The 114,816-nt window shown below is 67.3% G+C and carries 96 protein-coding genes (1 of these 96 only partly in view); 35 read left to right on the forward strand and 61 right to left on the reverse strand.

What is annotated here, in order from left to right:
- Positions 1-841, reverse strand: the 5' portion of a protein-coding gene (locus tag ACN20X_RS23280) for an acetamidase/formamidase family protein (RefSeq protein WP_473209949.1). Its footprint begins 635 nt before the window's first position; 841 of the gene's 1,476 nt are visible here — the first part of the coding sequence; its start codon is at positions 839-841; the stop codon falls past the left edge of the window.
- Between the two features lie 160 nt (positions 842-1,001).
- Here ACN20X_RS23280 and ACN20X_RS23285 point away from each other — a divergent pair, with 160 nt between their 5' ends.
- Positions 1,002-3,434, forward strand: a complete 2,433-nt coding sequence (locus ACN20X_RS23285; protein WP_473209950.1) for an acetamidase/formamidase family protein — start codon at positions 1,002-1,004, stop codon at positions 3,432-3,434.
- A 13-nt stretch (positions 3,435-3,447) separates the two neighbouring features.
- Here the strand turns inward: ACN20X_RS23285 and ACN20X_RS23290 are convergent, their stop codons facing one another.
- Positions 3,448-4,269 (reverse strand): alpha/beta fold hydrolase, encoded by an 822-nt coding sequence (locus ACN20X_RS23290; RefSeq protein WP_016451331.1) that lies wholly within the window; start codon positions 4,267-4,269, stop codon positions 3,448-3,450.
- A 216-nt stretch (positions 4,270-4,485) separates the two neighbouring features.
- Here ACN20X_RS23290 and ACN20X_RS23295 point away from each other — a divergent pair, with 216 nt between their 5' ends.
- On the forward strand, positions 4,486-4,839 hold the full coding sequence (locus tag ACN20X_RS23295) for an Mpo1-like protein (protein ID WP_016447505.1): 354 nt from the start codon (positions 4,486-4,488) through the stop codon (positions 4,837-4,839).
- On the opposite strand, the gene ACN20X_RS23300 is transcribed toward ACN20X_RS23295, so the two are convergent.
- Positions 4,836-6,188 carry a YihY family inner membrane protein gene (locus tag ACN20X_RS23300; RefSeq protein WP_034367315.1) on the reverse strand — a complete coding sequence of 451 codons (1,353 nt, stop codon included), beginning with the start codon at positions 6,186-6,188 and terminating at the stop codon, positions 4,836-4,838. The two genes, ACN20X_RS23295 and ACN20X_RS23300, sit on opposite strands and share 4 nt — an antisense overlap.
- Positions 6,189-6,289: 101 nt before the next feature.
- Between ACN20X_RS23300 and ACN20X_RS23305 the strand changes: the two genes are divergently transcribed.
- A complete protein-coding gene (locus tag ACN20X_RS23305) occupies positions 6,290-6,688 on the forward strand; it encodes a DUF2069 domain-containing protein (RefSeq protein ID WP_016451330.1) in 399 nt (132 codons plus the stop codon).
- A 44-nt stretch (positions 6,689-6,732) separates the two neighbouring features.
- Complete coding sequence (locus ACN20X_RS23310) at positions 6,733-8,163, forward strand: FAD-binding oxidoreductase (protein WP_017406726.1); 1,431 nt, start codon at positions 6,733-6,735, stop codon at positions 8,161-8,163.
- Between the two features lie 78 nt (positions 8,164-8,241).
- Here the strand turns inward: ACN20X_RS23310 and ACN20X_RS23315 are convergent, their stop codons facing one another.
- Entirely contained in the window at positions 8,242-8,823 is a 582-nt protein-coding gene (locus ACN20X_RS23315; RefSeq protein ID WP_016447509.1) for a hypothetical protein, read from the reverse strand.
- Between the two features lie 176 nt (positions 8,824-8,999).
- On the opposite strand from ACN20X_RS23315, the gene ACN20X_RS23320 reads away from it, so the two are divergent.
- The 3 genes from ACN20X_RS23320 (at position 9,000) to ACN20X_RS23330 (ending at position 11,524) form a co-directional block, all read left to right on the forward strand.
- Positions 9,000-9,824 (forward strand): thymidylate synthase, encoded by an 825-nt coding sequence (locus ACN20X_RS23320; RefSeq protein WP_473209951.1) that lies wholly within the window; start codon positions 9,000-9,002, stop codon positions 9,822-9,824.
- A gap of 21 nt (positions 9,825-9,845) precedes the next feature.
- Positions 9,846-10,346: a dihydrofolate reductase gene (locus ACN20X_RS23325; RefSeq protein ID WP_017406729.1), complete on the forward strand. Its 501-nt coding sequence runs from the start codon at positions 9,846-9,848 to the stop codon at positions 10,344-10,346.
- 95 nt (positions 10,347-10,441) lie between these two features.
- Entirely contained in the window at positions 10,442-11,524 is a 1,083-nt protein-coding gene (locus ACN20X_RS23330) for a metallophosphoesterase (RefSeq protein WP_016447512.1), read from the forward strand.
- 196 nt (positions 11,525-11,720) lie between these two features.
- On the opposite strand, the gene ACN20X_RS23335 is transcribed toward ACN20X_RS23330, so the two are convergent.
- From ACN20X_RS23335 to hxpB, 4 genes are all read right to left on the reverse strand, one after another.
- Positions 11,721-14,330 (reverse strand): TonB-dependent siderophore receptor, encoded by a 2,610-nt coding sequence (locus tag ACN20X_RS23335; RefSeq protein WP_473209952.1) that lies wholly within the window; start codon positions 14,328-14,330, stop codon positions 11,721-11,723.
- A gap of 273 nt (positions 14,331-14,603) precedes the next feature.
- Positions 14,604-15,638, reverse strand: a complete 1,035-nt coding sequence (locus ACN20X_RS23340; RefSeq protein ID WP_473209953.1) for a FecR family protein — start codon at positions 15,636-15,638, stop codon at positions 14,604-14,606.
- Positions 15,635-16,255, reverse strand: coding sequence for an RNA polymerase sigma factor (locus ACN20X_RS23345; RefSeq protein ID WP_034367296.1), 621 nt, complete (start codon positions 16,253-16,255; stop codon positions 15,635-15,637). The genes ACN20X_RS23340 and ACN20X_RS23345 overlap by 4 nt, the downstream gene beginning before the upstream one ends.
- A 162-nt stretch (positions 16,256-16,417) precedes the next feature.
- On the reverse strand, positions 16,418-17,113 hold the full coding sequence (hxpB, locus tag ACN20X_RS23350; RefSeq protein WP_473209954.1) for a hexitol phosphatase HxpB: 696 nt from the start codon (positions 17,111-17,113) through the stop codon (positions 16,418-16,420).
- Positions 17,114-17,229: 116 nt separating this feature from the next.
- Here hxpB and ACN20X_RS23355 point away from each other — a divergent pair, with 116 nt between their 5' ends.
- Positions 17,230-17,739 carry a DUF1993 domain-containing protein gene (locus ACN20X_RS23355; protein WP_473209955.1) on the forward strand — a complete coding sequence of 170 codons (510 nt, stop codon included), beginning with the start codon at positions 17,230-17,232 and terminating at the stop codon, positions 17,737-17,739.
- A 28-nt stretch (positions 17,740-17,767) separates the two neighbouring features.
- Here the strand turns inward: ACN20X_RS23355 and ACN20X_RS23360 are convergent, their stop codons facing one another.
- From ACN20X_RS23360 to ACN20X_RS23370, 3 genes are all read right to left on the reverse strand, one after another.
- The gene (locus ACN20X_RS23360) at positions 17,768-19,057 is read right to left on the reverse strand and encodes an MFS transporter (RefSeq protein ID WP_212646531.1); all 1,290 of its coding nucleotides are present in this window, start codon (positions 19,055-19,057) and stop codon (positions 17,768-17,770) included.
- Positions 19,058-19,181: 124 nt separating this feature from the next.
- A complete protein-coding gene (locus ACN20X_RS23365) occupies positions 19,182-22,814 on the reverse strand; it encodes a hydantoinase B/oxoprolinase family protein (RefSeq protein ID WP_473209956.1) in 3,633 nt (1,210 codons plus the stop codon).
- Between the two features lie 233 nt (positions 22,815-23,047).
- A complete protein-coding gene (locus ACN20X_RS23370) occupies positions 23,048-23,830 on the reverse strand; it encodes a putative hydro-lyase (protein ID WP_473209957.1) in 783 nt (260 codons plus the stop codon).
- Between the two features lie 126 nt (positions 23,831-23,956).
- On the opposite strand from ACN20X_RS23370, the gene ACN20X_RS23375 reads away from it, so the two are divergent.
- The gene (locus ACN20X_RS23375; protein WP_016447520.1) at positions 23,957-24,886 is read left to right on the forward strand and encodes a LysR family transcriptional regulator; all 930 of its coding nucleotides are present in this window, start codon (positions 23,957-23,959) and stop codon (positions 24,884-24,886) included.
- On the opposite strand, the gene ACN20X_RS23380 is transcribed toward ACN20X_RS23375, so the two are convergent.
- Positions 24,883-25,839, reverse strand: a complete 957-nt coding sequence (locus ACN20X_RS23380) for a LysR family transcriptional regulator (protein WP_047473884.1) — start codon at positions 25,837-25,839, stop codon at positions 24,883-24,885. The genes ACN20X_RS23375 and ACN20X_RS23380 overlap by 4 nt on opposite strands.
- Positions 25,840-25,953: 114 nt before the next feature.
- On the opposite strand from ACN20X_RS23380, the gene ACN20X_RS23385 reads away from it, so the two are divergent.
- Genes ACN20X_RS23385 through ACN20X_RS23400 form a run of 4 tightly spaced genes read left to right on the forward strand, consistent with a single transcriptional unit; the run spans position 25,954 to position 30,103 of the window.
- Entirely contained in the window at positions 25,954-26,925 is a 972-nt protein-coding gene (locus tag ACN20X_RS23385; RefSeq protein ID WP_473209958.1) for a Bug family tripartite tricarboxylate transporter substrate binding protein, read from the forward strand.
- A 7-nt stretch (positions 26,926-26,932) separates the two neighbouring features.
- A complete protein-coding gene (locus tag ACN20X_RS23390) occupies positions 26,933-27,961 on the forward strand; it encodes a 4-hydroxythreonine-4-phosphate dehydrogenase PdxA (RefSeq protein ID WP_473209959.1) in 1,029 nt (342 codons plus the stop codon).
- Between the two features lie 28 nt (positions 27,962-27,989).
- Positions 27,990-29,162 (forward strand): L-rhamnonate dehydratase, encoded by a 1,173-nt coding sequence (locus tag ACN20X_RS23395; RefSeq protein WP_473209960.1) that lies wholly within the window; start codon positions 27,990-27,992, stop codon positions 29,160-29,162.
- A gap of 11 nt (positions 29,163-29,173) precedes the next feature.
- The gene (locus ACN20X_RS23400) at positions 29,174-30,103 is read left to right on the forward strand and encodes a dihydrodipicolinate synthase family protein (protein ID WP_473209961.1); all 930 of its coding nucleotides are present in this window, start codon (positions 29,174-29,176) and stop codon (positions 30,101-30,103) included.
- A gap of 22 nt (positions 30,104-30,125) precedes the next feature.
- Here the strand turns inward: ACN20X_RS23400 and ACN20X_RS23405 are convergent, their stop codons facing one another.
- Together ACN20X_RS23405 and ACN20X_RS23410 are read right to left on the reverse strand one after the other, a co-directional pair.
- A complete protein-coding gene (locus ACN20X_RS23405; RefSeq protein WP_473209962.1) occupies positions 30,126-31,424 on the reverse strand; it encodes a hypothetical protein in 1,299 nt (432 codons plus the stop codon).
- A complete protein-coding gene (locus tag ACN20X_RS23410) occupies positions 31,421-32,422 on the reverse strand; it encodes a Bug family tripartite tricarboxylate transporter substrate binding protein (RefSeq protein WP_016451306.1) in 1,002 nt (333 codons plus the stop codon). The genes ACN20X_RS23405 and ACN20X_RS23410 overlap by 4 nt, the downstream gene beginning before the upstream one ends.
- 151 nt (positions 32,423-32,573) lie before the next feature.
- Between ACN20X_RS23410 and ACN20X_RS23415 the strand changes: the two genes are divergently transcribed.
- Complete coding sequence (locus ACN20X_RS23415) at positions 32,574-33,485, forward strand: LysR family transcriptional regulator (RefSeq protein ID WP_473209963.1); 912 nt, start codon at positions 32,574-32,576, stop codon at positions 33,483-33,485.
- A gap of 51 nt (positions 33,486-33,536) precedes the next feature.
- On the forward strand, positions 33,537-34,256 hold the full coding sequence (locus tag ACN20X_RS23420; RefSeq protein WP_016451304.1) for a Crp/Fnr family transcriptional regulator: 720 nt from the start codon (positions 33,537-33,539) through the stop codon (positions 34,254-34,256).
- A gap of 24 nt (positions 34,257-34,280) precedes the next feature.
- Here ACN20X_RS23420 and ACN20X_RS23425 read toward each other — a convergent pair whose 3' ends face one another.
- The 3 genes from ACN20X_RS23425 to ACN20X_RS23435 all read right to left on the reverse strand — a co-directional run bounded on the left by ACN20X_RS23425 (position 34,281) and on the right by ACN20X_RS23435 (position 39,949).
- Positions 34,281-35,552, reverse strand: coding sequence for an amidohydrolase family protein (locus tag ACN20X_RS23425; RefSeq protein WP_016447537.1), 1,272 nt, complete (start codon positions 35,550-35,552; stop codon positions 34,281-34,283).
- A 100-nt stretch (positions 35,553-35,652) separates the two neighbouring features.
- Entirely contained in the window at positions 35,653-36,738 is a 1,086-nt protein-coding gene (locus ACN20X_RS23430) for a fimbrial protein (RefSeq protein WP_160851833.1), read from the reverse strand.
- Between the two features lie 256 nt (positions 36,739-36,994).
- Positions 36,995-39,949, reverse strand: coding sequence for a site-2 protease family protein (locus ACN20X_RS23435; RefSeq protein WP_473209964.1), 2,955 nt, complete (start codon positions 39,947-39,949; stop codon positions 36,995-36,997).
- Positions 39,950-39,973: 24 nt separating this feature from the next.
- Between ACN20X_RS23435 and xth the strand changes: the two genes are divergently transcribed.
- Complete coding sequence (xth, locus tag ACN20X_RS23440; protein ID WP_016451300.1) at positions 39,974-40,750, forward strand: exodeoxyribonuclease III; 777 nt, start codon at positions 39,974-39,976, stop codon at positions 40,748-40,750.
- 15 nt (positions 40,751-40,765) lie between these two features.
- Here the strand turns inward: xth and ACN20X_RS23445 are convergent, their stop codons facing one another.
- From ACN20X_RS23445 to surE, 32 genes are all read right to left on the reverse strand, one after another.
- Positions 40,766-41,578, reverse strand: a complete 813-nt coding sequence (locus ACN20X_RS23445; protein WP_473209965.1) for a hypothetical protein — start codon at positions 41,576-41,578, stop codon at positions 40,766-40,768.
- A gap of 143 nt (positions 41,579-41,721) precedes the next feature.
- Positions 41,722-43,290 (reverse strand): nitrogen regulation protein NR(I), encoded by a 1,569-nt coding sequence (gene ntrC / locus ACN20X_RS23450; RefSeq protein ID WP_016447542.1) that lies wholly within the window; start codon positions 43,288-43,290, stop codon positions 41,722-41,724.
- A gap of 45 nt (positions 43,291-43,335) precedes the next feature.
- Complete coding sequence (gene glnL / locus ACN20X_RS23455) at positions 43,336-44,412, reverse strand: nitrogen regulation protein NR(II) (protein ID WP_016447543.1); 1,077 nt, start codon at positions 44,410-44,412, stop codon at positions 43,336-43,338.
- A gap of 30 nt (positions 44,413-44,442) precedes the next feature.
- Complete coding sequence (locus ACN20X_RS23460; RefSeq protein ID WP_017404153.1) at positions 44,443-44,946, reverse strand: hypothetical protein; 504 nt, start codon at positions 44,944-44,946, stop codon at positions 44,443-44,445.
- A 180-nt stretch (positions 44,947-45,126) separates the two neighbouring features.
- Positions 45,127-46,542, reverse strand: coding sequence for a type I glutamate--ammonia ligase (gene glnA, locus ACN20X_RS23465; protein WP_016447544.1), 1,416 nt, complete (start codon positions 46,540-46,542; stop codon positions 45,127-45,129).
- A gap of 225 nt (positions 46,543-46,767) precedes the next feature.
- Positions 46,768-47,586, reverse strand: coding sequence for a competence/damage-inducible protein A (locus ACN20X_RS23470; RefSeq protein WP_016447545.1), 819 nt, complete (start codon positions 47,584-47,586; stop codon positions 46,768-46,770).
- Positions 47,583-48,482: an EI24 domain-containing protein gene (locus tag ACN20X_RS23475; protein WP_016447546.1), complete on the reverse strand. Its 900-nt coding sequence runs from the start codon at positions 48,480-48,482 to the stop codon at positions 47,583-47,585. The genes ACN20X_RS23470 and ACN20X_RS23475 overlap by 4 nt, the downstream gene beginning before the upstream one ends.
- A 15-nt stretch (positions 48,483-48,497) precedes the next feature.
- Positions 48,498-49,478, reverse strand: coding sequence for a sterol desaturase family protein (locus ACN20X_RS23480; protein WP_016447547.1), 981 nt, complete (start codon positions 49,476-49,478; stop codon positions 48,498-48,500).
- 39 nt (positions 49,479-49,517) lie between these two features.
- A complete protein-coding gene (locus ACN20X_RS23485) occupies positions 49,518-50,336 on the reverse strand; it encodes a polysaccharide deacetylase family protein (protein ID WP_046984225.1) in 819 nt (272 codons plus the stop codon).
- A complete protein-coding gene (locus ACN20X_RS23490) occupies positions 50,336-51,328 on the reverse strand; it encodes a YncE family protein (protein ID WP_441588111.1) in 993 nt (330 codons plus the stop codon). The genes ACN20X_RS23485 and ACN20X_RS23490 overlap by 1 nt, the downstream gene beginning before the upstream one ends.
- Positions 51,329-51,769: 441 nt before the next feature.
- The gene (locus ACN20X_RS23495; protein WP_012206807.1) at positions 51,770-52,294 is read right to left on the reverse strand and encodes a phosphoribosyltransferase; all 525 of its coding nucleotides are present in this window, start codon (positions 52,292-52,294) and stop codon (positions 51,770-51,772) included.
- Positions 52,295-52,337: 43 nt separating this feature from the next.
- A complete protein-coding gene (locus ACN20X_RS23500) occupies positions 52,338-53,714 on the reverse strand; it encodes an adenylosuccinate synthase (protein WP_043790770.1) in 1,377 nt (458 codons plus the stop codon).
- Between the two features lie 39 nt (positions 53,715-53,753).
- Positions 53,754-54,902 carry an ATP phosphoribosyltransferase regulatory subunit gene (locus ACN20X_RS23505; protein WP_016447551.1) on the reverse strand — a complete coding sequence of 383 codons (1,149 nt, stop codon included), beginning with the start codon at positions 54,900-54,902 and terminating at the stop codon, positions 53,754-53,756.
- A gap of 201 nt (positions 54,903-55,103) precedes the next feature.
- Positions 55,104-55,994, reverse strand: a complete 891-nt coding sequence (hflC, locus tag ACN20X_RS23510; protein ID WP_016447552.1) for a protease modulator HflC — start codon at positions 55,992-55,994, stop codon at positions 55,104-55,106.
- A 12-nt stretch (positions 55,995-56,006) separates the two neighbouring features.
- Positions 56,007-57,401 carry an FtsH protease activity modulator HflK gene (gene hflK / locus ACN20X_RS23515; protein ID WP_016447553.1) on the reverse strand — a complete coding sequence of 465 codons (1,395 nt, stop codon included), beginning with the start codon at positions 57,399-57,401 and terminating at the stop codon, positions 56,007-56,009.
- Between the two features lie 71 nt (positions 57,402-57,472).
- On the reverse strand, positions 57,473-58,687 hold the full coding sequence (hflX, locus tag ACN20X_RS23520) for a GTPase HflX (protein ID WP_016447554.1): 1,215 nt from the start codon (positions 58,685-58,687) through the stop codon (positions 57,473-57,475).
- 67 nt (positions 58,688-58,754) lie between these two features.
- The gene (gene hfq / locus ACN20X_RS23525) at positions 58,755-59,006 is read right to left on the reverse strand and encodes an RNA chaperone Hfq (protein ID WP_012206813.1); all 252 of its coding nucleotides are present in this window, start codon (positions 59,004-59,006) and stop codon (positions 58,755-58,757) included.
- A 102-nt stretch (positions 59,007-59,108) separates the two neighbouring features.
- On the reverse strand, positions 59,109-60,455 hold the full coding sequence (der, locus tag ACN20X_RS23530) for a ribosome biogenesis GTPase Der (RefSeq protein WP_016447555.1): 1,347 nt from the start codon (positions 60,453-60,455) through the stop codon (positions 59,109-59,111).
- Positions 60,456-60,470: 15 nt separating this feature from the next.
- The gene (bamB, locus tag ACN20X_RS23535; RefSeq protein ID WP_016447556.1) at positions 60,471-61,628 is read right to left on the reverse strand and encodes an outer membrane protein assembly factor BamB; all 1,158 of its coding nucleotides are present in this window, start codon (positions 61,626-61,628) and stop codon (positions 60,471-60,473) included.
- Between the two features lie 20 nt (positions 61,629-61,648).
- Entirely contained in the window at positions 61,649-62,332 is a 684-nt protein-coding gene (locus tag ACN20X_RS23540) for a YfgM family protein (RefSeq protein WP_016447557.1), read from the reverse strand.
- A 70-nt stretch (positions 62,333-62,402) separates the two neighbouring features.
- On the reverse strand, positions 62,403-63,662 hold the full coding sequence (hisS, locus tag ACN20X_RS23545; RefSeq protein ID WP_212646543.1) for a histidine--tRNA ligase: 1,260 nt from the start codon (positions 63,660-63,662) through the stop codon (positions 62,403-62,405).
- A 184-nt stretch (positions 63,663-63,846) separates the two neighbouring features.
- Positions 63,847-65,130, reverse strand: coding sequence for a flavodoxin-dependent (E)-4-hydroxy-3-methylbut-2-enyl-diphosphate synthase (ispG, locus tag ACN20X_RS23550; protein WP_473209966.1), 1,284 nt, complete (start codon positions 65,128-65,130; stop codon positions 63,847-63,849).
- A 2-nt stretch (positions 65,131-65,132) separates the two neighbouring features.
- Positions 65,133-66,104 carry a RodZ domain-containing protein gene (locus ACN20X_RS23555; RefSeq protein WP_047472010.1) on the reverse strand — a complete coding sequence of 324 codons (972 nt, stop codon included), beginning with the start codon at positions 66,102-66,104 and terminating at the stop codon, positions 65,133-65,135.
- Positions 66,097-66,957, reverse strand: a complete 861-nt coding sequence (gene pilW, locus ACN20X_RS23560) for a type IV pilus biogenesis/stability protein PilW (protein ID WP_174538864.1) — start codon at positions 66,955-66,957, stop codon at positions 66,097-66,099. The genes ACN20X_RS23555 and pilW overlap by 8 nt, the downstream gene beginning before the upstream one ends.
- Before the next feature lie 28 nt (positions 66,958-66,985).
- The gene (gene rlmN / locus ACN20X_RS23565) at positions 66,986-68,110 is read right to left on the reverse strand and encodes a dual-specificity RNA methyltransferase RlmN (RefSeq protein ID WP_017404144.1); all 1,125 of its coding nucleotides are present in this window, start codon (positions 68,108-68,110) and stop codon (positions 66,986-66,988) included.
- Positions 68,111-68,202: 92 nt separating this feature from the next.
- Positions 68,203-68,628 carry a nucleoside-diphosphate kinase gene (ndk, locus tag ACN20X_RS23570; RefSeq protein WP_016447563.1) on the reverse strand — a complete coding sequence of 142 codons (426 nt, stop codon included), beginning with the start codon at positions 68,626-68,628 and terminating at the stop codon, positions 68,203-68,205.
- Between the two features lie 124 nt (positions 68,629-68,752).
- On the reverse strand, positions 68,753-70,150 hold the full coding sequence (locus ACN20X_RS23575) for a pseudouridine synthase (RefSeq protein WP_473209967.1): 1,398 nt from the start codon (positions 70,148-70,150) through the stop codon (positions 68,753-68,755).
- Positions 70,147-71,064, reverse strand: coding sequence for an SMC-Scp complex subunit ScpB (scpB, locus tag ACN20X_RS23580; RefSeq protein ID WP_046984219.1), 918 nt, complete (start codon positions 71,062-71,064; stop codon positions 70,147-70,149). Before scpB ends, ACN20X_RS23575 begins: the two co-directional genes overlap by 4 nt.
- A gap of 110 nt (positions 71,065-71,174) precedes the next feature.
- Positions 71,175-72,257, reverse strand: a complete 1,083-nt coding sequence (locus tag ACN20X_RS23585; RefSeq protein ID WP_126310677.1) for an RluA family pseudouridine synthase — start codon at positions 72,255-72,257, stop codon at positions 71,175-71,177.
- Complete coding sequence (locus tag ACN20X_RS23590) at positions 72,257-73,168, reverse strand: peptidoglycan DD-metalloendopeptidase family protein (RefSeq protein ID WP_016447567.1); 912 nt, start codon at positions 73,166-73,168, stop codon at positions 72,257-72,259. Before ACN20X_RS23590 ends, ACN20X_RS23585 begins: the two co-directional genes overlap by 1 nt.
- 13 nt (positions 73,169-73,181) lie before the next feature.
- On the reverse strand, positions 73,182-73,970 hold the full coding sequence (locus ACN20X_RS23595; protein ID WP_016451286.1) for a protein-L-isoaspartate(D-aspartate) O-methyltransferase: 789 nt from the start codon (positions 73,968-73,970) through the stop codon (positions 73,182-73,184).
- Positions 73,967-74,770 (reverse strand): 5'/3'-nucleotidase SurE, encoded by an 804-nt coding sequence (surE, locus tag ACN20X_RS23600; RefSeq protein WP_016447569.1) that lies wholly within the window; start codon positions 74,768-74,770, stop codon positions 73,967-73,969. The genes ACN20X_RS23595 and surE overlap by 4 nt, the downstream gene beginning before the upstream one ends.
- A 117-nt stretch (positions 74,771-74,887) precedes the next feature.
- Between surE and ACN20X_RS23605 the strand changes: the two genes are divergently transcribed.
- From ACN20X_RS23605 to ACN20X_RS23625, 5 genes are all read left to right on the forward strand, one after another.
- A complete protein-coding gene (locus tag ACN20X_RS23605; protein WP_016447570.1) occupies positions 74,888-75,868 on the forward strand; it encodes an NADPH:quinone oxidoreductase family protein in 981 nt (326 codons plus the stop codon).
- Between the two features lie 58 nt (positions 75,869-75,926).
- On the forward strand, positions 75,927-77,525 hold the full coding sequence (locus ACN20X_RS23610; RefSeq protein WP_043790780.1) for a GGDEF domain-containing protein: 1,599 nt from the start codon (positions 75,927-75,929) through the stop codon (positions 77,523-77,525).
- A 60-nt stretch (positions 77,526-77,585) separates the two neighbouring features.
- Positions 77,586-79,220 carry an alkaline phosphatase D family protein gene (locus tag ACN20X_RS23615; protein ID WP_046984216.1) on the forward strand — a complete coding sequence of 545 codons (1,635 nt, stop codon included), beginning with the start codon at positions 77,586-77,588 and terminating at the stop codon, positions 79,218-79,220.
- 137 nt (positions 79,221-79,357) lie between these two features.
- Positions 79,358-80,587, forward strand: coding sequence for a sodium/glutamate symporter (gltS, locus tag ACN20X_RS23620; RefSeq protein ID WP_016447573.1), 1,230 nt, complete (start codon positions 79,358-79,360; stop codon positions 80,585-80,587).
- Between the two features lie 23 nt (positions 80,588-80,610).
- On the forward strand, positions 80,611-82,224 hold the full coding sequence (locus tag ACN20X_RS23625) for a phospholipase D-like domain-containing protein (protein WP_473209968.1): 1,614 nt from the start codon (positions 80,611-80,613) through the stop codon (positions 82,222-82,224).
- A 16-nt stretch (positions 82,225-82,240) separates the two neighbouring features.
- Here ACN20X_RS23625 and ACN20X_RS23630 read toward each other — a convergent pair whose 3' ends face one another.
- On the reverse strand, positions 82,241-83,563 hold the full coding sequence (locus ACN20X_RS23630; RefSeq protein ID WP_043790781.1) for an NAD(P)/FAD-dependent oxidoreductase: 1,323 nt from the start codon (positions 83,561-83,563) through the stop codon (positions 82,241-82,243).
- 397 nt (positions 83,564-83,960) lie between these two features.
- Here ACN20X_RS23630 and ACN20X_RS23635 point away from each other — a divergent pair, with 397 nt between their 5' ends.
- Genes ACN20X_RS23635 through ACN20X_RS23645 form a run of 3 tightly spaced genes read left to right on the forward strand, consistent with a single transcriptional unit; the run spans position 83,961 to position 85,377 of the window.
- The gene (locus ACN20X_RS23635; protein WP_016447576.1) at positions 83,961-84,236 is read left to right on the forward strand and encodes a ParD-like family protein; all 276 of its coding nucleotides are present in this window, start codon (positions 83,961-83,963) and stop codon (positions 84,234-84,236) included.
- Entirely contained in the window at positions 84,233-85,039 is an 807-nt protein-coding gene (gene map, locus ACN20X_RS23640) for a type I methionyl aminopeptidase (protein ID WP_473209969.1), read from the forward strand. Before ACN20X_RS23635 ends, map begins: the two co-directional genes overlap by 4 nt.
- 2 nt (positions 85,040-85,041) lie before the next feature.
- Positions 85,042-85,377 carry an SMR family transporter gene (locus tag ACN20X_RS23645; RefSeq protein ID WP_012206837.1) on the forward strand — a complete coding sequence of 112 codons (336 nt, stop codon included), beginning with the start codon at positions 85,042-85,044 and terminating at the stop codon, positions 85,375-85,377.
- 27 nt (positions 85,378-85,404) lie between these two features.
- On the opposite strand, the gene ACN20X_RS23650 is transcribed toward ACN20X_RS23645, so the two are convergent.
- The 3 genes from ACN20X_RS23650 to ACN20X_RS23660 all read right to left on the reverse strand — a co-directional run bounded on the left by ACN20X_RS23650 (position 85,405) and on the right by ACN20X_RS23660 (position 90,336).
- Positions 85,405-87,051: an acyl-CoA synthetase gene (locus tag ACN20X_RS23650; protein WP_047326759.1), complete on the reverse strand. Its 1,647-nt coding sequence runs from the start codon at positions 87,049-87,051 to the stop codon at positions 85,405-85,407.
- A 471-nt stretch (positions 87,052-87,522) separates the two neighbouring features.
- Entirely contained in the window at positions 87,523-88,995 is a 1,473-nt protein-coding gene (locus tag ACN20X_RS23655; protein ID WP_473209970.1) for a hypothetical protein, read from the reverse strand.
- A 3-nt stretch (positions 88,996-88,998) separates the two neighbouring features.
- A complete protein-coding gene (locus ACN20X_RS23660; RefSeq protein WP_034364162.1) occupies positions 88,999-90,336 on the reverse strand; it encodes an SPFH domain-containing protein in 1,338 nt (445 codons plus the stop codon).
- A 266-nt stretch (positions 90,337-90,602) separates the two neighbouring features.
- Between ACN20X_RS23660 and ACN20X_RS23665 the strand changes: the two genes are divergently transcribed.
- The 5 genes from ACN20X_RS23665 to ACN20X_RS23685 all read left to right on the forward strand — a co-directional run bounded on the left by ACN20X_RS23665 (position 90,603) and on the right by ACN20X_RS23685 (position 98,945).
- Entirely contained in the window at positions 90,603-91,328 is a 726-nt protein-coding gene (locus tag ACN20X_RS23665) for a response regulator transcription factor (RefSeq protein WP_016447581.1), read from the forward strand.
- Entirely contained in the window at positions 91,325-93,541 is a 2,217-nt protein-coding gene (locus tag ACN20X_RS23670) for a sensor histidine kinase (RefSeq protein WP_016447582.1), read from the forward strand. Before ACN20X_RS23665 ends, ACN20X_RS23670 begins: the two co-directional genes overlap by 4 nt.
- A gap of 41 nt (positions 93,542-93,582) precedes the next feature.
- Positions 93,583-95,619 (forward strand): DNA primase, encoded by a 2,037-nt coding sequence (dnaG, locus tag ACN20X_RS23675; RefSeq protein WP_473209971.1) that lies wholly within the window; start codon positions 93,583-93,585, stop codon positions 95,617-95,619.
- Positions 95,620-95,879: 260 nt separating this feature from the next.
- Positions 95,880-98,315 carry an RNA polymerase sigma factor RpoD gene (rpoD, locus tag ACN20X_RS23680; protein WP_016447584.1) on the forward strand — a complete coding sequence of 812 codons (2,436 nt, stop codon included), beginning with the start codon at positions 95,880-95,882 and terminating at the stop codon, positions 98,313-98,315.
- 150 nt (positions 98,316-98,465) lie between these two features.
- Positions 98,466-98,945 carry a CYTH domain-containing protein gene (locus ACN20X_RS23685; protein WP_074920971.1) on the forward strand — a complete coding sequence of 160 codons (480 nt, stop codon included), beginning with the start codon at positions 98,466-98,468 and terminating at the stop codon, positions 98,943-98,945.
- Between the two features lie 112 nt (positions 98,946-99,057).
- On the opposite strand, the gene ACN20X_RS23690 is transcribed toward ACN20X_RS23685, so the two are convergent.
- Both ACN20X_RS23690 and pdxR read right to left on the reverse strand, forming a co-directional pair.
- Positions 99,058-99,564 carry a GNAT family N-acetyltransferase gene (locus ACN20X_RS23690; RefSeq protein WP_016447586.1) on the reverse strand — a complete coding sequence of 169 codons (507 nt, stop codon included), beginning with the start codon at positions 99,562-99,564 and terminating at the stop codon, positions 99,058-99,060.
- Between the two features lie 78 nt (positions 99,565-99,642).
- Positions 99,643-101,151 (reverse strand): MocR-like pyridoxine biosynthesis transcription factor PdxR, encoded by a 1,509-nt coding sequence (gene pdxR / locus ACN20X_RS23695; RefSeq protein ID WP_473209972.1) that lies wholly within the window; start codon positions 101,149-101,151, stop codon positions 99,643-99,645.
- A gap of 156 nt (positions 101,152-101,307) precedes the next feature.
- On the opposite strand from pdxR, the gene gabT reads away from it, so the two are divergent.
- From gabT to ACN20X_RS23710, 3 genes are all read left to right on the forward strand, one after another.
- Entirely contained in the window at positions 101,308-102,636 is a 1,329-nt protein-coding gene (gene gabT / locus ACN20X_RS23700; RefSeq protein ID WP_473209973.1) for a 4-aminobutyrate--2-oxoglutarate transaminase, read from the forward strand.
- A 31-nt stretch (positions 102,637-102,667) separates the two neighbouring features.
- On the forward strand, positions 102,668-104,125 hold the full coding sequence (locus tag ACN20X_RS23705; RefSeq protein ID WP_017404126.1) for an NAD-dependent succinate-semialdehyde dehydrogenase: 1,458 nt from the start codon (positions 102,668-102,670) through the stop codon (positions 104,123-104,125).
- Between the two features lie 105 nt (positions 104,126-104,230).
- Positions 104,231-105,208, forward strand: a complete 978-nt coding sequence (locus ACN20X_RS23710; protein WP_473209974.1) for a ketopantoate reductase family protein — start codon at positions 104,231-104,233, stop codon at positions 105,206-105,208.
- Here ACN20X_RS23710 and ACN20X_RS23715 read toward each other — a convergent pair.
- The 6 genes from ACN20X_RS23715 to ACN20X_RS23740 all read right to left on the reverse strand — a co-directional run bounded on the left by ACN20X_RS23715 (position 105,196) and on the right by ACN20X_RS23740 (position 112,346).
- Positions 105,196-107,376: a TonB-dependent receptor domain-containing protein gene (locus ACN20X_RS23715; protein ID WP_473209975.1), complete on the reverse strand. Its 2,181-nt coding sequence runs from the start codon at positions 107,374-107,376 to the stop codon at positions 105,196-105,198. The two genes, ACN20X_RS23710 and ACN20X_RS23715, sit on opposite strands and share 13 nt — an antisense overlap.
- Positions 107,377-107,605: 229 nt before the next feature.
- The gene (locus tag ACN20X_RS23720; RefSeq protein WP_016451272.1) at positions 107,606-108,991 is read right to left on the reverse strand and encodes a sulfite reductase subunit alpha; all 1,386 of its coding nucleotides are present in this window, start codon (positions 108,989-108,991) and stop codon (positions 107,606-107,608) included.
- A 45-nt stretch (positions 108,992-109,036) separates the two neighbouring features.
- The gene (locus ACN20X_RS23725; protein ID WP_473209976.1) at positions 109,037-110,113 is read right to left on the reverse strand and encodes an FAD:protein FMN transferase; all 1,077 of its coding nucleotides are present in this window, start codon (positions 110,111-110,113) and stop codon (positions 109,037-109,039) included.
- A 41-nt stretch (positions 110,114-110,154) separates the two neighbouring features.
- Positions 110,155-110,973, reverse strand: coding sequence for a DUF4198 domain-containing protein (locus tag ACN20X_RS23730; protein WP_016451270.1), 819 nt, complete (start codon positions 110,971-110,973; stop codon positions 110,155-110,157).
- 186 nt (positions 110,974-111,159) lie between these two features.
- Entirely contained in the window at positions 111,160-111,687 is a 528-nt protein-coding gene (locus ACN20X_RS23735; protein ID WP_016447595.1) for a DUF2271 domain-containing protein, read from the reverse strand.
- Between the two features lie 20 nt (positions 111,688-111,707).
- On the reverse strand, positions 111,708-112,346 hold the full coding sequence (locus tag ACN20X_RS23740) for a PepSY-associated TM helix domain-containing protein (protein WP_473209977.1): 639 nt from the start codon (positions 112,344-112,346) through the stop codon (positions 111,708-111,710).
- Positions 112,347-112,718: 372 nt separating this feature from the next.
- Between ACN20X_RS23740 and ACN20X_RS23745 the strand changes: the two genes are divergently transcribed.
- From ACN20X_RS23745 to ACN20X_RS23755, 3 genes are all read left to right on the forward strand, one after another.
- On the forward strand, positions 112,719-113,795 hold the full coding sequence (locus ACN20X_RS23745) for a tripartite tricarboxylate transporter substrate-binding protein (protein WP_209671950.1): 1,077 nt from the start codon (positions 112,719-112,721) through the stop codon (positions 113,793-113,795).
- 220 nt (positions 113,796-114,015) lie between these two features.
- Positions 114,016-114,321, forward strand: coding sequence for a winged helix-turn-helix transcriptional regulator (locus ACN20X_RS23750; protein WP_012206858.1), 306 nt, complete (start codon positions 114,016-114,018; stop codon positions 114,319-114,321).
- A gap of 79 nt (positions 114,322-114,400) precedes the next feature.
- A complete protein-coding gene (locus tag ACN20X_RS23755) occupies positions 114,401-114,754 on the forward strand; it encodes an FKBP-type peptidyl-prolyl cis-trans isomerase (RefSeq protein WP_012206859.1) in 354 nt (117 codons plus the stop codon).
- Positions 114,755-114,816: the final 62 nt, after the last annotated feature.

Raw genomic sequence — 114,816 nt, forward strand, 5'->3', positions numbered from 1 at the left:
TGATCGTGCGGTGGTCCACGGGCACGCCCGGATAGTCGATGGTCGGGTGGACCACGCCGAAGGGGTCGGTCTGCGGCGTCCAGCGGTAGTTGTAGACGGCGCGGGCCCAGTTGCGCTCGCCGGTCGCATCCACCTCGTAGATGGTGACCACCTCGCGCTTTCGGGGCTCGGTGAGCGTGTCGCCATAGTGAAAGCCCCAGTTCGCCGCCGCATTGCTGCCGAAGGTCCGGCCCTTGAACTGCGGGTTGCCCGAGGGGCGCGGCACCACATCAATGATGCGTACTTCCAGCACATCGCCGGGCTGGGCGCCCTTGATGCGTACCGGTCCCGTGCAGATGTGCACGCCCTGGCCGCCACCTGCGCCGTTCTTGGCATCCATGGGACCGGCGCCCCGGCGATCGACGTTCTTGCGCTGGCTGTCCCAGTGGAACACGCTCTCGGCGCCAGGGTCGCCCAGGACCATGCGTTCGGCATCGTCATTGGCATGGTGGGTCAGCGTCTCCATGGTCACGTAGTCACCCGATTCGACTTCGACCACCGGCTTGGCCGATCTGCTGAAGTAGCCCCAGAGCACGGTGCTGGCAGAGGCGGGAATGTAGTAGTGGCTGGCCATGCCCTGGCCGGCCCGGGCGCCGGGCGCGCCCTGGGCAAAGGCCCGGGACGGTGCCATCGCACCGCTGATGGCGCCGGCCGAGACCGCGCCGCCACCGACCACCATGGCGTCGCGCAGGAAGGAACGGCGTGCAACCTGGAATTCCTCGCGGATCAGCGTCTCATCGGCTGGCGAAGCACCGTGCTGGCAGCCCGGGCCGCAGATATGTTCTTGGTGGGGGATGGTCATCGAAAATACTCCTGCTGTTGTGGATCGGTGCCGGCAGCGCCAGTGTCCAGGCGAGCATGTCCAGGCCGGTTGTTCCTGCGCGCACAAAAACTTGTCGCGGCTGCCATCCGGCGCGCCGGGCTTGGACAGGCAGTACGCGGCAGTTCATAGTTCGCCCCTGATGCAAGATGATCCAAGACGCTTTTCCACCCACGCATTTCCCGATGCCTTGCGGCAGGCTGCGCTCAATGAGGCGCTGTCCAGGGCAGACATCCATGGCGAAGCGCCCACGCCACCAGCCACCCACCTGGCGCTGCGCAGCTCGCCACTGGGATCGGTGTTCATCACGCTGGCCACCTCGCCGCTGACGCTGCGGGCCGTGGCCAAGCGGCTGCGCGGCCCGGGCCTGCTGCTGTGCGCCTTGCTGCAAGGCAGCGCCGATGCGGTGGTCGAGGACGCCGCGTTCCCGCTCAAGGCCGGCTCGGCCTTGCTGCTGGAGTCAGACCGGGACTGGCAGCTGCAGTTGCCCGGCGACGGCCGCCTGCTGCTTGCGCGGCTGGAGTCCTCGAGCTTTCTGTTGCGCCTGCTGCGCTCGTGCCCGCCCGAGGCCAGGCACATCGGCGGGACAGGCGGCGTGGGGGCCATGTGCATGGCAATGGCGGCCTCACTGGCAGAGCAGATCGACACACTGGCACAGGACGATCTGCTGTCGGTGGAGGCCACGCTCACCGACATGCTGGTCACCTGCCTGACACCGCGCGCCGGCAATCCCGACCAGGAGCAGGCCGAGGCGACCGAGCCGCCAAGCGCCGTGCAGCTTGGCCATCTGCGCCGCATCTGCCGCGCCATCGAAACCCGGCTGGGCGATGCCGAACTGTCCATCGATGCCATCGCCGACGCCGAGGGGCTGTCCACGCGCTATCTGCAAAAGCTGTTCAAGGGAGCGGCCACCAGCTTCAGCACCTACCTGCGCGAACGCCGGCTGGAGCGCTGCCGCATGGATCTGAGCAACCGCTCGCTGCAGCATTTCTCCATCGCCGAGCTGTGCTTTCGCTGGGGCTTTGGCGATGCCGCCAACTTCAGCCGTGCCTTCACGGCCCGCTATGGGCTGTCCCCCAAGGCCTATCGCGCCAGTCCGGCGCGGGTGCAGGATGCGCCGCCCGGCCAGCGCGGACGCCCCTCGCCCGCCGAGAGCGCTGCGCAGGGTGCAGAACCGGCCGCAGCGCGCCTGGCACACAGCCCGTTCCAGGCCCTGCTGCGCGACCATGCACGCTACGCCCAGGCGCTGGCCCTTGTGCCCAAGCGCTCGGCGCACGCAGACAATGGCGGTGCGTCGCCCCAGCATTACTATCTTCCGGTCTCCGACAAGACCGTGCACTGGGGCTACCTGAGCCGTTCACTCAAGCCCGTGCTTTCGGTGCGCTCGGGTGACGTGGTGACCATGGAGACGCTGACCCAGCATGCCTCGGACGACTGGGAACGCATGATCGAAGGCGATCCGGGCGCCGAAAGCGTGTTCCACTGGACCGCAGCCCAGAAGGCCGTGGACCGGCGCGGCGCGGGCCCGATGGATGCCTCGATCTACGGCCGCGGCGCAGGCGAGGGCTTCGGCGTGCACATCTGCACCGGCCCCGTCTATGTGCATGAGGCCGAACCTGGCGACCTGCTGGAGATACGCATCCTCGACGTGCAGCCACGCCCCAGCTGCAGCCCCGCCCACCACGGCCGTGTCTTCGGCAGCAACGCCGCCGCCTGGTGGGGCTTTCACTACCGCGACCAGATCACGGAGCCCCGCCAGCGCGAAGTGGTCACCATCTACGAAATCGACCACGCACTGCCCGAGGAGCCCACGGCCCGCGCCGTCTACAACTACCGCTGGACGCCGCAGACCGACCCCTTCGGCGTGGTCCATCCGACCATCGACTACCCGGGCGTGCCCGTGGACCCCGCCAGCATCACCCGGCGCTTTGGTGTGCTGGACAAGGCACGCGTGCCGCTGCGTCCGCATTTCGGCATGCTGGCCGTGGCACCGCGAGAGGCCGGCCTGATCGACTCCATACCGCCGAGCTACTTCGGCGGCAACCTGGACAATTGGCGCGCGGGCAAGGGAGCCACCCTCTTCCTGCCCGTATCGGTGCCAGGCGCACTGTTTTCGGTGGGAGACCCGCATGCATCCCAAGGCGACTCGGAACTGTGCGGCACGGCCATCGAATGCTCGCTGACCGGCAGCTTCGAGCTGCGGGTGCACAAGCGCGCCACGCTGGACAACCGCTTCCTTGCAGAGCTGGACCACCCTTTCCTGGAGACCGGCTCCGAGTGGGTGATACAGGGCTTCAGCTTCACCGACCACCTGGCCGAACTGGGCAGCCAGGCGCAGTCCCAGGTCTATCGCAAGTCATCGCTGGAAGGCGCCATGCGTGACGCCTTCCACAAGGCAAGGCGCTATCTGATGCTGGCCCACGGGCTGGACGAGGACGAGGCCGTATCGCTGATCTCCGTGGCCGTGGACTTCGCCGTGACGCAGGTGGTGGACGGCAACTGGGGCGTGCACGCCGTGATCAAGAAGAAGCTGTTTCCGCCGGAGCTCTCGGCGTCCGCCCAGGCCGGCCCATGAAGCCCACCCGGGATCAGACCCGTGCCAGGAAGCGGGCGATGCGCTGGGCGATACGCTCGGGCTGCTCGCGGTGGGGGACGTGGCCGCCACCGGCCACGATCTCCACCTCCACAGGGCCGCGCGCCCGGTCGCGGATGCGCTCGGGGTGGACCAGGGAGCCGAACTCGTCATGCTCGCCGTGGATGGCCAGCACCGGGCAGCGCACGCGCTCCAGCGCCTCGTCCAGCCGGTAGTCGGCAAATGGCTGCGACAGCCAGGTATCGACCCAGGCAGACAGCACCCAGGCGGCCTTGTCGCCGTGGTATTTCTCCAGGCGCGCCAGCTGGCCGGGCCGGGCGAAATCCTGTTGGGCCGCACGAATGCCCTGCAAGGTGCGATCTTCCACGAAGGCCTGGGCGGACTCCGTGACCACCGCCTTGCACTGCGCGCCGTATCGGGCCGCCACCATGGCGGCCATGCCGCCGCCCACGCTGTGGCCCAGCACGATGAAATCCCCAAGGCCCAGCCCCTGGTGCACTGCCGGAAACACGGTCTCTGCCTCCCGGGCCACAAAGCCCGGCCCCAGCGTGCCCGGATAGGGGTCGGACTGGCCAAAGCCCAGCCGGTCGTAGGCCAGCACATCGCGGCGCGTGGCCTCGGCCAGTTGCTGCGGGAAATCACGCCACAGCGCCACCGAGCCCAGCGAGTCGTGCAGCAGCACGATGGGCGCGCGGGCCAGGGACTCTTCGCCGGCCGCCGGCGCCTGCCAGCGCCTGACGTAGATGCTGCCCTGGGGCGTGGAAATGCGGGTTTCGCTCAGGGATGCGGGGATGTCGGTCATGCAGGAGGAAGGCATCGAAAAACTCCATGCCGGTCAGCGCCGGCCCGGCAGACATCATGCGCCCGCATGCCGCCAGAGGGCGACACCGTGGCGACGCGCAGGGCGGAATGCGGCAGCTTTTGTCTCTCTCGGGGCAGCTTTTGCGAACCTGGGCGCGCGGGTTCCTCCGATGGTGAGCGGCAAGGCAGCAGCGTATAAGTTGACCCTACCCCATGCTTGCGAAGGCCTGCCATGTCACACGCTTCCGCTCCCCTGCCCGGCGCCGCACAGGCTGCCGTGGACCCGCGCCAGTTCAAGAGCTTTGCCGAGTTCTATCCGTTCTACCTGCAGGAGCACAGCAACCGCACCTGCCGGCGCCTGCACTTCGTCGGCTCCACGCTGGCGCTGCTGTGCCTGTTCGCGCTGTTTCTGACCGGCAATTTCTGGTTCCTGCTGGGCGGCCTGCTGTTTGGCTACGGCTTTGCCTGGATAGGGCATTTCGGCTTCGAGAAGAACCGGCCCGCCAGCTTCAAGCGCCCGCTCTACAGCTTTCGCGGCGACTGGGTGATGTGGCGCGACATCCTGACGGGCCGCATTCCGCTCTAGACCGGAGCCTGCGGCCTTTGCTCCAGCAGATCGGCCAGCGTCATGCCTGCCAGCCCCGTGCGATCCCACAGTGGCTGCACGGCCGGCGACGGCGCCAGCAGCAGACGCTGCACCAGCGGCTGCAGCGGCGTGCGATGGGGCTCCACCAGCAGCATGTAGCGGGGCTCGGGGCCTTCGCTGGCCGCCACAGTGCCGGGGGCCTGCACCGTGCCCACCCAGTCCAGCACCGACAGCGCCTGCAGCACCGGATCGATCTGCTGCCAGTCCACACGCAGGCGCCGCGCCAGATCGCTGGCGTACAAGCCCTTGGCGGGCGACTCGCGCTCCTGTGCGAGGTACTGCAGGATCTCCACGGCCATCTCGAACTGCCAGCCCTGCTGGCCCGGCATGCGCTGCACGCCCGCCATCACGATGGGCAGGTAGGCCGTGACCACGGCGCCCAGCAGCACGATGACCCAGGCCATGTAGATCCAGATCAGCAGGATAGGCAGCGTGGCGAAGGTGCCGTAGATGACCGAATAGGTAGGCACCGAGGCCAGGTACAGGCCCAGCGCCTTCTTCGCCAGCTCCATGCAGGTGGCCACGAACAGGCCGCCCACCCAGGCATGGCGCCAGCGCACCGCCGTGTTGGGCACGTAGTGGTACAGGCCCGCCATGCCAGCGGCCAGCGCCAGGTACTCGATGGAATCGAAGATGAAGCGCAAGCCTTCGGGCAGCGCATTGACCAGCCCGCGCGAGGCCGACATCACATAGGAAGACAGCACCAGGCTCAGGCCCAGCACCAGGGGGCCCAGCGTGATCGCCGCCCAGTAGATCAGCACGCGCTGGCCCAGCGGCCGCAACTGGCGCACGCGCCAGATGTTGTTGAGCGTGCGGTCAATGGTGAGGATCAGCGCGACCGCCGTGATCACCAGAATGGAAAAACCGGCCATGCCCAGCTGGCTGGCCTTGGAGGCGAACTGCGTCAGATAGCCCAGCACCTGGCGCGCGATGGTCTCGGGGATCAGGCTGTCGATCAGCCAGCGCTCCAGCACGATCTGCACGCGGGAGAAGATGGGAAAGGCCGTGAACAGCGCCAGCGCCACCGTGAAGAACGGCACCAGGGCCAGCACCGTGGTGAAGGTCAGGCTGCTGGCGGTCACGCCCAGCCGGTCCTCGCGAAAGCGTTCGCGCAGCGTGTGTGCGGTATTGCGCCATGGAAAGCAGCGCCAGCGTTCGCGCCACGATCTCGGCACCGCAGGCTCGGGCGGCTCGGCCAGGGACAGGCCGCGCTCCCGGGCAGGAACGGGAAGCGCCAGGGAGCCATCCTCCAGGCCATCGACGGGCTCCTTTTCGGGGCCGCCGCTCATCGCCCCATCTCCGCCGCAAGGCGCATGTCTGCAGCGGGCGCGGCCATCCAAGCAATCACATGTTCAAAGGTCAAGACCATGGCCGATATGATGCCACCCCGATGACTGATTCCATTTCTCGCCCCGGCGCCGATGTCGCCGCCACCCGCTGGCTGGCGGTCTCCAGCCTCATGGGCCTGATCGTGCTGAGCCTGGCCTGGGAACTGTGGCTGGCGCCCATGCGGCCCGGGGGCTCCTGGCTGGTGCTCAAGGCCCTGCCGCTGGCGATTCCGCTGATCGGCCTGCTCAAGCACCGCATGTACACCTACCGCTGGGTCAGCCTGCTGGTGTGGATCTATTTCACCGAGGGCGTGGTGCGCGCCTGGAGCGATCCCGCGCCCGGCCGCTGGCTGGCGCTGCTCGAAGTTTTCCTGTGCCTGATGCTGTTCACCGCCTGCGCCCTGCATGTGCGCTGGCGCCAGCGCAGCGCGCGCCGCGCGGCCCAGGCGGCCGGCGGCTGAGCCCCCCGTTTTCATGCCTTCACGTCTTTGAAAGAAGTTGCAACATGACTGCACTGCTTGAACGCCTGCGCCAGATCGTCGGCGAAGCCCATGTCCTCACCGAGGGCGACCTTGTGGCCTACGAACAGGATTGGCGCCGCCGCGTGCGCGGCAAGTCCCTGGCCGTGGTACGCCCGGCCAGCACGGCCGAGGTGGCCGCCGTGGTGCGCGAATGCGCGGCCGCAGGCACCAGCATCATCCCGCAGGGCGGAAACACCGGCCTGTCGGTGGGCTCCACGCCGGACGACAGCGGCACGCAGGTCGTGCTCAGCCTCACGCGCATGAATGCCGTGCGCAACATCGACCGCGACAACCTGAGCTTCACCGTCGAGGCCGGCTGCATCCTGCAAAGCCTGCAGGAGCTTGCCGAGAAAGAGGGCCTGCTGTTCCCGCTGTCGCTGGCCGCCGAAGGCAGCTGCACCATTGGCGGCAACCTGGGCACGAACGCGGGCGGCACCCAGGTGGTGCGCTACGGCAACACGCGCGAGCTGTGCCTGGGCCTGGAAGTGGTCACCCCGCAGGGCGAGATCTGGGACGGCCTCAAGGGCCTGCGCAAGGACAACACCGGCTACGACCTGCGCGACCTGTTCATCGGCAGCGAAGGCACGCTGGGCATCATCACCGCCGCCACCATGAAGCTGTTCCCCCAGCCTGCGGCCCAGCTCACGGCCTTCGCCGCCGTGCCCTCCATGGAAGCGGCCGTGCGCCTGCTGGGCATGGCGCACCAGTACCTGGGCGCGGGCCTGACGGGCTTCGAGGTCATGGGCCAGTTCGCGCTGTCGCTGGTGATCAAGCACATGCCCCAGCTGCGCGTGCCCTTTGCCGGGCTGATCGGCGCGCCGCCCTACTACGTGCTGGTCGAGAATTCGGACAGCGAGTCCGAGCAGCATGCGCGCGAGCGTTTCGAGGCGCTGCTGGAGCTGGCCTTCGAGGACGGCTGCGTGCTCGACGCCGTGGTGGCCGAAAGCCTGTCGCAGGCCCATGAGCTGTGGCACATCCGCGAAAGCATTCCGCTGGCCCAGGCCGAGGAAGGCCTGAACATCAAGCACGACATCTCCATCGCCGCATCGCGCATCCCCGCCTTCGTCGAGCACACCGATGCCGTGCTGCAGCGCGAGATCCCTGGCGTGCGCCTGGTCAACTTCGGCCACCTGGGCGACGGCAACCTGCACTACAACGTGCAGGCGCCCGAGGGCGGTGACGCCAAGGCCTTCCTCAACGAGCGAGAGCACCTGGTCAACCACCTCGTCTATGAAGCCGTGGCCGAATTCGGCGGCTCGTTCTCGGCCGAGCACGGCGTGGGTGCGCTCAAGGTGGACAAGCTGCAGAAGTACCAGTCCCCCGTGGCGCTGGGCATGATGCGCGCCATCAAGCAGGCGCTGGACCCGCAGGGACTGATGAACCCGGGCTGCATCCTGCCAAGGCAAGCCTCCTGAGCGCAACGCCGCCCCTTCTGGGGCAGCGCCGGGTTTGCACGCGCCGTCCTGAGCCAGGAGCGGCCCGTGCCTGCCTTGTCAGGAAACCGGTTTGGCCTCGATATTGGCCATCGTCTTGTTGACCTGTTCGGGCCAGGCGATATCGGCGCCGGCCGCATCGGAGAAGTCGGACTGTTTGCCGCCGGTGAGCAGCCACACGCGCAGGGCATTGCGGGCGGGATCGATCACGATGGCGCCCATTTCCTCGCCGCCCTGGTGCGGGCGCAGGCCGACGATGCTCCAGACATCTCCTTCCTTGGTCAGCGGGCCCACGGTACGCATATTGCTCAGCAGGGTCGGGTAGCTGGTGCCCAGCAGCGCCTTGAGCCGGTCGGCCAGCACACCCTGCTCCAGGTAGTTGGTGCCGTCGTAGGGATACTTGCCCACGTACTCGGCCAGGCTGTCCAGGCCGGGCTCCCCCGCCTTGGCGGTGGAGGGCATGCGCGTGCGCGCGGGAAACGCCAGCACCAATTCCGGAGCTGGCGCAGCCACATCGAGTGCGACGGACTGCGCGGCCTTGGGAGTCGGGACGGAGGGAGAACGCGGATCGCAGGCTGTCAGCGCCAGCATGGCGACACCCAATGCAACGGCGGCCTGCCAGGGGGAGAGCATGGAAGACATGCGCAAGCTCCTTGTCAAAGCGGATGCGAAAAAAGCGGTGACGCCGGTGCGAAAGCCTGGGCAATGCACCGGCACCAGTCTGCGGGCATTTTCGCACCCGGGGCGCCAGACCTTGTTTCAAGGGGCATGGATACCGTCGGACAAGACGCCGTATTCATCAAGGGATAATCCGGAAGATGAACACGACTCCTGCGCCCCGCCCAGCCCGCTCCCAGTACGAAGATTTCATGCGCCATGTGTACGAGCACGGCGTGTCCAAGACCGACCGTACCGGCACGGGCACGCGCAGCGTGTTCGGCCACCAGATGCGCTTCGACCTGTCCGAAGGCTTTCCGCTGGTCACCACCAAGAAGGTGCACCTCAAGTCCATCATCCTGGAACTGCTGTGGTTCCTGCGCGGCGACAGCAATGTGCGCTGGCTGCAGGAGCGCGGCTGCACCATCTGGGACGAATGGGCCCGTGAGGACGGCGACCTGGGCCCGGTCTATGGCGTGCAATGGCGCAACTGGCCGACGCCGGACGGCGGCCACATCGACCAGATCGCCGAAGTGGTCAAGCAGCTCAAGAGCAACCCGGACAGCCGCCGCATCATCGTCAGCGCCTGGAACGTGGCCGACCTGCCGCAGATGGCGCTCATGCCCTGCCACGCCTTCTTCCAGTTCTACGTGGCCGACGGCAAGCTCAGCTGCCAGCTATACCAGCGCAGCGCGGACATCTTCCTGGGCGTTCCCTTCAACATCGCCAGCTACGCGCTGCTGACCCACATGCTGGCCCAGCAATGCGACCTGGAGGTGGGCGACTTCGTCTGGACCGGCGGCGACTGCCACATCTACAACAACCACTTCGCCCAGGTCGAGACCCAGCTGGCGCGCCAGCCCTTCGCCTACCCGACGCTGCAGATCAAGCGCCGGCCCGACTCCATCTTCGGCTACGAGTACGAGGACTTCGAGGTCGTCGGCTACCAGCACCACGAGCCCATCAAGGCCCCCGTGGCCGTCTGAGGCAGCAGAAAGACCCGCCCGATGGCCATCCATCTCATCTACGCACGCGCCGCCAACGGCGTCATCGGCAAGGACAATGCCATGCCCTGGCACCTGCCCGAGGACCTGGCGCACTTCAAGCAATTGACCCAGGGCTCGGCCGTGGTCATGGGCCGCAAGACCTGGGACTCGCTGCCGGCCCGCTTCAGGCCGCTGCCCGGGCGCACCAACATCGTGGTCACGCGCCAGGCGGACTGGGCGCCCGAGCCGGCCGCCCCCGGCGTGCTGCATGCCACCAGCCTGGAGCAGGCCCTGGCGCTGGGCCGCCAGGCATCCGCCGACGTGTGGGTCATGGGCGGTGCCCAGATCTACGCCCAGGCCCTGCCGCTGGCCGACAGCATCGAGGTGACTGAAATCGAACGCGACTACGAAGGCGACGCCTTCGCGCCCACGCCGGGCCCCGAGTGGCAGGAGGCCTCGCGCAGCCGCCATGTGGCAGCCAATGGCCTGCCCTACAGCTTTGTGCGCCTGCAACGGCGCTGACACGGTCCTGTCGCAAACGGGGCTGGCGGGCACGGCGGGTCTGTGCAAATAATGTCGGTTTTCCAAGCCTGCGCCGTCTTTTGCATCTTTCCGCCATGAGCCTCGTCCAGCCCCTGCCCCCCGGTCCGCTCGACATCGTCGGCGACATCCATGGCGAAGCCGAAGCGCTGGAGCATCTGCTGGGGCACCTGGGCTACGACGCGCTGGGCCGCCACCCCCAGGGCAGGCGCCTGGTCTTCGTGGGCGACTTCTGCGACCGGGGTCCCGACAGCCCGGGCGTGCTGGCCCGCGTGGTGCCCATGCTGGAGTCGGGCCATGCGCTGGCCGTGCTCGGCAACCATGAAATCAACCTGCTGCGCGAGGATGCCAAGGACGGCTCCGGCTGGTTCTTCGACAGCCGCGTGGCCTCCGACACACCCAAGTACGCCCCGTTCGCACGCATGCCGCTGTGCGATATCCCCGACACCCTGGCCTTGCTGGAGCGGCTGCCCATTGCCATGGAGCGCGAGGACCTGCGCGTGGTCCACGCGGCCTGGCGCCCGCAGCAGATCGCCATGGCGCGCGAGCTGCCACCGGGCAGCGCGCGCAGCGCCTATGACCACTTCGAGGCCGTGGCCGCCCAGCAGGCCCAGGTCAACAAAGTGGCCGAACGCATGCGCGCCGAACGCCGGCAATGGCCGCATGACCTGGAAGACCGCAACTGGCTGCCGCCCTTCCTGCCCGCGCACAGCGAGAGCGAACTGGCCAAGGCCATGGTCAATCCGCTGAAGGTGCTGACCTCGGGCGTGGAGCGCGAATGCCGCAATCCCTTCTACGCGGGCGGCAAGTGGCGCTTCGTCGAGCGCGTGGCTTGGTGGAACGAATATGAGGATGCCCAGGCCGTGGTCGTGGGCCACTACTGGCGGCGCCTGAATCGCGGCGGCCCGTCCTTCCATGGCGCCCAGGCCGAGAACCTGTTCGGCCAGACGGGCCCGCTGTCCTGGCACGGCCGGCGCGGCAATGTGTTTTGCGTGGACTACTCGGTCGGCGGCCGCTGGAATGCCCGCCTGGCGGGCGAGGACCCGCAGCAGCGCTTCAAGCTTGCCGCCATGCGCTGGCCTGAGCGCCGCCTGGTGTTCGACGACGGTGCCCAGGCGGACAGCGAGGAGTTCGGCGTTGCGGCGGCCGCTGCCGCATAGCACGCGCCAGATACGCGGCGCTTAGCGTCAGCAGCAGCGAGCGCGGTGCGCCGTAGCAGTTGTTGCCCGACACCGTGTTGAACGAAGGCACGTAGCAGCGCCTGTCCAGCAGGTTGCTGGCGTTGGGCGCCACGCCCAGAGGGTGTCCGCCCCCCTCCGAAGAGAGGGGGAAGCGGCGCAGCCGCTCAGGGGTGCCTCAGAACGTTCCGCGCAGCGTCAGCATCACATTGCGTGGCTCGCCATACCAGTTGTTGCCGCCGCTGGTGCCCACTGTGCGGTAGTAGACCTTGTCGAACAGGTTGTTCAGGTTGAGCACGGCCTGCCAGTTGCGGTTGATGCGGTACTGCACGCTGGCATTCCACACGGCATAGCCGCCCTGGCTGAACTTGAAGGGCACGGCCGCGCCATCGAACTTGCCCGAGTCAGGATTGAAGGCCTTGGCCGTGCCGCTGACGAAATGCGCGCTCTGGATATTGGCGCCGCCGCCAATCGTCCATTGCGACAGCTCGCCCGGCAGGCGGTAGGTGCTCCACAGCTTGAACAGATGCTTGGGCGTGACGGAGTGGTAGATGCCTTCGATGCCCGGCGTCTTGTTGTGGTTGCGGTTGAAGGTGTAGCCGGCAAACAGCTGCCAGCCGCGCGCCAGCTCGCCCGAGATCTCGCCTTCCACGCCCTGGCTGACCACCTTGCCCTTGCTCAGCCAGCAGCAGTTCAGGCCCGCGTCGCCGATGTCGGTATTGGGGTAGGAGGGATCGGCCACGGCCTCGCCATTGCGCTCTATGCGATACAGCGCCATGGAGGCCATCAGCCGGCCTTCGTTGAACTCGCCCTTGGTTCCCAGCTCGAAATTGCGGCCCTTGATGGGGTCCAGCGGCGTGCCTGGCAAGGGCCCACCCAGCTTGTCGGCCTGGGACTTGTGGATCTCGGCGACGCTGCCGTAGGCCGTCCAGCGGTCGTCGATGTCGTAGACCAGGCCGCCATAGGGCGTGAAGATACCGCTCTCGCTATTGGACGACACGATGCGGCTGGTGAGATTGCCGGCCTGGTCGAAGCGCAGCCAGGGTGTCTGCGTTGCATAGCTGGCGCGGCGTGCGCCGACGATGGCCGTCAGCCGGTCCGTCAGGCTCAGGTTGAGCCGGCCGTACAGGCCTTTCTGCGTGGCGCCATAGCCCGCGAAGCTGCGCGTCTTCCAGACGAAGCTGGGCAGGGGAATGGCGCCCGGGTCGAAGCCGAACACACTGATTCCCCCCGCCGGCGTATCCACTTCGGAGAGAAAGGTGTCCTGCGTGTCGCGGATCTTGACCCAGTCCGCGCCCAAAAGCAGCCGGTGCCTGCGCCCCAGCAGGGAGAACGTTCCGCTGACGTTGGCATCCAGCGCCTTCTTGGTGGAATAGAAATCGTTGGAGAACCCGCTGAGCGCCGCGCCCAGGCCGGTCGAGGGGTCCACCGCCCCGGACATGTCCGCCAGACGGCTGTCGCTGTCGACCTTGACGTAGTTGGCATGGGCACGGACGCGCCAGTCGCCTTGCAGCCGTTGCTCCAGCTGCGCAAACAGTTCCTTGTTGGTTCTGTCGTAGTGGCCCCAGCCGGCCATCAGCGCCGTGCTGCGCGGCAGGTGCAGATCGTCGCCATTGGCCGCGCGCGGCAGGCCGCTGCGCCAGGGCAGGCTGGCCGACTTGTCGTAGCTGCCGCCCAGGGTCAGCTTGGTCGCAGGCGTCAGATCGGCTTCCACGATGCCGTAGAGCAAGGTGTTGCGCGCATCGGCGTAGTCATAGAAGAACTCGCGGTCGCTGTGCGCCAGCACGGCGCGGCCGCGCACCCGGCCATCGGCAGCCAGGGGGCCGGCCACATCGACTTCGGCCCGGCGCTGGTTCCAGCTGCCCACCGAGGCCGAGGCCAGCACCTGCGGCTGTGCCGTGGGGCGCTTTCTCACCAGGTTGATGGAGCCGCCGGGCTCGCCATTGCCGCTGTACAGGCCGTCCGCGCCGCGGATCACCTGCACGCTGTCGTACATGGCCATGTTGGGGTCGAAGGTGCCCTGGCTGAAGGCATCCACCGCCGCTCCGTCGATCTGGACATTGCTGATCTGGAAGCCCCGCGCGTAAAAGCTGTTGGCCGTGCCGCCCAGGCCACCCGAGCCCGCGTAGTCCACCGTCACGCCCGTGGTCTGCTGCATCACGTCGCCCACGGAGACCAGGCCCTGGTCCTCGATGCGCTGGCGTGTGACCACGGAGATGGACTGCGGCGTCTCGCGCACGCTCTGCCCCTTGCCCAGCGACACGCGCGAGGCCGCATAGGAGCCCGAACCCTCCGTGGTATCGCCAGCGTGCGCCTGGGCCGTGACCAGCACCGTGCCCAGCGCAGCATCGGCTGCCGGCGACGGCTCCCTGGCCGGTGCCTTCAGCGTATAGGCGCCCGGTACGGCATCGATCACGGTCACGCCGGTGCCGGCCAGCAGCCGGTCCAGCGCCTGGCGCGGCGTGAAGCGGCCCTGCAAGGCCGGCGAAGTGCGGCCTGCAACGATCTGCGGATCGAACAGCACCTGGTGCTGGGCCTGCTGCGTGAACTGGCGCAGCGCGCCGGCCAGCGGCTGGGGCGCAATGCTGAAGGCCAGCTCCCCTGCCTGGCCCGCCTGCACGGACGATGGCTGCTGCGCCTGCACCGCCGGCTGCGCCAGCGCAACCAGGGCTGCGGCCACCAGCGACGGCATCCTTGCCCGCCGCCATGGCCTGCCCCTGTGCTGAAACTCTCCTCCCCAAATGCCCGCGCCCATGGCGGCGCTGCCGTGTTCTTTTCCTGCTTGCATCCCTGCTCCTGCTGCACTGTGTCCATTGACCGCTGTCGCGGTGTGCGCGGTGGGTGGCAGGCAGACAGTTGAGCGTCCACCCGCCACGCGCGTGCGCGGCCGTCGCGGTTGTTGGCTGAGCTGTGCACTGGGCAGCGGCCTGGCTGGCAACCATGGAGGCGAGAAAGCCCGCCCTCCATGAAGGTAAAACCCGCCTTCGCGCCAAAGTGGGAATGTGGCGAGACCAGGAAAACGGGCAATTTACATTTATTTACAAAAGAAGAGAAAGAGCACTCAGTGCGCCGAGATCCGCCAGCCGCCTTGCGCATCGCCCTGCACACGCACCGGCAACAAGTGCGGCAGCGAGCGCAGAAACACCTCGGGCTTGCCGGTCAGCGCCACGCCGGACACGGACAGCGCGGCCAGCCGCGCATCGCCGTCCACGCGCACGGGCCGGCCCAGGTAGCGGGCCAGATCGGCTGCCACCTGGGTCAGCGGCGCCTGCTGGAACACCAGCTGGCCGCTGCGCCAGTCACCCACGGTGTCCGCGCCCGCGGCCAGCGGCTGCCGTGTGCCGTCGCGGGCATCGACGGACATGCCGGCACCCGCGCCCAGCAGCAGGCGCCGGTCGTCCGCCGCATGGCGATCGGGGCGCAGCTCCACCTTGCCCTCCAGCACCTTGACCACCAGCGCTGGCGGCCCGGCGCGCACATTGAAGGCCGTGCCCACCACGCGGATCTGGCTGGCGCCGCTGTCCACGGTGAAGGGCCGTGACCGGTCGGCGGCGACCTGGAAGAAGGCCTCGCCCTGGTCCAGCACCGTCTCGCGGCGGCGCGGGTAGTAGCGCACCTGCAGCCTGGAGGAAAAATTCAGCGTGACCCGCGTGCCATCGGGCAGTTCGGCCTCGCGCACCTCGCCGGGGCCGGTGACCATCTCGATCACATGGCTTGCGTGGTTGTCCCAGGCATACCAGCCGCCGCCCAGGGCCAGCGTCGTGACCAGAGCCACCGACAGCAACGCCGGCATCAGGCCGCGGCGTGTGCGCTGACGTGCCGGCGCGGGCAAGTGGGCCTGTGTCTGCGCACGCGGCCCGCTCGCCCTGGCTTGCGGCGCAGCAGCCGCGTCGCAGGCCAGCACCGGCCTGGGCAACTGCTGCAGGTCCAGCACCGTGCGCCCCAGGCTCTCGAAGATGCTGCGGTGCTGCGGGTCGGCGGCCAGCCAGGCGTCGAGTTCGCGCTCATCGGCGCCGGTCCAGTCGGCTTCGCGGCGGCGGGCGAAGTAGTCGGCGGCGCGGGCGTGCAGTTGCAGGCGTTGCGGGGTCAGCGTCATTCCCGGCCCTCCCCGTCCGTCGCGGCCTGCGCCAACAGGCCCTGCATCAGGCGCATGTCTTCGGCGCTGCCGTACTGCACGCGCAGTTCGCAATAGGCCATGGCCAGCGTCACATGGTTGTGCACCATGCGGCGCGAGATGCCCATGCGCTGCGCCACCTCGGTCTGCGTGAGCCCGTCGATGCTGTGCAGCACGAAGGCCTCGCGGCGGCGCTCGGGCAGCTCGGCCATGGCCTGCTCCAGCCGGCACAGGCGCTCGCGGTGGTGCGCCGCCTGAAGGGGGTCCGACCCCTCGCCGGCCGGCAGTTGCTGCGCCAGTTCCATGTGTTCATCCAGCGAGACCGATTCGCGCCCCGGCGCGCCCGCCGAGCGGCGCCAGGCATCGTGCGAGACATGGCGGGCGATCACGCGCAGATAGGGCTCCTGCTCCTCGGGCGGCAGGGCCTTGCCCGAGGCCGCATAGCGCACGAAGACCTCCTGCACCGCATCCTCGGCATCCTCGCGGTTGCGCATCTGCCGGCCCAGCAGGCGGCGCAGAGGCTGGTGCCAGCGCGCATACACGCGGGCCAGCAGCGAGGGGGCGGCATCATCGTCCGCGCCTGGCACGCGCGCGCTCACGGGCAGGCTCCCGGCACAGCGGTCAGGACGCAGGCAGGCACGCCAGCATGGGAAACGGACAGGACGAAGAAGAACGGCACGGGCGGCGATTGTACTGAGAATGGTTCTCATCAACACCCTTGCGGCCGACACGCGCCATGCGATGCGGGTGCTGCGGATGCCTTACCGGCCCGCTGCCCCATGCAGCGCCACCAGCGTGGGCACCACCCAGTGCGGCGCAGGCTGCGCCCCGTCGAAGCACTGGTCCTCGGACGGCACGGCGATGACGGTCATGCCGGCCTGCCGCGCCGCATGTGTTCCCGAGACCGAGTCCTCGAACACCAGGCAGCGCCCGGTCGGCACGCCCAGGCGTTGCGCCGCGAAGTAATAGATGTCGGGCGCGGGCTTGCCGCGCACCACCTGCTCGGCCGAGACGATGGCGTCGAACGCCGGCCGCAGGCCCAGCGCATCCAGGGTGTGGTGGCACAAAGACAAAGGAGAGTTCGAGGCCAGCGCCACGCGCCAGCCCAGGGCGCGGCAGGCGCCCAGTGTTTCGCGCACGCCGGGCAGGGCCTGCCCATGCGCGCTGACCAGGGCCGCCACGCGCGCGACCACGCGACTCTCCAGCTCGCGCTGGCTGGGCCCCTGCCAGGGCCGGTGGGCATACCAGTGCGCGGCAACCTGCGCCGTGGTCATGGGCGCCGTCACGCGGGACATCTCGGCCGTGATGTCGATGCCGACCTCGGCAAAGGACTCGCGCTCGGCACGCTTCCAGAAGGGCTCGGAGTCTATGAGCAGGCCGTCCATGTCGAAGATGGCGGCGCCGAATCCGGCCTGGCCAAGGCCTTCGAACGAGGGAGCGGCTTCAGGGATTTGCATGGCGCGCATGCTAGCGCAGGCGGCAAGTGAAAGCAGTTGCTGTTAGCCTGTGCCGGCTGGCGATGGATGCAGATGCATGCGATTGCCAGCCCTTCACAATCCTTAGCGAGCCCGCAATGACCAGCCCCCTGTACACCGCCTCCATTCCCGTCCTGCAGCAGATGCTGAAGGCCCTGTCCGACGTGCTCAAAAAGGCCGAGGAACACGCCGCGCAGAAGAACATCGATCCCGACGCCCTGCTGCAGGCCCGCCTGTTCCCCGACATGTTCCCGCTGGTGCGCCAGGTGCAGATTGCTGCGGACTTCGCCAAGGGCATCGCCTCGCGCCTGGCCGGCGCCGAGGTGCCTTCGTGGCCCGACACGCAGACCAGCTTTGCCGAACTGCAGGCGCTGATCACCAAGGCGCTGGACCATGTGGGCTCGTTCGCGCCCGAGCAGTTCGCGCAAAGCGAGTCCCGCGAGATCGTGCTGCGCCCCGGCACGCCCAAGGAAAGAAAGCTGAGCGCCAGCGCCTACCTGCTGCACTACGGCCTGCCGCAGTTCTTCTTCCATGTGACCACCGCCTATGCCCTGCTGCGCCACAACGGTGTCGAGGTCGGCAAGCGCGACTACATGGGCAGCTACTGAGCGTGCCGTGGCCGGTCTGGCCAGCGCTTCACTGCGCGGCCAGATCCCGGCCTCGCGTCTCCGGCAGGCACATGGCGAACAACACCACCATCACGTAGCCCGCCGTGGCGCAGATGCCGATGGCCATGCCCAGCGACAGGCCCAGCCGGTCGCTGAACACACCCACCAGCGCGGGGAAGGTGGCCCCGATGCCGCGGCCGAAGTTGTAGCAAAAGCCCTGGCCGGAGCCGCGCAGTTCGTTGGGGAACAGCTCGGCCAGGAAGGCTCCGGCGCCGCTGAAGATGCCCGACATGAAAAAGCCCAGCGGAAAGCCCAGCACCAGCATCCAGGCATCGGTGATGGGCAGCAGCGTATAGGCATAGGCCAGGCTGCCGGCGCCGATGGCGAACAGCGTGAAGGCCAGGCGCCGGCCCAGCCGGTCGGAGGCGTAGGCACCGCACAGGTAGCCTGCAAAGGCGCCGAAGATGAACATGAACTGGTAGCCGCCCGAGCCCAGCACTGTCAGGTGGCGCTCGTTCTTCAGGAAGGTGGGCAGCCACACGGCAATGGCGTAGTAGCCGCCCTGCATGCCGGTGAACATCAGGCTGGCCAGCACCGTGGTCTTGAGCATGCCGCCCTTGAAGATGTCCAGGAAGTGCCCGCTGCGCTCGCCCCGGCCCACGGCGGCACGGGTCTTCAGGTAGACCTCGGGGTCCTTGACGGTGCGGCGTATGTACAGGATCAGCAGGGCCGGCAGCAGGCCCAGCAGGAACATGGCCCGCCATGAGATCTCGGGCGGCAGAAACGAGAACAGCGCCATGGACACCAGCACGGCCGCGCCCCAGCCTATGGACCAGCTGCTTTGCACCAGGCCCACCGCCTTGCCCCTGAAGGCCGGCCGTATGGTCTCGGCGATCAGCACCGAGCCCACGGCCCATTCGCCGCCAAAGCCCAGCCCCTGCAGCGTGCGCGCCAGCAGCAACTGGCCCGGCGTCTGCGCCAGGCCGCAGGCGAAGGTGAAAAGCGCGAACACGAGGATGGTCCACTGCAGCACACGCACGCGCCCGTAGCGGTCCGCCAGGATGCCGGCCATCCATCCGCCGATGGCCGAGGCCACCAGAGTCGAGGTGCCGATCAGGCCGACCTCGGTCTTGCTCATGCCCCACAGCGACAGCAGGATCGGGGTGACCAGGGGCAGCGTGTAGTAGTCGAAGGCGTCCACGGCATAGCCGCCGAACGAGGCCGTCAGCGCCCGCTTTTCCTTGGGCTCGAGCTGGCCCAGCCAGTGGCCCCGGTGCTGCTCTGCGGCCAGGGTCCTTGCGTTGTCAAGGCTTGTCATTTGTTGTCTCCTTGCACTTCGGCTGCGCGAAGCGTCTTGCATTCAATGGCACTCCATCGGTTGTGATCCGGGCCTGGCCGGGCGGCCCTCCCCCGCCCGCGCCATGCCCCCTGCTGGCGGCGTGTCAGGCCGCCGTTCCGTAGCCGCCGCCCCCCGGCGTGCAGACTTCGAAGATGTCGCCCGGCTGCATGTGCACGGCGCCGATGTGGTCCAGTTCCTCGACCTGGCCATCGGCACGCAGCACACGGTTGATGCCCGGCTGCCCCGGCTGGCCACCTGCCATGCCGAAGGCCGGATTCAGGCGCCCGTTGGACAGGATGCTGGCCGTCATGGGCTCCAGGAAGCGCACGCGCCGCACGCCGCCGTTGCCGCCGTGCCAGCGCCCGCCGCCGCCCGAGCCGTCGCGGATCTCATAGCTGTCCAGCATCACGGGGAAGCGGAACTCCAGCACCTCCGGATCGGTCAGGCGCGAATTGGTCATGTGCGTCTGGACGACGCTGGTGCCGTTGAAGCCGCGCTCCACCCGGCCCTCGGCGTCCAGCACCGCGCCCGCGCCGCTGCCGCCGGCAATGGTTTCGTAGTACTGGTGGTGCGCATTGCCGAAGGTGAAGTTGTTCATGGTGGGCTGGCTGCCCGCCATCACGCCCAGCGCGCCGAACAGCGCGTTGGTGATGCAGGTGGAGGTCTCCACATTGCCCGCTACCACCGAAGCGGGCGGGTTGGGGTTGAGCATGCAGCCCTGGGGGATGATGACTTTCAAAGGCTTGAGGCAGCCCGCGTTGAGCGGGATGTCGTCGTCCACCAGCGTGCGGAACACATAGAGCACGGCCGCCATGCACACGGCGCGCGGCGCATTGAAGTTGTTGGTCTGCTGGACGCTGGTGCCCGAGAAATCGATGACGGCACTGCGCTCGGCCGTATCGACGGTGACGGCCACGCGGATCTGCGCGCCGTTGTCCAGTTCCAGCGTGAACTGCCCGTCCCTGAGCCGCGTGATGACGCGGCGCACCGACTCCTCGGCGTTGTCCTGCACATGGCCCATGTAGGCCTGCACCACGGGCAGGCCGAACTGCGCCACCATCTTGTGCAGCTCCTGCACGCCTTTTTCATTGGCCGCGATCTGGGCCTTCAGGTCGGCCAGGTTCTGCTGCGGGTTGCGGCTCGGGTACTCGCCGCTTTGCAGCAGCTCGACCATCTCCTGGGCGCGCAGCACGCCGCGATCGACCAGCTTGAAGTTGTCGATCTGCACGCCCTCTTCCTCGATGCGCGTGGAAAACGGCGGCATGGAGCCCGGCGTGATGCCGCCCACATCGGCATGGTGGCCCCGGCTGCCGACGTAGAAGGTCGGAGATGCCTCGCCGGCGATATGGACCGGCGTGATGACGGTGATGTCCGGCAGATGGGTGCCACCCTGGTAGGGGTCGTTGAGCACGTAGACATCGCCCTGGGCCATGCGCCCGGCGTTCCTGCGGATCACCGTCTGGATGCTTTCGCCCATGGAGCCCAGATGGACGGGCATGTGCGGCGCGTTGGCGATGAGATGGCCCCGGGCATCGAACAGCGCGCAGCTGAAATCCAGCCGCTCCTTGATGTTCACCGAATAGGCGGTGTTCTGCAGCTGCAGGCCCATCTGCTCGGCAATGTTCATGAACAGGTTGTTGAAGACCTCCAGCAGCACAGGGTCCACCGTCGTGCCGGCCGCGTACTCGACCTTGCGCGGCACCACCCGGTCCAGCACCAGGTGATCCAGCCCGGTGAGCCTGGCCGACCAGCCAGGCTCGATCACGGTGGTGGCGTTGCGCTCGGCGATGATGGCCGGGCCGGCAATGACGTCGCCGGGCCGCAGGTCCTCGCGCACCACCAGGGCCGCGCCATGCCAGGCGCCGCCGGAGTACATGCGCACGGTTTCGCGGCGCGGATGCTCGCGCGGCGGATGCTCCGGCAGCAGCGGCTCGCCGGGCGCATCGCCCGCAATCACGGCTTCGACCGACACGGCTTCCACCACCAGGCCCTTGCCCGCCATCAGAAAGGCGAAACGCTGGCGGTAGGCCGACTCGAAAGCCGACTGAATGCCCGGCAGGGAGCCAAAGGGCACGACCAAGGCGGAATCGGAGCCCTCGTAGCGCACATGCACGTTGTGCCGCACCTGCACAGGGCCTGCGCCGACCTGCCGGCGCTCCAGCTCCGCCTGCGCGCCCGTGCCCAGCGCATCCAGGCATTCGGCGATCAGCGGCAGGGCCTCGGCAGTCAGCGCCAGCTCCATGGCCTGCTCGCGGATCACGGTCTGGTCCGCCAGGCCCATGCCATAGGCGCTGAGCACGCCGGCCAGCGGATGCACGAACACGCGGGACATGCCCAGCGCATCGGCCACCAGGCAGGCATGCTGGCCGCCCGCGCCGCCGAAGCACTGCAGCGTATAGCGCGTGACGTCATAGCCGCGCGCCACGCTGATCTTCTTGATGGCGTTGGCCATCTGCTGCACGGCGATGCGGATGAAGCCCTCGGCCACGTCCTCGGGAGTGCGCCCCGTCTGCCGCGCCAGTTCCTCGAAGCGGACACGCACGGCCTCGCCGTCCAGTCGCTCGTTGGCGGCAGGCCCGAACACGCTGGGAAAGTAGCGCGGCTGGACCTTGCCGACCATCACGTTCGCATCGGTCACGGCCAGGGGGCCGCCGCGGCGATAGCTCGCCGGGCCGGGATGGGCACCCGCGCTCTCGGGTCCCACGCGGAACCGCGAACCGTCGTAGGCCAGCACCGAGCCGCCGCCGGCGGCCACGGTGTGGATGCTCATCATCGGCGCGCGCATGCGCACGCCGGCCACCTGGGTCTCGAACTCGCGCTCGAAGGCGCCTGCATAGTGGCTGACGTCGGTGGATGTGCCACCCATGTCGAAACCGATGACCCTGTCGTGCCCGGCCAGGCCCGCCGTGCGCGCCATGCCCACGATGCCTCCGGCCGGCCCGCTCAGGATGGCGTCCTTGCCCTGAAAACTGCCCGCGTCGGACAGCCCTCCGCAAGACTGCATGAAGAACAGCCGCACTCCCGGCATCTCTGCAGCCACCTGCTGCACATAGCGGCGCAGGATGGGAGACAGGTAGGCATCGACCACCGTGGTATCGCCCCGGCTCACGAACTTCATCAGCGGACTGGTCTCGTGCGAAGTGCTGACCTGCGTGAAACCCAACTGCCGCGCAATGCGCGCCGCCATCTGCTCATGCCGCGTATGGCGGTAGCCATGCATGAAGACGATGGCCACGCTGCGCAGGCCGCGCGCATGGGCTGCGGCCAACGCCGTGTGCAGGTGCAGCCCGTCCAGCTCGCGCAGCACCTTCCCATGGGCATCCACACGTTCCACGGCCTCGACCACCTCGCTGTAGAGCAGTTCGGGCAACTGGATATGGCGGTCGAACAGGCGCGGACGGTTCTGGTAGGCGATGCGCAGCGCATCGCGAAAGCCCCGCGTGGTCACCAGCAGCGTGGGCTCGCCCTTGCGCTCCAGCAGCGCATTGGTGGCCACCGTGGTGCCCATCTTCACGCACTCCACCTGATCGGCGGGGACCGGCTCGCCCGGCGCCAGCCCCAGCAGGTGGCGGATGCCGGCCACGGCCGCGTCCCGGTACTGCTCGGGGTTCTCCGACAGCAGCTTGTGCGTGACCAGGCTGCCATCGGGCCGCTTGCCCACCACATCGGTGAACGTACCGCCACGGTCTATCCAGAATTGCCAGCGCCTGTCATGGGGAATGGAGCGTTCTTGCATGGTGTCGGAACCCGTTTGTCTCGAAGTTGAAGTCAGGAAAACCGTGGCCTGGAGCACGGCCCTCCGCCGGTGCCCACCACTGGCGTCCAATCTAAAAGTGACCCTGGACCGCGTCCATCGAGAAGTTTTCGCCCCCTCTGTTCACGAAAACTGAACAGGAGCGGCCCCTTGCCGGCCAGCGACGCAAAGAAAAAGGCCCGCCGAAGCGGGCCCCAAGCCAGGCAGGCAGGCCGTCAGAACGCGGCCAGATGGCTGTTGCGCAACTCCGTCACCAGCATGTGGCCCGGCTCGTGCGTGATGGCGAATGGCAGGGCCGCCGAGCGTATGGCCTGCTGGGGCGTCACGCCGCAGGCCCAGAACACGGGAATCTCTCCCGGCCTGAGCGCCATGGGCTCGCCGAAGTCCGGCCTGTCGATGTCGGCAATGCCTATCTGCGCGGGATCGCCCAGGTGCACGGGCGCCCCATGCACGCTGGGAAAGCGCGAAGTGACCTGGATGGCGCGGATGGCGTGGGCCGCCGTCATGGGCCGCATGCTGACCACCAAGCTGCCGCCGAAGCGGCCGGCCCGGCCGTTGGGAATACTGGAGATGAACATGGGCGCGCCCCGGCCTTCATCGATGTGGCGCACGGGCACGCCCGCCTCGCGCAGCGCATCCTCGAAGGAGTAGGAGCAGCCGATGACAAAGCCCACCAGGTCGTCGCGCCACAGGTCCGTGAGGTCATTCACCTGCTCGGCCCTGTGACCATCGCGAAACACCCAGTACGAGGGCAGGTCGGTCTTCAGATCGATATCGCCCAGTTCGGGCACGCGGCTGCTGCCGGGCTCGGTCACGCCGATCAGCGGGCAGGACTTGGGGTTGAGGCGAGCAAAGCGCAGGAACTCCTCGCTGCACTCGCGCGGCAATATCGCCAGGTTGCCCTGGGTGTAGCCGGGGCACTGCCCTGCCGTCTGCCCGCGAAAGCGGCCGGCGCGCACCTCCTGTCGGAACTCGGTCGGATGGGTCCAGTGCGTCATGGGTGAGCCTCTATTGAGTGGAGATGCCTCCCAATGTAAAAAGCAGCAGGCCACCGGTCCACTCAGGAATTGTGCGCAGCCTCTCCCAGAAAAACTGAACAGCCACCGCAGCCCGCGCAGACCCCCATGAACATCCGCTTTCTGGAAACCTTTGTGCTGCTGGCACGCATCGGCAGCGTGCGCCGCGTGGCCGAACTGGTGCATGCCAGCCCCGGCGCCGTCTCCATGCGCATACGCGGGCTGGAGTCGGACCTGGGCGTGACCCTGTTCCACTGGGACCGCAAGACGCTGCAGATCACCGACGCCGGCGCCCGGCTGCTGCGGCATGCGGAGGCCGTCATTGAAGCCGCACGCACCCTGGAGCGTGCAGCCAGGTCCGACGACGCCATCGGCTGCCGCCTGCGGGTCGGCGTGCTGGAGACGGCGGTACACACCTTCCTGCCCGAATTCGTCAAGGCGATGGGTGCCAGCCTGCCGCATATCGAGCTGGACCTGACCGTCGATCTGAGCACCCACCTGTCGGAGCAGATGATGCGGCGCGACCTGGACCTGATCGTGCGCACCGGCAGCGGCGTGGACCCCCAGTTCGCCGTGGTCGAGAACCTGCTGGAGGTGCCCGTGCACTGGATTGCCAGGCGGGGCCTGGTGCCCAGGAAGGATGGACTGCACAAGGCGCTGGGCAAGCAATTGCTGACACAGATGCGCGGCACCGGCCCCTACGAGCAGGCCGTGGCCATGGCACAGCAACTGGCCGTGCAAAGCGGCATGGTCTCCAGCGATCTGCGCATCTCGGGATCGCCCTCGCTGGCGGCCCTGGTCTCGCTGGTGCGCGAGGGCCTGGGCGTCGCCATCATGCACGGCATGCTGGTGGCGCCGCAGCTGGCAAGCGGGGAGCTGGTGGAACTGGATCTGCCCACGCCACCCTCCTTTCGCATCACCACCTGGTACCCCAAGAGCCCGCCGCCCGGCGTCACCGACACCGCCCAGGTGCTGCGCCGCGTCTGCAAGAGCTACTGCAAGCGGGTCAGCCCGCATCTGGTGCGGTACATCGGCTAGGGCGCGGATGCCGGCGGCGGCTCCTGCCCGTGCAACAGCGCCAGAAAGCTGGCGGCCGCCTGGCTCAGCGGCCGGTCGCGGCGCACCAGGCTGCCGTAGGACTGCAGGTTGCGGCGCATGCGGTAGGGCAGGATGCGGACCATGCCGTGCTCGGCATGGTCGCGGGCCACGGCCTGCGGTATCACGGCCACCAGATCGGAGTTGCGCACCAGGTTCATGGTGGTGAGGATGGAGCCCGTCTCGATCAGGCCGCGCGGCAGCGGCAGGCCGTGGGCCTGGAACTCCTGGTCGATCAGCGCGCGCATGGGACTGCCCGGCGGCTGCAGCACCCAGCCATGGGCCTGCAGCTGCGCAAAGCTCACGCTGCGGGCACGCGCCAGCGGATGGCCGCAGCCCGCGATGATGGACAGGGCCTCATCATCGAGCGAGCAAAAACGGTGATCCGCGTCGGACGGCCCGGCCGGACGGCCCACCACCACCTCCAGCACCCCGTCCTGCAACTGCGCCAGCAGCCGGTCGCTGGTGTCCACGGCCACCTCGATGGACAACAGCGGCCACTGGCGCTTGAGCGCCAGCAGCGCCTGCGTGAGGCGGCCCGGCGACGCCGCCATGATGCTGCCCACGGCCAGCCGCCCCGCGCTGCCTTCGCGCAGTTCCTGCAGCTCGCGGTTCAGCGCCTCCATGCCGCCGCGCAGGTGGCGGAAGTAGCCCGTCACGCGCTCGCCGGCGGCGTTCAGTTGCAGGCCGCGGCCCACGCGCTCGAACAGCGGCAGGCCCAGCGCGCCTTCCAGCTCATGCAGCATCTTGGTGGCCGCCGGCTGGCTCAGGCCCAGCCGGGCTGCAGCGCCGCGCAGCGTGCCCTGTTCCTCTATGGCCAGCATCAGCGCCACCTGCCGCATGCGCAGGCGGTTGAGCAGTTGCGGCGTGCTGTCCCTGCGGTCGATGGAGCCCATGGAAGTCCCTTTGAATTGATTGCCTGGAGTTATCCATTCATCAGCAATTTTCAGTTTACGGCAATCAATTGCCTGCCTAGCATGGACCCACAACAAAAGCACCGGAGACAAGACATGCAACGCCGCATCCTGCTGGCCGCAGCCGCCCTGCTGCCCTCGCTCGCCACCGCTCAAACCCCGCCAATCCCGCCCGACTGGCCCGCGCGGCCCGTGCGCATGCTGGTGGGCTCGGCCCCGGGCGGCGGCACGGATGCCATGGCACGCGCCGTGGCCGACCGGCTCGCGCCGCTGCTGCGCCAGCCCGTGATCGTGGAAAACCGCCCCGGCGTCTCCAACACCCTGGCCGTGGACATGACGGCCAAGTCCACGGACGGGCACACCATGGTGATGGGCGTGGTCACGGCCCATGCCATTGCCCCGCACCTGCTCAAGCTGGGCTACGACAGCAACCGCGACCTGGTGCCCGTGGCCTATGTGGGCGCAGTGCCCAATGTGCTGGTGGTGGGAAACAACCTGCCCGCGAACTCGGTGCAGGAACTGGTCGCCCTGGCCCGCAAGGAGCCCGGCAGGATCAACTTCGCCAGCAGCGGCACGGGCAGCACCCAGCACATCGCGGCCGAGATGTTCAAGGACGCGGCCGGCATTGAACTGACCCACGTGCCCTACAAGGGCAGCGCCGCCGCCCTGGTGGACCTGGTCAGCGGCCAGGTGCAGATGAGCTTCGACACCATGCCTTCGGTGATCGGCCAGATCAAGGCCGGCAAGCTGCGCCCGCTGGGCGTGACGTCGCCGCGCCGCAACGCCCAGCTGCCCCAGGTGCCGACGCTGGCCGAGGCCGGCCTGCCCGGCGTGGAGATAGGCGCCTGGTACGGCATCTACATGCCAGCGGCCACACCCCGCGCCGTGCAGGCCCGGGTGCACGACGAAGTCAACAAGGTGCTGGCCCTGCCCGAGACGCGCACGCGCCTGGAGGCCGTGGGCGCCGAGCTGCAGCCCATGGGCCAGGCGGAGTTCATTGCCTTGCACAACGCCGAGTACCAGCGCTTTGGCGAAATCATCCGCAAGAACCACATCAAGATCGACTGAGCCGCACATGCCCGCATCCGAACTTCCCGTCGTCGCCCTGACCCTGGGCGATCCCGCCGGCATAGGCGCCGAACTGATCGCACGCCTGCTGGCGCGGCCCGAGGCCATGCAAAAGGCCAACATCGTGCTGGCCGGCGACCCCTGGCTGTGGCAGCAGGGCCAGCGCATCGCGGGCCTGCAGGTGGCCTCCACACCCATCGCCAGCATGGCCCATGCACGTGGCCGCACCGATACCGCCCTGCCCGCCTTCCTGGCCCTGGACACGGTGGCCCCCGATGCCGTGCACCAGGGTCGTGCCGAAGCCGCAGGCGGGCGCTCGGTGCTGCAGGTGCTGGACCGGTGCATGGACGCGGCCCAGGCCGGCCAGATCGACGCCATCTGCTTTGCGCCGCTCAACAAGCAGGCCATGAAGCTGGGCGGCCTGCGCCATGAGGACGAGCTGCACCACTTTGCCGAGTACCTGGGTGTGAGCGGCTATTTCTGCGAATTCAACACGCTGGGCGATCTGTGGACCTCGCGCATTTCGTCCCATGTGCCGCTCAGGGACGTGGCCAGCTATCTGAGCCAGGAGCGCATCGCCCAGGCGGCCGAGCTGATCTACCGCGCGCTGCTGGCCAGCGGCATGGCGGCCCCCAAGGTGGCGATTGCGGGCTTCAACCCGCACAACGGCGACGGCGGCACCTGCGGGCGCGAGGAAATCGACATCATCGCGCCGGCCGTGCGCGCGCTGCAGGCCCGCGACTGGCCCACGCCCGACCCGTTCCACGGCCCCTTCCCGGCCGACACCATCTTCCTGAAGGCCCAGGCCGGCGAGTACCAGGCCATCGTGACCATGTACCACGACCAGGGCCAGATCGCCATCAAGCTGCTGGGCTTCTCGCGCGGCGTGACCGTGCAGGGCGGCCTGCCGATCCCCATCACCACGCCGGCCCACGGCACGGCCTATGACATCGCGGGCCAGGGCCGGGCCAGCGTGGAGGCCACCTGGCAGGCCTTCCTGATCGCCTGCCGCATGGGCGCCGCGCGCCTGTCCTGACTGACTTCACTCCCCCGCCCTCACCATCATGAAAATCAAATCCGTCCGCGCCCGCGTCTACGAATGGCAAGGCAAGACCGTGCCGCCCCAGGGCAACTTCTGCTCCAACGCCATGGACCTGCTCTATGCGCCGCAGGAGACCATGTCCACCTTCCGCTTCCATTCCTGGACGGTGGTGGAGATCGAGACCGATGACGGCATCGTCGGCCTGGGCAACGTGGCGCTGGCGCCGCGCATCGCCAAGGCCATCATCGACGAGTACCTGGCGCCCCTGGTCATCGGCCACGACCCGTGGGACTACGAATACCTGTGGCAGCGCATGTACCGCGCCACGCACGCCTGGGGCCGCAAGGGCGTGACCATGGCCGCCATCTCGGCCGTGGACCTGGCCATCTGGGACATCCTGGGCAAGAGCGTGAACAAGCCCGTGTTCAAGCTGCTGGGCGGGCGCACCAAGCAAAGGATTCCCTGCTACTACAGCAAGCTCTACCGCACCGACCTCAAGGCCATGCAGCAAGAGGCGCAAAAATTCCTGGACCAGGGCTTCAAGGCCTTCAAGATGCGCTTCGGCTACGGCCCGGCCCATCTGCAGGAAGGCGTGCGCGAGAACCTGCGCTCGGTCGAGGCCGTGCGCGAAGTCATAGGCTACGACTGCGACCTGATGCTGGAGTGCTACATGGGCTGGAACCTGGAGTACGCCAGGCGCATGCTGCCCAAGCTGGAGAAGTTCGAGCCGCGCTGGCTGGAGGAGCCCGTGATCGCCGACGACATCGACGGCTACGCCGAACTCAGCCGCCTCAGCAGCATTCCGATCTCGGGCGGCGAGCACGAGTTCAGCCTCTACGGCTTCAAGCAGCTGCTCGACAAGAAGGCCGTCAGCGTCGTGCAGTACGACACCAACCGCGTGGGCGGCATCACGGCCGCGCACAAGATCAATGCGCTGTGCGAGGCGTTCAGCGTGCCCGTGATCCCGCATGCGGGCCAGATGCACAACTACCACCTGACCATGAGCACGCTGGCCTCGCCCATGGCCGAGTACTTCCCCATCTTCGACGTGGAAGTGGGCAACGAGCTGTTCTGGTACATCTTCGACGGCGAGCCCGTGGCCGAGAACGGCTTCCTGCAGCTCAGGGACGATGTGCCGGGCCTGGGCCTCACGCTCAAGACCGAGTACCTGGACCAGTTCCGCATCGTCGAATGAGGGAGCACGCCATGCCCGGAATTTCTCGGCCGCGCTACAGCGGCATCTTCCCCGTGGTACCCACCACCTTTCACGAGGACGGCACGCTGGACCTGGCCAGCCAGAAGCGTTGCCTGGACTTCATGATCGACTCGGGCGTGGACGGCCTGTGCATCCTGGCCAACTTCTCCGAGCAGTTCCTGCTGGCCGATGACGAGCGCGAGACCCTCACGCGCACGGCGCTGGAACATGTGGCGGGCCGTGTGCCCGTGATCGTCACCACCACGCACACCTCATCGCGCGTGTGCGCCGAGCGAAGCCGCCGCGCGCAGGACATGGGCGCGGCCATGGTGATGGTCATGCCGCCCTACCACGGCGCCACCTTCCGCTTCGGCGAGGCCCAGATCCAGGGCTTCTTCCAGGCCGTGTCCGATGCCATCGCCATTCCCATCATGGTGCAGGATGCGCCCGCCGCAGGCACGCCGCTGTCCCCCGCCTTCCTCGCGCGCATGGCCCGCGAGATCGAGCAGGTCTGCTACTTCAAGATGGAAACCTCAGGCGCCGCCGGCAAGCTGCGCGAACTCATCGCCCTGGGCGGCGAGGCCATCGAAGGCCCCTGGGACGGCGAGGAAGCCATCACCCTGCTGGCCGACCTGCAAGCCGGTGCCACGGGCTCCATGACGGGCGGCGGCTTTGCCGACGGCATACGCCCCATCATCGAAGCCCACAGAAACGGCGACCCCGACACCGCATTCGCCCTCTACCAGCGCTGGCTGCCCCTGATCAACCACGAAAACCGCCAGGCCGGCTTCCTGGCCGCCAAGGCGCTGATGAAGGCCGGCGGCGTGATCGCCTGCGACGCGCCGCGCGCGCCCTGGCCGCCCATGCACCCCGAGGTGCGCCGCCAGCTGCTGGACATTGCGCGGCGGCTCGATCCGCTGGTGCTGCGCTGGAGGCACTGAGGTTCCAAGGCCCCGCAAATAGCTATCTCGGGGCCCCCACGATCCCCGACACATCCAGCACATACATCTGCCGCTGGTGCTCGTGCACGGAGTCGATGCAGACCTGGCGCCCGTCACGGCTCCAGCGCGGGTGCAGGTCGCAGCGGTTTTCCTTGCTGAGATCGGGAGAGGCGTAGAAGCTGCCCAGGTCGTGGCGCTCGCCCGTGTGCATGTCGTACAGGAACAGGAAGCGCTCGTGCGTTCGGTCGTCGGGATAGGTGTCGCTGAGCAGCCAGCGCGTGTCCACGGGCGAGAAGCTCATGTGGCCGTTCTCCACCAGCACGCCTGCGCCCACCACCTGCACGTCACCGCCCTCCACATCGTCATATAGGTGATAGTGGATCTCCCCGGCATGCGGGCCCCACACAATGATGTGGCTGTCGTCCTGCCATAGCGGATGCGAGATCTGGTATTCGGACTTTTCGTAGTCGAACGTGCCCACGGCCATCGGGTCGAAGTCGTCGGCCAGCTGGGGCAGCGGATGGTCCGAGCATTCGAGCAGGCGCATGTCGGACCCATCAGGCGCCATGGTGATGAGGCGGTGCAGAAAGCAGGTTTCGTCCTTGACGCGTTCGGTCCAGCGGTGCAGGAAAAGAATGCGCGAGGAAGACGGGTTGACCTCGATATGGCTGACCCAGTGGATGGCCTTGTCCATCGATGTGCGGTGATGAAATGCCTTGAGGCGCGCATAGCTGGCCAGCAGCCTTGCCTCGCCCGTCGCGACCTCCATGCGCCAGATGCCGTCGTCCTCGGGCGCCAGGGGCAACGCGAAAGGACCACCCTCTTCGCTGTAGCCAATGGTTTCGTGCGTGATGTAAAGGCGCCGGTAGTCCACGCACAGCGCCCAGGCACTGCTGGGCGCCACCACATACACAGGCATGGGCAGGGTGCGCCGCTCGCCGCTGTCCACATCGATGACCACGGAGCCGAACCCCGGATAGCGCCCCCCGGAATCTGCCGTCCTGTCGTTGTGGATCAGCTGGCGGCCCGCCAGCCCGTCAAGCCACTGCAGTTGGCTGCCCATCTGCCAGTTCCAGGCGCCGGTCTCGCCCACGGCGTGGAAGCGGTCGCCGTTTTCGGTATCGAAGTAGCCGATGGACGCCCGCGCCTGGGGCGTGAGGTACTGGTCCATCCACGGCGTTTGCTGCGCCAGCACCAGGCGATTGCTGCGGTCCCAGCTGGACTTGTTGTAGTAGCCGAAGAAGTGGTGCTGGCGGCCATCGCCCAGGCGGCGGCAGGGGACGAAGGATGCGGGGGTGTTCGAAATCATGGAGCGTTTCATTGGGCGGAGATGTGGCCTTCGGCGATCACGCGGTCCCAGCGCTGCTTTTCGCGGGCAACGAAGGATTGCGCCTCAGGCAGGCTGTTGGCGACGGCGCTCATGCCCTGCTCTTGCAGGCCCTTGCGGAACTCGGGTGTGGCCACGACCTTTCGGATGTCGTCATTGAGCTTTTTGACGATGGCCTCGGGCACCTTGGAGGAGACGGCCACAGTGGTCCAGGAGGTGGCCACAAAGTCCTTGAGCCCGGACTCGGCCGCCGTGGGCACGTCCGGCAGGGCCGGCAGTCGCTGGCTGCCCGTGACGGCCAGCGCCTTGAGCTTGCCGCCGCGTATGTGCGACAGCACCGTGGGCGGGTTCTCGAACATGAGCTGGATCTGGCCGCCCAGCAGGTCGTTGATCGCGGCCGAGCTGCCGCGATAAGGCACGTGCACGATGGGCGCGCCCGCCTGAAGCTTGTACAGCTCACCCATCATGTGCACCGACGAGCCCACGCCGGCCGAGCCGAAGTTGACCGTGCCAGGCGCCTTTTTGGCCAGCGCCGTCAGCTCGGCCAGGTTGCTGGCGGCAAGGCTGGGCGTGGCCACCACCACATGCGGCATCTCGGCCAGCACGGTCACCACGCGCAGATCCTTTGCGGGGTCATAGGCCAGCTTGCTGTATACGCCATAGGCGGCATGCAGGCCGATGGAGCCCACCATCAGCGTGTAGCCGTCGGCCGGCTGATCGGCCACATATCGGCCTCCCAGATGACCGCCCGCGCCGGGTTTGTTTTCCACCACCACCGGCTGGCCCCAGAGCCGGCTCAGGCGGTCGGCCAGCATGCGTGCCTGCACGTCGGAGCTGCCGCCTGCAGTGAACGGCACGATGATGCGCAGCTGGCGCCCCGGCTGGGGAAAGCCATCCTGCGCGATGGCGGCGACTGGTGCCGTGCCAGCCAACGAAGCGGAGATGGCCACAGCGAGCATGGCGGCTTTGCGGCCTGCGCTTGTCTTGATCATGGAATCCTTTCGATGGCGCTGCCGCGCCTGGGCAAACGATGCAATGAGGCCAGTGTAGAAAGCCGGGCATCTTTGGAAAAATGCATTTTTCCGTGGCCTCTATACAGAAAAGATATACATTGCCAGACACCCCGAGCAGGACCGAATCGCCATGTCCAGACCCCTGAGCTCCCGAGAGATCGAGGCCTTCCGCGCCGTCATGCAGACCGGCACCACCACGGCCGCCGCGCGGCTGCTGCACACCACGCAGCCTTCGGTCAGCCGGCTGCTGGCCCAGATGCAGGCGGCCGCAGGGCTCAAGCTGTTCGACATGCACAAGGGCCGGCTGCGCCCCACGGCCGAGGCCGTGGAACTGTTCGCCACCGTGCAGCAGCATTTCCTGGGGCGCGAGCGCATAGAGCGCGACCTGGCCGCACTGCGCAAGTCCGGCGCCGGCACGCTGCGCATAGGCTGCACGCCGGCCCTGGGCCTGAGCGTGATCCCGGCCGTGGTGCGCAGCTTCGCGCAGCGCTACCCGGGCACCCACATCAGCCTGCAGACCCTGGGCTCCACGCCCTTGCGCGAGGGCCTGCTGCATGGCCACTTCGACCTGGTGGTCAGCACCATGGCGCTGAGCACGCCCGAGCTGGATGCCACCGTGCTGCACCGCAGCCGCGCCGTCTGCGTCATGCACCCGGACCATGCGCTGGCCACGCGCACGCGGCTGCATGTGCGCGATCTGCAGGGCCAGCTGCTGCTGACGCTCAACGCCGATGACGACATCTACCTGCAACTGCGCAGCACCATGCAGGAACACGGAATAGAAGCCGGCTCCACCATGGAGACCACCTACTCCTCCACCATCTGCACCCTGGCCGCCCAAGGGCTGGGGCTGGGCGTGGTCAACCCCTACGTGGCCTCGGTGTTCGCGCGCGACCTGCGTGTGCTGCCACTGCTGCCAGCCTGTGCGGTGGAGGTGGTGCTGGCCCTGCCGCCCCAATACGCCCCCACCGAAAGGGCTGACTGCTTCGTGCAGTTGCTGCGCGAGCAATTGCACGCCTATCCGCAGGCCCGCACGCCCTAAAATTGCGGCCGATTGGAGACAAGCGGTTTGCAAACGAGTACCCACGAGCCCATGCTCACCCCCGCCGAGCGCGAGGCCATCAATTCCGGCCAGTGGTTCTGCAGCCTTTCGCCCTCGCTGCGCCATGACATCCTGCGCCAGACCACGGTCCGGCGGCTCAAGGACGGGGCACTGATCTATGCACGCGGCGATGTGCCGCACAGGTGGTATGCCTGTGCGCAGGGCGCCGTGCGCATGAGCTCGACCAGCCTGTCGGGTCGGCAGACCACGCTGGCCTATGTGGAGCCGGGTGCCTGGTTCGGTGCCATGTCCACCTTTCTTGACGAGCCCCGCACGCGCGATGCCTATGCCCACGGCGACACCACGCTGCTGTGCGTGGACAAGGAGAGCTTTCACGCCATCCTGGCCACGCATGTGGAGTTCTACGACGCCCTGCTGCGCCTGCAGGCCCACCGCATACGCCAGACCTACGGGCTGGTGGAAGACCTCAACACCCTGCCCCTGCGCGCACGCCTGGCCAAGCAGCTGCTGCACCTGTCGCGCAGCTACGGCACACAGGTGCTGGACGACCCGCGCGAGCTGCGCATAGGCCTGCAACTGGTGCAGGAGGAGCTGGCCCAGTTGCTGGGCGCCTCGCGCCAGCGCGTGAACCAGGAGCTCAAGCGCATGGAGCGCGACGCCTGCATTCGCGTGGAAGCCCAGGGCCTGGTGGTCAGGGACCTGGTGGCCCTGCAGACCATCGTGCGCGAGGCCAGCCTGGCCGGCGCCTGAGGCCGGCGCCGGTTCAGCTGCGGTTCAGCGCCGCCAGTCGATTCTTGCCGGGCGGCCCGGCAGATGCAGCGCAGCCGTTGCAGCAGGCGCCTCGGCCAGCAACCGGCCCTTGCGGAACACCTTCAGGCGCGTGGCGCGCAGCCGTATCGCCTCGGCCGCATCGCGCGCCTGCAGCAGCACGAAGCTGGCATCGCAGCCGGCCTCGATGCCATAGCCGTCCAGGTGCATCACACGCGCCGCGCGCGTGGTCACGGCGTCGAAGCAGTCGCGCATGCCGTCCTGGCCGGTCATCTGCGCCACATGCAGGCCCATGTGGGCGACCTCCAGCATGTCGCCCGAGCCCATGCCGTACCACGGGTCCATCACGCAGTCATGGCCGAAGGCCACGTTGACGCCTGCGGCCAGCAGCTCGGGCACGCGCGTCATGCCGCGGCGCTTGGGATAGCTGTCCTGGCGGCCCTGCAGCGTGATGTTGATCAGCGGATTGGCAATCACGGCCACGCCGCTTTCGGCGATCAGCGGCAGCAGCTTGCTCACGTAGTAGTTGTCCATGCTGTGCATGGAGGTGCAGTGCGAGCCCGTGACGCGGCCCTGCAGGCCCAGGCGCTGCGCCTCGAAGGCCAGGGTTTCGATGTGGCGCGACAGCGGGTCGTCGGACTCGTCGCAGTGCATGTCCACCAGCAGGCCGCGCTCGGCCGCCAGCTCACACAGCAGCCTGACGCTGTCGGCACCCTCGGCCATGGTGCGCTCGAAGTGGGGAATGCCACCCACCACGTCCACGCCTTTGTCCAGCGCCCGCCGCAGGTTGGCGACGCCGCCGGGCGAGCGCAGCACGCCGTCCTGCGGAAACGCCACCAGCTGCAGGTCGATATAGGGAGCCACCTGGCGCTTGACCTCCAGCAACGCATCGACGGCCAGCAGGCGGGCATCGCTGGTATCCACATGGCTGCGGATGGCCTGCAGCCCCTTGGCCGCCGCCCAGTCGCAATACTCCAGCGCGCGCGAGATCAGCGCCTCGGCCGTGAGCAGCGGCTTGAGCTCGCCCCACAGCGCTATGCCCTCCAGCAGCGTGCCGCTGCGGTTGACGCGCGGCAGGCCGTGGCTCAGCGTGGCATCCATGTGGAAATGCGGATCGACGAAGGGCGGCGACACCAGCTGGTGCTGCGCATCGATGACCTGATGGGCGGGCGCCGAAAGACCGGCCGCGACCTCGACGATGCGCCCGCCCTGCACGGCGATGGACATGTCCTGGCGGCCGTCGGGCAGCGTGGCGTGAATGACGAGTAGATCAAGCATCTGCGTATTCTGCGGGCATGGCCGCGCACCCGCAGACTTGCCTGACCACGCTGAATGGCCTGGCAGCGGTCAGACCGAAAGCGCAAGGGATCAGGGGGAACTACTGGTAGCTGATGGTGAAGGTCGCCGCCGCATTGGCACTGCCTATGGTCACGTTCTCTCCGGTCTTGACATAGCGCGCCGTCAGCGGGATATCCAACCGCTCCTGCCCGTAGGCAACAGACCCTGCAAACCATTGATTCCTGTTGCCGGCGGCATTGGAGTCCGGGCCAAAGCCCAGTATCTGGTCATCCTTGCGGATCTGCACACCCACACCTTTTGCCACCGAGGTTTTCGACAGGGTCAGAGCATTCCCGATATTTCCAGGATTTGCCACATCCGTCAGGGTGACATAGGCGTTGGTCAACGAACCTGGAATGCCGCCCTTGCACAACAACGAGATGAGGAAGGAGCGGGGAGCACCGGTGGAGCCGATTGAGGTGAGTTTTTGAGCGACAGTCTGGGCCATGCGCACGGGCTCCGGCGCCTGTGGGGTACAAGTGGGCACCCTGGGCCGGAGGACGACGGGCGAGGAAAAGCTGTATTGAGCGAGAATCTGGCCAGATGCATCAGTCGCGCGTTCGTACAGGAAATCGCTGTCCAGCACGCCACCTGCAGTGATATCGCCATCTGCGGTCTTGATCAACTCAACTTTGACATCGGAAAATTGATATGCAAAAGATCCGGGGTGATCGGAATGCTCCGAAGTACTTACAGGCGCAGCACCATGTATAGTCGAAACCCTCATTCCAATACCCTCGACTGTCGTCGGGTATATATTATTGACTGGTGTAGATTTACCTACGCTATAGCCCATGACCCGTTGCTTACAATTCATCAATCTCTTGCCAACCCCATTACTCAGTACCGCCACAGCGGCTTTTGAGTAAATCACCGTGTTCTTGGCCACAGTGGGATTGAATTCTGGGGGATTGAAATTACTGAACACATACTTGTAATAGCCTGCCCCATCACTTGTATCTTTAATTTCGCATTGGGACCATGCGGAGGTGGCCATCATTGCCAAAATAAATATCATGACAGCCTTGTTTATTCTGCAAAAAGCACCTGCGAATATATGCATTTTGAATACCTCCGGATAATAAAAAATTCCAAGGCCGCATTTCCTTGGTAAATTTTCAATCATAGGGACCTTTCATCCGAGATGAAATCAGATCAATCTGATTCAAGGTCTGCCCGGTGCCATGAAGGTCGTGGCGAGGCAGGCGATGGACATGTCCTGGCGGCCATCGGGCAGCGTGGCGTGAATGACGAGTAGATCAAGCATTTGCGTATGCTGCGGGCAGGGCCCGGCGCTCTCTCTTTCGGTAGGGTTTCATCAGGGCCTGCGGATAGCTGGCCCTGCGCTGCCGGCATGCGCGCGCCCTCCCCGACGATACCTATCAGGGGCACAGTCCTGCGGCCTGCGCAGACTCGTGCTGGAGCCTGCGCTCCAGGTTTTGCCAGTCGCTATGAAGGTCGCGCGCCACGCGCGGGCGCCTGCAAAGCGCAACGTGGCGCGCCTGGGACAGCGGTTGCAGCGCGGCCAGTGCCTGCAGGCGCAGGGCATCGTCGTTCAGCAGTTGCGCGGCGGCCAGCCGGGCCTGGGCGATTCCGATTTCGGCATATGCACGGGGTGCAGGCAGCTGTTGCGCCAGGGCCTGGCGCACTTCAGCGGCATCACCTATGCCTATGGCAATCCAGAGCCAGGCGATCCAGCTGTCCTGGGAGGCGTAGTGGCCGGCCTTCTTCGGCGGGGTGCGCTCCACGCTTTGGCGGGCCAGTGCCACGGCAGCGCCAGTCTGGCCGTGCTCGGCCATGAACCGGGCATGCAGGGTTTCGGCCTGCATCAATGAGAAGATTTTCCATTCACGGCGCTGAGCCGAATCCGCAGTCACGGCATGTGCAGCTTGCGGCGCTGCCTGAAGCGCGGCCTGGAGCGCGATCACATTGGCCTGCAACTGGGCTTGCGCCGCTTCGGGGTGGCCGCTGGCATCCAGCAACCGGGCGAGCTTGATGCGCGCGTGCAGCAGCAGGAAATCGTCCGGCGCATCGGCGTCGGCGCGGCGGATCTCCACGGCTTGCACCATCCGATCAAGCCTTTGCGCCACGGTCTGATCAGGCGGTCCCCAGAACGCAAGAACTTCCTGCACGCTGGCCAGCACCCGGCGTGCAGGGCCTGGCACGTCCTGCAGGTCGGCCACCAGTCGCTGGCGCAAATTCGTTGCCTGCTCGGCGGTATCCGCCGTGTCGGCCATGCCTTTCAATGCAAGGGCACGCTGCAGATCACTCTGTGCCCGGGACTGCGTCATCGCCCAGGCCGATTGGTAAAGTGCTTTGGCGCGCGCCTCGGCCAGAGGATGGTCGTCCATGAGTTGCAGTTCCCCGGCGGCTTCCAGGTAGATCTCCACCCGTTGCTCTTGGGCAGACGGGGGCAGTTGGTCGGCCTGGGCCAGGCGGGCCTCGATCGCGGCCAGGTGCTGCTCCGGTACGTAATCACGGCGGGCAGACAGCTCCACATCCCACAGCGCAGCAAGAACCTGCCGCCCCTGCGGCGCAGCTTGATGAATGCCCATGACCATGGCCACCGGCAGCAGCAGGCAGGCCAGGTAGATTGCCAGGCCCGCTGCGCCTTCGGCCCAACCGGGCGCACGCGATTGCAAGGAGGGCAGCAGTGCGCCTGCAGCGGCCGCGCGCCGGACAAAGGGCCAGCGCGCAAAAGCGGGTTGCTGCAGCACGCCGAATGCGCGGTGTACGGCATCGGCCTCACTGACCGGGGCCTGGCATGCCTCCTGTTGAGGAAGCGTGTGCAGGGTGCGATGCACGGCCCGCTCCAGTTGCATCACACGCCATTGCCATGGCAGCCCCATCAGCAGCACGCCGGTGAGGATGGAGATCAGGGGGTCCCGGCTGAACCAGGCCAGCCCACCCAGCGCGGCCATGCCCGCCAGTGCAAACACCAGCCGCATTGCGGGCAGGCGAGCGAACAGCAGGCTCTCCACCACGCGGCCGCCATCCAAAGGCGTGAGGGGCAACAGGTTGAATGCGTTGACGACCAGGGTCAGCAGCAGCAATTGCATGGTCCAGGCGGGTGGCTGCGGGAGCAGGCCCCAGCCTACGGCAGCCAGCGCTCCCACAGCCAGCAACAGCCCAGGCATGGGACCGGCCAGATAGACGCCCACTTTTTGCAGCGGCGTGGCGTCCGCCTTTTCTCCGGTGGCCATGCCGCCCAGGCCTGGAATGAAGAAGACGGATTGACGCTGGTAGCCCGCCCAGCGCATGGCCAGCCAATGCCCTCCTTCATGCACGGCGATCACCACCAGAAGCATCCACGCCATGTCCCATGAAAACAGCACGGCGCCTGCTGCCAGGAACAGCGCCGCCGTGATCCAGAAACTGCGGTGGCGGTTGTGCGCCATGCCCAGCCCGCGCTGCACGGCTTTCTGGTAGCGAAAGCGCAGCGCCTCGGACACTTGCCGGACCTGCGGCCCATGAAGGCATGCGCCGGCAGATGGGCTGGCGGGCACCGCCCTGTCTTCCTTGCGCACCTGGCGCAAGGCGCGCCAGGCCAACCGCAGCGACTCGCGCCAACTGAGCCGCCAGAATCCGGGCCCGGCAGGCAGCGCACGGCCCTGGGCCACCAGTGCAGGGACTTGGCTCCGGCCCCACTCATCCAGGCGCTGTACCGCCTGGTCAAGGCCCTGGACCACGGGAGCCCGGTCGCCGGACAGGCGCTCGGCGTAGGCGGCCCAGGCCGATGCGGTATCGGGCTGGGCATCGTCCAGGTAGGTCCAGCCGGGCGGCGCAGGCAGGCTTGTCTGAGGCAGGCCATTGAAGCCCATCCAATTGCGCCCGTCGGCAAAGAATGTGAGCCAGGTCACGGAGCCCACGGTGCGGCCATGCCTGGCGCTTCCCGCCTGTTCGGCCTGGACCATCGCCCAGGCCCGCCCGTCGGCATGGACGAACAAGTCCACCTCCAGAGGAAGGTCGGGATCCATGGCCTGCGGATGCGTGCCCTGCAGGCTGGCACACCAGGTGAAGCCCAAGGCTTGCAACTCCGGCCGCATGGCATCCAGCACCGCCCGTGATTCGGGCTCCAGTGCCTGGCGCTCCACCACGGCCATGGGCGCAGCACGCAGGCGCAGGCGCATGCAGTTCAAAGTGGCCAGCAGCAGCGAGAGCGCATACAGCAAGGGAATCGCGCCCAGCAGCGCCAGCCAGGGCGCGGCTTGTGAGAGCCAGTTCATCATCTTGAATAGTCTTGTCGATGGAGTGTGACGGTTCTGATGTGCCCTCCCAAAAGCTCCTCCAGGCAGATCAGCATCGGGATCGTAGCCTTGCCACCCGTGATGCGACAATCAAATCAAAGGACCATTCTTCAAATGAAAATCGCCACCTGGAACGTCAATTCCCTGTCCGTGCGCCTGCCGCAGGTGCTGGCCTGGCTGCAGGCCAACCCTGTCGATGCGCTGGCGCTGCAGGAGCTCAAGCTCACCGACGACAAGTTTCCGCTGCAGGCGCTGCAGGAGGCCGGCTACCACGCGGTCAGCCATGGACAGAAGACCTACAACGGCGTGGCCTGGCTGACGCGCACGCCGGTGCACGACGTGGTGCGCAATATCCCGGGCCTGGATGACGAGCAGGCCCGCATCATTGCCGCCACCCTCGATGCCGAAGGCGGCCCGGTGCGCCTGATCAACGGCTACTTCGTCAATGGACAGGCGCCGGGCACCGACAAGTTCGCCTACAAGATGCGCTGGCTGCAGGCGCTGCAGGACTGGGTGAAAAGCGAGATGGCAGCCCATCCGCGCCTGGTGCTGGTGGGCGACTTCAACGTGGCCCCCGAGGACCGCGACTCCTACGATCCCATCGGCCTGAAGGACACGATCCACCACACGGTGGAAGAGCGCACGCATTTCCAGGCGCTGCTGCAGCTGGGCCTGACCGATGCCTTCCGCATGTTCGACCAGCCCGAGAAAAGCTATTCGTGGTGGGACTACCGGATGCTGGGTTTCCAGAAGAACCGGGGCCTGCGCATCGACCATATCCTGGTCAGCGAGGCCTTGCGTCCCAGCGTCACCGCCTGCATCGTGGACCGCGCGCCGCGCAAGAACCCTCAGCCCAGCGACCATGCGCCGGTCGTCGTGACATTGGGCTAGGTTTTCAGACTTGCGCTACAGCATGTACCGGCGCAGCCAGTGGATGGCCTCGATCTGCCCGCGCAGCATCAGGGACTGGCGATGCAGAACTTCGCTGAGTGGCGCCGGCAGACGGGACTGCTCAGCAGCCTCATAGGCGCTCAGCCATTGCTGCTGGCAGGACTCGGCCTGGTCCAGCACGTAGTCCGCGCCCTCTTCCCTGCCCAGCAAGCCGTCCCAGAAGGCGTTGCGACGCAGTGCGGCACGGCTGTCCCGCACGGGCAGGACCACGCCGCCGCTGGAGCCGATGGCGCGTTCCAGGTCTTCGACGAGGATCTGGCTGGCATTGAAGTGCCGCGCCAGCACCTGTCCGATCAGCCCCTGGGGCATGGGATCCATGCATTCACCCAGGCGTGCATGGGCCTGGCGGCCCAGGGCCAGCACGGCATTGAGCAGGGCCGTGCTCTGCAATTCCAGCGTGGTGGCCACTGGCTGTGTGGGCGTGCGCTGGCGCGCCTGCAGCCATGAGGCCTCGACGGCCTCGCGTACCTGGCTCCAGCGCAGCAGGCTGCTGCCCCGAACCTGCTCCCAGCGCTCTTCGAGCTCGAATTCGACATCGTCGAAATCCTGCTGCGCGTGCTCGGGTTCAAGTGACGCTTTCCAGCCCAGTGCGTAGGCGGGACGGTATTGGTCGTAACCACGCCCTGCAACGAAGTAAGGCTCCAGGAAGTAGCGGTCATGCCAGTACGCATCGACCGGCTCGCCAAGCGTGCGCGGTGTCGATGGGTACATCAGGCCCGGACGAGCGGGCTTGGCTTTTTGCCAGAGATTGGAGAGGACTGTGGGCACGATAGGTCGGGACGTAGGCCGTTCCAGCGAAGAGGACTCCATTGTCCCAAGCCCGGGCGGCCCGGCCCGTCAGCACCCCGGGCGCCGGCCTGTAGGAGCCGGACCCTTGCCAAGGCAAGGGCCCGGCCGCCCGCCGGCTTGCCTTACTCGAAGGCGTCCTCGTCCATGCCCAGCTCCTGCAACTTGCGGGTGATGGTGTTGCGGCCAATGCCCAGGCGCTGGGCGGCCTCGACCCGGCGGCCGTGGGTGACGGCCAGGGCCGAGCGGATCAACTGCGCCTCGAAACGGCGGGACAGCTGGTCCCAGACCTCGCCATGCCCCTGGGCCTGGGTGTGCTCCAGCAGCTGGCGCGCCTGCTGCCCCAGCAGATGCACCCAGTCCAGGTCGGACGTGGCCAGTCCCCCGTCATGCGGCTGGGCCAGCGACGGGGCTGGCATGGCGATGCGGCCCACTCCCTCTTCCGCCACGGCCGGCGCATGCGACAGCACCACCGGTGCGGGCACGCCGGCACTGCCGCCGCCCACGGGTGGCGCGGCCTCGCCCAGCACCTCGGGAGGCAGGTCCTTGACCGAGATGACCTGGGCTGGCGCCATGACGGTCAGCCAGTGGCAGATGTTCTCCAGCTGGCGCACGTTGCCGGGAAAGGCGAACGACTGCAGCCGCTGCATGGCATCGACCCCCATGCGCTTGGGCTCCACGCCCAGCTGCCGCGCGCTTTGCTGCAGGAAGTGGCGTGCCAGCATGGGCACGTCTTCGTTGCGCTCGCGCAGCGCGGGCAGGCGCAGGCGGATGACGTTGAGGCGGTGGAACAGATCCTCGCGGAAGGCGCCGTTGCGCACGCGCTGCTCCAGGTCCTGGTGGGTGGCGGCGATGACGCGCACATGTGCCTTGACGGCCTGGTGGCCGCCCACGCGGTAGAAATGCCCGTCCGACAGCACACGCAGCAGGCGCGTCTGCAGGTCGAAAGGCATGTCGCCGATTTCATCGAGAAAGAGCGTGCCGCCCTCGGCCTGCTCGAAGCGGCCGCGCCGCTGGGTCTGTGCGCCCGTGAAGGCGCCGCGCTCGTGGCCGAACAGCTCGGACTCCAGCAGGTCCTTGGGGATGGCGGCGGTGTTGATGGCCACGAAGGGGCCGCCCGCCACGGGCGAGTGCTTGTGCAGCGCGCGCGCCACCAGTTCCTTGCCCGAGCCCGACTCGCCCGTGACCAGCACCGTGACCTGGCTCTGGCTGAGCCGGCCGATGGCGCGAAAGACGTCCTGCATGGCAGGCGCCTGGCCCAGCATCTCGGCCTGCAGCGGGGCCTGTGCCTCGGCCACGTCCTCGCGCAGGCTTTCCTCGACCGCGCGGCGGATGAGCTCCACCGCCTTGGGCAGGTCAAAGGGTTTGGGCAGGTACTCGAAGGCTCCGCGCTGGAAGGCCGAGACGGCACTGTCCAGGTCGGAGTACGCGGTCATGATGATGACGGGCAGGCCGGGCTGCTGGGCGCGGATCTGCTCGAGCAGTTCCAGGCCGGAGCCGCCGGGCATGCGGATATCGCTGACCAGCACCTGTGGTGGCTGGCGCGCCGGGTCGCTGGCATCGACATCGGACAGTGCCGTGAGCACGTCGCGCGCCTGAACGAAGCTGCGCGTTGCCCAGCCTTCCCGGCCCAGTGCCTTTTCCAGCACGAAGCGGATGGAAGGGTCATCATCCACGATCCAGATCGGTTTCATTGGTGGTGCTTCCTTCCCTTGTTGCAGTGTTGACTTCCGTGGGCCTCAAGGCAGGGGAATGAGGATGCGGAAATCCGTGCGGCCCGGCTGGCTTTCACATTCGATCAGCCCCTGGTGGCGCTGCACGAAGGTCTGCGCCAGCGTCAGCCCCAGTCCCGAACCGCCATCCCTTCCCGATACCAGCGGATAGAAGATCCGCTCCTTGATGGCATCGGGAACGCCTGGCCCGTTGTCGATCACATGCAATTCCAATGCCAACCGGTAGCGTTGGCGACCAAAAGTTACCTGGCGCGCCACACGGGTTCTCAAAATGATCTCGGCATCGCCGGCAGCGATGCGTTCGTGCAAGGCCTGCGCCGCGTTCTGGACGATGTTGAGCACGGCCTGGATCAGCTGTGCGCTGTCGCCCCGGAACTCGGGAATGGAGATGTCGTAGTCGCGCGTAATGGTCAGCCCTGCAGGATGCTCGACCAGCACCAGCGAACGCACGCGCTCGCAGACTTCGTGGATGTTGACGTCACCGACCTCGTGCGGATGGCGGTGCGGCGCCAGCAGCCGGTCGACCAGCGCCTGCAGACGGTCGGCCTCGTGGATGATGACTTCGGTGTACTCGCGCAGCTCGGGCGCGTCCAGATCCATCTGCAGCAGCTGGGCCGCGCCACGGATGCCGCCCAGCGGGTTCTTGATCTCGTGGGCCAGGTTGCGGATCAGCTCCTTGTGCGCCTGGGCCTGCTCGCGCAAACGCTCCTCGCGGTCCTGGCGGGCCTGCTGCTCCAGCGGCCAGAACTCCACCAGCACATGGCCGGGCCGCTCGGCCAGGGAAACCGTGACGTGCACAGGAAGCGCATCGCCCCCCACGCGGTGCAGGCTGGCCTCGAAGCGCAGGGCGGCGAAGTCGTTGTCCTGGGCGCCGCGCAAGGCCTTGTCCAGCAAGGCCGGCTCGGTGAAGCAGGCAGCCAGCTCGCTGCCTTCGAGCATGCGGCGCGACAGGCCCAATGCGTTCTCAAGGGCCGCGTTGGCGAAAAGCACGGCGCCTTGCTCGTCGAGCACGGTCATCAGCGTGCACAGCAGATCAAGCGCCTGATAGGAGGCCGGGGGCGCCGGCCGGTCGTCCTGGATCATGGCCGGGCTCGCATGGGCCGCTCGGGCCCGTCAGTTCTTGGGAAGTCGATCCAGTTCGCGGCGGATGCCGGCGACATCGCCTTCCTGCCGCGAGATGCTGCTCTTGAGCTGCTCGACACGTTCCAGATAGCCCTGGGGATTGCGCAACTCCAATGCGGTGCGCTGGGGATTGCCATCGTTGTACTCCTGACGCAGCTGTGTCAGCTTCTCCTGGGCGCGGGCCAGCTCGCTTTCGAGGATGGTCCGCGCATCGGAGTCGCGGGCCTTCTGGGCGCTGCTGTTGACCTTGGCCGGAGCGGGCGATCCTGCCGCAGGAGCGGCGGAGGTGCGCGGTGCCTGGCCGCCGCCCGAGGCCGCCGGCTTGCTGCCGCCATGGATCACCGTCACATGCCCGCCGTCCACCGGCTTGCAGTCCTTGGCCTTGGCCTGGCTGACGTTGTTGGTGTACTCGTTGCCGCAGCGGTAGATCACGTCCTGGGACCAGGCTCCTGCCGACAGCAGCGGCAGCAGCAGCGACACAAACAGTTTCTTCATTCCATTCCCTCGGGTAGCCAGATCGGAAGGGCCCGGCTTGTCCGGGCAAGTATCGCTCCATCTTCCGGGCTGGACGTCATTTCTTGAGCGGGACAACCCCTTTTGGTTCCACGCCCAGCATACCCAGGTCCTGGCCGAAAGCAAAAAAGGCGGCTTGCGCCGCCTTTTTGCCGACCCGCCTTACAGCGAGAAGTACATGTCGTACTCGACCGGGTGCACGGCCTGACGGTAACGGGTCACTTCGCCCATCTTCAGCTCGATGTAGGCATCGAGCATGCTGTCCGAGAACACGCCGCCCTTGGTCAGGAACGAACGGTCTGCGTCCAGTGCTTCCAGGGCCTGGTCCAGGCTGTGGCAGACCGTGGGCACCAGCTTGTCCTCTTCCGGGGGCAGGTGGTACAGATCCTTGGTCGCGGCTTCGCCGGGATGGATCTTGTTTTCCACGCCGTCCAGACCCGCCATCAGCAGGGCCGAGAAGCCCAGGTAGGGGTTCATCAGCGGATCGGGGAAGCGTGCCTCGACGCGGCGGCCCTTGGGGTTGGCCACGTAGGGGATGCGGATCGATGCCGAGCGGTTCTTGGCCGAGTAGGCCAGCTTGACCGGAGCCTCGAAGCCGGGCACCAGGCGCTTGTAGCTGTTGGTGCCGGGGTTGGTGATGGCGTTCAGGGCACGGGCGTGCTTGATGATGCCGCCGATGTAGTACAGCGCGAAGTCGGACAGGCCGGCATAGCCGTCACCTGCGAACAGGTTCTTGCCATCCTTCCAGACGGACTGGTGCACGTGCATGCCGGAGCCGTTGTCGCCCGGATAGGGCTTGGGCATGAAGGTGGCGGTCTTGCCGTAGGTGTTGGCCACGTTCCAGATCACGTACTTCATGACCTGTGTCCAGTCGGCGCGCTCCACCAGGGTCGAGAACTTGGTGCCGATCTCGTTCTGGCCGGCGCCAGCCACTTCGTGGTGGAACACTTCGACGGGAATGCCCAGCTGCTCGAGCAGCAGCACCATCTCGGCGCGCAGGTCCTGTGTGCTGTCCACAGGCGGCACGGGGAAGTAGCCGCCCTTGTTGCGCGGACGGTGGCCACGGTTGCCGGACTCGAACTTGGCGCCGGAATTCCAGGGGGCTTCGTACTCTTCGATTTCGTAGAAGGTGCTGCCGGGTTCGGTGTTCCAGCGCACGCCGTCGAAGATGAAGAATTCAGGTTCGGGACCGAAGTAGGCGGTATCGCCCAGGCCCGAGGCCTTCAGATAGGCTTCGGCACGCTTGGCCACCGAGCGGGGATCGCGGTCGTAGGCCTTGCCATCGCCGGGTTCGATCACATCGCACTGCAGGAACAGCGTGGTCTCTTCAAAGAAGGGGTCGATGTTCGCGGTGGCGGGATCGGGCATCAGTTGCATGTCCGATGCTTCAATGCCCTTCCAGCCTGCCACCGACGAGCCGTCGAAGGCGTGGCCCGAGGTGAACTTGTCTTCGTCGAAGTGCGACACCGGCACCGTGACGTGCTGCTCCTTGCCACGGGTGTCCGTAAAACGAAGGTCCACGAATTTGACCTCGTTCTCCTTCACCATGTTCAACACGTCTGCAACGGTCTTTGCCATCAGATCTCTCCTGCCAATCTGGCTGATCAAAAAAGATAAATACTCTTAAGCAGTTTGCGTGCCAGGCTGCATCCATTGAGTGCATGCCCGCAGACTGGCACCTGCTTGGCGCGCCAGCCCCGTGATTCTGCCGCCTTGCGTGGGCGTTGTGGATGACATTGCAGCCTGGCCCGGCCCGAGTGACCACTCACCAAATCGGTGCAGATTTGGATGAAGGGCCGTAAATCAGATATTGCGCACCAATTCAGGGCCAAGACTTGCACCAAATGAGTGCAGACCTTCCAGCAGCGTGGGCCAGGCCTTGGTGACGGCACCAGCTTCGCCCTTGACACCAAGTTCTATGTGCCGGCCGTGCTTTGAATCATCCACGCTGGGCAGGCTGAACACCTTGACGCCCGGGTGGTCGCGCTCTATGGCCACCATCAGCGGCGTCAGCGTGGCTTCCATGCCGCCGTAGACGATGACCGAATGCTCCCGCTGCACCGTGCTGTGGAAATGCTTGGCATAGCGCTGCTCCAGCACCCACTCGACCATGGGCCAGGCCATGACCGGGAAGCCGGGCACGAAGTGCACCGTGCCGCTGGCGCCCGAACAGGAAAAGCCCGGGATCTTGTTGTAGACGTTGGGGATGATGCGCGCGCCTTCGGGGAAGTTGCCCATCTGCAGCCGGTGCAGGTTGTCGGCCCGCTGGGGCTCGTAGGGCTTGCCTTCCTCGGTGGCCACATCGCGCATGCGCTCGCGGATCAGGGCCACGGCTTCCGGGTGCAGGGCCAGCGGCACGCCCAGGGCCTCGGCCGCGCATTGGCGCGTGTGGTCGTCGGGGGTGGCGCCTATGCCGCCAAAGCTGAAGACCACGGCCTGCGATGCGAAGGCGCGGCGCAGGGCGTCGGTGATGCGTGCCCTATCGTCACCCACGTACTCGGCATGGGCCAGGGACAGGCCACGCGCGCCCAGCAGCTCGATCAGCTTGGGAAGGTGCTTGTCGGCACGCTTGCCCGACAGGATTTCGTCTCCGATGATGAGTGCGCCAACTTGAAGGGTCATGTGGTCTTTTCTTGCGGGGTGGGGGGAACAGGGGCTGTGCCGGAGCCTTGCGGCGCGTCGGGAGCGTAGGGAATGATGGGTGCTTCGGGCAGCGCCGGCTCCTCCTCGCGCATGCGCTGCAGCGCCGCCAGGCAGAAATGGGCAAACCACAGCGAGGAGAAGGCGAAGATCAGCGCATAGATCCAGATGGCCACTGGAATCAGTATCCAGAAGGCTGCAACGAAGACCACGCCCGAGGCCCAGACAATGGCCGGAGCCGCCCCCAGGTAGCCACAGACCACGCCCATGAGCATCAGCGCCAGGCGGTGGCGCAGGAACAGGCTGCGGCGTTCTGGCTTGCTGGCGTGGGCAGACAGCGCGTCAAAGGCCATGACGCGGTAGGTCAGCCAGCCCCAGATCAGCGGGGGGATCACCACCACCAGGGGAGGCACGAACCACAATGGAACCGATACCAGCAACGCGATCAGGGCGATCAGCGAGGAGCCGGCCGACCACAGCAGGCTGCCGATCAGGGTGGCTCCCTGCCTGCGCTCGAGTGCCGGAAAGCGCCGTTGCGCCACCAGCTCGACCAGGGCCGGCGTCATGAACAGCGCCACCAGCAGCAGCGAGACCACGACCAGCACCGGCGTGACCGAGAGCACGACCAGCACCGGCGCCACCAGCTCGGGCAGCGATTGCACGCCCATCCAGGACCAGACGGTGTGCAGCCAGCCCACGCCCTGCAGGACTCCTTCCGTCCAGACCACGGCATCGGCCCAGAAGAAGTAACCCAGCAGCCAGGCCGTGATGGCCATGAAGAGCAGGGGAAACAGCGACCATGCAATCACCCGCTTATGCAGGCAATACGCCGTCGCACGCCAGAAGGAATCGAGTAGCAAGCCCATGCCGGCAAGCATACCCCGAGCCCAGCCTCAAGCGCGACCCATCAACCTTAGGAACCCACGCCATTGCTGGGCCCAAAAGCCCTGGCCGTAGTCGCGCAGCTGGCCCTGGGCATTGGGCTGGACCTGGTCGCGCACGCCGGTGGGATCGAAGCGCAGCTCGAAATTGGCGGTGCCGAACAGCATGTCCCACCAGGGCAGGAGCACGCCGAAGTTGTTGCCATGCGCCTTCTTGTTGCGCACGGGCGCCATGGGCTCGTGGCCAATGCCGATGGCGTGGTGGCGGCGGTGAAAGCGCGGGCTGATCCACAGCCGCTCGCCGATGGTGCCGAACCAGACGCGCAGGTTGGCATGCTGGAAGCTCTCGCTGAGCTGGGTGAAGGCCACGATGGCCACGAACTGGCCTGGAGCCACGCCGATGAACTGGGCCACGAGCACGATGATGGTGTCGCGGATCACATCGTCGAGCAGGTGATTGCGGTTGTCGCTCCAGACCGTCATCTGGCGTTGCGAGTGGTGCAGCGCATGCAGCTTCCACCACCAGCCGATGCTGTGCTGGCCCCGGTGTATCCAGTAGTCGAGGAAGTCGAAGGCCAGCAGGTAGATGATCAGGCTGACCCAGGCCAGATCGGTCACGCCGGGCCAGACACCGTCCAGGTGAAAGCTCGGCAGGCCCCAGACATGCAGGCGGCCCATGAGCTCGTCCCACAGCGGGTCCAGCGTGAAGAACAGCGCCAGCCTGAACAGGCCCAGCCGGTGCACCACGGTATAGATGATGTCCACATGGATGGCGCGCCGGTCGGTAACGGGCTCGACGGGCCGCCAGTACTGCAGCGGCGCGATCACGGCCACCATGATGAAGATCTGGAGCAGGCCCACCAGCAGCCAGCCTGTGGCGTCGTAGGCATCCTCCAGCAGGCTGGCCTGTCCCAGCCAAAAGAGCACAGGCTGGACAACGCCCTCGAACAGGCGCTGCTGCGCATTACCGAACCACTGAATCCACCAGTCCACACCACGCTCCCATCGCCCGCCGCGCTGCGCGCGCGGACGTCATGCGAATTTTGCTATCCAATCCCGATAGTCGGGATGCTCCCGCAGCGTGCGGAAGCAGAACCCCTGCTTGAGCAGGCCTGTGATCAAAGGTTCCAGCACGGCCGGTGCCCAGGGGTCCTTGCGTGACCAGATGCCCAGATGGGCCAGCAGGATGTCGCCGCTGCGGATGTTCTTGAGCGCCTGGGCCAGCAGCTGCGCATTCGGGTAGCGGTCGCTGGGCAGCTCGTCGCCCAGAAAGCCTGCGCTGGACCAGCCCACATGCATGTAGCCGCCCTGCCGCGCGGCGTCCAGCAGCGCGGGCGAGGTCTTGCCGCCGGGCGCACGGAACAGCGGCAGGGGCTTGCGCCCGGTGATCTGCTGCAGCCGCTGTGCAGCCCTGCGGATCTCGTCGCAATAGCCTGCCGCATCGACCGTGAAGCTCTCGTTGGCGCGTGGCCCGGCCGAGGGGCGCACGCGAAAGCCCGTGACCGGACCGTTCTTCGAGGCACGCAGATCACCGCGCCAGTACATGTGGTCGTAGGTGTGCGAGGCGAACTCATGGCCTTCGGCGGCGCGTGCGCGCCACCAGGGCGCCCAGGTCTCGCCCAGGCTGCCGTCGCCTTGCTGCGTGCGCTCGTTGGCGGCAAAGAAGGTCACTGGCACGCCATGGCGCTTGAGCACCTCGGCCACCAGGTCGGCAATGCCCATGTGGCCCGTGTCGAACGTCAGGTACACGGTCTTGGCGCAGCCCGTGCCCTGCCCTGCGGCCATCGCGGGGCGCAGCAGGCTGAAGGCGGCGGCGCCAGCCAGCGATTGCGCAAAGAGTCTGCGGTCCATCAGCGCTGCGCGTGGGCCAGTGTCCAGACACCGTGGGGCGACTTGCCGACCTTGACCTGCTGGACCACCTTCTTTTCGACGGTGTCGATCACCGACAGCTTGCGCGCCCAGCGCGAGCTGACCAGCAGGTAGCGGCCGTCGGCGGAAACGTCCATGCAGTCCGGGCCTCCCGGGGCCGGGTAGCTGGCCACGACCTGGTTGGTCTGCATGTCGATCTTGCTGATGGTGTTGGCCACGCGGTTGCTCACATACAGGTGGCGGCCATCGCCGGCGGCACGCATGGCGTGGGCGCCAGCGGCTGTCTTGATGCGGGCCACGCTGCGCGGCTCGGGGCCGGTGATGTCGAACACTTCCACGCCATCGCTGCCGGTCAGGCCGATGAACAGCTTGGTGCCGTCCGGGCTGCCATAGAGATCGGCCGGCATGGGGCCGGTGGGCACGCGGGCCTTGATGGTCTGCGTGGCGATGTCGATGGCCACCAGGGCATCGCTGTCCTGCATGGTGGAATAGATGGTCGTGCTCCTGGCATCGATCCAGAGATGGCTGGGCGTCTTGCCCGTGGGCACGCGCTTGACCAACTGCGGGTTCTGGCCATCCCAGCGGTAGATGTCGATGTGGTTGAGGCGGTTGGCCGCCGTGACGAACCACTTCATGTCCGGGCTGAAGCGCAGGTGATAGGGGTCGATGATGTCGCGGATCACGCGCTGCACCTCGCCCGTGCGCGGATCGACCAGGGTCAGGGTATCGCCCAGCGCATTGGCCACGACCAGCGATTTCTCGTCAGGCGTGAGGTAGAGGTGGTGCGGCTCCTTGCCCGTGGGAATGCGGGCCGTCTCCTGCCAGGTGACCGGGTCCACGATGCTGATGTTGGCATCGAGCGAGTTGAGCACGAAGATGGGCGTGGGGCCCTGGGTCTGCGGCGGCGGCGTGACACGCGCAACAGGCGCAACAGGCGCAACTGGTGCTACCGGGGCAGCAGAGGCCGCAGGCACGGAAGGCGCGGCGGGAACGGCAGCGGCCTGAGCCGATGCAGCCTGCGCCTGGACGGCTGCAGGCGTGGCTGAGGCCGCACGGGCCGATTTGGATCCGGGCAGGGACGCCACGGCCAGCCAGGCCAGCGCACCGCCGCCCACAACCAAAGCCACAGCCGCGCCCAAGCGCCCGACGGAAAGACGTTTCACAAAGCACCACCTTCTGAGAATCTGCGCAGTGTAGCCGCGCCATTCAGCCCTCGGACGCTCTAGGGCATCGGCTTTTGAAGCTGTGCAAAAAACCGACATTTACGCGACGTTGGCCCGAGATATCGCGACAAGCGCGCCAACCCATGACTTGCATCAAGGCATGACGACAACGCATGAAAACGCAGGCCACAACGACAAAGGGAGCCGGTTGGCTCCCTTTGCAGGCAAGGACCTTGGAAAGCGCAACGGCTCTCAGATCTTCCACTTTTCCATGAGCTTTTCGGGACGCAGCGTGTCGTAGTGCTCGAAAGGCTGGTGGATCCAGGGGTTGGTCGGCAGGTAGTCCACCGAGTAGTCGGGCGTGAAAGCCGACAGGCCCTTGGTCCAGATCACGGCGCTGCGCAGCTCGGTGATCGGCGGGTAGTTGGTCTTGAGCATGGCGATCACGGCATTCAGCGTGTGGCCCGAATCGGCCAGGTCATCGACCAGCAGCACGCGGCCGGCAATCTCGCCCTTGGGCGTGGTGATGAAGCGCGCGATGTCCAGATGGCCCTGCACCGTGCCGGCCTCGGCGCGGTAGGAGCTGGTGGACATGATGGCCAGCGGCTTGTCGAAGATGCGGCTGAGCATGTCACCGGGGCGCAGGCCGCCACGGGCCAGGCAGAGAATGGTGTCGAATTCCCAGCCGGACTGGTGCACTTTGATCGCGAGCTTTTCGATCAGTCCGTGGTATTCGTCGTAGCTCACATACAGGTGTTGACCGTCTTCCGTCAGCATGGAATGGCTCCTGGTTCAATCTTGGGGTTCAAACGCCAGCAGTTCACTGGGCGGCGTAGGGGTTTTGCATCAGGATGGTGTGATCCCGGTCGGGGCTGGTCGAAACCATGGCGATGGGCACGCCCGTCACTTCCTCGATGCGCTCCAGATAGCGGCGGGCATTGGCCGGCAGCTTGTCGTAGTCGGTCACGCCCACGGTGGAATCGGTCCAGCCGGGGATGGATTCATAGATGGGCTTGCAGCGGGCGATCTCGTCGGCGCCCATGGGCAGCAGGTCGATCTTTTCGCCGTCCAGCTCGTAGCCCACGCACAGCAGCAGTTCCTGCAGGCCGTCGAGCACGTCGAGCTTGGTGATGCACAGGCCCGACAGGCCGTTGACCTGGGCGCTGCGCTTGAGCAGCGCGGCGTCGAACCAGCCGCAGCGGCGCGAGCGGCCGGTGGTCACACCCTTTTCGGCGCCCACGGTGCTCATGTGCCAGCCTGGCGTGCCTTCCTTTTCCCAATCCAGCTCGGTGGGGAAAGGACCGCCGCCCACGCGGGTGCAGTAGGCCTTGGTGATGCCCAGGATGTAGTGCAGCATGCCAGGGCCCACGCCGGAACCGGCAGCCGCATTGCCGGCGACGCAGTTGGACGAGGTGACGTAGGGATAGGTGCCGTGGTCCACGTCCAGCAGCGTGCCCTGCGCGCCTTCGAACAGCAGGTTGGCGCCTTCGGCGTGCGCGGCGTTCAGCTCGCGGGAGACATCGGCCATCATGGGCTTGAGCAGCTCCGCATGGCGCATGGCCTCTTCGTACACCGCGTCGAATTGCACTTCGCCATCCTTGATGTACGGCTTGAGCGCGTCACCGAAGGTGAAGTTCTTCGAGCCCAGCACGTTGACCAGGATGTGGTTATGCAGGGCCAGCAGTTCGCGCAGCTTGGTGGCGAAGCGCTCGGGGTACTTGAGGTCCTGCACGCGCAGTGCGCGGCGGGCAATCTTGTCTTCGTAGGCGGGGCCGATGCCACGGCCGGTGGTGCCGATCTTCTCGGCGCCGCCCTGCTCGCGCGCCGCTTCGCGCGCCACGTCCAGCGCCGAGTGGAAGGGCAGGATCAGCGGGCAGGCTTCGGACACGCGCAGGCGGTCGCGCACTTGCACGCCGGCCTTCTCCAGGCCTTCGATTTCCTCGAACAGCTTGGCGGCCGACAGCACCACGCCGTTGCCGATATAGCACTTCACGCCGGGGCGCATGATGCCGCTGGGAATCAGGTGCAGCGCGGTCTTCACACCATTGATGACCAGCGTGTGGCCCGCATTGTGGCCACCCTGGAAGCGGACCACGCCCTGGGCGCTTTCGGTCAGCCAGTCCACCAGCTTGCCCTTGCCTTCGTCACCCCACTGGGTGCCGACCACGACCACGTTGCGACCTTTGGTAGCTTTCATATTCAAATCCGATGAAATCCGAAGAAATTGACAAATGCGTCAGATGGCTTGCACGGCCCACTGCCCGGCAACCTGCACGAGCTCACGGTCGCAGTGGAACTCGTCCACTTCGCTTTCATGGCCTGGCAGCACGCAGACCACGGTCTCGCCCTGCCGGCGCAATGCCGCGATGGCGGCTGCCACCTGGGGATCGTCGCCCCAAGGCGCACGGATGGCAGCCTTGAGCGGGCGCTCGGGCACGACGGCCACGAGCTGCTTGATGTCCAGGCTGAAGCCGGCGGCGGGCCGGTTGCGGCCAAAGACCGCGCCCACCTCGTCATAACGGCCGCCGCGCACCAGCGCGTCGCTGGCACCCGGAACATAGATGGCGAAGCGCGTGCCGCTGTAGTAGGCATAGCCGCGCAGATCGGCCAGATCAAAGCTCACGTTCACGCCTTCCAGGCGCTGGGCCAGCCAGCGCAGCTGGTCCAGCAGAGGCTGCACGCCTGCCGTGCGCGCCAGCAGCTTCTCGGCGCGGTCCAGCACCTCGATGCCGCCGTACAACTGCAGCAAGGCCATCAGGCCTTCGCGCGAGGCGACGGGGAAGTCCCGGGTGAGGCGCTCGAGTTCGCTCGCATCCTTGGCGGCCAGCGCAGCATGCACGCCGCGCAGCACCTGCATGTCCACCATCACGCCGGCCAGCAGGCTGCGCACGATGCGCACATCGGCCAGATCGACGTTGATGTCGGTGACGCCCGCGCTGCGCAGGCAGTCCAGCGCCAGGTGCAGTGCCTCCAGGTCGGCTTCCATGCCCTGGTGGCCGTAGATTTCGGCACCGAACTGCAGCGGCTCACGCGTGGCGCGGGGACGATCAGGGCGGGCATGGACGACGGGGCCGCAGTAGCACAGGCGCGTGAGGCCCTTGCGGTTGAGCAGATGGGCGTCGATGCGAGCCACCTGCTGCGTGGTATCGGCACGCAGGCCCATGGTGCGGCCCGTCAGCTGGTCGATGAGCTTGCAGGTCTGCAGGTCCAGCGCCTCCCCTGTGCCGGTGAGCAGGGATTCGAGGTACTCCAGCATGGGCGGCATGACCAGTTCATAGCCATAGCCACGTGCGGTATCGAGCAGGCCTCGACGCAATTCTTCGATGTGCCGGGCCTCGGAAGGCAAGACATCGGCGATGTGATCCGGCAGGACCCAAGCAGACATGGAAAAAGGGGGAGGCTGTTAAAAACGTGATTCTACCGGCTGTTGCGGGCCAGCCCAAATTGGGGGTGTCCCAAGGCCCGCGAGGAGCGTTCGGTATTCCGAATCGATTCGGTGTGCGGGCGCCAGCGGCAGCGCAAGAAAAAACGGCGCCCCAACAGGGGCGCCGTGCATGGGCCGGGCGGCGTTGCCGCTCAGGCGTTCTTACTTTCCAGAGCTGCCGCCGTTGCGGTAGGCCTTGAAGAAGTCGGTCTGCGAAGGATCGAGCACAAGCACGTCGCTCTTCTTGGCAAAGCTGGACTTGTAGGCCTCCAGGCTGCGGTAGAACTGCGCGAACTGCGGGTCCTTGCCAAAGGCGTCGGCATAGGTGCGGGCGGCTTCCGCATCGCCCTCGCCCTTGAGCTTCTGGGCATCGCGGTAGGCGTTGGCGATGGTGATCTCGCGCTGGCGATCGGCCTCGGCGCGGATCTTCTCGCCTTCGGCGGCGCCGGTGGAGCGCAGCTCGTTGGCCACGCGCTTGCGTTCGGCCTCCATGCGGCGATAGACCGATTCCGTGATGGTCTCGGCATAGTCCACGCGCGTGATGCGCACATCGACCACGTCCACGCCCCAGGGCTTGGCGCCGCGCACGGTCTCCAGCACTTCGCGCTTGACGTCGTTCATCAGCGCGTCGCGCTTGCTGGACAGAAGCTCGCGCACGGTGCGGCGGTTGATTTCCTCCTGGAAGGCGTTGCGCACCACGCGGTTGAGCTGCATGGCACCGGCCGATTCATCCAGGCCCACGTTGCGGATGTACTCCGACGGATCGGAGATGCGCCAGCGCACGTACCAGTCGATGACCACGCGCTGCTTTTCGGCAGTGAGCATGGGCTCGGTGTCGGTGCTGTCCAGTGTGAGCAGGCGCTTGTCGATGTAGCGCACGTTCTGGAACGGCGGCGGCATCTTGATGTTCAGGCCCGGCTCGGTGATCACTTCCTTGATCTGACCCAGGGCATAGACCACGCCGAACTGGCGCTGATCGACGACGAACAGCATGGAGCTGAGCAGCGCCAGCGCCAGAAGAATGCTGGTGATGAAAAATCCAACTCGGTTCACTTGGGCTGCTCCTCAGCGTGCTTCGCGGTCACGGCTGCGACTGCTGTCGCGGCTGCGCGCATCGTTCGAAAGGCCGGGAATGGCGGCAGGCGCAGGCGCCTGGGTGCTGGGGGCAGCCGAGCCATCGGCTGCCGGCACATTGCCGCTCACGCCTTGCATGATCTTGTCCAGCGGCAGGTACAGCAGGTTGGAGCCCTGGCGCGATTCCACCAGCACCTTGGTCACGTTGCCGTAGATCTGCTGCATGGTTTCCAGATACATGCGGTCGCGCGTGACCTGGGGCGCCTTCTGGTACTCGGTGAACACCGAGCTGAAGCGCTGCGCATCACCCTGGGCCTGGGCCACGATGCGGGCCTTGTAGCCATTGGCCTCTTCCAGCAGACGTGCCGCCGAGCCGGCTGCGCGGGGCACCACGTCGTTGGCATAGGCCTGGGCCTCGTTCTTGGCGCGCTCGCGCTCCTGGCCGGCACGCAGCACGTCGTCGAAGGCGGCCTGCACCTGCTCGGGCGGACGCACGCCGCCTTGCTGCAGGTTGATGCCCACGACTTCCACGCCCACCTTGTAGCGGTCCAGGATGGTCTGCATCAGGTCGCGCACGCGCGGCGCGATCTGGTCTCGCTCCTCGGCCAGCGCCGTGTCCATCTTCATCTTGCCGACGACTTCGCGCACGGCGGTCTCGGCGGCCTGGACCACGGCCTCGGACGGGTTCTTGCTCTCGAACAGCCAGGCACGCGCGTCGCTCAGACGGTACTGGACGGCGAACTTGATCTCGACGATGTTCTCGTCCTCGGTGAGCATGGCCGACTCGCGCAGGCCCGTGCTCTTGATGATGGTGTCGCGCCCCACGTCGGCCGAGCGGATCTGCGTCACGAACACCAGTTCATGGCGCTGGATCGGGTACGGCAGGCGCCAGTTGATGCCGGCACCCACCGTGCTCTTGTACTTGCCGAACTGGGTGATGACGGCCTGCTGGCCTTCCTGGACGATGAAGATGCCGGTGCCCATCCAGATGATGAAGGCAATGCCGGCAATCAGGCCCACGCCCATGCCGGCACTGCGCATGTCCGGTGGCTGGCTGCCACCGCCATTGCGCACGGGAGGCTGCCCGCGGCCACCGCCCGGCTTGCCGCCGAACAGGCCCGAAAGCTTGCGGTTGAGGTCACGCCACAGCTCGTCCAGATCCGGCGGCTGGCCACCCCCACCCGAGGAGGGACGGTTGTCACGGCTGTCGCGGTTGTCGCGTGCGGGTTCCGCAGGCGGCGGCGCAGCGGGACGGTCGGCATCGGGGCGCGAGGCATCGTCGTTCTTGTCGTCGCCACGTCCCCAGCGCGGATCATTCAGGTTGAACATCCCGCGAAGGCGCTGCGGCAGCATCGCCCAGCGATGGGCGCGTTGTGAAAGATTCATGCGAGAAGTCTCGGTTTCTTCGGTAAAGACAGGGACCCAATCGGCATTTTGCCCAATCAGGGCGCTAGCCCCTAGTATTCGGCGTCCTGCCCAGGGGGCATCGCGCCATCCACCTCCCCTTCGCCCCGCTCTTCACCACCATGCGCTTCGGCGTATTCCGCTTCTGCGCGCAGTGCGTGGTCGGCCAGCAGCTGCCGCAGCTGCGGCAGCCCCTCGCCGGAGCGGGCGCTGACAAACACCCGTGAAACAGGTAGCCCGTCAAGCTCGTACTGGTCCTGCAACTGCGCTGGAAGCCGCTCTTCATCGACGGCATCGAGCTTGTTGAAAACCAGTACCAGAGGCACCTCCTGGGCACCGATTTCCTTCAGAACTTTCTGGACTTGTTGGATTTGTTCCGGGAAATTCGGATTGGAGGCGTCAACCACATGCAGCAGAAGATCGGCATCGATCGCCTCCTGCAACGTGGCCTGGAATGCATCGACCAGGCCGTGCGGCAGGTCGCGGATGAAGCCCACGGTGTCCGACAGGGACACCGATTGCCGGGCCTCGTTCAAATACAGCTGGCGCGTGGTCGTGTCCAGCGTGGCGAACAACTGGTCGGCCGCATAGGCCCGCGCCTTCACCAGCGCGTTGAACAGCGTGGATTTGCCGGCATTGGTGTAGCCGACCAGCGAGATGTTGAAGATGCCATGGCGCTCGCGCCGGCGGCGCTGCGTGGCGCGTTGCTTCTTGACCTTCAGCAGCCGCTCCTTGGTGCGCTTGATCGATTCGTCGATCATGCGGCGATCCAGCTCGATCTGCTTTTCGCCAGGGCCGCCGCGCCCGCCGATGCCGCCCATCTGGCGCTCCAGGTGGGTCCAGCGGCGCACGAGGCGCGTGGCCACGTATTGCAGGCGCGCCAGCTCCACCTGCAGCTTGCCTTCATGGCTGCGGGCGCGCTGGGCGAAGATCTCCAGGATCAACAGGGTGCGGTCGTTGACCGGCATCTGCAGATGGCGCTCCAGATTGCGCTGCTGGGCCGGGCTCAGGGCCTGGTCGAACAGCACTTCCTGGGCACCGTGCATCTGGGCGAGCATGCGGATTTCGTCGGCCTTGCCGCTGCCCACGAACAGCGCCGCATCGGGCACCTTGCGCTTGCAGGTCAGGCGTGCAACGGGACGCAGGCCGGCCGTGCCGGCCAGCAGGCCCAGCTCTTCCAACTCGCCATCGAAATGGGGAAAGCCGAAATCCACGCCCACCAGCAGCACTGGCGTTGGCGTGGACCGGTCAAAAGATTCAGAACTCAAGAAAAACCTCTCCCGAAGGGTGAGGAAGCTCCCCGGCTGTGCGGGGAGGCATCAGGGCGCAGCGAGCTCAAGCGCTGGCGTCGCTGCCGGCAGCTTCGGCCGTGGAGAAGTTCACGGCGCGGCCGGGAACAATGGTGGAGATGGCGTGCTTGTAAACCATCTGGGTGACGGTGTTGCGAAGCAGAACCACGTACTGGTCGAAGGATTCGATCTGGCCTTGCAGCTTGATGCCGTTGACGAGGTAGATGGACACCGGCACATGTTCGCGGCGCAGCGCGTTCAGGAACGGGTCTTGGAGGAGTTGGCCTTTGTTGCTCACGATATTCTCCGTGTTCGAAGAGTGTTGTTGTAAACCGACACCTTACCACAGTGTTTTGGGCCCCCTGTCTGCACAAGGGTTTTCCCCAAATTCCGTGGCTTGTTATTTGTCCTTGTCGGCGAAAGGATTATGAGAGGTTTTCAACTCGATCCGCAACGGCGTGCCGACCAAATTGAATTCCTTTCGGAACCGCCCCTCGAGGAAGCGCTTGTAGGCCTCCGTCACATGCTCGAGCGAATTGCCGTGTATGACGATGACCGGCGGGTTCATGCCGCCCTGGTGCGCGTAACGCATCTTGGGTCGGTAGATGCCTGTCTTCTTGGGCGTCTGGAACTGCACGGCTTCCATCAGCAGGCGCGTGAGCACCGGCGTGGGCATCTTGCAGGTGGCTGCCTTGTGCGCCTGGATGATGGAGTTCCACAGCGGACCCAGGCCCTGGCGCTTTTCGGCCGAGATGAAGTGCATGGGAGCGAACTTCAGGAAGGACAGGCGCGTCTCGATCGAGCGCTCCAGCATCTGGCGCTGGTAGTCGTCCACCGCATCCCATTTGTTCACGGCCAGCACCACGGCGCGGCCGCTTTCCAGCACGTAGCCGGCAATGTGCGCATCCTGGTCGGTCACGCCCTGCGTGGCATCGATGAGCAGCAGCACGACGTTGGCGCTCTCGATGGCCTGCAGCGTCTTGACGACGGAGAACTTCTCGATGGCCTCGAACACCCGCCCCTTGCGGCGCAGGCCTGCCGTGTCGATGAGTTCGAACTTCTGGCCGGCGCGCTCGAAGGGCACGGAGATGGCATCGCGCGTGGTGCCCGGCATGTCGAAGGCGACCAGTCGCTCCTCGCCCAGCCAGGTGTTGATCAGCGTGGACTTGCCGACGTTGGGGCGGCCGGCCACGGTGAGGCGGATGGGCTTCTGGGCCACATCGTCGAAGGGGTCGTCTTCCTCGGGTTCGGGCAGGTTGAGCTGGCCCAGGGCCAGGTCGACCAGGCCGCGCACACCCTGTCCGTGCGCGGCGGAAACCGGCAGCACTTCGCCCAGGCCCAGTTCGTAGAACTCGGTCAGCTGCACGCCTTCCTTCATGCCCTCGGCCTTGTTGGCCACGAGCACGCAGGGCTTGCCCAGGCGGCGCAGGTACTTGGCGATGTCATGGTCCTGGGCAGACATGCCCAGGCGCGCATCGACGACGAAGACCACGACGTCTGCCTCGGCCACGGCCTGCTGCGTCTGGCGCGCCATCTCCTTGAAGATGCCGCTGGATGCATCAGGCTCGAAGCCGCCGGTGTCGATCACGATGTATTCGTGCTTGCCCTGGCGGCCCTGTCCATAGTGGCGGTCACGCGTGAGGCCCGCGAAATCCGCGACGATTGCATCCCTCGACTTGGTCAGCCGATTGAACAGCGTCGATTTGCCCACATTGGGTCGCCCTACCAGGGCAATAACTGGCTTCATTCCCGAAAATACCTATCAATCCGGCCGGAAGCCGTACACAGTTCCGCTGCGGCTTACCACCACCAGCGTATTGGCAGCCGATACCGGGGGCGAGGCCACACCGGAGTCGTCCGTCTTCAATCGTGCCAGCGCCTGTCCGTCCGTCTTGGACAGCAGGTGCACCACACCATAGTCATCACCAAACACCACCGAACGGCCCAGCATCAACGGCGCCGTCAGGCGGCGGTGCTGCAACTGGTCAATGGACCACACACGCGAGCCGTCGCCGCGGCGCCAGGCCTGGACGGTGCCATTGCTTTCGGCGCCGAACACGGTCTCGCCATCGCCGTCGATGCCGTCGGCACCCTTGGACGGCTGGGTCCAGCGCACCGATGCATTTTGCGTATCCACACAGCCCACGGCAGCCTGGAAGGCGCGCGCGCAGACGCTGTCGCCGACACGGCTGACGCGGCCGACGAGGTCCACCAGGCGCTCCACGTCATTGGTGCCGCGCGGGCTGGCCAGCGGGGCCTCCCAGCGCACGGCACCTGTGTCGGGATCGATGCCCACCATGCGGCCCGACAGGCCGGCCACCAGGGTGTTGCCCACGGCGATCAGAACGCCGGGCTGGCGCAGCACCAGCGGTTCGCCAGGGCGCTGCGCGGTCCACAGCTTGCGGCCATTGGCGGCATCGAATGCGGCCAGCGAGCGGTCGGCCGCCAGCACGAAGACGCGGCCGCCCGCCACCAGCGGCGGCGTGTAGGCGGCTGCGGGCAGCGGCTGCTTCCACAGCTGCTTGCCTTGCGAGTAGACGATGACCTGGTTGCTGCGCGTGAGCACGGCCTGGCGCTGGGCGTCGCCACCCACGCCGGCAGTCAGCGGCTCGCCAACGGTGAAGCGCGACAGCTGGCTGCCATTGCGCGCATCGAGGGCCGTGACGCTGCCGTCCTTGGCCGCGATCAGCAGCGTGTCACCCTGCACATGGATGTCGGTGGCCAGCGGCACTTCGGCGCCCAGCTTGGCCGTCCAGGCCTGGTGCACTGCCAGCAGGCCGGGGTTGGCCCCCAGTTCCTTGGGCTTGGGCTTGGTGTCGCTGCTGAACCACGAGGAGACCGTGGAGCAGCCGCCCAGGGCACCGGCCAGCAGGCCCAGAGCCATCCAGCGCGCAACGCCACGCGGGCGCGAGATTGCCATCAGTTGATCTGCCGAAGTTTTCAAGGTTGCTTCTCCGAGGTCGAAGTCTTGGCCTGTGCCAGCACGGTGGGCGTGGCGCCCAGGGCGTTGAGCTTGAATTCGATCAGGCGTCCGTAGTCCACGCCCTTGTCCAGGAGCGCATGGGCGCGCTGGTAGGCGTCGATGGCCTCGGCCGTCTTGCCCTGGGCCGCAAGAATGTCGCCGCGGCGGTCGGCCACGATGCCGGCGAAGGATTCGGGCATGCTGCCATCCAGCGCCTTCAGGGCTTCGTCGTACTGCTTTTGCTGCTCCAGCACGGCGCTCAGGCGCAGCTTGGCCAGGGCCTTGTAGCCTTCGTCGCCCTTGTCGGCCACCCAGGTCAGGGCTGCCTTGGCATCATCGAGCCTGCCTTCGTCCACTGCGGCCTTGGCCAGCAGCAGGCCGGCCTGGGCTGCCTGCGTGGTGCCGGCGTACTTGTCCTTGAGATCGGCAAAGGCCTGGCCGGCGCGCGCCGCATCCTTGCCTGACAGCGCCACATCGACGGCATGCGCCAGAGCGGCAGCCTGGGTGGCCTGGCGCTTTTCCCAGTACTGGTAGCCATTCCAGCCGGCAAAGCCGACAAAGATGACCACGAGCACACCCGTGATCAACGTGCCCCAGGTATTCCAGAAATGCTTGAGCTGCTCTATCTGCTCTTGTTCTTCGAGATCGAAATGGTTTGCCATGAATCGCCTGTGTCGCCTTGTGTATGGAGGACGCCGCTGGAGCGGTGGCCTGGAAAGCTGCGGATGACGGTCAAACCGCCGATTGTAGGGTGGCAGCCCATTGGGCCGCATCGGCCAGGGCTTGCTGCACCTGCTGGCCCGTGCCGTCGCGCAGCGACTTGACGGTGACCAGGCCCTGCTGCAGCTCGTCGGAGCCGAAGATCAATGCGAAATGCGCGCCACTGGCGTCGGCCTTCTTGAACTGCGACTTCATGCTGCCCAGGCCTTCGGCGCTGGCCGCATGCATCTGCACGCGCACGCCGGCCTCGCGCAGTTGCTGCAGGGTGCGCAGGGCCACGGGCATGGCCGACACGTCGGGAACGATGGCGTAGGCATGCAGCGTGGGCGCGGGGATGTCGGCGCCCAGCTCCTTGACGAGCTCCAGCACGCGCTCCACGCCCAGCGCCCAGCCCACGGCCGGCGCGCTCTTGCCGCCCACCTGCTCGATCAGGTAGTCGTAGCGGCCGCCGGCGCAGATGGTGCCCTGCGCGCCCAGCATGTCGGTGATGAACTCGAACACCGTGAGGTTGTAGTAGTCCAGGCCGCGCACCAGGCGCGGATTCACGGTCCAGGGCACGCCATTGGCGTCCAGGATGGCCTTGAGTCCGTCGAAGTGGGCCAGCGAGCCCTCGCCCAGGAAGTCCAGCAGGCGCGGCGCCCCGTTGACCATGGCCTGCATGGCGGGATTCTTGGTGTCCAGCACGCGCAGCGGGTTGCTGTACATGCGGCGCCTGGCCTCTTCGTCCATCACGTCCTGGTGCTGCTCCAGGTAGGCGATCAGGGCCTGGCGGTGGGCCTGGCGCTCCTCGGGCTGGCCCAGGCTGTTGATTTCCAGGCGCCACTGCGTCAGGCCCAGCTGCTTCCACAGGGAGACGGCCAGCAAAATGAGCTCGGCATCGACATCGGGGCCGGCAAAGCCCAGGGCCTCGGCACCGATCTGGTGGAACTGGCGGTAGCGGCCGCGCTGCGGGCGCTCGTGGCGGAACATGGGCCCCATGTACCACATGCGCTTGCCGCCGTCGTACAGCAGGTTGTTTTCGATGGTGGCGCGCACCAGGCTCGCCGTGCCTTCTGGGCGCAGCGTCAGGCGCTCGCCATTGAGCTTGTCCTCGAAGGAGTACATCTCCTTTTCGACGATGTCCGTCACCTCGCCGATGCCGCGCACGAACAGTTGCGTGTGCTCGACGATGGGCGTGCGCACGTTGCGGTAGGCAAAGCGCGCCATCAGCTCGCGCACCTGCGCCTCCAGCCATTCCCAGCGAGCGGACTCGGCGGGAAGAATGTCGTTCATGCCTTTGACGGCGGAGAGTTTTTCGGGTTTGGCCACGTTGTTCTCGTTCGATGAATGCTCGGAAACAGGAGCGGACCCCGCCTTTTGCGCTCCATGCTCCCACGCGCATCCCGCGTGAGACCCCATGAAACAAAGCGTGGTGTGCTATCTATTTTGCAATAACTGCAATGCCTGGCGCAGCCGCTCAGGCGGGTGCGGCAGCGGTGGTGCCATAGGTGCGCGCCACATAGTCTTCGACCAGGGTCTGGAATTCCTCGGCAATGCGCTCGCCGCGCAGCGTCAACGCCTTCTCGCCGTCAATGTAGACGGGGGCAGCGGGCGCCTCGCCCGTCCCGGGCAGGCTGATGCCGATGTTGGCGTGCTTGCTCTCGCCAGGGCCGTTGACGATGCAGCCCATCACGGCCACCTTCATGGCCTCGACGCCGGGGTACTTCATGCGCCACAGCGGCATCTGGCCGCGCAGGTAGTCGTCGATGCGCTTGGCCAGCTCCTGGAAGGTGGTGCTGGTGGTGCGGCCGCAGCCAGGGCAGGCCGTGACGCTGGGCACGAAAACGCGCAGGCCCAGGGCCTGCAGGATTTCGGAGGCAACCACCACTTCCTGCGTGCGCGCCTCGCCGGGCTGGGGCGTGAGCGAGACGCGGATGGTGTCGCCAATGCCTTCCTGCAGCAGCACGGACAGCGCGGCGGCCGAGGCCACCGTGCCCTTGGTGCCCATGCCGGCCTCGGTCAGGCCCAGGTGCAGCGCATAGTCGCAGCGCTGCGCAAGGGCCCGGTAGACCGAGATCAGGTCCTGCACGCCGCTGACCTTGCACGACAGGATGATGTTGTCGCCGTTCAGCCCCATGGACTCGGCCAGGCGCGCGGAATCGACGGCCGAGGAGATCAGCGCCTCGAACATGACCTGGCGCGTATCCCAGGGCTGGGCGCGGCGCGAGTTCTCGTCCATCAGGCGCGCCATCAGCTCCTGGTCCAGCGAACCCCAGTTGACCCCGATGCGCACGGCCTTGTCGTAGCGGGCTGCCGCCTCGATCATCTGGCCGAACTGCCTGTCCTTTTTCTCGCCCTTGCCGACGTTGCCGGGGTTGATGCGGTACTTGGACAGCGCCTCGGCACAGGCCGGGTATTCGGTGAGCAGGCGGTGGCCGTTGTAGTGGAAGTCGCCCACCAGCGGCACGTACTCGCCCATGCGGTCGAGCTGCTCGCGGATGTAGGGCACGGCAGCGGCTGCCTCAGGCGTGTTGACGGTGATGCGCACCATCTCCGAGCCGGCCTGGGCCAGCTGGCGCACCTGGATGGCCGTCTCGACCGCGTCCACCGTATCGGTGTTGGTCATGGACTGCACGCGCACAGGCGCATCGCCACCCACGGTGACGACGTTGTTGCGCCAGACCACGCGGGCCTGGCGGGACTTGCGCGGCAGCGGCGAGGCAATCGCTATCGGCTGCTGCGTGATGGGGAGATCTTGCACGGTCACTTCACCTCAAAGCGGGCCACATTGTCACGGGTGGTCTTGGCCACTTCCAGCAGCTCACCACGGACGCGCACTTCGGTGCCGCTGGCATTGCCGACGATGACAGACAGCGGCAGCGCACCTTCGGCGCCAACCGACTCACCTGCCGCCAGCGTCTTTTGCAGCACCACGCGGCCGTTGGCATCCTTGACCTGCACCCACGATTGTGCGCTGGCCTTCATGACCAGCACGCCACCAGGCGTTTGCGCGGCCTGGGTTGCAGGAGTCGCCGCTGCGGCATCGGCGGGCACATCGCCAGGCACGCCGGCTGCGGGAGCCGCTGCTGCAGGCGCCTGGACGGCTGGCGTGGCTGCAGGCGCTGCAGGTGCTGCAGGCGCCGCCCCTTCGGAGGCTGGCGCCGTCACTGCGGGCGCCACAGGCTCCTGGGCAGCCACGGGCTCGGACACGGTTGCGGCCGGCGACACCAGGGCAGCGGCGTCGGAAGAGCCGGCCTGCGGCTCCTCGGCATCGCCCTCGTGCTTGGGCAGGAAGTACACGGCGGCGGCGGCCGCCAGCAGCAGCAGCACGATGATGGCGACCTTGCGCGAACCGTTTTCGCGGCCCAGCGGTGTTCCGGTGGCCTTGAAGGAGCGCTCCTTGAACGTGGCATTGATGCTGCCGCGATCATCGGCCAGGCTCTTGAGCTGGGTGCGCGGCAGCAGGGCCAGCACCGAGGCCGAGTCCACGCGCAGCGTGCGGCAGACGCTTTGTGCCAGGGCCCGCATGAAGACATGGTCCTGGAAGGCGGCATAGTCATCCGCCTCCAGGGCCTCCAGCTTGGGGGCCGGCACCTTGAGCGCCGCCGCCAGTCCGGCCAGCGACAGGCCTGCCGCCTCGCGCGCCTGGCGCAGCAGCGTGCCCGCCGTCATGGAAGTTTTGGCGTTCTCGCCTTGCGTACCTGCTTCGTCATGCACCGCCAACACCTCACTCATTGAATGCTCCACGCTCGTAGGCCAGCCATTGGCGGGACTCCGGGAAGCGCTGGTGCAGCTGGTCGGCCAGCTGCCGCATCGCTGCAGATTGCTGCAGCGCCCTCTCTATCTTGATGCCCAGCCACAGGCTTTCCGCGTTGGACTGGGGGCTGCTGTTGAGGCGGCGGATGTAGAACTGCGCCCTCTTGGCGTCGCCCCCCTGCAGCATCACATTGCTCAGGTGATAGGCTATCACCGGGTTGGCGGCGTCGAGTTCATAGCCCTTGAGCAGCGCCTGCTGGGCCTCGACCAGCAGGCCGGCCTGCTGCAGGCACAGGCCCTTGGCCATCCATGTCTTGGGACGCTCCAGGTAGCCGGGCTGGGCCAGTGCCTTGTCCAGCCATTCCTGGGCCTGCACATACTGCTTGCGCTGGCACAGCAGCCATCCGTAGTTGTGCTGCAGGTCACCGTCCTGGGGGCGCAGCGACATGGCCTTGCGCAGGCTGGCATCGGCCTGGTCCCAGTCCTGGTTGCGCATGTAGATCAGGGCCAGCAGTCCATAGCCATCGGCGGAACCGGGGTCGGAGGCCAGCGCCTGGTTTACCTCTTCCAGGGCCACATCGATGCGGCCGGCCTGGAAGTAGGAAGCCGCCAGCTCCAGGCGAATGGCCGCGCGGCGACGGGGATCGACCTCGGCGGCCGAGGCCATCGAGGCATTGGAGACGGACGAAGCATTGCCGGAGCCTGAATTCGCCGAAGGCACCAAAGGTTGCTTGCCGGCGCAACCGGCCAAGGCAAGGACCAGCACCGGCACTGCCCAGCGCATGCATCCACCGATACCCCCCGATCGCAGCCGCCGAGCCACTGACTTCATGAACTGTCCCTTTGTTCCGTAGGTCCTCTCAAGGCATCTGCTTGAGAACAATGGTGCGCTGCTTTGCCATGCGCTCGGCAGCGCGCGTGCGGTCCTTGACATCGCCAGCCAGCTGTCCGCAGGCTGCGTCGATGTCGTCGCCACGTGTCTTGCGCACCGTGGTCACAATGCCGGCATTGCTCAGCAGGCTGGCGAACTCCGTCACCCGCGCTGCAGGTGAACGCAGCAGGCCCGAGGCCGGGAAGGGGTTGAACGGAATCAGGTTGAACTTGCACCAGCTGCGGCCGTCGCCACGTGCGCGGACCAACTCTATCAGTTGGCGCGCATGCTCGGGCTGATCATTGACGCCATCGAGCATGCAATATTCGAACGTGATGAAATCGCGCGGCGCGAACTCCAGGTAGCGCTCGCAGGCATCGAGCAGCTCGTGGATGGGGTACTTGCGGTTCAGCGGCACCAGCGGGTCGCGCAGCTCGTCGTTGGGCGCATGCAGCGACACGGCCATGGCCACGGCGCAGTCCTGCGACAGCCTGTCGATCATCGGGACCACGCCCGACGTGGACACGGTCACGCGGCGGCGCGAGAGGCCGTAGCCATGGTCATCCAGCATCACGCGCAGCGCCGGCACCAGGGCCGTGTAGTTCTGCAGCGGCTCGCCCATGCCCATCATCACCACGTTGGAGATGACGCGCTCGCCGCCCGTGCCCAGGCGCTTGCGCAGCGCATGCTCGGCATACCAGAGCTGGGCCAGGATCTCGCCCGTGCTGAGGTTGCGGCTGAAGCCCTGGTGACCCGTGGAGCAGAAGCGGCAGCCCACGGCACAGCCGGCCTGGGACGACACGCACAGCGTGCCCCGGTCATCTTCGGGAATGAAAACGGATTCGACGGCATTGCCGCCCCCCACGTCGAACAGCCACTTGACCGTTCCATCGGCAGACACATGCTCGGTCAGAACCGGCAGGGCCGTGATGTGGGCACGCGCCTTGAGCTTTTCGCGCAGGGACTTGGCCAGATCGCTCATCTGGTCGAAATCGCTGGCGCCTCGCTGGTGGATCCAGCGGAACAGCTGCGTTGCGCGGAAACGCTTCTCGCCGAGCTGTTCGCAATAAGCGGCCAGTCCGTCGAGATCAAAATCTAGCAAATTGGTATTCATGTCGGCAGGCCGGTGCCACGCCGCTCTCGGCTCTTCCGCGGCAGGCATGGCCTGCACCGGACAGACCATGACGGCCGCGGAAGACGCGGGGATCAGCGCGAGTAGACGTTCATGCCGGGGAAGAAGAATGCAACTTCCACGGCTGCAGTTTCAGCGGCGTCAGAGCCGTGCACGGCGTTGGCGTCGATGCTGTCGGCGAAGTCGGCGCGGATCGTGCCCTTCTCAGCCTTCTTGGGGTCGGTGGCGCCCATCAGTTCACGGTTCTTCAGGATGGCGTTCTCGCCTTCCAGGGCCTGGATCATCACGGGGCCGGAGATCATGAAGTCCACCAGGTCCTTGAAGAAGGGACGCTCCTTGTGGACGCCGTAGAACTGCTCGGCTTCGCCGCGCGACAGGTGCACCATCTTGGCGGCGATGACCTTCAGGCCGGCGGCCTCGAAGCGAGCGTAGATCTGGCCGATCACGTTCTTGGCAACGGCGTCGGGCTTGATGATGGAAAGAGTGCGTTCGATGGCCATTTGAATGGTTCCTAATCAGGGTTACTATGGATTTTTGTCAATTGGACAAAACCGTTGATTCTAGCTGTGCCATCAAAGTCCTTGATGACATGGTGCTGCCAAAGGGGAGGCTGACCGCCGTATTTCAGCGGCGCCCTCCCGGCTTGCGCTTGGCGTTCTGGCGTGCACGCGACAGGCTGTCGGAGCCGATGTAGCCCACCGATGTACGCATCGGATCGGGCTGCTGGCTGCCACCTGTCTTGCCACGCCCGCCTGCACCGCCCTGCCCTCTGCCCTGGCCGCCGTCCGCCTTGCCACCCTTGGCAGCGGGCTTGGCACGCGGGCCGTCCAGCATGGCATTGGGTGCCGGGCGATTGCCGTCGAAATAGCGGCCGCCGCCTTCGCGGCGGACGGTGTTGCGGTCGGCCGGGCCACCACGGCGGCCTCCGGCCGGAGGCTTGGGTGCAGCAGGCGCACGCGCCTGCATGCCTGCCGCGGAGGCCAGGGACTGGATGTCGGCCTGGTCCAGCTCCACCCAGGCGCCGCGCTTGAGGCCGCGCGGAAGCACCATGGCGCCATAGCGGATGCGGATCAGCCGGCTCACGGCATGGCCCACCGCCTCGAACATGCGGCGCACTTCGCGGTTGCGGCCTTCGGAAATGGTCACGCGGTACCAGCAGTTGGCGCCTTCGCCGCCGCCATCCTCGATGGAGCCGAAGGCGGCCACGCCGTCTTCCAGCTGCACGCCATCGGTCAGGCGCTGCTTTTCTTCCTTGCTGAGCGCGCCCAGCACGCGGGCCGCGTACTCGCGCTCCAGGCCGAAGCGCGGGTGCATCAGGGAGTTGGCCAGCTCGCCCGAGCTGGTGAACAGCAGCAGGCCTTCGGTGTTCAGGTCCAGGCGGCCAACGGACTGCCATTTGCCATGCTGCAGGCGCGGCAGCTTGCGGAACACCGTGGGGCGGTTCTGGGGATCGTCGTGCGTGACGACTTCACCCACGGGCTTGTGGTAGGCGATGACACGCGCCGGCGGCGGATCGATGCGAAAGCGGATGGGCTGGCCGTTGACCTTGATCTGGTCGCCGAACTGGATGCGCTGACCCACGTGGGCAGGCTCGTTGTTGACCGAGATGCGGCCTTCAAGAATGAGCTGCTCCATTTCAAGGCGCGATCCCAGCCCGGCCTGGGCCAGCACCTTGTGCAGCTTGGGCGAATCGACCTGGGGCAGCAGTACGCGCTTGGCAGGCGCGGCATCGTCGCGCTCTTCGGCGGCGTCGAGCTCGCCCGAGATGACGTCCGCAAAACCGTAGCCTTCGGCAGACCCTGAGTCGCTTGACTCTGATGCATCAGCCGTCACCAGCTCCTGCACGGTGTCTTCGGCAGGCACCGCCTCGGCGGCCGGGCGCGGCTTGCGCGCAGGCCTGGCGCCAGGCCGGGACTCGGCCTTGGGAGCGCGCGAGCGCGCGGGGCGGGCCTTGCGCTGTGCGCCAGCCTCGTCGGACGCCGACTGGGCGTCCTGGTCCTTGGAGATATCACTACCCATCATGGCTTTCCTTCTTCGGCCTGCAGTGCAGCGCCGTCCGTATCCGTTGTGTCTGTCGTATCCGCGGTGTCCGCTTTTTCCGCTGTGTCTGCGGTCTGCGCAGCTTCTGCGGCACTCGCGGCATCTGTCCCATCCGGTGTCTCAGCCTCGCCCGAGGGCGCCTCTGACAAGAGAGCGGCAAGGGCGTCGTCTTCACCATCCTCGACCAGCTCCGGCAGCTCCGTCTCATCGGCCTGCAACGGCACCTGATCCAGCAATTCCTCGCCCACGTCCTGCTCGCCGATGACCGGTGGCACTTCGTCGGGACCCCAGCCTTCGGTCGGCGGGGCGTCACCGGCTGGCGCACTCTCTTGCACATCAGGCTCGCCCGACTCCTCCAGCGCCTTGAACAGGCTTTGCTGGGATTCGGGCTCCTCAAGCATGGGCAACTGGTCCAGCGACTGCAGGCCCAGGTCGTCCAGAAACTGGCGCGTGGTGGCAAACAAAGAGGGCCGGCCCACGGTTTCCCGGTGGCCAATCACCTCGATCCAGCCCCGGTCTTCCAGTTGCTTGATCAGCAGGCTGTTGACCGTCACACCGCGTATGTCCTCGATATCACCGCGCGTCACCGGCTGACGGTAGGCGATGATGGCCAGCGTCTCCAGGGTCGCACGGGTGTAGCGTGGCGGCTTTTCAGGATGCAGCCGGTCCAGGTACACCCGCATCTCGGGCCGGCTCTGGAAGCGCCACCCGGACGCCACCTGCACCAGCTCCACGCCCTTTTGCGCCCAGTCCTTCTGCAGGTCCAGCAGCAGGTCCTTCAGCGTGTCGGAGCCCAGCACGTCATCGAACAGCGAGCGCAGCTCACGCAGCGTGACAGGCTGCGGCGCGCAGATCAATGCAGTTTCCAGGACCCGCTTGGCATCTACCGTATTCATGGCTCAGCGTCTCGGGAACAAAGGCGCGCGTGCCACCAGGGGTGGCAGCCAGGGTGCGCCGAATCAAAGAAGAGGAAGCAAGCGCTCCACAGATGCCATGCGAGAGATGGTCAGAGGCTTTCGGCGGGATTGTAGCTCAGCCCCCAATTTTCCAGCGCCTGCGCCATGTCGGCGGGCAGCGGCGCATGCAGCACCAGGGCCTGGCCCGTCATGGGATGGGTGAAGGCCAGCCGGAAGGCGTGCAGGGCCTGGCGCGTCATGCCGCCAGCGTCCTTGCCGCCGTAGACGGCATCGGCCACCAGCGGATGACCCAGAGAGGCCATGTGCACGCGGATCTGGTGGGTGCGGCCCGTATGCAGCGTGCAGCGCACCAGGCTGACTTCGTCGTTGCCGGCCAGCAGGTCGATGTCGGTGCGCGCGGTCTTGCCGGCATGCTGGGCCAGGTCGACCACGGCCATGCGCAGGCGGTTGCGCGGATCGCGGCCGATGGGCGCATCGACCTCGCGGTGCTTGCGCGGGCCCCAGGCCTTGTGGGCCAGCGCCAGGTACTGCCGGCTGACATCGCGTGCGGCGATCATGGCCACCAGCGCATCCATGGCGGCGCGGCTGCGCGCCACGACCATGAGGCCGCTGGTGTCCTTGTCCAGGCGGTGGACGATGCCGGCGCGCGGCACCTCGCGCGCCTTGGGGTCGCGCCCCAGCAGGCCGTTGAGCAGGGTTCCCGTCCAGTTGCCGGGCGCCGGGTGCACGACCAGGCCAGCCGGCTTGTTGACGACCAGCAGGTGCTCGTCCTCATGCACCACGTCCAGCGCCATGTCCTCGGGCTGGAAGGCCATACTCTGCTGCGTGGGCCGCATCTCCAGCACCATGCGGTCGCCGGCCGCGACCTTGGCGGAAGGCTTGCCCAGCACACGCCCGTTGAGGGTGACCGCGCCCTGCGCAAGCAGCTGCTGCAGATAGCTGCGCGAGAACTCGGCCACGCATTCAGCCAGCACCTTGTCGGCGCGCAGGCCGTGCTGGGCGGGCGGCACGGTGATTTCGCGCAGCTCGGCGGTGGTGGCCTCGACCTCGCCACCTTCGGCGTCGGCCTCGTCCTGGTCCTCGACCGATTCCGGCAGCGGTTCGCCGGGCGCAGAAGAAACAAGCCCCTGCGGGGCAGGGGCTTGTCCGGTTTGCCTGGTGCTGCGGCTCATCAGCGCGAAGGCAGGTAGCGCGAAGGATCGACAGGCTTGCCCTGGCGACGCACCTCGAAGTGCAGCTTCACGCGGTCGGCGTCGGTGCTGCCCATCTCGGCAATCTTCTGGCCCTTGCGCACAGTCTGGTCCTCCTTGACCAACAGCGTCTGGTTGTGCGCGTAGGCCGTGAGGTAGGTGTTGTTGTGCTTGAGGATGATCAGGTTGCCATAGCCACGCAGGCCGGCGCCGGCATAGACCACGCGGCCATCGGCAGCGGCCATCACGGGGTCGCCGGCCTTGCCTGCGATGTCATAGCCCTTGTTGCGCGCCTCGTCGAAGCCGGCAATCAGGCTGCCCGAGGCAGGCCAGATGAAGTCCACATCGTCGGCGCCCTTGCCGGCTGCGGGTGCAGGAGCCGGTGCCGGGGTCGGCGCGGGTGCAGGCGTTGCGGTGGAGCTGCCAGACGATGCCGAGGATGCCACGGGCGGCAGCGGCGTTGCCACCACCGGCGAGCCGCTGGGCGTGGAAGAGGAGGACGAGGACGACGACGAAGAACGTGTGCTGCCGCTGTCCGAACTTGCCATGGACGAGCTGGTCGGCGGCACGACGCGAACCACCTGACCGACTTCGATCAGGTTAGGGTTCTCCAGATTGTTCCAGCGCGCGATGTCCTTCCAGCTCTGGCCGGTCTCCAGGCCGATGCGGATCAGCGTGTCACCAGGCTTGATGGTGTAGTAGCCGGGCTTGCCGGCGTTCTCGACGCCGGGCAGCGGCTTGACGGCCGCCGATGGCGAGGAAGAGGTGGAAGTGGAGGTGGATGTTCCGCGGTCCTCCACGGGAGCCCTGTTCACTTGGGATGTGCAGCCTGCCAGAACCATGCCGGCCAGCACCACCGTTCCCCAAGCCCCAAGACTTCGCGATACCAACATAAGTTATTCCCTTCTAGGCGATGCCCGATTTTAGGGGGACAAAGTTCACGGCCTCCAAAATCGATTGCGTAAACCCGTGTGAACTCTTGTCAATCACCAGCAGTGCCTGCTTACCCCCCGTAACCACCATGGGCGCGACAAGCCGCCCGCCCACGGCCAACTGGTCGCACCAGGCCGAGGGCATGCTCTCGCCGCCGGCGGCCGAGATGATGCCCGCGTACGGAGCGCCGCTGCCATAGCCTTCCATGCCGTCTCCAAAGATCAGATGGACATTGGTCAGGCGCCAGGGCCGCAGGTTGCTGCGCGCTTTCTCGTGCAGGCCGCGCAGGCGCTCGATCGAATAGACCTCGCGTGCCACGCGCGCCAGCACGGCCGCCTGGTAGCCGCAGCCGGTGCCGATCTCCAGCACGCGGCCCAGGCCCGACTTCGCGGCCTCCGAACCCAGCAGCAGCTCGGTCATGCGGGCGACCACGCTGGGCTTGGAGATCGTCTGGCCCAGACCGATGGGCAGGCTGGTGTCCTCATAGGCCTGGTTGACCAGGGCGCTGTCCACGAAGCGGTGGCGCTCCACCGCTCCCATGGCAGCGAGCACGGCCGGCGACTGGATGCCGGTGGCGGCCAGTCGCTGCACCATGCGCGCGCGCACGGCGGCCGAATCCATGCCGATGCCCGAGGGCTGTTGCGGGGCACGGGCGGCGGCGGTGGCCAGCGCGGAGCGCGCGGGCACCGCGCGCGAGGCCGGCGCAGGGTTCTGCACCGAGCGCGCCACCCACGAGGGAACTCCGGTACGGCGCTCGCTCACGGTTGCACCGCCCCGCCCTGGGCAGGCAGCACGGCCTGACTGGCCGATGCCAGCCTGGCCGCCGTCTGCGCCCAGTAGCCCAGGTTGTCATGGTCGGTCAGGTCCACCTTCAGCGGCGTGACAGACATGTGGCCGTGGGACGTGGCGTGGAAGTCCGTGCCCTCCGAGTCATCCATGGCCGCGCCTGCGCTGCCTATCCAATACATCATTTCGCCGCGCGGGCTCTCCTGGGTGATGACGCGCTCGGCCGCATGGCGGCGGCCCAGCCGGCACAGCTTGAGCGGCTTGAGCGCGGACAGCGGCATGTTGGGAATGTTCACGTTGAGCAGCCAGGGCGACAGGCCGATCAGTTCCTGCGACTGCATGTCCATGACCAGCTGGCGTGCGGCGGCGGCGGCGGCCTCGATCTCGGACCAGCCCTTGTCCACCTGGGAGAAGGCAATGGCGGGAATGCCGAAAAGAAAGCCCTCCATGGCCGCGCCGACGGTGCCCGAGTAGATGGTGTCGTCGCCCATGTTGGCGCCGTTGTTGATGCCGGAGACCACCAGGTCGGGCCGGTAGCCCAGCAGGCCGGTCAGGGCGATGTGCACGCAGTCTGCCGGCGTGCCGTTGACATAGCGGAAACCGTTGTGGGCCTGGTGCACGTACAGCGGTGCATTCAGCGTCAGGGCGTTGGACTTGGCACTGTTGTTGTGCTCCGGCGCCACCACCTCGACGTCTGCCACCGTGCGCAGCGCCTCGTACAAGGCCTGGATGCCGGGCGCCTGGTAGCCGTCGTCGTTACAAATGAGAATCTTCATGGATACAGCAGGGATTGCGGGCGATTGTAGGCGGGCGTCTCGTCGCCCGAGGGACAGGAGGCATTCCCGCCACACTCCTATCATCGGCCAGGCATTCAATCACAGGAGACAACCACCATGCACGCTTGGCTTTGCACAACGCCCACGGGCGTCGATCAACTGCAGTGGACGCAGCTGCCCACACCCGCACCGGGCCCTGGACAGGTACTGCTCGAAGTGAAGGCGGCCAGCCTGAACTTTCCCGATCTGCTGATCGTGCAGAACAAGTACCAGATGAAGCCTGAGCTGCCGTTCGTGCCGGGTTCGGAATACGCGGGCGTGGTCCAGGCCGTGGGCGAAGGCGTGAGCCACCTCAGCGTGGGCCAGCGCGTGGCCTGCCTGTCGGGCACCGGGGGCTTTGGCACCCATACGCTGGCACCGGCCGCGCTGTGCATGCCGCTGCCCGATGGATTCAGCTTCGTCGATGCAGCGGCCTTCATCATGACCTATGCCACCTCGCACCATGCGCTGATCGACCGTGGCCAGCTGCGCGAGGGCGAGACCGTGCTGGTGCTGGGCGCGGCAGGCGGCGTGGGCACGGCCGCCATCCAGATCGCCAAGGCGGCAGGCGCACGCGTGATCGCGGCAGCCTCCACCGACGAAAAGTGCGCGCTGTGCAAGGCACAGGGCGCCGATGCCACCATCAACTACAGCCAGGGCGACCTGCGCGCGGCCATCAAGGAGGCCACCGACGGCAAGGGCCCCGACGTGGTCTACGACCCCGTGGGCGGCGACTTCGCCGAGCCTGCCTTCCGCTCCATCGCCTGGCGCGGCCGCTATCTGATCGTGGGCTTTGCCGCAGGCCCCATCCCGGCCCTGCCGCTGAACCTGCCGCTGCTCAAGGGCGCATCGCTGGTGGGCGTCTTCTGGGGCGAGTTCTCCCGGCGCGAGCCCAAGGCCAACGCGGCCATGATGCAGGAGCTGGCCCAGTGGTACGGCCAGGGAAAGATCAAGCCCGTGATCGACCGCACCATGCCCATGGCCGAGCTGCACGCGGCCTACGCACGCATGGGATCGCGCCAGGTCCAGGGCAAGCTGGTCATGGTCAACGAGCAGTGAACCGGGCGCCGGCCATGCCACACTGGAGGGCATTGCATTTTGAAACAACTGCCCACCCATGGCCGAGCGCTCCGCTTCCGAACTGGCACGCGAAACCCTGCGGCAACTGGCGCTGAACCGCCTGCCGCCCACCCCGGAAAACTACACCCGCCTCTATGAGCAGGCAGCCGGCGAGCCCGGCCCCGCCAGCTTTCCCCAGGGGCCGCTGCGCCACGTCCATGCGCTTTTGCCTGCGCAGACGCCCGGACAGAAGCGCCTGCGCGACCAGTTGGGCGCCGCCATAGAACGCAGCGACTGGCAGGGCCTGCAGCAGGTCATCACCGCCTATGCCAACGCGGCCCTGCAGCCGCCAACCCATGAGGCCAGGCCCGTGGAATTGCCCGTGCCGCCGCCCCTGCAGGCTTTGCCCGAGGATCTGACGCAGCAGCTGGCGCGGCGCTTCGAGGCCTTCTTTGCGCTGCTGAACACCCAGGAAGCCAAGACCCGGCAACTGCATCAGCAGCTCATGGAACAGCTGCAGGCACCGCCCGTGGACGCCAAGGCCCTGGCGCGGCGCCTGCATGACCAGCACTACCAGCTGTCGTTCTCCATTGCCGACCAGCTCCAGGTCCTGCAGCTGGTGCAGGAGCTGCTGCAGACCCTGATCCAGCATCTGGCCCAGGACCCCACGCACGGCAGCTGGCTGGTGCCGCAGCTCACGGCCATCGAGCAGGCCATCACGCCGCCGCTGTCACCCGCGCCCCTGGTGGATGCGCGGCGCGAGCTGCAGACCGTGATCCACCGGCGCATGCAGCTGCAGGACGGCATGGCCGCCGCGCAGCAGGCGCTCAAGGACATGCTGGGCGGCTTCGTCCAGCATCTGGCAAAGATCACGAGCAGCAACGAAACACTGGGCGCCCGCATGGAGGAAGCCGCGCGCCAGCTGGACGGCATCCAGCGCCTGGAGGATGCCGCCCCGCTGCTGCAACAGGTGCTGGAGGCCACCCGCACCATGGCCGCCGGCAGCCGCGTGGCCCAGGAAGAGCTGCAATCGCTGCGCAGCCATGTCGATGCCTGCGAGGCGCGCATAGAGGCCCTGCAGCAGGAACTGGACGAGGCCGCGCGCCGTGCACGCCACGATCCGCTGACCGGCCAGCTCAACCGCCTGGGTGTGAGCGAGGCGCTGGACCGCGAGGTGGCGCGCGCCCAGCGCCATGGCCAGCCGCTGAGCGTTGCCCTGCTCGACATGGACGGCATGCAGGCCCTCAATGCCGAGCTGGGGCATGCCATGGGCGATGCCGCCCTCATCCATGTGGCCCAGCTGGCACGCCAGGGACTGCGTCCCGAGGACGTGGTGGGCCGATACGAGGGCCAGGCCTTCGTGCTGCTGCTGCCCCAAACACCGGAGACTGCGGGCGCCCAGGCGCTGCAGCGCCTGCTGCAGCTGCTGGAGCAGACGCCTTTGCCAGCCTCTTCGCAGACGCCAGGCCAGCCGGCCCCCCGGCCATTGAGCTTCAGTGCGGGCGTGGCCCAGCTGCAAAGCCACGAAAACGGCATGGACGTGCTGCGCCGCGCGGATACCGCCATGCTGCAGGCCAAGGAGCGCGGCAAGCACAGCATTGCCACGGCATCAGGCGCACAATGGCAGCCAGTTGGAAATGCAGGCGCCGGCCTTTGATCCACCGAGGCCACGCTCCGTATCTCCCCGCTTTCTTGCGCCACCTGCCCCCGAACCGCCATGCCCCTGCCCTTCAGCGCCCCCGTCCCTGCACCGCGGCGCCAGTTTCTGGTCGCAGCGGGCCTGGCCACGGCACTGGGCCAGTTGCCCGCCTGGGCCCGCCTGGGCGAGCGGCCTGCGCACAACCCCTTCACGCTGGGCGTGGCCAGCGGCGACCCCGAACCCGACAACGTGCTGCTGTGGACGCGGCTGACGCCGCCGCTTGCACAGCTGGGCGAGACCGACACCACGGCCATGCCTGCGCTCAAGATCCGCTGGGAGCTGGCGCACGACCCGCTGTTCCGCCAGATCGTGCGCAGCGGCGAGGCCATGGCCCAGCCCGAATGGGGCCACGGCGTGCATGTGCAGGTGGGAGGGCTGGCGCCTGACCGCTGGTACCACTACCGCTTCATGCTGGGCCAGGCCGTGAGCAGCACGGGCCGCTGCCGCACGGCGCCCGCGCCCGGCAGCCTGCCCCAGCGGCTGCGCCTGGCCTATGCCTCCTGCCAGCGCTGGGAGCACGGCTACTACGCGGCCTGGCGCCAGGTGGTGCAGGACGCGCCGGACCTGGTGCTCTTCCTGGGCGACTACATCTACGAGTACGCCACGCCCGCCATGACGCTGGGCCTGGCCCGCACCCACAACCTGCGGGCCGCGCAAAGCCTGCAGGATTACCGGGACCGCTACGCCCTGCACAAGAGCGACCCGCTGCTGCAGGCAGCGCACGCCATGTGCAACTGGTCCGTGGGCTGGGACGACCATGAGGTGGAGAACAACTACGCCGGCGACCAGGGCCAGGGCGATGCCGGGCGCTTCCTGGCCCGGCGCATGGCTGCCTGGCAGGCCTTCTACGAGAACATGCCGCTGCGCGCCAGCGCGCTGACCGGCGCGGGCGCCCAGCATGGCGGCGGCGGGCTGCAGCTGTACCGCAGCCTGCAGTGGGGCCGGCTGGCCCGGCTGCATTTTCTGGACGGCCGCCAGTACCGCAGCGCCCAGGCCTGCCGCGCCGAGGGAGCGGCAGACAAGGGCAGCGTGCGCCCTGCGCAATGCGCAGCCCTGTCGGATACGGCGCGCAGCTTCCTGGGCTGGACGCAGGAGCAGTGGCTGTACCGCCAGCTGGCCGAAGATGCCCGCCAGCATGCAAGCGAGGGGCCGCGCTGGAGCATCCTGGCCCAGCCCACCCTGGTGTCCGCGCACCGGCCGCCCTCGGGATCGCAGGCCACGGACAGCTGGGACGGCTACCCGGCCGCGCGCCAGCGCCTGGTGCGCCACCTCACGCCGGGCGCCCAGCCCACGCCGCGCAACAGCGTGCTGCTGGGCGGCGACCTGCACCAGAACTATGTCTGTGCCGTGCACGCAGACCCCGAGGCCGCGCCCGAGCGGCGCAATCCCGTCGTGGCCAGCGAGTTCTGCAGCACCTCCATCACCTCGCGCAGCGGCACCACCCAGGCCAAGGTCGATGCCATCGTCGACCACAACCCGCAGGTGCTGTACGCACGCTGCGAGGAACGCGGCTACGGGCTGGCCGACATCACGCCCGAGCGCTGGACCAGCGAGCTGCGCGCCGTGGCCAACCCGATGCGAGCCGACAGCCGCATCTACACGCTGGCCCGCTTCACCGTCGAGGACAGGCGGCCCGGCCCCGTAGCCAGCTGACAGGGCACTGACGCAGGGCACGACCAAAGGGCACTTTCAGCAGGCCTGGCAATCAGTGGCTATCCTGACATCGCCCCCCGGCATGCCGCCTATCGTATGGTGCGCTGCCTTGCCCCGCCCACCGGAACACGGAAGCCATGCACCTGACTTTCAGCGCCTACTACACCCTGATCTTCGCCGCCCTCGTCCTTTTGCTGGGCAAATGGCTGGTACGGCACCTGCGCCTGCTGCGCGAATTCAACATCCCCGAGCCCGTGGCCGGCGGCCTGGTCGTGGCCGTCGCCCTGTTCGTGCTCAACCAGACCCTGGGCTGCACCTTCAGCTTCAGCAGCGAGCTGCAGATGGCCTTCATGCTGGTGTTTTTCTCGTCCATCGGGCTGAGCGCCAATTTCGCCAAGCTGCGCGAAGGCGGCCGTTCGCTGCTGCTGTTCCTGGCCGTGGTCGCCGTCTTCATCAGCCTGCAGGATCTGGTCGGCGTGAGCCTGGCCAAGATGCTCGGGCTCGATCCGCTGTTCGGGCTGATCGCAGGCTCCGTCACCCTGACGGGCGGCCATGGCACGGCAGGTGCCTGGGGCCAGGTTTTCGAGCGCGAATACGGCATCCAGGGCGCGGTCACCCTGGGCATTGCCTGTGCCACCTTCGGACTGGTGATCGGCGGCCTGATCGGCGGCCCGCTGGCCAAGGCCCTGATCACGCGCCGCAGGCTTGCCGTGCATGACCCCGCAGCCGCCCCCGAAAAACAGCCCCCGCTGGGCGAAAGCGCAAGCCACGGCGGCTTCGAGAACCCCGAGCAGACGCGCCTGATCACCACCAGCGCGGCCATAGAAACACTGGCTCTGTTCGCGGGCTGCCTGGGCTTTGCCGAGTTCATGACGCAATTCACCGCCGGCACCCTGTTCTCCCTGCCCACCTTCGTCTGGGCGCTGGCCGGTGGCGTCCTGATCCGCAACACGCTGGACTATGTCTTTCACTTCCAGGTATTCGACCGGGCCATCGACGTCTTCGGCAATGCCTCGCTGTCCATCTACCTAGCCATGGCCCTGCTGTCGCTCAAGCTGTGGGAGCTGGCGGGGCTGGCGGCACCGCTGATGGTGATCCTGGCGGCCCAGACGCTGGTCATGGGCCTGTATGCCGCGCTGGTGACCTTCCGCATCATGGGCAGCAACTACGATGCAGCCGTGCTGGCCGCCGGCCACTGCGGTTTCGGCATGGGTGCCACGCCCACGGCCGTGGCCAATATGCAGGCCATCACCAACCAGTACGGCCCATCGCACAAGGCCTTTCTCATCGTCCCTATGGTGGGCGCCTTCTTCGTCGACATCGTCAATGCCACCGTGATCCAGCTGTTCATACGCTGGCTGCACTGACCACCACGAACACCGAACGCACCATGCCCCTGCTGCGCCGTGCCCTTGCCGCCACCCAGGCGCTCGTCCTGACCCTGCTGCTGGCAGGCTGCAGCCTGCCGCCCCTGGCCGGCCGCAGCGAATCCACGGCACTGCCGCCCGAGGCCGCCCAGGCCACGCTGCTGGGCCAGGCGCTGGCACCGCTGCTGGACCAGCATCCGGGGCTCACCGCAATCCACGCGCTGTCCGACGCACGCAATGCCTACGCCGCGCGCGCCCTGCTGGCCCGCGTGGCGCAGCGTACGCTGGATGTGCAGTACTACATCTGGCGCGGCGACACCACGGGCCACCTGCTGCTCGACGAACTGCGCCGCGCCGCCGACCGGGGCGTGCGCGTTCGCCTGCTGCTGGACGACGGCGGCACGGCAGGACTGGACACCCAGCTCGGCGCCCTGGACCAGCATCCGCAGATCGAGGTGCGGCTGTTCAACCCCTTTGCCCAGCGCACGCCCAAGGCGCTGGGCTATGTCACGGATTTCTCGCGCACCCAGCGGCGCATGCACAACAAGAGCTTCACGGCCGACAGCCAGGCCAGCATCGTGGGCGGACGCAACATAGGCGACGAGTACTTCGCGGCCACCGACGGCGTGCTGTTCGCCGACCTGGACGTGGTGGCCATGGGGCCGGTGGTGGCCGACATTTCACATGCTTTCGACCAGTACTGGGCCAGCGCGTCGGCCTATCCCGCGGCCAGCCTGCTGCCGCCGCTGCCCGACTATGCGGTGGCGCGCGCCTACGAGGCCCTGGCCACCGAAGTGCAGCGCCCCGAAGCCCAGGCCTATGTGCGCGCCGTGGCGCAAAGCCCGTTCACGCGCGAGCTGCTGGCCGGCCGCCTGCCACTGCAATGGGCCCGCGCCACCCTGGTCAGCGACGACCCGGCCAAGGTGCTGGGCCAGGTGCCCAAGGAGGGCCTGCTGATCACCCAGCTGACCCCGGCCATCGGCCAGCCACAGCGCCAGCTGGACCTGGTCTCGCCCTACTTCGTGCCCACCGAGGCCGGCGTGCGCGCCCTGGCCGGCCTGCGCCGCCAGGGCATTGCCGTGCGCGTGCTCACCAACAGCCTGGAGGCGACCGACGTGGCCGTGGTCCATGCCGGCTATGCCCGCTACCGGCGCCCGCTGATCGAGGAAGGCGTGCAGCTGTACGAGCTGCGCCGGCAGATCGGCAGGCAGGACGACGAACCCAGCCCAGGCCCGCGTTCGCCCGCAGCGGCATCGGCAGGGAAAGCGGGGGTGGGCTCAGGCAGCCGCCCCGGCAGCTCGGGCTCAAGCCTGCATGCGAAGACTTTTGCGGTCGATGGCGAGCGCATCTTCGTGGGCTCGTTCAACTTCGACCCGCGCTCGGCCCACCTCAACACCGAGATGGGCCTGCTGATCGACAGCCCCGAGATGGCTTCGCAGATGAGCCGCATGCTTGACCAGAGCCTGCCGTCCGCCGCCTACCACGTGCAGATCGATGCACAGGGCCGCCTGAGCTGGACCACGGAAAGCGGCACGCCGCCTGCGCCACTCACCACCACCACCGAGCCCGGCAGCAGTGCATTCAAGCGCCTGATGCTGCGCTTGCTGGGCTGGCTGCCCATCGAGGGGCTGCTTTGATGCCGGGCCCGGCCGCTCAGTCCAGCCGGATCGACGGGCGCAGGCGCGAATTCATCAAATCGATCAGCCACAGCAGCCCGCCGCGCCAAAAGCCGTAGATGCGGGCCTGGTGCGAGCGGTACAGCATGATGTGGCTCAGCATGGCCATGCGCCCGCGGATCACGCCGCCGTTGAACAGGCCGAATTTGCCCAGCGATCCATAGGCGTCGTAATGGGCCAGCGACACCAGGGCGCCAAAGTCGCGGTAGGCAAAGCCTTCGGGGCGGAAACCCGGCTCCTTCAGCAGGCGCGGCAGCGTCTCCACCAGATAGCGGGCCTGCTGGTGCGCCACCTGGGCGGTGGGCGGCAGCGGCACGCTGGCCCCGGGCAGGGTGAAGCTGGCGCAATCCCCCACGGCGTAGACATGGGGGTCGCTGGTCTGCAACTGGCCGTTGACCTTGAGCTGGTTGCCTTGCGTGGTCTCCAGTCCCAGCTGCGCCAGGAAGGCCGGGGCCTTCACGCCCGCCGCCCAGACACGCAGGCCTGCGGGGACGAACTCGCCGCTGGCCAGCACGAACCCCTCTTCGCTGGCCGACTGCACGCGGCCGTTGACGATCACCGAAACGCCCAGGGCCTGCAGCCGCAGGCGCGTGGCTTCGGAAATCTCTTCAGGAAAACCGGGCAGCAGGCGCGGCCCGGCCTCGATCAGCACGATGCCGAAGCGCGCGGCCTCGCCCAGCGCGCCGTAGGCCCGGGCGCTCTCGGCCAGCTGCACCAGCTCTGCCGCCAGTTCCACGCCCGTGGCGCCGCCGCCCACGATGGCCACGCGCAGCTGCTCGCCGCTGGTCATGCAGCGCACCATGCGCAGGCGGATCTCGCTGTTGAAGGCATCGGCCTTGCGGCGCGAGTCGATCATGAAGCAGTGCTCGTCCACGCCCGGCGTGCCGAAATCATTGGCGCCGCTGCCCACGGCGATCACCAGCCTGTCGTAGGCAATACGCCGGCCCGGCACGATCTCGCGGCCATCGGGCGCCTCGATGGGGGCCAGCAGCACCTCGCGGGCCTCGCGGTCCAGGCCGCACATTTCGCCGGGCTGGTAGGCAAAGCTGGCGTCGCTGGCCTGGGCCAGGTAGGTGGTCTGCTGCTGGGCCAGGTCGCGCGTGCCGGCCGCAATGGTGTGCAGCATGGGCTTCCAGACATGGGCCGAATCGCTGTCCACCAGGGTCACCGAGCCGATGGCCCCCGTGCGCCCCTTGCCCAGCGCCGTGGCAATCTCCAGCCCCGCCACGCCACCGCCCACGACGACGATGCGCGCCCCGCCCGATGCCGTTGCCGAACCCGCTTCTTGTTCCTTGCCCATTGCTGCTCCCTGCCGGAAGGCCCGGCCGGCCGCACCATGCGCCGGCTTGCAGGACATTCGCTTCCAGACAGTCTTGATTCTTGTCAGTTTGGGTAGCAGGCGACTTGCTAGGGGTAAGCCCCAGATCTGCAACAGATATCTGATAGAAGACCGCCGATCACACCGAGCAGGGTCTTGTACAGGACCGCGCCGCAGGAAAAACATCACCTCTGTCGGAGGGCCAGCCGGACCTGATCATTGCGCTATCAACACAAGAGCATCCGCCCCGTCCGTCACGCAGCATCGCCGACGACATGACGGCCTGCATCTGCAGGCCTGCACGAATGCCCCGCTGCCGGGCCCGCGATTTGCGATTGTCAATATACGAAACGTATATTCCCCGTATGATCGCCACCCCATGGGAATCGTCAAAATATCCGACCAATTGCACGACCAGATCCGCCTGTCCAGCGCGGCCCTGGGTCGATCCATCAACGCCCAGGCCGAGCATTGGCTGCGTGTCGGCCAGTTGGCCGAACACCATCCCCATCTCGACTACGCAGGCATCTGCGCCCTGCTGCTGCAAGAGGCCGCGGCCACGCTGAAGCTGGGCGAGCCCGAAGCGGCGCCGGCTCCCGCCGATACGGCAGCGCGCCGCCCGCGCCCCGTGCGCCTGTCGGAAGGCCTGCAATGAGGGGCGCCAAGCTGCGCAGCGTCCCGCTGCACGATGCCCTCGATATCGGGCAATCACGCAAGGCCGGTGGCCTGGCCGCCCGCGTCCTGCAGATGCTGGTGCCCCACGTGCAGCCAGGCGTCAGCACCGAGCACCTGGACAGGCTCTGCCATGACTTCATCGTCGACGAACTGCGCTGCGTGCCCACCAATGTGGGCTACCACGGCTTTCCGAAGTCGGTCTGCACCTCGCCCAACCACGTCGTCTGCCACGGCATCCCCGACGCCCGTCAGATCCTGCGCGAGGGCGACATCCTCAATGTCGATGTGGCCGTGACCACGCCCGAGGGCTGGATCGGCGACACCAGTCGCATGTACTACGTGGGCCAGCCCTCCAACCAGGCGCGCCGCCTGGTGGAGACCACCTACGAGGCCCTGCTGGCCGGTATCCGCGCCGTGCGCCCCGGCGCCACGCTGGGCGACATCGGCCATGCCATCCAGACCGTGGCCCAGCGCGAGCGCTTCAGCGTGGTGCGCGAGTACTGCGGCCACGGCATCGGCAAGGTCTACCACGACGACCCCCAGGTGCTGCATTACGGCCAGCCCGGCCAGGGCATGGTGCTGGAGGCCGGCATGATCTTCACCATCGAGCCCATGCTCAACGCTGGCAAGGCTGCCACGCGCGAACTGGCCGACGGCTGGACGGTGATCACCAACGACAAGTCGCTGTCCGCCCAGTGGGAGCACATGGTGGTGGTGACCGACACGGGCTTCGACGTGCTCACGCGCTGGCCCGAGGGCACGGGCAACTACGCGGCCATCTGAGCATGGCGTCCAACTACCTGTACCTGGGCCTGGCCATCGTCGCTGAGGTGGCGGCCACCTCCTGCCTCAAGCAGTCCGAAGGCTTCACGCGGCTGTGGCCCAGCGTGGTCACGGTCCTGGGCTACGCGCTGGCCTTCTACTTCCTGTCGCTGACGCTGCGCACGGTGCCCACGGGCGTGGCCTATGCGATCTGGTCGGGCGCGGGCATCGTGCTGATCTCCCTGGTCGGATGGCTCTGGCAGGGCCAGACGCTGGACCTGCCCGCGCTGGCGGGCATGGGCCTGATCGTGGCGGGCGTGCTGGTCATCCAGCTGTTTTCCAAGACGGCCGGACACTGAGCCGCTGCCCGCGCTGCGGCCTGGCCCTCAGCCCGTGATGGCCTGGACCGACCCGGCCTGGCGGCGCAGTTCGAACTTCTGGATCTTGCCCGTGCTGGTCTTGGGCAGCTCGCCAAAGACCACGGCGCGCGGCACCTTGTAGCCGGCCAGGTGCTTCTTGCAGTGGGCCACGATGTCTTCGGCCGTGGTCTGCGCGCCGGCCTTCAGTTCGATGAAGGCGCAGGGCGTCTCGCCCCACTTGGGATCGGGCTTGGCCACCACGGCGGCGGCCAGCACGGCCGGGTGGCGGTAGAGCACGTCCTCTACCTCGATGGACGAGATGTTCTCGCCGCCCGAGATGATGATGTCCTTGCTGCGGTCCTTGATCTGTATATAGCCGTCCGGATGCTGCACGGCCAGGTCGCCCGTGTGGAACCAGCCGCCGCGGAAGGCCTCGTCCGTGGCCTGCGGGTTCTTCAGGTAACCCTTCATGGCGATGTTGCCCTGGAACATGATCTCGCCCATGGTCTGGCCGTCATGGGGCACGGGTTCCATGGTCTCGGGATCGAGCACGCTGGCCGAGCGCTGCAGGTGGTAGCGCACGCCCTGGCGGGAATTGAGGCGCGCGCGTTCGCCGATGTCCAGCCCATCCCAGGCTGCGTGCTTGGCGCAGACCGTGGCCGGGCCGTAGACCTCGGTCAGGCCGTAGACATGGGTGATGTCGAAGCCCAGCTGCTCCATGCCCTCGATCATCGAGGCCGGCGGCGCCGCGCCCGCCACCATGGCCTTGACTCCGGCGGGCACGCCCTCCTTCATGGCGGCCGGCGCGTTGACCAGCAGGCCGTGCACGATGGGCGCGCCGCAGTAATGCGTGACGCCGTGGTTGCGGATGGCGTCGAAGATGGCCTGCGCCTCCACCCTGCGCAGGCAGACATTGACCCCCGCGCGCGCCGCCACCGTCCACGGAAAGCACCAGCCGTTGCAATGGAACATGGGCAGGGTCCACAGGTAGACGGCGTGCTTGGGCATGTCCCACTCCAGCACATTGCTGATGGCATTGATGGCCGCACCCCGGTGGTGGTAGACCACGCCCTTGGGGTTGCCCGTGGTGCCGCTGGTGTAGTTCAGCGCAATGGCGTCCCACTCGTCGGCGGGCAGCTGCCAGTCGAAACCGGCATCGCCGCCGGCCACGAAGTCGTCGTAGTCCAGGCTGCCCACCTGCTCGGCGGCCGGGCCGTACAGCGTGTCCTCGACCTGGATCACCAGCAGCGGCGCGCTGCGCTGGCGCAGCTTCAGCGCCTTGGCCACCACGCCCGTGAACTCCGGGTCCACGATCAGCACCTTGGCCTCGCCATGGTCCAGCATGAAGGCGATGGTTTCCGCATCCAGCCGCGTGTTCAGCGCATTGAGAACGGCGCCGGCCATGGGCACGCCGAAATGCGCCTCCACCATGGGCGGCGTATTGGGCAGCATCACGGCCACGGTGTCGTTCTTGCCCACGCCCGCCTTGTGCAGGCTGCTGGCCAGCTGGCGGCAGCGCGCATAGGTCTCGCCCCAGTTGCGGCGCAGCGTGCCGTGGACCACGGCCAGCCGCTCGGGATAGACCTCGGCCGTGCGGGCGATGAAGCCCAAGGGGCTGAGCGGCGCATGGTTGGCGCTGTTGCGGTCCAGGTGCTGGTCGTAAATGTGGGTCATCGTGGTCTCCGGTTCGCTGGGGTTCTTGGTGTGATGCAGGTCTGCCATTGCAGACTGGCGAAACCTGAAGATATAGCAAGACAGGCTTACACAAGCTTGATGCGCGACCACCGGGCGCGCCACCGCACAGGCCCGGATAACCAAAGCGGCATGCATGGTCTTTGCAGGGCATCACAACTTTCAGAATTTCATGAAAATTGAAAATACTCATGCAAAACAATCACTTGACCTGCCTGCAGGCGCGCCCCCGACTGTCCCCCAGGCGACTGCACAACCACAGTCCTCTATAAGACATCATTTATCAGATGACTCGGCCGCACGGCCCCGGCTTCACTCGTAGAATCGCCGCTTGGATTCGCCGGCCAGCGCCGCTGGAAGGCGAATAAGGAGTTCCTAGAGGAGTCGCCTGGCAACGCTCCAGGCATCGTTGGAGACGAGCCTGCACCCCACCGGTGCAGGCTTTTTTTTGCTTCAGCGCAGGCTCAGGGACTGGCGCTTCCAGGCCGGGTCCTGCCAGCGCTGGAACAGCGGCAGGGCAGACACATCGCCGGTCACGCGCTCGGTGGCCAGGCCGTCCAGCCGCACCACTTCGAAGCTCTTGCGGTAGCGGCCCTGGCCACGGGCCTCGCGCGCCACCAGCATCAGCTGGCCGCCAGGCACCCAGCCCGCCCATTCGGCCACGCCGGTCTCCGGGGCGGTGGCGGCCGGGGGCAGCACGTCGGCCAGCCAGCCGCCTTCGGTCTTGCGCAGCACCCACAGTTCGCGCCAGCCTTCCAGCGGCTGCACGGCCAGGGCCACGGCCGTGCCCTCGCGGTTGGTGCTGGCCGATGCAGCCCACACCACGCCATAGGTGCAGCGGCGCAGCAACGGGGCCTTGGCGCCGTGCTGGGCGTCCACTAGCAGCACGCAGGTTTCGCCGGCAGCACCGGGCTCGGTCAGCAGCGTCGGGCGGGCTCCGGCAGCAGGAGCCGCAGCAGCAACAGGCGACAGCGCCCAGCGCACGGCGCTCACCCGCATGGCCGCGTCGTTGTAGGCGCTCTGGTCTTCATCGGGCAGCTCGGACTTGCTGACGCCCGTGAACTCGGCCAGCGCCCGGGCGGCCGATGCCGCCACGGCAGGGTCGGCCATGCTCTTGCGCGCCTGCTGAAAGGCCAGCGCCGCCCACACGCTGGCGCGGCGCATCTGCACGCGGCCGCGCAGGTAGGGCGGCAGGCCGGTCACGTCCACGCGCTCCAGCACATCGGCCTGCCAGGCATGCATGCGGGCGCGCTCATGGGCCGGCAGATCGGGGTCCACGCATTCGGGCCGTGTCAGCGCCAGGGCGGCGCGGGCGCGCTGCGGCGCGTCGGCGGCGGGCATGGCCAGCACGCGGCGGAAGAATTCGCCTTCATAGCAGACCTGCATGCGGCCTTCGACCTCATAGGTCGCAAAGCGCAGGCCGTAGCCGTTGGCCACATCCAGGTGGGCCGACAGCGTGGCGCCCGAGGCCTTGCCGGGCGCCGCGGCGGAGGCGCGTCGCGCCAGCCGGTCGGCAAAGCCGCCCAGTGCGTCGAAGGCCTGCGCGCCTTCGGCGCCAGCCAGGGTCCTGGCGGGCGCGGCCTGCAGGTAGGCAGCCGCCAGGCCGATGCCCAGCGCCTCGGCACCGGGCGTGTCCTGCACGAAGCGCAGCACGGCCTGCAGCGCGGGGGCATCGGCCTCGGTCAGGGCCACACGGCGCACATCGCTGGCGCGGATGAAGCCGCCGCGCTCGCGCTTGTGGTCCCAGACCTGGAGGTAGTCCAGGCGTTCGCCCCTGATCTCCAGTACCTCGCCCTGCCACAGGCTGGCCTGCTGCTGGGCGCCATCGCGCGGCGCGGCGCGCAGGCTGGCCTGGTCCTGCACCACGATGGCGCTGCCCATGCCGGTGGCCAGCGCTGCGGCGGCCAAGGTCGATACGGTCAGCATGGCTTATTGCTCCTGAACGGCTGCGTTGGCATCTTCGGCCGCCACGGAGGCTGCGCCGGCCTGTGCATTGCGGCTGCCGCCCAGCAGGGCCGCGCCGATGAAGTCGCCATTGGTCGGCGGGGGCGCGATGATGACCTGGATCTTGTCCGAGAGCTTGTCGGCCAGCGTCTTCTGGATGAGCAGCGGGTAGCGCGTGACCAGGGTGCCTTCGCGCGCCATCTGCTCGGCGTTGACCTTGCCCAGGCGGTCCATGCGGAAGGCCTCGGCCTCGGCCAGCTTCTGGCGTGCATCGGCTTCGCCGTTGGCCTCGATGCGGCGGGCCTGGGCGCTGCCCTCGGCAGCTTTCACGCGGGCCACGCGCTCGGCCTCGGCCTCCAGCTGGCGCTGCTCGATCTGGCGCTGCTTGAAGGGCAGCACATGCTTCATGGCCTCTTCCTGAGCACGCGCCGCAATCACCTGCTCGCGTGCGGCGGCTTCGGCGGCCACTTCGCGACGCACCTTGTCGGCATTGGCGTCCAGCTCGGTTTCCTTGACGCGCTTGTCCTTGAGCTCCAGCGTGTAGCGCATCTTCTCGGAGGCCAGCTCCTCGGCCAGCAGGCTGTCCATGCCGCGGCGGTACTCGGCGGGCAGGTCCACCTTGCCGATCTGGATGCTGCGCAGCGTCACGCCGTCGGCCGCCAGGCGCGTGCGCAGTTCGGTTTCCATGATCTGGGCGATCTCGGCGCGCTTGGTCGAGAAGATCTCGCGCACGGTGTAGCGTGCGAACACCTTGTAGACCAGGCCCTGCACGGCGGGCTCCACGATGTCGCCGCCTATGTCCAGAGGCAGGTTGCCGGCCTTGACGGCGGGCGATGCGGGATCAAGCGCATAGCGCACGTTCAGGTCCAGACCCAGGGACAGGCCCTCGACCGACTGCAGGGGTGCGCTGCCATTGGCCTGGCGCATGGCCTCCGGACGGTAGCTCTGGTCGCGCAGGGAGAACACGCGCACCGTGTGCAGGCCCGGAACCACCCACACGCTGCCATCGCGCCACAGGCTGACGGAGCCCGTGAACTGGTTCAGGCGCACGCCCAGCGTGCCCTGCTCCAGGTGCTGCACGGGCGGGTTGCGCACCACCACCAGGCCGGTCGCCACCACCACGGCGCCGATGGCCAGCCAGCGCACGGTACGTGCCGTGGGCAGCAGGACTGCCCAGTCCACGGGCTGGCGGCGGGGCGCGTTGCCCGGCAGCGTGCCGGCGTCGGCTGCAGGCTCGGAGGAATCGGCGGTGCCGGCTCCGTCCAGGCGGGCGGACTTGCGACCCGTCAGGGCCTGCATGATGCGGTTCCAGGTGGCTTTCATGGTGTTCTCTCTCTCGGCTGTGATGGCTGTTGTTGGCTGTTGTTGGTTGTTTCTGAGGCACCGGAAACAGGGGTGGCTCATTGAGGACCGATTGTTCGGATCCACCCCGGAAGCAACAACGCGGCGCACGGACCAAAGCGCTCACACCGGCAGCGCAAACGCTCCGGCCCCGGAAGAAAAACTCACACCCGGGCCGGCGCAGGGCCGAGATAATCCCGCGAACACCGCCACGGCGGCCTCCCCCGACCCCACCACTGCACAGCCCCATGACCCGTATCGCCGTGATCGAAGACGACCTGCCCACCAGCAACCAGTTGGCGGGATGGATACGCAGTGCGCGCAGCGGCATCGTGATCGACCAGTGGTTCACGCGCGACGAGGCCGAGGCCGCCCTGGCGCGCGAGCACTACGACGCCGTGGTGCTGGACATCGAGCTGGGCCGCGAGCGCCACGCGGGCGTGGCCCTGATCAACGCCATCAACAAGCTGGGCCAGGGCACGCCGGTGCTGGTGGTGTCGGCCATGCCGGCCGCCATCTACCGCAGCATCATGAAAGCGCTGGACGCCTGGGACTACCTGCAAAAGACCACGTTCGAGGAGGCGGACTTCATCGAGACCTTCCTGGACATCCTGCGCACCACGCAGCGCGCAGCGCCCGTGGCCGCGCAGGCCGCCGCAGCGCCCGCAGGCGATGCCCTGGTGCTGGACCCGCTGTGGCAGCGCACGCCCACCTGGCGCGGAGAGCGCATCAACCTGCCGCTGACGGCTCAGCGCATCCTGGCCACGCTGCACCAGCGCAGCGGCGAAGTGGTGTCCTACGACGAGCTGTTCGAGGTGGTCAAAAGCGGCCGCAACCGCGACAACGTGCGCAAGCATGTGAGCACCATCCGCGAGGCCCTGCGCGAGGTGGACCCGGGCTTCGAAGGCATAGAGAACGTGCCCATGCGCGGCTTTCGCTGGGTGGGCCAGGCCGGCGCCGCCGCCCGCGCATGAAGCGCCTGCTCAACCCCAAACTGGAGCTGCCCCGGCTGGAAGTTCCGCGCCTGGGCCTGGCCGCCTTCCGCCAGCGCATCCTGCTGCGCGGCGTGTTCGTGCTGCTGGCCGTGGCCACGGTGGCGCTGAGCGTGGTGGTGCTCAAGGACGAGAAGGAACGCGCCTGGCAGGCCTACCAGCACGGCTTTGTGCGCAGCCAGGCCGAGGTCATGGCGCGGCTGCGCCATCCTTCGGGACGCTTGGCCCTGCTCAATGCCGGACACCTGGGCCAGGGCGTGACACCGCTGGCGCCGCTGCTGCTGCCCTACGCGGCCATCGACTTCGACGATCCGCAAAAGTCCCAGCAGGCCGTGGAGATGGCCGGCTGCTCGGTGCAGTATCCCGATGGCGCCTCGCTGTGCGCAGCGATCGGCAACAACCCCTACGCAGGCGGCTTCATCTATCTGGTGGGCAGCTTCTTCGCAGGCGAGCTGACACCGCGCGAACGCGGCTCGCGCGAGCCCGCCCAGGCGCACCGCGCCCGCATCACGCTGGACATGCGCGGCAGCACCTACCGCTGGATCGCCCCCTATGAGGCCATGCCGCAGCAGGGCAGCAGGGCCGGCAACGGCGAGCACGGCCGGCTCACCGGCTTTGTGGACAACGGCACGCCCCAGCTTGACGCCCGCGCGCGGCCCGTGCGCGATTTCCGTGGCTGGCTCTGGCAGAACGGCCATTGCCGCGACCTGCCGCCTGGCGTGCAGGGCCATGCGGGCAATGACAAGACACCCCCTGCAGCCGATTGCCTGCGCCGCACGCACTACTCCATCCGCCTGCCGGTCGAGTTGTTCCGCGAGGCCCTGTTCCGCAGGGACGTGCGCCCCGTCTGGCCGCCCGAAGACCTGGGCAGCATGCGTGTGCGCGTGGAAATGCTGGCCCCGGGCGAGGCGGCCGCGCCCCTGTTCGACAGCAATGCGCCGGGGGCGCAGCTGGCCGCCTCGCTCAACGACATCTCGCGCAGCCTGCTGCCCGGCGAGCGCGTGCAGATTCGCAAGGTGGGTGCCGACGAGGCCAGCACCATCACCCTCAAGGGCGTGGATGTGCAGGCCGCGCCGTCGGCGCCCTGGCTGCTGCGCCTGATCAGCTGGCTGCCGCTGCATGCAGCCGGCGTCTCCGCCGCCACCATGACCCCGGCCGTGCCCACGGGCCAGGACATTCTGGACACGCCCACGGGCAACTACACCGTCAGCTTCACCGGCCACCCGCGCGATGTGGAGCAGGGCCTGGCCGCCGTGGCCACGCGCCTGTCCTGGTACCTGGGCGCCATGCTGGCCGCCATTGCGCTGGCCTGGCTGATCGTCGAGCTGGGGCTGATCCGCCGCGTGACCGCCCTCACCCGGCGCGCCGCCGCCGTCTCCTACAACGTGCAGGACGGCCATGTCGGGCCACGCCTGGGCGATCTCGAAGTGTCGGACCTGCGTGGTTCCGACGAGCTGGGCATTCTGGCCGGCGGCCTGGCCGACCTGCTGCAGCGCGTGAAGGACGACCTGCAGCGCGAGCAGCTGCGCGCTCAGCAGGAACGCGACATGTGGCATGCCGTGGGCCACGAGATCATGTCGCCCCTGCAATCGCTGATGGTGCTGTACGGCCCCGACGACCCCGGCCACCGCTATGTGCAGCGCATGCAGCAGGCCGTGCATGTGCTCTACGGCACGGCATCGCCGGCCGAGGCGCTGCAGGCCGCCACCGTGCCGGAGGGCCGGCTGGACCTGGACGCCTTCCTCAGCCACGTGGCGGCCAACGCGCACTATGCGGGCATTGCCGATGTGGTCTACGAAGGCGGGAACAAGAGCGGGAGCGCGGGAGCCGCCGGCGCCGTGATCGTGCGCGCCGACGAATTTGCCCTGGAGGACGTGGTCACCCACATCCTGCGCAATGCCGACAGCTACCGGCCGGCCGGCACGGCCATCACGCTGTCGCTGTCGGCCTCCGAGTCCACCGCCAGCGCCACGCTGCACAACCAGGGCGCCACCATTGCGGAGGACCTGCTGGAGCGCATCTTCGAGCTGGGGGTGTCCGCGCCCCAGGAGCCTTCTGCCGCCAGCGGCGCCGAGCACCGAGGACAGGGCCTGTTCGTGGCCAGGACCTACATGGCCAAGATGGGCGGCACGATCAGGGCCCACAACACGCGCGATGGCGTGGCCTTCACGCTGACCTTCCAGCGCCTGGGCTGAGGGCCGGGCGCTGCCGGCCAGTGCCCCCGGGGCACGGCCGGATGGCCCCGCGAAGGCACAATACGCGGGTGTCCATTCCCCAATCGTTCATCCAGGAGTTGCTCGCGCGCGTCGACGTGGTCGACATCGTGGGCCGTTACGTACAGCTCAGGAAGGGCGGCGCCAACTTCATGGGCCTGTGCCCTTTCCACAGCGAGAAGTCGCCTTCCTTCACCGTCAGCCCCAGCAAGCAGTTCTATCACTGCTTCGGCTGCGGCAAGAACGGCAACGCCATCGGTTTTCTGATGGACCATGCCGGCATGGGCTTCGTCGAAGCGGTGCAGGATCTTGCCGGTCAGGTCGGCCTGCAGGTGCCGCAGGACGACATCAGCCCGGCCGAGCGCGAGCGCCAGGCCGCCCAGAAGCAGAAACAGGCCACCCTCACCGACGTGCTGGAAAAGGCCGGTGAATCTTTCCGCAAGCACCTGAAGGCCTCCCCCCAGGCCATCGAATACCTCAAGCGCCGCGGTGTCTCGGGCGAGACCGCCAGGCGCTTCGGCCTGGGCTATGCGCCCGCCGGCTGGCGCAACCTGGCCAGCGTCTTTGCGCATTACGACGATCCGCAGCTCGAAGAATCGGGCCTGGTCATCGTCGGCGAGGACGACGGCAAGCGCTACGACCGCTTCCGCGACCGGCTGATGTTTCCCATCCGCAACGTCAAGGGCGAGTGCATAGGCTTCGGCGGCCGCGTCTTCGGCGACGAGAAGCCCAAATACCTGAATTCGCCCGAAACCCTGGTGTTTCACAAGGGGCGCGAACTCTACGGCCTGTTCGAGGCCCGCACCGCCCTGCGCGACATGGGCTATGCGCTGGTCACCGAAGGCTATATGGACGTGGTGGCCCTGGCCCAGCTGGGCTTTGCCAACGCCGTCGCCACGCTGGGCACGGCCTGCACGCCCGATCACATTCACAAACTGTTTCGATTTACTGACGCCGTCGTTTTCAGCTTCGACGGCGACGGGGCGGGCCGGCGCGCCGCGCGCAAGGCGCTCGATGCGGCCCTGCCCTATGCCAGCGACACGCGCAGCGTCAAATTCCTCTTCCTGCCCGCCGAACACGACCCGGACAGCTTCATCCGCGAATACGGCAGCGAAGCCTTTGCCCGCTACGTGGGCGACGCGCTGCCGCTGAGCCGCTTTCTCATCGAGGCGGCCAGCGAAGGCTGCGACCTGGGCCAGGCCGAAGGCCGTGCCCACATGGCCAGCAATGCCCGCCCCCTGTGGACGGCCCTGCCTGACGGCGCGCTCAAGCGCCAGCTGCTGGGCGAGATCGCCGAACTCGTGCAGCTCGATGCGCGCGACCTCTCCGACCTGTGGTCGCAGGAAGCCGCTCGCAGCGGCCCGGCGCGGGGCTCCATGGCCGGCGGTGCTTCCCATCCGGGCCAGCAGGCCGGCCATGCACCGGCCGCGCCCGACTGGGGCCAGCCTGTCGAATACGGCGCGCCTTCGGGCTGGCACGAGCGTGGCGGCCATGGAAGCGGCGCGGGCGGCTGGCGCAGCGGCGAGCCCGGGCGCGGCGGCAAAAAGCCCTGGCCGCGCAAACCCTGGGACAAGAATGGCCGGGCCGACTTCAACCCGCCCCCCATGGGCCCGCGTGGCGCGCCAGCCACACGCACCGACCAGGCGGCACGCCTGCTCATGGCGCACATGGAATTCATGGAAGAACTCACCCACGAGGACTTCGAGGCACTGGCGCACTGCTCAGGCGAACATGGCGCCATGTTCCGCTGGATGGAGGCACAGTTCCAGGAATCCGGGGCCCGGCCCTTTGCCGTGCTGCGCGAACAACTGCGCGGCCTGCCTCACGAAACGCTGGCAGACAGGCTCATGAGCGGCCCCCACGCGCATCCCGAGGGCGAACTGCCCGAGCTGCGCCGTGAGTTGCGTGATGTCCTCAATCGCATGGTCATCGTCCACATCAAGGCCCAGATCGACGAAGCCTTGCGCGACATGGCACGGGACCCCAGCGCCGCCCAGCGCTATCGCGATCTCTTTGCCCGACAGCAGGCCCTGGAAAACCAGATGCGCACTTCCTCTTGAAATCGAGGTAAGCAGATATAATTGGGGGCTATCGGCAAGAGCGACAGCAGCACCTCCGGACCGGGCCCCGTGACGAACTCACGTGATTGCAGCAACTGCACGGCCCAATTTCCCGCAAGGACTGCACACCAAATGATCGCCCAGACATCTTGCCTGGAATATGTACGCTTCCCTGGCGGGCCTAGTCCGTCCGCGCGCGCTTAGGCGGCGCTTGTTTGAGTTTCCCTTTGTGTGTGTTCGCTCCCGACCGTGAGGTGCTCATGCCCGTTTCAAAGTCCGTGAAGTCCAAGCAGGCCCCCGAAGCTCCAGCGAAGCCCAAGACTTCGACAACCTCTTCAGCCCCGGCCGTCAAGGCCGGTGCCGGCAAAGCCGCTGCAGGACCGAAGAGCGCCGCATCTGCGGCCAAAGCAAAGAAAGATACCGACGTGGTAACCAAGTCCCAAGCCGAACTCAAAGCCATGGCCGACGAACTGCTCGCCGCCGCGACGCCCAAGCGTGGCCGCAAGAAGGCAGCCGAAGGCGACGACGCCCCCGCCCAGACAGAAAAGAAGCCTGCTGCCGCCAAGAAGGCGCCGGCCAAGGCCGCCACCTCCACCGCTGCAGCCAAGACCCCCGCCAAGCGCGGCCGCAAGCCCAAGGCCAAGGAAGCGGGCGACGACATGGACGACGCCGACCTGTCGGACATCGATGGCGACATCGATGGCGAAGTGGAAGGCGAAGTCGAGACCGAAGTGGAAGTCGAGGTCGAGGCCTCCTCGGCCCCGGCTGAAAAGGTCAAGCCCCTGCGCATGAAGATCAGCAAGGCCAAGGAACGTGCCTTGATGAAGGAATTCGGCCTGGACGAAACCGTCCTGACCGAAGAGGAAATGTCCACCCGCCGCCAGCGCCTGAAGGCGCTGATCAAGCTGGGCAAGACGCGCGGCTACCTGACGCACAGCGAAATCAACGACCACCTGCCCGACAAGCTGGTCGATGCCGAGACGCTGGAAGTCGTGATCTCCATGCTCAACGACATGGGCGTGGCCGTCTACGAGCAGACCCCCGACGCGGAAACCCTGCTGCTGAACAACACGGGCCAGTCCGCCACCACCGAAGAGGAAGCCGAGGAAGAGGCCGAAGCCGCCCTGTCCACGGTGGACTCCGAATTCGGCCGCACCACCGACCCCGTGCGCATGTACATGCGCGAAATGGGCACGGTGGAGCTGCTGACGCGCGAAGGCGAGATCGAAATCGCCAAGCGCATCGAAGGCGGCCTGATGGACATGATGGAGGCCATCTCGGCCTCGCCCGCCACCATCGCCGAAATCCTGGCCATGTCCGAGGAAATCCGCGAAGGCAAGGTCGTCATCTCCACCATCGTCGACGGTTTCGTCAACGCCAATGAGAACGACGACTACGTGGCCGAAGAAGACTTCGACGAATACGACGAAGAGGACGACGACGACGGCAAGGGCGGCTCCAAGGCACTGACCAAGAAGCTCGAAGAACTCAAGAACGAGGCGCTGCGCCGCTTCGACGCCATGCGCGAGAACTTCGACAAGATGCACAAGGTGTACGACAAGGAAGGCTACGGCACGCCCACGTACATCAAGGTGCAGAAGGCCCTGACCGAAGAGCTGATGACCATCCGCTTCACGGCCAAGACCATCGAGAAGCTGTGCGACCTCGTGCGTGCCCAGGTCGATGACGTGCGCAAGAAGGAACGCGAGCTGCGCAAGATCATCGTGGACAAGTGCGGCATGCCGCAGGAAACCTTCATCGCCCAGTTCCCGCCCAACCTGCTGAACCTGCAGTGGGTGGTGGAGCAGGTCGCGGCGGGCAAGCCCTGGAGCAGCGTGCTGGAGCGCAATGTCCCGCCCGTGCAGGAACTGCAGCAGAACCTGATCGACCTGCAATCGCGCGTGGTCGTGCCGCTGGACGAGCTCAAGCGCATCAACAAGCGCATGAACGACGGCGAGCGCGCCAGCCGTGACGCCAAGAAGGAGATGATCGAGGCCAACCTGCGCCTGGTGATCTCCATCGCCAAGAAGTACACGAACCGCGGCCTGCAGTTCCTGGACCTGATCCAGGAAGGCAACATCGGCCTGATGAAGGCCGTGGACAAGTTCGAATACCGTCGCGGCTACAAGTTCTCGACCTATGCCACGTGGTGGATCCGCCAGGCCATCACGCGCTCGATCGCCGACCAGGCGCGCACCATCCGCATCCCGGTGCACATGATCGAGACCATCAACAAGATGAACCGCATCTCGCGCCAGCATCTGCAGGAGTTCGGCTTCGAGCCCGACGCGTCCATCCTGGCGGCCAAGATGGAGATCCCGGAAGACAAGATCCGCAAGATCATGAAGATCGCCAAGGAGCCGATCTCCATGGAAACGCCGATCGGCGACGACGACGATTCGCACCTGGGCGACTTCATCGAGGACACCAACAACACCGCTCCCGTGGACGCCGCCATGCAGGCCGGCCTGCGCGACGTGGTCAAGGACATCCTCGACGGCCTGACCCCGCGCGAAGCCAAGGTACTGCGCATGCGCTTCGGCATCGAAATGTCCACCGACCACACGCTGGAAGAAGTGGGCAAGCAGTTCGACGTCACGCGCGAACGCATCCGCCAGATCGAGGCCAAGGCCCTGCGCAAGCTCAAGCACCCGAGCCGCTCGGACAAGCTGCGCAGCTTCATCGACTCGCTGTAAGGCGCTGTGGATGCCGCCCCCCCGGGCCGGCAACCGCCCCCAAGAAAGCCCCGCACTCCCCTGCGGGGCTTTTTGTTTGTGGCCGGCCATCTGCCGGGCAGGGCGATGGTGGCGCGATAGACTGCCGCCTTTGTCTGCAAGGGCATCAGCATGGCTATCGAAATCGAACGCAAGTACCTTGTGGCCGACCCCGGCGTCGTGACCGGCCTGACCGGCGTGCGCATGGCGCAGGGATACATCGCCGACAACGGCATGTGGGTGCGGGTGCGCATCGCCGGGGACGCCGGATTTCTCACGCTCAAGGGGCCGGCACGCGGCATGAGCCGCGCCGAATTCGAATACCGGATTCCGCTGGCCGACGCCGAGACGCTGCTGGCCCAGCACTGCGCGCATGGCGCACTCGAAAAGGTGCGCTACATCGTGACGGTGGACGGCTTCGACTTCGAGGTCGATGTATTCGAAGGCCCGCTGGCCGGGCTGGTCACGGCCGAGATCGAACTGGCCAGCGAGGATATCCAGCCGCCCTCGCCCGCCTGGCTGGGAGCGGAGGTCACCGCTGATCTTCGCTACAGCAACGCGCAACTGGCCAAGACCCGGCAGGTGCCTTCACCGGCCGTGCTGCCGGGCTGATGCAGGACGGCCTTGTGGACGCCCCGGGGCTACGGGGGGCTACAGGGGGCCACCAGGGGGCGACAGAGGCCGCAGGGACTGACTGCCGGAACTTCCTGCGCTGTGCAGCGGCTCAGCCGCCGGCCCGGTCCAGGGCCATCGTCTGCACGCGCAGTTCGCAGCCCTCGCGCAGCGGCTGCAGCCCGCCCACAGGCCGGAAGCCGTTCGCCAGGTACAGGCGCATGGCGGGAGAGTCGGCATCGGTCACACCCAGCCGCACACGCTGCATGCCCTTGTGCCAGGCCCAGGCGACGGCCTGGGCCAGCAGGGCCTGGCCCGCACCCCGGCCACGCACGGCGGGATCGACCCACATCTGGAAGAGATCGGCCACGCCGGGCTCGGGGGCACACAGCTTGCACCAGAGCAGGCCGCAGGCCTGGCCGCCGTTGACGGCGAAGAGCACCCTGTCCCTGCCGCCGGCAACGGCGGCCTGCAGCCGCGCAGCCCAGTCCGCGTCAACCCTTGCGGCCTCCGACTCCCAGGTGCTGCCGAAGGCGTCGGGCGCATCGCGCAGGGCACGCAGGCGGATATCCCGGTACTGCGGCCATTCATGGGGTTCAACGGGGCGGATGGAGATCATGGTGCGTCCTTAGGCAGACAAAAAAGGGTTGGCGTCGGGAGCCAAGGCGGCGCCCGGCCGGATGGTCCGGCCCGGGCCTCAGCGCCGGCCATGCCGGGCTCCGAGCACTGCCAGCATGCGGAAGAAGGCTGCGCCTATCTCTTCCTCGGAAACGCAGGCGTACCCCAGCAGCAGGCCACGCCGCCGGTGCGGACCCGCGTAGTAGCGCGACAGCGGCTTGACGAAGATGCCGGCCTGCCGGAGGTCCTCGGCGAGCACGACATCATCGTCCTGCCCGGGCAGCTGCATCACGAAATGCAGCCCCGCGCCGCTATCCACCCAGGGCAGGTGGTCGGCGCCCAGATAGCGCTCGATCAAGGCCATCAGCATGCGGTGGCGCTTGCCGTAGAGCAGGCGCATCTTGCGGATGTGGGCGGCGTAGTGGCCTTCCACGATCAGTTCGGCGATGACCTGCTGCGGCAGCTGGTGACCCTCTCGGTACAGCTCTGAATGGATGCGGCGCAGCGGCTCGGCCAGGGTCGGGGGCAGCACCATGTAGCCCATGCGCAGTCCCGGGTAGAGGGTCTTGCTGAAGGTGCCTATGTAGATGACGGGCGCGTCCTCCTCCATGCCCTGCATGCTGGGCACGGGGCTGCCGGAGAACCGGAATTCGCTGTCGTAGTCGTCCTCGACGATCCAGGCCCCCACCCGGCGCGCGTAGGCGATCAGCGCGCGGCGCCGCGCCATGCTCATGACGGCGCCCAGCGGGTACTGGTGCGAGGGAGTGACGAAGATCAGCCTCGGCACGGGCAGGCCGTCCGGCAGATGCATGCCCTCCTCGTCCACTGGCACGCTGTGCAGGCTCAGCCCGTGCTGCATGCGCAACACGTTGGCGATGCCCCAGTAGCCCGGCTCCTCCATCCAGACGCAGTCGCCAGGGTCGGCAAGGCTGCGCACCACCAGGTCGATGGCCTGGTGCACGCCTTCTGTGATCAGCACCTGGTCGGGCGCGCAGTTCACCGAGCGCGCCACGCGCAGGTGCTCGGCCAGCGCCTGCTTGAGCGCCTCCACGCCGCCGCGCGTGCCATAGGTGAGCAGCTGCGGCCCGGCGTGTCGCAGCAGGCGATTGTGGATGCGCGCGTAGGCGGCGCGCGGGAACTGCGTCACGTCGGGCACGCCAGGCATGAAGGCGCCCCATTGCTGCTCCGAAGCCTGGGCGGTTTTCAGCAAGGCCTGTGCCTGCACGGACAGGCCGCCGCCAGGCGCAGGCGCTGCGGCGGCAGCGCGGCGGGCGGGTGCACGTCCGCCGCTCAGCAGCATGGCCGCAGGCAGGGTGTCGACCACCTGCGTGCCGCGCCCGACCTGGCTACGCACATAGCCCTCCACCTGCAGCTGCTCATAGGCATGGTTGACGGTGTTGCGCGACACATCCAGCTCGCGGGCCAGGTCGCGCGAGGCCGGCAGGCGGCTGCCCGGCAACAGGGCCCCGCTGTCCACGGCCTGGCGCAGCGCCAGGTACAGGGCCCGGTTCAGGCGGACGCGGTCCCCGCCCAGCCCGCGCCAGTCCATCTGGAGGATGAGGTCCGCGCACACGGAAGGTTTTGCCATGTCTGCCTTGCCTGCGTTGCCTGCGTTGCCTGCCTTGTGGAAGCGATGGTGGCGAACTCGATTGGCACCATCATCTTTTCAAAAGATGGCTCCATTCATGGAACCAATCGCCACTATAACCGTAAGCATTGCAGCCATCTCAACGGAGACCTTCCCATGTCCAGCGCCGCCACCAACGACACCACCAGAGCCTCGTCCGTCAACCAGCAACTCCAGAGCCGGCGCACCGCCGCCATGCCGCGCGGCGTGGGCGTGATGTGCGGCTTCCATGCCGTGCAGGCCGACAACGCCTTGCTGACCGATGCCGAGGGCCGCCAGTACATCGACTTCGCGGCCGGCATTGCCGTGCTCAACACGGGCCACCGCCATCCGCGCGTGGTGCAGGCCGTGCAGCGCCAGCTGGAGTGCTTCACGCACACGGCCTTCCAGATCGTTCCCTATGAAAGCGCCATTGCACTGGCTGAGCGCATCAATGCACTGGCGCCCATCGACGGCCCGGCCAAGACCGCCTTCTTCACCACGGGCGCCGAGGCGGTGGAAAACGCCGTCAAGATCGCCCGCCATGCCACGGGCCGCTCGGCCGTGATCGCCTTCCAGGGCGCCTTCCACGGCCGCACCCAGCTGGGCATGGCGCTGACGGGCAAGGTGGCGCCCTACAAGCAGGGCTTCGGCCCCATGCCGGGCGAAGTCTTCCACGCGCCCTTCCCCAGCGATGTGCAGGGCATCAGCGTGCAGCAGTCGCTGGACGCCATTGCCATGCTGCTCAAGACCTCGGTGGACCCGCAGCGCGTGGCAGCCATCATCGTGGAGCCCGTACAGGGCGAAGGCGGCTTCAACCCCGTGCCTGCCGCGCTGTTCACGGGCCTGCGCCAGCTGTGCGACCAGCACGGCATGCTGCTGATCGCCGACGAGGTGCAGACCGGCTTTGCACGCACGGGCAAGCTGTTTGCCATGGAGCACTACAGCGTGCGGCCCGACCTGATCACCATGGCCAAGAGCCTGGGCGGCGGCCTGCCGATCTCGGGCGTGGTCGGCCGCGCGGCCGTCATGGACACACCCCACCCCGGCGGCCTGGGCGGCACCTATGCCGCCAACCCGCTGGCCGTGGCCGCAGCCCATGCCGTGCTCGATGTGATCGATGAAGAGCGCCTGTGCGAGCGGGCCCTGGCACTGGGCAGCCAGCTGCGCTCGCGCCTGCAGGCATTGCAGACGCAGGATGCCGGCATCGCCGAAGTGCGCGGCCTGGGCTCGATGCTGGCCGTGGAATTCCACATTCCCGGCAGCGGTGCGCCGGACGCGCAGCGCGTGACCGCCATCGTCCAGCGTGCGCAGCAGCAAGGCCTGCTGCTGCTGACCTGCGGCCTGTACGGCAACGCCATCCGCTTCCTCTATCCGCTGACGATTCCAGAGCCGCTGTTCGGCAAGGCGCTGGACATCATCGCCAACGCCATCACCCAGACCGCGCCCCAGCCGGTCGCGGCCTGAATCCATTCCACAGCCTGAGCCTTCCCGCACCATGAGTCTTTCACTGCAACGCCCCGATCTTTTCCGCCAGGCCTGCCTGCTTGCCCAGGGCTGGCACCCCGTGGGCTCCGGCCCCGCCATCGATGTCTTCAACCCCGCCACGGGCGAGCGCCTGGGCCAGGTACCCGCCCTGCAGGCCGGCGCGGCCGAGGCCGCCATCGCCGCCGCACAGCGCGCCCTGCCCGCCTGGGCCGCGCTGACGGGCAAGCAGCGCGCCGGCATCCTGCGCCGCTGGTTCGACCTGATGCTGGCGCACCAGGACGATCTGGCGCGGCTGATGACGCTGGAGCAGGGCAAGCCCCTGGCCGAGGCGCGCGGCGAGATCGCCTATGCGGCCTCCTTCATCGAATGGTTTGCCGAGGAAGGCAAGCGCGTGGACGGCGAACTGCTGCAGTCGCCCAACGCAGGCCAGCAGCTGCTCACGCTGCGCGAGCCCATTGGCGTGTGCGCCGCCATCACGCCCTGGAATTTCCCGGCCGCCATGATCACACGCAAGGCCGGCCCGGCGCTGGCCGCCGGCTGCACCATGCTGGTCAAGCCGGCCGAAAGCACGCCCTTCACGGCCCTGGCCCTGGCCGTGCTGGCCGAGGAGGCCGGCATTCCCGCCGGCGTCTTCCAGGTGCTGACCGGCCATCCGCAGGACATCGGCCAGGCGCTGACGCAAAGCCCCGTGGTGCGCAAGCTCAGCTTCACGGGCTCCACGGCCACCGGGCGGCTGCTGATGCGCCAGTGCAGCGACACGGTCAAGAAGCTGTCGCTGGAGCTGGGCGGCAATGCACCGTTGATCGTGTTTGACGATGCCGACATCGACCAGGCCGTGGCCGGCATCGTGGCCTCCAAGTTCCGCAACGCCGGCCAGACCTGCGTGTGCGCCAACCGCATCTATGTGCAGGACGGCATCCACGACGAACTGGCCCGCCGCCTGGCCCGTGCCATGGCGGGCTTCAAGGTCGGCAACGGGTTGGAGCCCGGCGTGACCCATGGCCCGCTGATCAACGAGGCGGCCGTGCAGAAGGTGGAAAGCCATGTGGCCGATGCGCTGTCCAAGGGCGCGCGCCTGCTGGCGGGCGGCAGGCGCCCGGTGCCGGGCCAGCTGTTCTTCGAACCCACGCTGCTGGCCGATGTGAACGACAGCATGCAAGTCTGCGAGGAAGAGACCTTCGGCCCGCTGGCGCCGCTGTTCCGCTTCCATGACGAGGACGAGGTGGTGCGCCGCGCCAACGACACCATCTACGGCCTGGCCGCCTACCTGTTCACCAACGACAACCGCCGCATCTGGCGCGTGTCGCGCGCGCTGGAGTACGGCATGGTGGGCATCAACACCGGCCTGATCTCCAACGAGGTCGCGCCCTTCGGCGGCGTCAAGCAGTCCGGCCTGGGCCGCGAGGGCTCGCGCCACGGCATCGAGGAATACCTGGAGACCAAGTACCTGTGCCTGCAGACGGCATGAGGGCTGCCTGACGTCTGCAATGGCACCCGGCAGGGAAGACGGCATGGGCCTTCGACGGCAGCCTGGCTAGACTGGGCGCCATCAAAGGCCCATCCGATCTGCACCATGGACGCTTCTTCCGCCCGCCTCCCCTCTCCTTCCGAACCGCTGCGCATCGCCGTCATGGGCGCAGGCGCCGTGGGCTGCTATTTCGGCGCACTGCTGGCGCGCGCCGGCCACCAGGTCACGCTGATCGGCCGCCCCGCCCATGTGCAGGCCGTGCAGCAGCATGGCCTGCGGCTGGAGACGGCGGCACTGGACATCCAGGTGCCCATGCAGGCATCGACCGAGGCCAGCGCCGTGCGCGAGGCCGATGTGGTGATGTTCTGCGTCAAGTCCACGGCCACCGAGGAAGCGGCCCGCGAGATGCAGCCGCACCTGGCGCCGGGCACCCTGGTGCTGACCATGCAAAACGGCGTGGACAACGACGAGCGCGTGCGCGCCGTGCTGGGCCCGTCCGTGGCCGTGGCCGCCGCCGTGGTCTACGTGGCCACGGCCATGGCCGGCCCCGGCCATGTGCGCCATTTCGGCCGCGGCGAGCTGGTCATTGCGCCGTCTGCACTCAGTGAACAGGTGGCCCTGCAGTTTGGCAAGGCAGGCATTGCCGTGCAGGTATCGCCCGACGTGCGCGGCGCGCTGTGGGCCAAGCTGGTGATCAACTGCGCCTACAACGCGCTGTCGGCGCTGTGCCAGCTGCCCTACGGCCCGCTGGTGCAGTCGCCCGGCGTGACGGACGTGGTGGACGACGTGGTGGCCGAATGCCTGGCCGTGGCCAGGGCCGACGGCGTGGCCCTGCCCGGCGACGTGCCCGCTGCCGTGCGCGGCCTGCCGGCCACCATGCCGGGCCAGTTTTCGTCCACCGCCCAGGACCTGGCGCTGGGCAAGCCCAGCGAAATCGATCACCTCAACGGCTACGTGGTGCGGCGCGGCGAGGCCCTGGGCGTGCCCGTGCCGCTGAACCGCACGCTGCAGGTGCTGGTCAGGCTGGCCCCTTCACGCATGCAGGCCAGCCAGGCGCCCCGTAACCCGCCTCAGAACTCGTAGTTGGCGGACACCCACAGGCGGCGGCCTTCCTGGTTGTTCGCGTAGCGGTTGCCAAAGATCACGGTACCCTGGACCTGGCCCGGTACGTTGTAAGGCTGGTAGTCCACGAAATCCTTGTTGAACAGGTTGTAGATGGCCGCGTTGATGGTGAACTGCTTGCTCACGCGGTAGCTGCCGCCCAGGTGGAACTGGGTATAGGCCTTGTAGTTGCCCAGCGCGGCCTTGGCGGCCTGGGAGCTGGCGCTGGTGCCGGGGTCACGGTAGCGCTCGCTGCGGTACTCGGCGCGCAGCCACAGGTTCCACTGGGCACCCGGCTCCCAGTTCAGGCGGGCGTTGAGCGCGTGCCTGGGTGTGTCGCTCAGCGGGTTGCCACGGTTGGGGCCGCTCTTTTGCTCGCTCTTGGTGAAGGTGTAGTTGGCGCTGGCGTTCCAGCCGCGCGCCAGCGGCATGCGCGCACTCAGCTCCAGGCCGCGCGTGACGGCCTCGTCCACGTTGATGGACTGGCCGAAGGCATCCACCAGCGGCCAGTCGCCGAAGCTCACGCAGCCGGGGCGGTTGGGCGCTGCCGCAAAGTCGCAGTTGATCAGGCCCGGGCCGCTGGTGATCTTGTCCTTGAACTCGTTGTTGAACACCGTGGCGCTGCCCGCAAAGCCCGTGGGGCTGTCGAAATAGACGCCCAGTTCGGTGGTGCGGCTGGTTTCGGGCTTGAGGTTGGGGCTGCCCACCAGCGGCAGGCGGCCCTGCTGGCCGAAGCCGTTGATGCCGGGCGCCAGCTGCTCCACGCGCGGCGTCTTGTAGCCGTTGCTGACGCCGCCCTTCACGGTCCACTGCGGCGCGGCATTCCACACGCCGTAGATGCGCGGGCTGAGCTTGCCGCCGAAGAGGCTGTGGCGGTCATAGCGCGCGCCCATGGTGAGCTTGAAGGCGTCGGTCAGGCTCCATTCGTCCTCGGCAAACAGGGCCTTCTGCGTGAAGGCGAACTTGTTCGGCGCCACGCCGTCCTTCATCTCGGCATCCCACCACTGGCCGCCCAGCGTGGTCAGGTGGGCACCCCAGGGCAGGACCAGCTTGCTGTCCAGCACCTTGCTTTCCACCTCCAGCGTGCGCGCGGCACCTGGCGTCGCGCCCGGGGTTCCCCGGGGAATGGTCCGGCCGATGGTCTCGGTCCGGTTGACCATGAAGCTGGTGTCCCAGGTTCCGAAGCCGTAGCGACCGGTATGGGCCAGCGTGAGCTGGTCACGGTTGTATTTCTGCTCGGGGCTGTAGCCTCCCATGCCCAGCGTGCCCAACTGGCCCTGCGAGTTGTCATAGGTCTGGCGGCCCGAGTCCAGGTCCAGCGTGATGTCGTGGTACCTGTTGGGCGTGAGCGCCAGGCGCAGGCCCAGGTTGTTGATCTCGGACTTGACGGGGTTGCCGCCCATGATGGGAACGGCTGGCTGGCCGTTGGCGCCCGCATAGGTGATGTCCGAAGCGGCCCGGCGCTGGGTGCTGCCGCGGATCGACAGGCCCAGCAGGTCCTCCTTGATGGGGCCGCTCAGGTAGAACTTGCCGGACTTGATATCACCGAACTCCGACTCTTGCTGCAGCGTGTAGTCGGCGCTGACGCTGCCCGTCCAGGTCTTGCCGACCTTGCGCGTGATGATGTTGATCACGCCGCCCATGGCGTCGGAGCCGTAGAGCGTGGACATGGGGCCACGGATGACCTCGATGCGCTCGATGGCGCCGATGGGCGGCATGAAGCTGGTCTGCGTCTCGCCAAAGCCGTTGGGCGTGACATTGCCGGCCGAATTCTGGCGGCGCCCATCGATCAGCACCAGCGTGTAGTCGCTGGGCATGCCACGGATGCTGATGTTCAGGCCGCCGGTCTTGCCCGCGGGGGCGCCTACGTCGATGCCTTCCACGCTCTCCAGCGCGTCGGTCAGGCTGCCGAAGCGGCCCTTGGCCAGTTCCTCGCGCGGGATGACGGTGATGGAGGCCGGCGCCTCCTTGATGTCCTGCTCGAAGCCCGATGCAGAGACCACGACTTCGCGCAACTCGGTGGCGGCAGCCGCATTGCTTTGCGATGGGGTCTGTGCCGATGCGGCACCCGAAGCACAGATGGCGGCCACCAGGAGGGCCAGAGGGGAAGGACGCGACGGAAGAACGCCGCGCAGATCGCGATACGACATGCAAACACTCCAGAAACGGAAAACGGGCTGTGAGGCCCGTGCAACTCGCTTTGAAATCTTTGGTTATGCGATGGGATGGGGATATGTAACGAAATTATATGAACATTGAGAATCATTTCCATTCTCATGATCACAATAGGATTTATCTGTCGCACGGATGCTACGTTCCTAGGAGCAGAAAGCGCTGACGGCACCAATGCTTGCGCTGGCGCAAGCTGCTCTCACCACCTCAATACACGTCACGCCGGTAGCGGCCGCTGCGCACCAGCTGGTCCATTTGCGCCTCACCCAGCACGGCGTGCAACGCCTGGTCCACGCCCTGGGCCATACCCTGCAGGCTGCCGCACACATAGATGGCGGCGCCCTGCGCCACCCATTGGCGCAGCACATCGCCGGACTGCGCCAGCAGGTCCTGCACATAGGCGCGCGGCGCGCCTTCGCTGCGATCGCGCGAGAAAGCCAGGTCCAGGCGCTGCAGCACGCCGCCCTCGCACCAGGCCTGAAGCTCGTCGCCATAGAGCCGGTCATGCGCGGCATTGCGCTCGCCGAACAGCAGCCAGTTGGGCCCCAGGCCTGCTGCGGCACGCGCACGCAGGTGGCTGCGCAGGCCGGCCAGACCCGTGCCGTTGCCGATCAGCACCAGCGGGCGCTGCAGGTTGTCTTCCAGCCGGAAATTGCGGTGCGCACGCAGCCGCAGGGTGATGGCTGCCCCCAGGGGCGCGCCCTGCGTGAGCCAGCCCGAGGCCAGGCCCGGCGAGCCATCCTCGCGCCGCGCCTGGCGCATCAGCAGGTGCACGCAGCCATCCTGGGCGATGGAGGCGATGGAGTACTCGCGCGGATGCTGCGGGTCCGCAGGAATGCAGACCTGCGCCAGGTCGCCGGACTCCCACAGCGCCGGCTCCGTTGCAGGAGGCTGCAGCTCGATGTGGAACACCGGCTCGCCTGCGCTGCCCGGGTTCATGTGCCGGCGCGCGGCCAGCGTCCATTCGCTGAAGACCGGCTGCTCCCATGCCGGCATGTCGCCCAGGCTGCTGATCTGGGTCAGCTGGTGCTGCCAGGCAGTCAGCGCCTGCGGCGCGCCGTTGTCCATTTCAATGCGCTCGAACCAGGGGCTGGCGCCTGCGGCGCGTAGCCAGCCGTCCAGCGCGCGGCCAAAGCCGCAGAACTGCGCGTACTGCCGGTCGCCCAGCGCCAGCAGGCCGTATTGCAGATGGGACAGGTCCTGCGCCTGCGCCATGGAGTGCGCCAGGAACAGGGCCGCGTTGTCGGGCGGATCGCCCTCGCCATAGGTGCTGGCGATGAACAGCGCCCTTTGGGTCTGCGCCAGCAGCTTCACATCAACGGCATCGAGGGCGCACAGATGCACGCTCTCACCGGCCGTATGCAGCAGCCGCGCAGTCTCGCGTGCCAGCTCCTCTGCCTGGCCCGTCTGGCTGGCATAGGCCACAAGCAGGGGGAGCGCGCCCTCGCGCGCCGAGGCCAGCGCCGCGGCTTCGTGCTGCGCCCGCGCGCGCTGGCGGCGCTCGCGCCACCAGATGGCGGCGCACATGACCACATACAGCAGTACCAGGACAGCGGCTGCGAGTATGCGCAGCCCGGATTCGGACAGGAACATGGCGTGACTGGAAAATCTACACGGCGCAGAAAAGGATAGGGGCGCTCACGGCGCCAGCGCGGCAAACGCCGTGGTCATCGCCATGGCAGGGCCCTGCGCCGTGCGCTCGCACAGCAGTGCGGCCACGCCGTGCTGCTCGGCAAAGTCCAGGCCCGCACGCGGCCCCAGCACGGTGAGCACGGTGGCCAGGGCGTCGGCCTGCATGCATTCGGCATGCAGCACGGTGACGCTGGTCAGGCCGTGCGCCACGGGCTCGCCGCTGCGCGGATCGATGGTGTGGGAGTAGCGGCGCCCGCCCTGCTCGAAGGCATGCCAGTGGTCGCCCGAGGTGGCGATGGCCATGTCGCGCAACGGCAGCGCCAGCGGCGTGGACTGGTCCGCCATGCTGGCCACGGCCACGCGCCAGGGCTGGTTGCCAGGGCGCTGACCGCAGGCCCGCAGCTCGCCGCCCACCTCGACGAGGAAATCGGTATGGCCCAGCGCCTGCAGGTGCTCGGTGACCAGGTCCACCGAATAGCCTTTGGCAATGCCGCTGAAGTCCACATGCACGGCGCCGGGCTGCAGCGCGCGCCGGCCCTTCAGGTCCAGCACGATGCGCTTGTAGCCCACGCGCTCGCGCACCCGCCGCAGTGCATCGGCATCGGGGATGCTGGCGCCCTGCGCCTTTTCCGCACGCGGGCCGAAGCCCCACAGCTCGACCAGCGGCCCCACGGTGGGGTCCCAGGCGCCGCCACTGGCCTGCGCCCAATCGAATGCACAGGTCAGCACGGTGAAGAATTCGGCAGGCAGCACATGCCAGCTGCCCGCCTCTGCGCGGTTGAAGCGCGAGATGTCGGAATCAGCCTCCCAGTTGCTCATCTGGCGCACGACCAGGGCCAGCGCAGCCTCTATGGCCTGGCGCGCCTCATCGAGCGGGCGGAAACCCGGGTTGTGCAGGCGCACGCTCCAGATCGTGCCCATGGCCTCGCCGGTGAGTGTTTGCAGCGCGGCGGGGTCTGCCCGCCGCACGGCCTGCGGCGCGTAGCCGGAGACGGCAAAGGACGCCACGCCCGTGGGCACAGGCGCGGCGAGGCCCCGGCCTGCGCTGCCCTGCAACAGGGCGGGCGCGAAGCTCACGCGCACGGGCGCAGGCGCGGGCGGGACCCCGGGTGGGGACGCAAGGCTCAGGGCAGCACCTCGAACGTGCCCACATAGGACAGGCGGCGCTCCTTGGCCTGGGGCAGCGAGGTCTTGTTGTCCTGGGCGTCGGCGTCCACCCAGTACATGCCGGCGGTGGGCCAGGTCACGCTGAACTCGCCCTTGGCGTCGGTCGTGGCCTTGATCTCGCCCTTGCTGTCGCGGTAGCGCGTGGCGCCGGGCACCAGCACGACTTCCAGGTTGGCGGCGGGCTTGCCGTCCACATGGAAGGCGAAGGTGGCCTTCTCGCCCTTGACCAGGTCGTTGGGATGGGTCACGGGCACCAGCTCCAGGCCCTTGCCCGAAGGCTTGACGGCGCTGGGCTTGCCCACGGTCACGAAGGTCTCGATGCGGCCCACGGACTGGGTCACCTTCAGGTCCTGCGCGTCGGCGGGCACATCGGCGGCGAACTTCTCGGGCGAGCCGCGCCAGCGGCGGTTCTGGCCCGTGGCCTTGTCCTTCCAGGAGGCGAACAGGCCGTCGTTGACGATGGCCAGGCGGTAGGTGCCGCTTTGCTGCAGGTCCAGGTCGAACACGCTGCGCAGCTTGCCGCGATGGGCATTCTGCGGCGCGACGGCCGAGCCGTCCGGCGCCGAGACAACGAGGTTGTCCAGGCCCAGCGGCACGTGGTTGAAGAAGAACAGGTCGTTGGAGACGGCGGCATCCACCGTGATCCATTCGGCCTTGGACAGCACCGTGGTCGAGGGCAGCAGCCACAGGTTGTGGGCCTGGGCGGACTGGAAGGCGCCGCAGGCAATGGCGAGGCTGGCCGCCAGACGGATGGCAAAGCGGGTCTTGGACTTCATGAAGATTCTCCTTGGTTCGTGGATGGGGCTGGCACATGGGTGCCCCGCAAGATGCGTGGCCCGCCCACATGCAGGGCCCAGTTCAGGGATGCCGGGCAAGGGCCTGGCCGGCCGCGCCGCCCCGCAGCAATGGCGTCACCCGCCTCGTGAGGGGGAAGACGCGCAAGGCCTCAGGGGGTTTCAATTTCAAGGCTTGAGCTCGACGCTGATCTCGCCCAGCTCGCTGCTGCCCTTGGCGCTCAGTTGCTCGGCCTTGGCGGCAGGCCACTTGAAGGGCACGGTGACCACTTCGCGGCCGCCGACTTCGCGCGCGGCCTCGACCACGAGCTTGTACTCGCCGGGCGGCAGCTTGGCGAAGGGGTTGGCGCCTTCGGTGAAGCTCAGCTGGTGCTTGCCCACGGGACGCGTGGGGCTGGTCACGCCATCGATGGGCAGCGTCAGGTCGCGGCCCGTGCGGCGCCACCACTGGCGCATGTCCTTGAGCCACTTCGTGCCTTCGGCATTGCGCATCTTCACGTCGTACCAGACCGACAGCGTGGCGGCCACCGAGGCGTCGGCGCGCTCGATCCACACGGCCACATAGGGGCGGTGGTACTCGGCGACATCCAGGCGCGGGACCTCCACGCCCACGTTCAGGCCGGCGGCAAAGGCCGGGGCCGCGCCCAGGCAGGCGCCAAGCGCCATGGTGTAGCGCAGAGAGAAGTGCGGATTCATAGGCAAGGCTCTTTCGGTTCTCAGTGGATCAACAGGAGGGCCAGCAGCATGGGAATCACCAGCCCCATGCCGACCATGGGCCAGGTGAAGGGACGGTTGCCCGCGTGCATCTTCAGGATGAACAGCCCGGTGACGGAGAACACCAGGCAGGCTGCGGCAAAGATATCGATGAACCAGCTCCAGGCAGCGCCCGTGTTGCGGCCCTTGTGCAGATCGTTCAGATAGGCGATCCAGCCCCGGTCGGTGCGCTCGTATTCGGCCTCGCCATCGGCCAGGGCCACGCGCACCCAGGCATCGCCGCCGGGGCGAGGCAGGGACACATACAGCTCGTCGGCCGTCCATTCGGCTTCGCGGCCCTCGGCTTCAAGCCCCCACTGGCCGCGCACCCAGTCCGCAAATGGCGCAGGCACGGGAGCACGGTCGCGCGACTGGCTGGCCTGCTGCCGGACCAGCTGCACGCGCAGCGCGTCCGGCAATGCCGCCTCGCCGCGCACGATGCGCGGCTTGGACTCGATCTGCCCCGCATGGTTGAGCGTGAACCCCGTGACGGCGAACAGCAGCATGCCGATCAGGCACAGCGCAGAGCTGACCCAATGCCACTCGTGCAGTGTCTTGAGCCAGTAGGAACGGCGCCGAGGGTCCGGTTTGGGGGATGTCATCGCAACAGAGGCAGGCGGCAGCACCACGCGGCCACAACCATCACGGCGGCGGCCACGGGGAGCACAGGAAAGAAAAGGGCCGGGGGATTCTACCGCCCACGAATAAGAATTGATCGCATTTACACAAGCTTTACCGGCTTAATCGACATCTGTGTCACGGCGCTCCATCTCCGCTCCTTGCCCCCGGAGCGCGCATGCCCCCAAGCATCCCGGGACAGCGATGCACCGTCGATGAGCCCTCGCCTGAAGCATCTGGCACCCATGCCGCCAGACAGCCTGCGTTATGTCAACTAGCTGACGCACATGCTTACATAATCTGCTTTTCTGATTCATTTGCGCCCACAATGGCGCGCGAACCCGATTGGAGACTGCATGCGCCTTCCGAGCTTTTCGCAAACCACTGCCAACGCCGCCCACTCCGGTGACGGCACGCGCCAGAACCGCCGCCAGCTGCTGGCACAGGGCGCAGCCCTGGCCATGCTGTGCTCCCCGCTGGCCCATGCCGCGCCGCCCACTGCAACGCCTGCGGCCCATGCGCCGCGCGCTGCCGCCGGGGGCCAGCGCGTGGCCGCCAGCCTGCGCATCGTCATTCCGGCCAATGCCGGGGGCGGCTGGGACCAGACCGGCCGCGCACTGGGCGCGGCCCTGGTGGCCTGCGGCGCGGCAGATCGCGTGGAGTATGAAAACCTGGGCGGCAAGGGCGGCACCATCGGCCTGGCACAGTTTGTCGAACGCCATGGCCAGGACCCCGATGCGCTGCTGATCGGCGGCATGGTCATGGTCGGTGCCGTGGCGCTGCAAAAGCCGGCCGTGAACATGTCGCACGTGCAGCCGATTGCCCGCCTGACCAGCGACTATCTGGTAGTGGCCGTGCCTGCCGACTCCCCCATCCGCAATGCCAAGGACCTGGTCGCCGCGCTGCGCAGCGATCTGGCCCACCAGTCGTTTGCGGGTGGCTCGGCCGGCGGCGTGGACCATATGTTTGCCGGCCTGCTCACGCGCGCCGCCAAGGCGGCGCCCGAGCAACTGGTCTACAAGCCCTTTCCGGGCGGCGCCCAGGTGGTGGAGGCCTTGCTCAAGGGCGATGCGCGCATGGGCGTGTCCGGCTACAGCGAGTTCAGCGAAGCCCTGGCCAGCGGCAGGCTGCGCGCCATTGGCGTGTCTTCGCGCCGCAGCCTGTTCGGCCTGCCTTCGTTCCGCGAACAGGGACTGGATGCCGACATGGCCAACTGGCGCGCCGTCTTCACGGGCAAGCAGGTCAGCGCCGCACGCGCCCAGGCCCTGCTGGGCGCCGTGGAGCAGGCGACCCAGCACGAAAGCTGGCAGCGCGCCCTGCGGCAGAACCGCTGGGAGCCTTCGTGGCAGGCAGGCCGCGATTTCAGCGGCTTTCTGGAGCTGGAGCACACCACGGCCAGCGTCATGACCTATCTGCTCAAACTCAAGAGCTGAGAAACCGAAGTCCAGCGGGCAGGTTGCGTGGCGGGCCTGCAACACTGGTTCGGAGATTCGCGTATTCCTCTAGCGAAGCGCATTGCCGCTGTGGGTTTTGAGCTACCAAACTTGTAGCAGAATGGATCCAGAGCTATAGTTCCCCGGGACTTGGCTCGGCGCGCGTCCCACCCGGATGCCCCCGCCGGCTCACACACACCATTGCGCAAGGAGAAGCGTCATGAGCTCCAAGGAAAACGCCGCCATCAACCAGCTGTTCGAGAAACTCGAATGCCGCTACGCGTTGCGCGTGCTGTGGGCTTTGCGTGACGGCCATCCTCAGACCTTTCGACTGCTGCAAGACAGCGTGGGCGGCATCACGCCCAACACGCTGAACACCCGCATCAAGGAACTGCGCGAATGCGGGCTGCTGGAGCATGGCTCCGACGGCTATACCGTGACGCTGGCCGGCCAGGACCTGCTCAAGCGCCTGTCCGATGTGCAGGCATTCGCCAACCGCTGGGTGGCCGCGCGCGCCAAGAAGTGATTCTTGCGGCCAGGCCCTTCGCCCTCTTGCCGCCGGACAGTCTTTTTCCCCCACCGTTTCTCTCTCAAGGAATACCACCATGGCTTTCACCACCACCGCATCCGGCCTGCAGTATGAAGACACCGTCGTGGGTGACGGCGCCGAGGCCCAGCGCGGCCGCAGCGTGACCGTGCACTACACGGGCTGGCTCTACAACAACGGCGTGCAAGGCGCGAAGTTCGACTCCAGCAAGGACCGCAACGATCCCTTCGTCTTCCCCCTGGGCGGCGGCATGGTGATCAAGGGCTGGGACGAAGGCGTGCAAGGCATGAAGGTGGGCGGCCAGCGCACCCTGATCATCCCGGCCGAACTGGGCTACGGCGCACGCGGCGCTGGCGGCGTGATCCCGCCCAACGCCACGCTGAAGTTCGACGTGGAGCTGCTGGCCGTCTGAGCCTGCACCCGCTGGCCCACGCAAGGGCAAGGCGCGAAGGCGCCTTGCCTTTTTTCATTTCC

The sequence above is a fragment of the Delftia sp. PX-1 genome, assembly GCF_055797465.1.

Bases quoted from the DNA above. Each gene is read 5' to 3' on its own strand.
- ACN20X_RS23285 (WP_473209950.1), top strand. From the start codon at position 1,002: ATGCAAGATGATCCAAGACGCTTTTCCACCCACGCATTTCCCGATGCC.
- ACN20X_RS23290 (WP_016451331.1), bottom strand. From the start codon at position 4,269: ATGCCTTCCTCCTGCATGACCGACATCCCCGCATCCCTGAGCGAAACC.
- ACN20X_RS23295 (WP_016447505.1), top strand. From the start codon at position 4,486: ATGTCACACGCTTCCGCTCCCCTGCCCGGCGCCGCACAGGCTGCCGTG.
- ACN20X_RS23300 (WP_034367315.1), bottom strand. From the start codon at position 6,188: ATGAGCGGCGGCCCCGAAAAGGAGCCCGTCGATGGCCTGGAGGATGGC.
- ACN20X_RS23305 (WP_016451330.1), top strand. From the start codon at position 6,290: ATGACTGATTCCATTTCTCGCCCCGGCGCCGATGTCGCCGCCACCCGC.
- ACN20X_RS23310 (WP_017406726.1), top strand. From the start codon at position 6,733: ATGACTGCACTGCTTGAACGCCTGCGCCAGATCGTCGGCGAAGCCCAT.
- ACN20X_RS23315 (WP_016447509.1), bottom strand. From the start codon at position 8,823: ATGTCTTCCATGCTCTCCCCCTGGCAGGCCGCCGTTGCATTGGGTGTC.
- ACN20X_RS23320 (WP_473209951.1), top strand. From the start codon at position 9,000: ATGAACACGACTCCTGCGCCCCGCCCAGCCCGCTCCCAGTACGAAGAT.
- ACN20X_RS23325 (WP_017406729.1), top strand. From the start codon at position 9,846: ATGGCCATCCATCTCATCTACGCACGCGCCGCCAACGGCGTCATCGGC.
- ACN20X_RS23330 (WP_016447512.1), top strand. From the start codon at position 10,442: ATGAGCCTCGTCCAGCCCCTGCCCCCCGGTCCGCTCGACATCGTCGGC.
- ACN20X_RS23335 (WP_473209952.1), bottom strand. From the start codon at position 14,330: ATGCAAGCAGGAAAAGAACACGGCAGCGCCGCCATGGGCGCGGGCATT.
- ACN20X_RS23340 (WP_473209953.1), bottom strand. From the start codon at position 15,638: ATGACGCTGACCCCGCAACGCCTGCAACTGCACGCCCGCGCCGCCGAC.
- hxpB (WP_473209954.1), bottom strand. From the start codon at position 17,113: ATGCAAATCCCTGAAGCCGCTCCCTCGTTCGAAGGCCTTGGCCAGGCC.
- ACN20X_RS23355 (WP_473209955.1), top strand. From the start codon at position 17,230: ATGACCAGCCCCCTGTACACCGCCTCCATTCCCGTCCTGCAGCAGATG.
- ACN20X_RS23360 (WP_212646531.1), bottom strand. From the start codon at position 19,057: ATGACAAGCCTTGACAACGCAAGGACCCTGGCCGCAGAGCAGCACCGG.
- ACN20X_RS23365 (WP_473209956.1), bottom strand. From the start codon at position 22,814: ATGCAAGAACGCTCCATTCCCCATGACAGGCGCTGGCAATTCTGGATA.
- ACN20X_RS23370 (WP_473209957.1), bottom strand. From the start codon at position 23,830: ATGACGCACTGGACCCATCCGACCGAGTTCCGACAGGAGGTGCGCGCC.
- ACN20X_RS23375 (WP_016447520.1), top strand. From the start codon at position 23,957: ATGAACATCCGCTTTCTGGAAACCTTTGTGCTGCTGGCACGCATCGGC.
- ACN20X_RS23380 (WP_047473884.1), bottom strand. From the start codon at position 25,839: ATGGGCTCCATCGACCGCAGGGACAGCACGCCGCAACTGCTCAACCGC.
- ACN20X_RS23385 (WP_473209958.1), top strand. From the start codon at position 25,954: ATGCAACGCCGCATCCTGCTGGCCGCAGCCGCCCTGCTGCCCTCGCTC.
- ACN20X_RS23390 (WP_473209959.1), top strand. From the start codon at position 26,933: ATGCCCGCATCCGAACTTCCCGTCGTCGCCCTGACCCTGGGCGATCCC.
- ACN20X_RS23395 (WP_473209960.1), top strand. From the start codon at position 27,990: ATGAAAATCAAATCCGTCCGCGCCCGCGTCTACGAATGGCAAGGCAAG.
- ACN20X_RS23400 (WP_473209961.1), top strand. From the start codon at position 29,174: ATGCCCGGAATTTCTCGGCCGCGCTACAGCGGCATCTTCCCCGTGGTA.
- ACN20X_RS23405 (WP_473209962.1), bottom strand. From the start codon at position 31,424: ATGAAACGCTCCATGATTTCGAACACCCCCGCATCCTTCGTCCCCTGC.
- ACN20X_RS23410 (WP_016451306.1), bottom strand. From the start codon at position 32,422: ATGATCAAGACAAGCGCAGGCCGCAAAGCCGCCATGCTCGCTGTGGCC.
- ACN20X_RS23415 (WP_473209963.1), top strand. From the start codon at position 32,574: ATGTCCAGACCCCTGAGCTCCCGAGAGATCGAGGCCTTCCGCGCCGTC.
- ACN20X_RS23420 (WP_016451304.1), top strand. From the start codon at position 33,537: ATGCTCACCCCCGCCGAGCGCGAGGCCATCAATTCCGGCCAGTGGTTC.
- ACN20X_RS23425 (WP_016447537.1), bottom strand. From the start codon at position 35,552: ATGCTTGATCTACTCGTCATTCACGCCACGCTGCCCGACGGCCGCCAG.
- ACN20X_RS23430 (WP_160851833.1), bottom strand. From the start codon at position 36,738: ATGATTGAAAATTTACCAAGGAAATGCGGCCTTGGAATTTTTTATTAT.
- xth (WP_016451300.1), top strand. From the start codon at position 39,974: ATGAAAATCGCCACCTGGAACGTCAATTCCCTGTCCGTGCGCCTGCCG.
- ntrC (WP_016447542.1), bottom strand. From the start codon at position 43,290: ATGAAACCGATCTGGATCGTGGATGATGACCCTTCCATCCGCTTCGTG.
- glnL (WP_016447543.1), bottom strand. From the start codon at position 44,412: ATGATCCAGGACGACCGGCCGGCGCCCCCGGCCTCCTATCAGGCGCTT.
- ACN20X_RS23460 (WP_017404153.1), bottom strand. From the start codon at position 44,946: ATGAAGAAACTGTTTGTGTCGCTGCTGCTGCCGCTGCTGTCGGCAGGA.
- glnA (WP_016447544.1), bottom strand. From the start codon at position 46,542: ATGGCAAAGACCGTTGCAGACGTGTTGAACATGGTGAAGGAGAACGAG.
- ACN20X_RS23470 (WP_016447545.1), bottom strand. From the start codon at position 47,586: ATGACCCTTCAAGTTGGCGCACTCATCATCGGAGACGAAATCCTGTCG.
- ACN20X_RS23475 (WP_016447546.1), bottom strand. From the start codon at position 48,482: ATGCTTGCCGGCATGGGCTTGCTACTCGATTCCTTCTGGCGTGCGACG.
- ACN20X_RS23485 (WP_046984225.1), bottom strand. From the start codon at position 50,336: ATGGACCGCAGACTCTTTGCGCAATCGCTGGCTGGCGCCGCCGCCTTC.
- ACN20X_RS23495 (WP_012206807.1), bottom strand. From the start codon at position 52,294: ATGCTGACGGAAGACGGTCAACACCTGTATGTGAGCTACGACGAATAC.
- ACN20X_RS23500 (WP_043790770.1), bottom strand. From the start codon at position 53,714: ATGAAAGCTACCAAAGGTCGCAACGTGGTCGTGGTCGGCACCCAGTGG.
- ACN20X_RS23505 (WP_016447551.1), bottom strand. From the start codon at position 54,902: ATGTCTGCTTGGGTCCTGCCGGATCACATCGCCGATGTCTTGCCTTCC.
- hflK (WP_016447553.1), bottom strand. From the start codon at position 57,401: ATGAATCTTTCACAACGCGCCCATCGCTGGGCGATGCTGCCGCAGCGC.
- der (WP_016447555.1), bottom strand. From the start codon at position 60,455: ATGAAGCCAGTTATTGCCCTGGTAGGGCGACCCAATGTGGGCAAATCG.
- bamB (WP_016447556.1), bottom strand. From the start codon at position 61,628: ATGGCAATCTCGCGCCCGCGTGGCGTTGCGCGCTGGATGGCTCTGGGC.
- ACN20X_RS23540 (WP_016447557.1), bottom strand. From the start codon at position 62,332: ATGGCAAACCATTTCGATCTCGAAGAACAAGAGCAGATAGAGCAGCTC.
- hisS (WP_212646543.1), bottom strand. From the start codon at position 63,662: ATGAACGACATTCTTCCCGCCGAGTCCGCTCGCTGGGAATGGCTGGAG.
- ACN20X_RS23555 (WP_047472010.1), bottom strand. From the start codon at position 66,104: ATGAGTGAGGTGTTGGCGGTGCATGACGAAGCAGGTACGCAAGGCGAG.
- pilW (WP_174538864.1), bottom strand. From the start codon at position 66,957: ATGAAGTCAGTGGCTCGGCGGCTGCGATCGGGGGGTATCGGTGGATGC.
- rlmN (WP_017404144.1), bottom strand. From the start codon at position 68,110: ATGAATACCAATTTGCTAGATTTTGATCTCGACGGACTGGCCGCTTAT.
- ndk (WP_016447563.1), bottom strand. From the start codon at position 68,628: ATGGCCATCGAACGCACTCTTTCCATCATCAAGCCCGACGCCGTTGCC.
- ACN20X_RS23575 (WP_473209967.1), bottom strand. From the start codon at position 70,150: ATGATGGGTAGTGATATCTCCAAGGACCAGGACGCCCAGTCGGCGTCC.
- scpB (WP_046984219.1), bottom strand. From the start codon at position 71,064: ATGAATACGGTAGATGCCAAGCGGGTCCTGGAAACTGCATTGATCTGC.
- ACN20X_RS23585 (WP_126310677.1), bottom strand. From the start codon at position 72,257: ATGAGCCGCAGCACCAGGCAAACCGGACAAGCCCCTGCCCCGCAGGGG.
- ACN20X_RS23590 (WP_016447567.1), bottom strand. From the start codon at position 73,168: ATGTTGGTATCGCGAAGTCTTGGGGCTTGGGGAACGGTGGTGCTGGCC.
- surE (WP_016447569.1), bottom strand. From the start codon at position 74,770: ATGAAGATTCTCATTTGTAACGACGACGGCTACCAGGCGCCCGGCATC.
- ACN20X_RS23605 (WP_016447570.1), top strand. From the start codon at position 74,888: ATGCACGCTTGGCTTTGCACAACGCCCACGGGCGTCGATCAACTGCAG.
- ACN20X_RS23610 (WP_043790780.1), top strand. From the start codon at position 75,927: ATGGCCGAGCGCTCCGCTTCCGAACTGGCACGCGAAACCCTGCGGCAA.
- ACN20X_RS23615 (WP_046984216.1), top strand. From the start codon at position 77,586: ATGCCCCTGCCCTTCAGCGCCCCCGTCCCTGCACCGCGGCGCCAGTTT.
- gltS (WP_016447573.1), top strand. From the start codon at position 79,358: ATGCACCTGACTTTCAGCGCCTACTACACCCTGATCTTCGCCGCCCTC.
- ACN20X_RS23625 (WP_473209968.1), top strand. From the start codon at position 80,611: ATGCCCCTGCTGCGCCGTGCCCTTGCCGCCACCCAGGCGCTCGTCCTG.
- ACN20X_RS23630 (WP_043790781.1), bottom strand. From the start codon at position 83,563: ATGGGCAAGGAACAAGAAGCGGGTTCGGCAACGGCATCGGGCGGGGCG.
- ACN20X_RS23635 (WP_016447576.1), top strand. From the start codon at position 83,961: ATGGGAATCGTCAAAATATCCGACCAATTGCACGACCAGATCCGCCTG.
- map (WP_473209969.1), top strand. From the start codon at position 84,233: ATGAGGGGCGCCAAGCTGCGCAGCGTCCCGCTGCACGATGCCCTCGAT.
- ACN20X_RS23645 (WP_012206837.1), top strand. From the start codon at position 85,042: ATGGCGTCCAACTACCTGTACCTGGGCCTGGCCATCGTCGCTGAGGTG.
- ACN20X_RS23650 (WP_047326759.1), bottom strand. From the start codon at position 87,051: ATGACCCACATTTACGACCAGCACCTGGACCGCAACAGCGCCAACCAT.
- ACN20X_RS23655 (WP_473209970.1), bottom strand. From the start codon at position 88,995: ATGCTGACCGTATCGACCTTGGCCGCCGCAGCGCTGGCCACCGGCATG.
- ACN20X_RS23660 (WP_034364162.1), bottom strand. From the start codon at position 90,336: ATGAAAGCCACCTGGAACCGCATCATGCAGGCCCTGACGGGTCGCAAG.
- ACN20X_RS23665 (WP_016447581.1), top strand. From the start codon at position 90,603: ATGACCCGTATCGCCGTGATCGAAGACGACCTGCCCACCAGCAACCAG.
- ACN20X_RS23670 (WP_016447582.1), top strand. From the start codon at position 91,325: ATGAAGCGCCTGCTCAACCCCAAACTGGAGCTGCCCCGGCTGGAAGTT.
- dnaG (WP_473209971.1), top strand. From the start codon at position 93,583: ATGGCCCCGCGAAGGCACAATACGCGGGTGTCCATTCCCCAATCGTTC.
- rpoD (WP_016447584.1), top strand. From the start codon at position 95,880: ATGCCCGTTTCAAAGTCCGTGAAGTCCAAGCAGGCCCCCGAAGCTCCA.
- ACN20X_RS23685 (WP_074920971.1), top strand. From the start codon at position 98,466: ATGGCTATCGAAATCGAACGCAAGTACCTTGTGGCCGACCCCGGCGTC.
- ACN20X_RS23690 (WP_016447586.1), bottom strand. From the start codon at position 99,564: ATGATCTCCATCCGCCCCGTTGAACCCCATGAATGGCCGCAGTACCGG.
- pdxR (WP_473209972.1), bottom strand. From the start codon at position 101,151: ATGGCAAAACCTTCCGTGTGCGCGGACCTCATCCTCCAGATGGACTGG.
- gabT (WP_473209973.1), top strand. From the start codon at position 101,308: ATGTCCAGCGCCGCCACCAACGACACCACCAGAGCCTCGTCCGTCAAC.
- ACN20X_RS23705 (WP_017404126.1), top strand. From the start codon at position 102,668: ATGAGTCTTTCACTGCAACGCCCCGATCTTTTCCGCCAGGCCTGCCTG.
- ACN20X_RS23710 (WP_473209974.1), top strand. From the start codon at position 104,231: ATGGACGCTTCTTCCGCCCGCCTCCCCTCTCCTTCCGAACCGCTGCGC.
- ACN20X_RS23715 (WP_473209975.1), bottom strand. From the start codon at position 107,376: ATGTCGTATCGCGATCTGCGCGGCGTTCTTCCGTCGCGTCCTTCCCCT.
- ACN20X_RS23720 (WP_016451272.1), bottom strand. From the start codon at position 108,991: ATGTTCCTGTCCGAATCCGGGCTGCGCATACTCGCAGCCGCTGTCCTG.
- ACN20X_RS23730 (WP_016451270.1), bottom strand. From the start codon at position 110,973: ATGAAGTCCAAGACCCGCTTTGCCATCCGTCTGGCGGCCAGCCTCGCC.
- ACN20X_RS23735 (WP_016447595.1), bottom strand. From the start codon at position 111,687: ATGAATCCGCACTTCTCTCTGCGCTACACCATGGCGCTTGGCGCCTGC.
- ACN20X_RS23740 (WP_473209977.1), bottom strand. From the start codon at position 112,346: ATGACATCCCCCAAACCGGACCCTCGGCGCCGTTCCTACTGGCTCAAG.
- ACN20X_RS23745 (WP_209671950.1), top strand. From the start codon at position 112,719: ATGCGCCTTCCGAGCTTTTCGCAAACCACTGCCAACGCCGCCCACTCC.
- ACN20X_RS23750 (WP_012206858.1), top strand. From the start codon at position 114,016: ATGAGCTCCAAGGAAAACGCCGCCATCAACCAGCTGTTCGAGAAACTC.
- ACN20X_RS23755 (WP_012206859.1), top strand. From the start codon at position 114,401: ATGGCTTTCACCACCACCGCATCCGGCCTGCAGTATGAAGACACCGTC.